Origin of the sequence: Gimesia maris (assembly GCF_008298035.1) — a bacterium.
GTDB lineage: Bacteria > Planctomycetota > Planctomycetia > Planctomycetales > Planctomycetaceae > Gimesia > Gimesia maris.
Genome location: NZ_CP042910.1, coordinates 7,238,085 through 7,353,427, shown reverse-complemented (window position 1 = coordinate 7,353,427; position 115,343 = coordinate 7,238,085). Strand labels below are relative to the sequence as shown.

Below are 115,343 nucleotides of genomic sequence, written 5' to 3'. Positions count from 1 at the left end.
GCAACGTCTTACAGATCCAGTGGGGGAGGAATTTACTCAACGAAGCCCAATGTGATTCATCTTGCCAATACGATTGTTGCAGGAAATACGGACATCAATAATGTTCAGATCGATAGCGGCTACACGGAAACAGCCAGCATGATCACGGACAGTCTCACCGGACTGATTGATCCAGTCCTGCGCGATAATGGCGGCCCCACTAAAACGCATGCACTGCTGACAGGTAGTGCCGCGCTGAATGCCGGCGATAATACCGCAGCGTCAAATGCGGGACTGACCACAGACCAACGTGGAACCGGATTTACCCGGATCCTGGACGACATCGTGGACATCGGGGCCTTTGAAGGTTATGTAAACAACTTTCTCGTGGATACGATTTCAGATCTCGATGATGGTGATTATTCGGTCGGAAATCTCTCATTGCGGGAAGCAATCAAACTGGCAAATGCTGCTTCCACCACCGATACGATTTTCTTTGATGCATCGCTGGCAGGTCAGACGATCACGCTGGGAAGTGAATTGACGATCACTGACGCCCTGATAATGACCGGTCTGGGGGCGGATCAGCTGACGATCAGTGGTAACAATAATACCCGGATTTTCAATATAAATAATGGTCAAGCTGGTACATTCATCGATGTGGAAATCAGTGGTCTCACACTGACGAAAGGATCTGCCAGGCAGGGCGGGGCAATTTATAATTACGAAAACATCTCACTGACAGACACACTCATTACGGAAAATAGCGCCAGCAATGAAGGGGCAGCCATTTATTCCGGTCAGGGTAGTGTGACGATGTCGGGGAGTAGACTGTCTGCAAACATCGCTGATCGCGGAGCAGGGATCTTTGCGATCAACAGCATTCTGACACTGGATACATCCACATTCTCCGGGAATACCGTGACGAGAGATGGCGCCGCCATTTATAACATTTTCTACATACCATATCCGGAACTGAATCCTTCGACGATTACAGAGTGCACCTTTGTAGAGAATACAGCTGCCGGCAATGGTGGAGGAGTTTATAATTCGGGAGGCATCATCAATGTGAGTGATAGTACGTTTTCCGAACATCAGGCTGTTCTGGGAGGGGGGATCTACTCCAAGAGCAATGGTCATTCTGGAAACATCTCAATCATCAACAGCACGTTTTCTGACAATACCGAGGTCGAATCCGGAGGAGGAATTTATGCTGATGGAATTGGTCTGTCAGTTGAAGGTTCTCACTTCACAGGAAACGCGGCAATCGGAGAAAGCACAACAGGTCGGGGAGGGGGCATTTACAGCATCAATGGTCCTCTCACCATCACAGCATCAGATTTTACGAGTAACACTGCTTTAATTGGTGGCGGAGTTTATTCAGGCACTGATAGTAACCTGTCTGTTTCCGATTCCACCTTTAATCAAAATCAGGCTCGGACAGGAGGAGGGATCTACAATAACCGCTCAGCGATGACGATACACGGTTCCAGTTTTACCGGGAACCAGGCTTTGATCGACCCTGAAAATCCAAGCGTGTCTTCAGAAGGGGGAGCCCTGTTTCATTCTTCTCAGCTGGCAACTCCCCAGGGAGAAAACGATGCATTCATCTCAAATAGTGTGTTTACAGATAACTATTCCGGAACCCGGGCTGCAGGCATCAAGTTGTCTTACAGCTTCATGACGGTCACACAGAGTGTATTTACCGGAAACTCGGTTCAACAGAGTGGAGGCGGGATTCACAACACACTGGGGTACCTGACAGTTCAACAGAGTACGTTTTCAGGAAATACATCTGACACAAACGGTGCAGCCATCAACAGCACAGGGACACTGATTATCTCTGAAAGTACGATTGCTGATAACAGTGCCGAGTACTTTGGAGCAGGGGTTTATGTTTCGACTGCTGGAACAACAACAATTTCTAACAGCACTCTTTCCGGCAATCAATCTCAATCCGGTGGCGGTGCCATCTATTCCAATAGCAGCCAACCTTTGACGCTCATCAATTCTACGGTGACTGGGAATTCGTCCTATAACGGAGGCGGTGTCAGAACCACCAATTCTATTTCGTATTTCGTGAATACGATTATAGCCGGAAATACAGCGACTTTTGATGCACAGGTCAGTGGTAGTTTTACCGGCAGTTACAATATCATTCAGGACAGCATTGCGGGTCTGCTGGACCCCGTTCTCCGCGATAACGGCGGACCAACAAAGACGCATGCCCTGCTGCCCGGCAGTGTCGCCATTGATGTCGGCGATAACGCGGCAGCTACCGCTGCCGATCTCATCACCGACCAGCGGGGGGAAGGTTTCTCCCGGATCATCGGCGGAACGGTCGACATCGGTGCATTTGAAGTTCAAGCCCCCTTTGCTCAGATAGATTTACGCATCGTCGATTCGAAAACGTCAACTGCTGCCAATGGCGAAGTCAGTGAGCTTCCACAAAACCGGGAATGGATCGATGAATGGGGCGGCTACTGGCTGGAAATCTGGATCAGTTCGCCGCTGGCGATCAGCCAGGGAATCGGTTCCGTCAATCTGAACCTGAACTATAACACCGCTGTCACCACAGCAACGGCAATTGAATATGGTGCGGCATTTACCATCGGTCAGGCAGGAACCATTAATGATCTTACCGGTGTCATCGAAAATTTGTCTGCTGGAACCAGTTTGACGGATGCAGGCGATGACCAGCCTGTGCTGTTTGCCCGCATTCGTTTTGAGTCAACCACTGCTGATGCCGTCGACCTGGATTTCGAAGGCCAGACACTCAATCCACAGAGCCCTGATATCTTGGTAGATCATTCTGAAATTCTGTTTTCAGGCACTGCCGTCAGTGAAGAAGTGCATGGATCTGCTCCTGAAACTGCCATCTACGCAAATCCCTTTGACCTGAATGATGATGATCTGGTTAACTACCGTGACTTGATCCAGTTTATCCGTGTCTTCGGTGCGATTCCTGGTCTGTCTCATGCCAGCCATGCCTGGGCAGCCGACTATAACCAGAATGGCCGGGTCGATTTTCCGGATCTCCTCGCGATGGTCTATAACTTCGGCAAAAGTAAAGACGGTGCCTTCCCCATCGATTATCCAGTCAATTTTCCTGATGCCTGGAACCAGCTGCTGACGGTGGAATCTCAACTGCCACCACAGGAAAATGCGAATTCAGTGACGCAGGCTACTGCCGAAAACGTACTGGAATCCGCCAAAGAAGAACTCAGTCCGCAACTGAATTCTGAACAGCAGCAGATCCTGTCGGACGTCGATGTCCAGGTCGTCGATCTGGCAGCAGGCACCCTGGGCCGCGCCGTTCCCGGTACGATTTACATCGACGTCAACGCCGCCGGTTATGGCTGGTTTGTCGATGCGACTCCCACGGACAACAGCGAGTTTTCCTCTTCCAGCGAACTCTCGTTGATCGCATTACCCGACAGCGATGCTGCCGGGCACGTCGACCTCTGGACCGTCATCCTGCACGAACTCGGGCATCTGCTGGGTTACGAACATGCAGACGAGGGTGTGATGCAGGAGAGTCTGTCTGTCGGCGAACGCCATCTGGCGGACTGGAATGATGACACCGACGATTTTTTCATAGAGCTGACTCAAGGGACAGAGCTGACAGACTTCTAACTGGACGGGGACAGACCTTGACCGACATCAAACGCAGGATCTGTTTCAATAGCCTCAAAATATTTCGATTACAGAATCTCACACTGATACGATGGATCTGATCACATCCAGATCCCTGACCGGATTTATTTATATGTTTCGCTCTCTTTGGCTGACTACACTGAACCGCCGGCTCCGCAATCAATGTTCCCGCTCCCGGTACTCGCGACGCCACCAGCACCACGGCGACCGCACTCCCTCCGCCCAGGCACTCGTTTCCCGCAAGGCAGTAGTAGAGTCGCTGGAAGACCGCACACTGCTGACCGCGTTCACGGTAGTGAATACGGACGACTCCGGCGCAGGCAGTCTCCGCGATGCCATCGAACAGGCCAACGCCAGTGCCGGCGCGGATTCGATTTCGTTCGACGCCGCGCTCGCAGGTGAAACGATTGTACTCACTACAGAGCTACAGATAACTGATGACCTGACGATTACCGGGCTGGGTTCAGATCAGCTCACGTTGGACGGGAATAGTGACAGTCGGATTTTTAACATCAATGATGGAAGTTTCGGAACTTTGCTCACCGTCGAAATCAGAGGACTGGCATTGACCAATGGTTTCTCAGATAACGGAGGGGCTATCTCCAATTATGAGGATCTCACCGTCAAAGACTGTTTGTTTTCTGAGAATGATGTGTCAAGTGTCCAGATTCAAAGTGCAGGATTTAATAATGGTGGTGCAATTAAAAATGTGGCTGGTACATTAGAAGTCTCAAACACCACATTTTCAAATAACTTGGCTGTAGATGGAGGTGCAATCTACAACTCCACTGGTACTGTGAATGTAATGAATAGCATGTTCTCAGAGAATATGGCCACGACCACTCAAGGGCAAGGTGGGGGAATCTATGGAATCTATGGCTCTGTCGCCATTACCGAGTGTTCGTTCCTTAGCAACTCAGCATCGGGTTATGGTGGCGGAATTGGCACTCTTTATGGGACACTCAGTGTCACCGACAGTTTTTTTTCAAATAATTCGGCAGGCCCTCACTCTTCAGGTAGTGCTATCTATAATGATGGCCAGATGACAGTGACTCGTAGTGTCTTCTCTGAAAATAGTGAGAAAAGCGCTATCACGAACAGTACAACTAACGGTACTAATGTAGTTATTTCCGACTGTGACATTTCAGAGAATGATGTATCCACCGGCGCTATTTATAATTTAAATGGTTCGATGCTAATTATCGATAGTCGTTTCACTGGTAATAATTCAGTAGGGGGTGGAATTGCTAACCTTGCGAAATTGACAATCGTAAACAGTACCATATCAGCAAATTTTGCTAGCGGTAATGGAAGTGGAATCGATAACTCTGGAGTATTATCTATTATCAATAGTACGATTTCAGGGAATGGTTCCAATACACTTCGTGGAGGCGGAATCTACAACAGTGGTGTACTCGATATTGTAAATAGCACTCTCACCGCGAACAGAGCAAGTTACGGAGGGGGTATATATAATGATTCGTATGGAACACTTACTGTTTCGAATACTATCATAGCCGGGAATACTGTAGTTCATGAAGGTGCTCAAGTTTCAGGTAGTTTCACAAGTAACGCAAGCATTATCCAAGACAGTATTGAAGGATTGATTGATCCGGTATTGAAAGATAACGGCGGCCTTACTCAAACTCATGCCTTACTGCCTGGTAGCGCTGCCATTAATGCTGGTACGAACAATATCGCCATCGATGCGGAACTCACTACTGATCAGCGCGGAGCCGGTTTTGCTAGAATCATTTATGGCATCGTTGACATCGGTGCCTTTGAAGCGACAGATACCGGTCCGTTACACTTTCTCGTCGACTCTGCCACGGATACCGACGACGGCGACTATTCCACCGGAAACTTATCGTTGCGGGAAGCCATCAAGCTGTCGAATGAGTCAGCGACCACGGATACCATCACCTTTGATGCCAGCCTCTTTGATCAGACGCTCATGCTTTTTAATGAGCTGGTGATTACAGATGACGTGACCATCATCGGCCACGGAGTAGAGCACCTGACTCTCAGTGGCGACGGAACCCGCCGCCTCTTTCGCATTGATGATGAGAATGCCGAAGCTTCCATCAGTGTTGAGTTAAGCGGATTCACACTGACCAACGGGTTTGCCAACTACTCAAGCGGAGGCGCCATTCACAGTCTGGAAACCTTGTCCATTTCCGATGTCGTGTTTGCAGACAATCAGGCCAGTGTTTTAAATGGTCCGCTTTACGGCGGCAACTACGGCGGGGCAATCTACAGTGGCGGTGAGCTGACAGTGACGAACAGCACGTTTGTCCGCAACAGCGCAGACCGGTATGGCGGCGCCATTTACAGTACCGATGGTTTGCTGACGATCACGGGATGCGATTTCTCTGAAAATCAAACGTCCTATGCGGGAGGAGCGATCGTCGCTCAAAACGGTGACCTGACTGTTTCTGCCAGCACCTTCACGCAAAACAGCAGTGATACCTTAGGCGGAGGGATTTACATCACTCAGGGAGTCTTAACCGTCAGCAAGTCGGTCTTTACTGAAAACAGTTCAGTCACAGGAGGTGCAATCTATCATCAGATATCGTCGACGTTCCCTCCGGTCTTTACGGAATTGAGCATCACGGACTGTACCTTCCAGGGCAATACGACCACCTCCAGCGCTGGGGCCGTGTATTATTCGTCGGCGCTCACTTTTTACAGCGCCTATCACACTGCTTACATTGAAAACAGTCACTTCTCAGAAAACAGCGGCAGCTCGGGTGGCGCACTGTATTTAAGCGGAAAAAATGTTCTCATCACAGATTCCACCTTTTTCAAGAATTCGGCAAGCTTAAACGGAGGGGGTATCAGTAGTTATTGTGATAACCTGACGGTCCAGAACAGCCTGTTCGAAAAAAATTCCTCACAAGCCTGGGGAGGGGGGATTTATTCTAAGAGATCCCTGGTGCTGCAAAACAGTACCCTCTCCGGGAATACTGCTCTCGTGGTCGGTGGCGGCATCGCCTTTGATCATATGAATTATCCCTGGGAGATCATCAATTCTACTTTAACCGGCAACGCTGCAGCCAGAAATGGGGGCGGTATCTATGTAATGAACAGCCTGGGCGGTACGATCACCAATTCGATTGTTGCCGGTAATACGGCTGCTTCGGCTCCGCAAGTTCTATACTATGTCACAAAAACAAACAGCATCGTCCAGGACAGCGTGGCAGGCTTGCTTGATCCCGTTTTGAGAGACAATGGTGGCGTTACGAAAACACACGCGCTGTTACCAGGCAGTGCGGCGATCAATGGCGGAGACAATAACGCTCTGAATGATACGAACCTGAACATCGTCAATCGCAGATCCATCACTCAGGACCCGCGCGGGGAAGGATATGAACGCATTGTAGATGAGACCATCGATATCGGTGCTTTCGAAGTTCAACACACGTTCGCCGAGGTTGAGCTGCGGATAGTCGACGAAAAGACAACCACTCAAAGCAATGGAGAGCAAACTACGCTTCCGGACAACCTCACCTGGATCGACGAATGGACCGGCTACTGGCTCGAAATCTGGATCAGCACACCCGCTGCGACTGACCTGGGAGTGTTGTCTGCAGCCATGAACCTGAGCTACAACACCGCGATTGCCACCGCTGTCAGTATTGAATTTGGTCCCGGTTTCACCATCAACCAGACAGGTATCATCAATGATCTGACGGGCATGATTGAAAACCTGTCAGCTGAAACAAGACTGACCGATGTGGGAGACGATCAACGAGTGCTGTTTGCCCGCATCCGGTTTGAATCAACGGACAGCGATGGTATCGATCTTGATCTGGCAGGTCAGCTCATGATTCCGCAAAGTCCTGGATTCACGGTTCACCAGACCGAGGTCCAGGTGGTGGGCAACATCGCCACCGAAGAGGTACAGGGACCCGCGCCCGAAACCCTGGTCTTCGCGAACCCCTATGATCTCAACGATGACGACAAGATCGACTATCGAGATCTGCTTCTGTTTATCAATGTCTTTAATTCTGATCCCAGAGAGACGAATTCCGGCTATGCCTGGTTCGCAGATCTGGATCAGAATCACAACGTCAACTACCGCGATCTGATCTCCTTCGTCAGTAATTACGGCAGGAATAAAACCAATCAATCAACGGTCAATTATCCTCAGGGTTTCCCCGAAAACCGGAACAAACATTTAACAGTCGCTCCCAAACTGTTACCACAGTTGAATGCCAGGCCCGTCGAACAGGCATCAGCGGAGACGATGTTAAGCAGTGTTGTTGAATCTCTCGATCCGCAACTGACAGCAGCACAAAATGCAAAACTGGCGCAGGTTGATATCGAGATTGTTGATCTTCCCGAGGGCGTGTTAAGCAATACCGTCCATGGTACGATTTATATCGACGTCAATGCCGCCGGCTATGGCTGGTTTGTGGATGACACCCCCGACGACCATAGTGAATTTTATGCGACAGGGCCTTACACTCTGGTATCAGTGCCCTATGCTACCAGTAATGTTCTCGGGAAAATTGATCTCTGGACCGTCATACTGCACGAACTGGGGCACCTGCTGGGATATGATCATGCAGACGACGGCGCCATGCAGGAAAGTCTGGCCCCCAGCGAACGTCGCCTGATGGACTGGGAAGCTGAGACGGATGCGTTCTTTAGCACTCTGACCGATGATGCGGAACAGAGTGTCTCCTGAAACGCATTGCCAGTTTGGGGGAATGCTTCGCTTACCCGTTGTGTTTGGGGTAGAATCGGAATTTGAATCAAATCCAAAGTTCGATCACTACCAGTGTTCAGGAGGTGGGACTTGAATTTTCTGCGCCGCGTCTGTTTCATTTTTGTTCCCCTGTTAATGCTTTCACTGAGCAGTGTTTCTGCTGCAGAACGCCCCAACATTCTGCTGATCCTCGTCGATGACTTGAAACCCGCGTTCGGCTGTTACGGCGATCCGGTCGCCCGCACACCCAACATTGATTCCCTTGCGGCACGCGGGATGCGTTTTGATCTGGCCTATTGCAACCAGGCGGTCTGCGCACCGTCGCGGTTCACGTTGATGCTCGGCTCACATTCAACATCAACCGGTTTATATGGGCTCGGCAGTCAGTTGCGACAAATCGTTCCCGACGCCGTCACGCTGCCTCAATACTTCGCGCAGCACGGCGGCTACCGGACCGAATCGCTGGGCAAAGTCTTTCATATCGGGCATGGCAACCACGGAGATCCCCGGTCGTTCAGCGTGCCTCATTTCCACGACAAGGTGATCGAATACCTTGAGCCCGCCAGTACCGAGGGCGGAAAGCTCACGCGGGAAGAAGCCTACTTCACCAATCAGCAGCTTGACCGTATCAAATCACTACCTCGCGGCGCTGCCTATGAATCGCCCGATGTGGCCGACATCAAATATGCTGACGGACGCGTGGCCGCGGAAACCATGCTGAGGCTCAAAGCCGCACAGCAACGCCGCAAGCAAGAGGGCACCCCGTTTTTCATCGTCGCTGGCTTCGCGCGACCGCATCTCCCTTTCAGCGCACCGCAGAAATACTGGGACCTCTACGATCCATCACAACTGCCGCTGCCGCAGTTTGAAGAACTCCCCGCAAACGCACCTCCGGTCGCCGGCAAGCGTGGCGGGGAGATCACCAATTACAGCCCTGTACCAGTCGAACGGAACGCGCAGTTCAGCGAGGAACTTAAACGCCAACTGATTCACGGCTATTACGCCAGTATGAGTTTCGTCGACGCTCAGATCGGTAAAGTGCTCACCGAACTGGATCAGCTTAAACTGACTGACGAGACCATCGTTGTGTTATGGGGCGATCATGGTTTCCATCTGGGTGACCTGGGCATCTGGACCAAGCACACCAATTACGAACAGGCCAACCGCATCCCGCTGCTCATCGCGGCTCCCGGAGTCACGCGGCCCGGTTCCTCCACGAAACAACTTGCTGAAAGCGTCGACCTGTTTCCCACCTTGGCCGAACTCGCCGGCCTGCCCGCACCCACAGTCCCACAACCCATCGACGGCGTCAGCCTGGTTCCCGTCCTGAAGAACCCCGAAGCCCGGGTGCGCGACCATGCGTATCACGCCTACCCCAAACAGAAACTGGGCCGCGCCATCCGCACCGAACGCTATCGCCTGGTCGAATGGCGTCCCTCTAACAACCCGACAGCACCTGCCGTCTACGAACTCTACGACTACCAGACCGACCCATTAGAAACCAGAAACCTGGCAGCCGACCACCCGGATGTCATCAAAACGCTAAAACAAAAACTGGCAAACTACCCCAGGCCCCGCCCGCGGAATCAGCGGCCTGTAAAGAAAAAAGCAGCACCCCGTAGTAAATAAACGGTATCGTATTCCCGCATCGCAGGCTTACTCGTCATCGGTACTGCCAGGTTGCTTGACGTGTTCCTGATATTCTTTCGCGGCCAGGTAGCGGGAGTAGTAACGCTCGACCGCCTCGATCACTTTCTGCTGGTCCGAATCCTTAAACTTCTTGAGGTTAATCTTACTCGGAGCGCCCCCCGTGGAAGTGAAATTCAACCTCCCTTTGTCGTCCATCTGACACGACTGGATGTCGCTGAATTGCACGGGAGATTCCCAGGGATGGTGCTTGATGCCTGTGTGATCAATCGTCAGCAGACCTTCCTCTCCTGTCAACTGTACTTCGGGAAACGCTTTCAGAACGATCGCCAGTTCGTAATCGGTCTCGGGCAGGAAACGATAGGGTAGCGTTTCCTCATGGTAGGCGCGGAATCGCTCTTCATATTCTTTCCACTGCTCATCTTCCAGTTGTTCTGCTCCATCGATTTTCTGAAACCACTGTCCATCGCCTGGTTCGGACAGCATGACTTGCGAATCAGGAGATTCCAGGGAACAGCCAACGGCCTTCATTCTGTCTTCCAGAGAGGGGTGTGTGTCAAAAGGATGCGAGGTTCGCAGATGCGAGATGTCCGGAGTTGACATAAAGCTGCCAGCGTAGTTGTCAAAACCTTGCGCAATCTCCTGCGACACATTCGCATTTTCCAGAACCTCTTCTTTCTGGAAAATGTCCTGTTCGACTTTCACGCGGTAGCTCGAGTAGGCAATAATTTTCAGTAGCGCACCAGCCATGTCGCGCGGAGACGTCACTTCCGTGGCAATGCGATCCGCACGGAATTCGCGTGCACGGCTCAAACGCTTCAGAGAGACTTCGTACAAAGCTCGGAAGCAGTTCATGAAGTAGAAGACCGGCAGCGACACTCCCCCCTCGTAGAGCCCTTGCAGGTAATTGTCATAGCGGACCAGTAAAGGGGAAATCTTCTGCGAATACAGCGTGTCATTGCCACTGAAGTGGGCCATTTCATGGGCCAGCACAGCGTCGGCTTCCCTGCCATTCAATTGTTTCAGTAGTGAGAGGCTGACAAACAGCGACCGGCCGTAGTAGTTCTTTTCTCCTACTGTCAAACTCTGCTCTGTGACGAAGAAGTTGTCGTCAATACCAGCGATGACCTGGTCTGGCGTCTCGGTGTCGACTTTCGCGCAGATAGCGCTGAGTTCCTGCCATAACGCCGGTGAAGCGTCCCGCTCGATCACGGTCCCTTCGACAACGGTTTCATTGTTGAGCTTCATGAACATCGACTTGATGACGGCCGCGATTGCCACCAGCGCAAGGATGCCGACGATGACCATCAACTTGGGGACGTATCTCTCTAAAAAGAACGCGGTGATCCAGAAGGACAAGGCAAATAACAACACTCCCTGGATCAGCACCTGCGCGGCACCAAAGATGCGCAGCACATGCCAACTGACCGACAGGCTCACGTACTGGATCCACTGCGATCGAAGCGATGCCACGACGCAGAACGCGCTCAGCAAGATCACCACAATGCCGCCAATGATGGAAAAGAGCGAGAAGCGAATTGCCCAGCGAAACGTGGTATAGTCGAAGGCCGCCTGGGGGCTCACCATGTCCTCATTTCCGGGAATTGTAATCAGCTGCGAAAAGGGAACATTGCTGAACAACTCTTCGGCATTGGCTCTCTGTTCTGCGGTAAGACTCTGATCGGCACGAATCTGCTGAAGAGCGGCATCACGGCCTTCTCTGTCGTAAGCCCCCTGAATGTAGATAAAGAGGATGAGAGAAATGGTAGGGATCAGAAAGATCAACAGAGCAGGCAGAAAAAATGTTTTGGCAAATCCGAGTCTGGAAAAGTCCTCATGCGGGTGACTCATCAGTGTGCTCCTATAGTGAATATGTCGTCAACAGGATGAGCCGAAATTTCCCAGATGAAAGCTGCTTCAGCCTTACCGGCAACAGGTTGACTGCAAGAGACTGCTAAGTGGCGTTTCGTTCAAAATCTAGAGCGCATCACATTTAACCGTAGCGCGTCCCGATCTATTATACTCGATCCAAATGGCTTTGGAGACGCTACAGGAAAACGGATACAGTCTAGTGAACGCATCCTAAACAACACGCGGAAAAGATTCCAGTAAATTTCTGGTTAAATAGTTTTCATTCCCCTCTCGCTACCAAATCTGGGGGCTCAATTTTCGGAGGGAATGATCATTAGTCTGATGTAAAAATACTGCCCTTAGACCAGCAGCACGCTCGTTGGTACAATCGGACATGAAGTCACGTGACTGGTGTCATACTTGGGGGTACGTCAGACAGTCATTAATCGTTCCATCAGGATTTACAAAGGAATACATTTTGGTCGACTCCGAAGCCACACCCGAACTGCCCTCGAATAAGGAACTTAAATTGGCCATGAAGGCGTTTCGCAAACGTCTCAAGCTGACTTGCCTGGATGATGAATCCGGAATGGGTTACGGTGCCACATCCTCGGGTCAACGATCAAGGGTCGTTGCCATTGAACCGCCAAACCAGTATTCCCAGGCCGTTTGGCAGGAACTGGTGAAACAAGGGAGACTGAAGCACGATGGCGGCGGGCTCTATTCACTCATTGATACTTAGTCGCGCCGAGGATGATTTACATCGAATATCTAGAACGCATGACATTTAACCAGAGCGTCTTTCGAACAATAATACTCGCTCCATATGGTCCTGGAGACGCTAAAGTAAAGCTGGACTCAGTCTAAGCATTCCAACGGGATCAAGGTAGGAGGCACGTCAGTCAACTGGAAAGGGAGAAATACAAAAACCCCGATGCGGTGACAAGTTCACTACATCGGGGTTTAAAAGTGGCGGGGACAGGATTCGAACCTGCGACCTCGAGGTTATGAGCCTCGCGAGCTACCGGGCTGCTCCACCCCGCGCTATGGGTCCATAAATGGACTGACTAAGAGCAGTTTCAGATACAAATAACGCCTGTGACAGGCACTATTTAGATGATTAAAAGCCCTAAATACAGTAAGCGAATATCGTTACCGTACGGAGGCATTATAGACAGGTCCCCCGCTGGCGTCGAGTAACTTTGTCTAAATTCCCATAATTCCCTGCGAAGATTGTCGTATCAGCCGTCAATCTTTCGCTAATGCGTATCACCAGTCACCTGAGTGGCTCTCGTGCTATTATACTCGCTCGAAACGGACATAGAGACGCTCTGGTCAGCCTGATTTTCGCCGCTTTACTCGTATTCCCACTTCAAAACCCAGGGATCTTTGGTTTTTTCCTGCCAGGCCTTCAGTTTCTCCTGCATTTTAGTCAGGGTCTCCTGATGTTCCGGCTCGAATGCCAGATTCTTCGCTTCCCAGGGGTCGGCTTTGATGTCGTACAACTCGTGCCGGGGTCGGTGCAGGTACGAATAAACGGTCCGCTGTCCATACATCTTGTCACCCCGTTTCAACACACCCTGCCAGGTGGGTGACCGATATAAATCGGAGGCGAACGGGTAGGGGAGTTCATGGGCAATGTTGAAGATGTACTTGTAGTTGCCGCTCAGGATCACACGCATCGGGTAATACATGGTGATCTCGTGAAATGTGTGTGAGGCGTAACTTTCATCGAATTCGGGAGCATGTTCTTTGCCGAGGATCTCCAGGAACGAACGCCCGTGGAATGTGTAAGGCACCGGCTTGCCTTTGCCTTCCACTCGCTTGCCGTTGTTTACGACCGTTTGCAGTTTGGGAACTTTCTTCGGGGTGACATCGCAGTAATCCAGAATTGTCGGTGTCAGGTCAGCCCAGGTGACAAGGGCATCGGTGACGATTCCCTGATTCTTGACGGTCGGATCGCGGACGATCAACGGCAAATTCATGCCTGGCTGATACAGGTTCGTTTTGGCTCCGGGGAACGGGGGGCCGTTATCGCTGAGGAACATCACCAGTGTGTCTTCCCAGTGGCCGGTTTCTTTGAGTGTGTTGATCAGCGAAACGACGCCCTGGTCGAGACGCGAAATCGCCTGGTAGTATTCCGCCAGCTCTTCCTTGACTTCCTGATGATCAGGCAGCCAGCGTGGAACCTGGATCTGTTCGGGCTTGTATTTGACAGGCGTGACACCAGGGTAGCGATCGGGGTTGTCATTAAAATTGGCATAACCGTCGGGGCCGCCACCACGATGCGGGTCGTTGCTGCAGTAGTACAGAAAGAAGGGGCGGTCGTCGTCTTCGGTGATGAACTCTTTCGCGTTGGCGGCCATCACTGCGGAGTTGCGGTTCCCCTGGACGCCTTTATTGCGGTACTCCTGAAACTGGTAAACGTATTCGGGAGCGACATGATACTTGCCGATTGAGCAGGTGCGGTAGCCGGCTTCTTCCAGAATAATAGGGAGTGACTTCACGGTCGCGTAGGTGCTGAAGTGGTTGTATGAATGAGCGTGGCCATAATGTCCGGTGGCATGGTTATACAAGCCGGTCAAAATAACCGAACGGCTGGCCGAGCAACTGGCGGTCGTGCAGTGAGCGCGGGAGAAACGGGTTCCCGATTCTGCGAGCATGTCGATGCCCGGCGTTTTGATGACCTTGTTTCCGTAGCAACCTGCCTGAAAGCCCTGGTCATCGACCACAATTACAATGACATTTTTCTGCTTCGCCGCAGCGGAGACCGATTCAACGGAGACGAACAACAACAGCAGACTGAGGATTCCAAACAGACATCGATTCATGGTGTGGCTTTCTCGCTGGAGTAACAGGCGGGAATCAATTGCAGGAGAGTCGTTAAAATCTTGATTTCATTCTAATCGGCGCGGCAGGCAATCGCAAATCGACATTCGGGAAAGCAGGGGACTTTGCGGGAAACGGACGAAATCAGGGGGGACTGGCTTGAAGTGGCTTCAATTCCTTTCGATAATTAAGAAATTCCTCCCGAGTACCGTCCTTCCCGGAGCTGTCATTGGTATAGCGCGCGGGAAGATTTCAGACCGATATCAGAATGAAAGCAATGATTATGACTACCATGAAACGCGTCGCGACGATGCTGGCTGTTTTGCTGGCTGTTTCTGCACTCAATTTTGCGGCTGCCGAAGAAGAAAAGCTCAATCAGCCCCCCGAAGGTTACAAAGCCTTGTTTAACGGCAAAGATCTGACTGGCTGGAAGGGTCTGGTTGGCAGCCCTAAAACCCGCGCGAAAATGAGCCCCGAAGAGTTGGCTGAAGCACAGAAAAAAGCTGACGACGAAATGAAAGAACACTGGAACGTCGTGGATGGCGTGATTGTGTTTGATGGCAAAGGCAAGAGCCTGTGTACTGCCAAAGACTACGGTGACTTCGACATGCTGGTCGACTGGAAAATCAAAAAAGATGGCGACAGCGGCATCTACCTGCGTGGTTCACCACAGGTTCAGATCTGGGATCCGGCCGTAAAAGCGGCTAACGGCGTGGGATCAGGTGGACTCTACAATAACAAGAAGAACCCCGATAAACCACTGGTCACTGCCGACAACCCCGTTGGTGAATGGAATACCTTCCGTATCAAGATGGTCGGTGAAAAGGTCAGCGTCTGGTTGAACGGTAAACTGGTGACTGACAACGTCACACTGGAAAATTACTGGGAACGCGATAAGCCGATCTACGAAACCGGGCAGATCGAATTGCAGAATCACGGCAACACACTTTATTTCCGGAATGTATTTATCAAAGAACTTGATTAGCGACATTCGTGTGAAAACCGGCTAAAATGAAAGCACGGGGAGTCCGCTCTCTGTGCTTTCTGTTCTTTACCAACCACCTGATTTCGAAATCTCACCGTATGCTTTCACACGATGCACCATTGGATGACCCGACGGCACTGGCCCGCTTTGGCAAGCTGGATGTGGTCACGCGACTGGTGGTCGAAGGGTTTATGATGGGGCAGCATAAGAGCCCTTTCAAAGGGGCGAGCGTCGAATTTGTGGAGCATCGTCAATATTATCCGGGCGACGAAATCCGTCACATCGACTGGCGGGCCTATGGGAAGACCGGTAAGTATTACGTCAAAGAGTTTGAAGAAGAGACCAACCTGCGTTGTTATCTGCTGCTCGACTGTTCGGGCAGTATGGCCTACGCCGGTAAGACGCTGAGTAAGCTCGATTACGCGCGTCAGCTTGCCGCGGCACTCGGTTATCTGTTGTTGAGTCAGCGGGACGCCGTTGGTCTGATCACTTTCGACAGCAAACGCCGCGACTTTATTCAGCCGTCAGCGAATCCGAAGAACTTCGGGCAGATGCTGGACATACTCGAAGAGGCACGGCCGCGAAACGAAACGGCAATTTCTACTGTTCTGCGTGAAGTGCAGCCGCTCATTAAACGTCGCAGCCTCGTCGTACTGATTTCGGATTGTTTCGACGAACCCGAGGCACTGACGACAACCCTCAAGCAGTTACGGCATGATCGACATGAGGTGCTGCTGTTCCAGGTGGTGACGCCGGAGGAAGAAGAGTTCCCGTTCAGCAAACCAACGCAGTTTCGCAGCCTGGAGCGTCGCGGCCATCATCAGCTGGTGGACCCGCATCAGTTACGGGCCCGTTACCTGGAGCAGTACCAGGAATTCTGCGCGACGCTATCCCGGCAGTGTGGATCAGTGAACGTGGATTACCTGAAATTTCGGACGACGGACGCGTATCATTTAGCCCTTGGTGCCTTCCTGAATCAACGCACACGCCCCGGACGAAAGTGATAGAGCAAACGTATGTCAGGTGAAAAAATTCCAATCAACCGGACTCTGACAGGCCTGATCTCTCTGGGCTGCCTGGGGATTGCCGCCTATCTGTTCTGGCTGGCGCCACCGGATCAGTTTGCCCAGCAGGATGTGGCCACCGGTGCGTTCATGCGCGTGGGGCTGTTGATGTTTGCGCTCTGGCTGGCACTGCCGACGAGAAACCGGGATGCCGCCTGGGCGAATGTCTCTCCCTGGGTTTTCGTGGTGATCATCATGGCGGTGGTGGGAGTTGCCGTTCGCCCCAAGATTGTGGTACCGCTGCTGATTGTGATGGCTGTCTTCGGCTTCGTGCTGCGACCGCGCAACAAAAGACGCTCGCGGCGCTGACCGGAGCGTACTTCTGAATCGTTTTGATTATTGCGGACTCTGCCCGCGGCTCACCGGCTGTACTTTAAGATTACGTGGCAGCGGTCGCGGTACCTGGTTTCCGGTCTGCGAGATGACATCGATGGGCTTGGGTGGCACGAACCGACTCGGCGCTTCGCCTTTTTGTGCAGCCGCTGCTGCTTCCCGCTGTTTGGCATCGATATAGACCCGGGCAGCGACTTTCAGCAGTTGCGGACGGCGGACCGGCAGCACCCCTTCCAGTTGACCGGCAATCCGTTCCACCCAGCCGGGCTGACGCTCCATCGCCAGGGACATCATATGCATGAAGATCGAGACTTCTTTGAAGTTGCGGTCCAGGATTGCATTGCTGACCGGCGCCAGGATCTTGGCAGCCATCTCGACGGTCTGTGAAGGAAAGGAGACGTACATCGATACCTGGTGTGAGATCGAATCAATCTTCTTGTCTTGGCCGGGAAAATATTCGGTCTGCAGATGCAGCAGGGCTTTGGCCGAGATCGGTTTGGCCAGCAGCGGACTTTTGTAGACGCCCGAGCAGAGCACAATCGTCTCTTTCGGGGTCTGATGAATCACGTCCAGGGTTCCCACCGTGCCATCGCCGGCATCGACTTCATAGGAATAAGGGCCGGTCTGCCACATCTGGAACTCGGACAGTTTCATTTCACGCCAGATACTGACAACCACATCCGGGTGTGCGATGAAAAAGGCATAGGCCGAATGATTGACGTCGAGGTGAATTTTCGGCAGCACGCGAAACATGCTGAGATCTTTCAACACGTGCTCGGCATTTGTGCGGTTAGCCTGCGTCATTTGATCCAGCGGAATCTGTGACAGGCACTCTTTTCTCGAGGAGCGGGACGAAGAACCTTTCGTGAGTAAGGTGATCAGTTCTTCTTCATCAGGAATGCGGATTTCCTGATCGACATGTTGATTTTTCTGTTGGAATTCAGTCAGCTGCCGATCATCGTCTCGTAAAAGATATTGATCGGCAGCCGACTTCGTCAGGGCCGGGCTCTGGCCATCGCGTTCGTTAGACTGTGGTTGTTGTGCAGAAACAGAGGTGACAGGGACCGCTACGCTACTTGTGACAGCGATCACCAGAATCGTCATTTTCTGAATGAATTTTGTCATGCTCATCTTCGTCATGTGAGAACCTGTTTTCTTTCCGCGTTCAACTTGTGTTGTCTGGTTTTATGCCCGTCTGTCTGTGTGGCAGTCAGTTTGGAGGTGCATTCACGGGAGGTGCCAGCGCCGGGCCGGGCTCCTTGAGTTCAGACTCCAAACCCGTTTCATCGGGAAACGGATCAGGGGGCACAAAAAGGGAAGGTTCGGGAAGAGGAACCAGGTCATCCACAGCTTCGCCGTCATAAGACTGCGAGCTGCTGTAATCGGTGATTGGAGTGTCGCTGATATAGTGTTGTGGCTGACAGTCATCGCAGCATTTACACCACCAGCGGTTGAAGCGAGACTGGCACCAGTCTGGCTTGCCAATACGCGTCAGGTCCCAGGTGGGACGATAGAAGCGGTCTGCATAAAGCTGTGTATCGCTGATGTCATCGATCAGGTTATAGTACGCATTGCTGGCCTTGAAACACTGGCAGCCCGAGCATACTATCAGCGGCTGAATCATGACTATGCAGACAAAAGCTGCGCGCATTCTCAGTTTCCTCCCCCATTTGAATGTGACCATCCTGTGTCACAATAGTACCAGTGATGGCTCGCATCGCCGGTCGTACAATCGCCTGTACCTAAGGATGATCGGCTATCTTTGAAGAGAAACTTTATCGATTATTCCGAATGATCTGGTTATCCCTGTGATGCAGGCAGGCAGTATACTTAACCCCTGAAAAACAGGGGGAAACGAGTAAATGTCTGCAGAGAATTTCGAGCCGGAGGGACTCAAATTCGCGGAATATCCCTTGCGATACGAAGGGTTCTTGCGATCCGGGAAAGAGACTGTGATACTGGTGGTGAAGAAAATGCCACATCCGGTTTCAGGAGATTTTCATGCGCACGTTTGCAAATACGATTCTGTCTATCGCGTTGATCCCGACGTTTCTCTCCAGCGAATATGCGGCTGGTGAAGCAGCGGAGCGGGGAGCTCCCTGGCAGTGTCATATAATAGACCAGTCTTCCCGTGGAGCAGATGGCGTGAAGCTGTTTGATGCGGACGGGGACGGATTGCCCGACATTACGACCGGCTGGGAAGAAGGAGGCATCACCCGCATCTATCGCAATCCGGGTCCTGCCCAGGTGAAAAAACTCTGGCCGGCAGTCACATTGGGAAAAACTCGACAGGTAGAAGATGCCGCCTGGATTGATCTGGATCGGCAACACGTGAGAAAGGCGGTCGTCAGCTGCTGCGAAGGGAAAACGCGTGCGATTTACGTGCACTGGCCTCCGGCTGAGAAGCCGTTCGAAAATTCGTGGAAGCAGGAAGTGCTGCCCGCATCAAAGGATCGGATGATGTGGATGTTTGCCGTTCCCGCGAAGATTGGTCTCGATTCGCGTGGGGGAGAAGAACTGGTAGCAGCTGGCAAAGGGCCGGGGGCAGAAATTGGCTGGTTTATGTCAAAATCCGACACGCGCGATCTGTCAACGTACGAGTGGATCACTCTTTCACAGGCAGGCTGGATCATGTCTCTGTTTGCAATCGACATGGATGGAGACGGAGATCAGGATCTGCTGACAACAGATCGTAAGGGAAAACTGCGTGGCTGTCGCTGGCTGGAAAATCCGGGAGGCCCCATTGCGATCATGGGTAAACCGTGGAAAAATCACTGGGTTGGCGGTCAGGATCGGGAAGTGATGTTCGCGCATCTGGTTGACCTGGATCAGGATGGTCTGCAGGACATTCTGGTTGTCACACGCGCACCGGATGAAGTGCTCTGGTTTCGTCGATTGGATACGGGCGGTCAGAAATGGGAAAAACAGGTCATTCCTTTTCCAGGCAATACAGGTAGCGGAAAAGGAGTGGCGGCAGGTGATCTGGACGGAGATGGTCTGCTGGATCTGGTGCTCAGCTGCGAACATGCAGAGCCACCCAAATCAGGAGTGGTCTGGATGCGAGGCGCCCGCGATGGGAATCAGTTCCGCTGGGAACCACAGGAAATCAGTGGCCCCCGAGGAATCAAGTACGATCGCATCGAGTTGCTCGATCTGGATGCGGACGGTGATCTGGATGTGCTCTCCTGTGAAGAACGGGATCAGAAGAAAGGTTTAGGAGTGTTCTGGTACGAGAATCCGCTCAAATAAAGTGCTTCCCGTTAAAAGAAAAAGAGTTCACGCTGGACCGCTTCCAACAGTCGCCTGAGCCAGACGTAACCCAGAGAGCGCGTGCCACAGTCGATCTGGGGGAGGACCGAAGCGCCGGGGCGGAGTCCTTTGATGGTTTCATGATCCAGCTGGACCGTGATCTGCACAACCGGTTTGCCATCCGCGTCAGGTTCTGCGATTGCAGCGATTTTTTCAATCGTTCCCTGGTAGGTCTGATCGGGATCGGTCAGCAGCAGGAATGAGACGGACAAAGGTTGTTTGTTCTCCCGTTGTGCTGCCAGCACATGTCCAATTTCGGAATCGGGGACTTCCATTTTCAAGACCCAGGGGCCTTTCAGGTCGGCGACGGTCAACAGTCGTTGTCCGCGTTGCACCGGGCGTGCGAGCAGTTTCTCCTGCAGGTCCCAGGTAAGGACTTCACCGGTGATCGGGCTCTTGAGCGTGAGTGCATCCTGCTGATTTTTCAGCAGCGTCGCCTGTTCGTTCAGACTTTTAAGGCGTTCGTTAAGTTCTTCCTCCTCGGCCGTCAGGCGATTGGCCTGTTGCAGTGCGTTCGCATCGGTCGGGTTCAGTCCCAGGCGTGCGGCCTGGATGACCGCCAGCCTTTTCAGCGAGGTCTGGATTTCGCCACGCACCCGGCTGGAATCCAGTTCCAGATCGGAGTCGCGCAGTGTAATCAGTGTCGTCTCTGCGGAAACCTGTTCTCCCTGCCGAACCAGGATCTGATCCACAACGCCGTCTGCTGTGGCAAAGACATTCTGCTGGTCGACGGGTTGCAGGCTTCCCGTCCCTTCAATTTTGAAGTCGGCCGGTGTCAGAATCAGAAGCGCGGAGAGGGCAGCCAGGATCAACGCCGCTGTCAGCAGTTTGCGGCCCGTCAGCTGTTTTTTTCGGAGCGGGGAATACGACCAGTGTTTCAGAAGAGGGAAAAACGGAAAACTCTCAAACTGCAGTGAATTAAACAAAGCGGTACCGCCATGGCGAGAGACCGCCAGCCCCCGTTCCAGAATGGTGTGGCTGGAGGGAGTTTCGTGGAATTGTTCGATCACAATTGCCCCGACGGTCAAGTGGCTTTCAGCGACATCGCTGTCAGTATCGCCCGTTGTTTCCTGGATAATATGTGAAAGCGGGAAAATCATCAGAGCCCGGGATCCGGCGAGATCCAGGTATGCATGCAGTGGTTCTGCGATCTGGGGCGGGTATTTTTCCTCGGCCTCCATGATCCAATAAGGACGGTTCAGGGACTGAATCGCAGTGACCAGGGATTCCAGTCGCTGGACGGTTTCCGAGCGGCGTTCGATGCCTTCCACTCCGCTGGCAGCAATCAGCTGAAATGTCTTGCCGGTTTTCTGTAAAACGGACAGGCGGTCGCAGTCGATCAGTATCCGCCCTTCATTGGCAATGATGAACGCGGTCTGCTCTGTATTCAGGTGCAAATGCACGTGTTCGGAGAATCGTTCAAACTGTTCCCAGAGCGCTTCCAGTTCGCGCAGCTTCTGCAACTGACTGTGCTGGCAGAAATCCTCAGAGATTTCACACAATGCGCTGATGAATCGGACATACCCTTCCTGCGCAGAAAAAGAGCGGGGAGGATGATGTATGATTTCCAGTAGCCCCACCTGCGGAGTCGGGTGGGCTTCGATGGCGACCGGGCACAGAATCAGATTTTCATCCAGGGGATTGACGCCCCGATGCTGCTCTGACCAGCGTCCGTGTGGCTCGATTGTGTGGGGGCGCCGTTCGTGTAATGCTTCCCGCAGCAACAGGCGATGCTGTTCGATATCCTGTTCATTCAGAGACGCCCCGACATTCGTTTCCGGATGCGCGCCCCGCTGTTGTTGTACTACCAGTTGGCCCGCAGCGTCAGTTACCCAGAGCACACCTCCCTGCGCAGACATTCCACGAACAGCGCGATCCAGGAGTTCTGAATAAAATTTCTGACTCGAAAGATCCGTGCGCGCGAGTTGAGCCAGTCCCAGTACCAGCTCTTCAATCTCCTGCCAGAGGTTCTCAATTGAAGAAGATTCTTCAGTCGTCATGCGTTCTGCTAAAGTGGGGAGTCAGGGGAAGTTGTTTTACGATCAGTGCCAAACCGCGTCGGTCTGATCCCGCTGTTGTTTTCATCCTATCACAGCAAACCGTGATCTACTCTGCTTCTCTCTATAAAAGCAGTCAGGCGCACCAAAGTATTTAGTGTACAACTTTAAATCGTTGCGCAGTTTCGCTGATTGGTTCAGGTTCCAGAACAAGCGTGATGAAAACACCTGTCAAATTGGGGTGCTAGGGGTGATTGCGTGGGTGTGGCCGGCCTTTCGGATAATCCGATTATGATGAATATTCCGAATATGCTGAAAATTCGCTTTGGGAGGAGGTGTTTCTGTGCCGATGAGTGGAGAGAGAGATTAGCCTTCATAATCAATGGTCCCCTATGACCAGGGAAAATCGATGAACTTTTTCAAAGCCCGGATAATACTTCTGTTTGCTGCAGTAGTGCTGTTGCTGGGCCCAGGGTGCAGTCGTTTTCTGAGCAACTCATTTCAGGAAGAGTTTGTGGAAAGCGATGAGACGTATCAGCGCGCCTTGACTCAGATTGAGTATCCGAATGTGGAAGACATTGATGAGGGTGATACGATAGGCACACAGATGCCCGCGACTGTTTCCAGTCCTGGTACTCCTGAGTATTGGGATCTGTCTCTGCAGGAAGCAGTCAAAATGGCGTTGCAGAGTTCAAAGGTTCTGGGTGATGTCGGCGGTGTGGCATTGAATACACCCGCTGGGGTTCATACCAAATACGATGCCGCGATTACGGAAGCAGATCCCCGTTATGGTGTTCCCGGTGCGTTGAGCGCCTACGATACCACGTTGTCTGCGAGTACATACTTCGAGAAAAATGATAAAGCATTAAACAACGTCTTCTTCGGCGGTGGAACGCGACTGTTGCGACAGGACGCGATGGTGGTCCAGGCACAGTTGACCAAACGTGCGATGACCGGAACCGAGTTTACTCTGCGTGATTACATTGACTACGATGCCAACAATTCACCTGGTAACCAGTTTCCCCATGCCTACCAGAACAATATCGAAATGGAATTTCGTCACCCGCTGATGCAGGGGGGCGGAATCAGTTTCAACCAGATAGCAGGTCCCAGTGGCACACCGGGTGTGATCAATGGTGTGATTATCGCCCGCATTAATACCGATATCAGCCTCGGAGAATTTGAAATCGCCGTGCGCGATATGGTGAGTGATGTAGAGAACGCATACTGGGATTTATACTTCGGATATCGTGATCTGGATGCCAAGATCATGGCCCGTGATTCTGCGCTGGAAACCTGGCGTCGGATACATGCGTTGTATGTGAATGGTCGTCGTGGCGGCGAAGCAGAAAAAGAAGCACAGGCCCGCGAACAGTATTTCCGCTACCAGGCTGAAGTCGAAAACGCCTTGAGTGGTCGACTGTTGAATGGAACCCATACGAATAATGGCAGCCAGGGGGGTACTTTTCAAAGTAACCATGGTGTCTATATTGCGGAACGTCGTCTGCGCATGCTGATGGGGCTTCCGATTAACGATGGACGTTTAATCCGACCGGCGGATGAACCTTCGCTGGCCAAGGTCGAATTCAACTGGGAAGAAACGCTGGTTGAATCCCTGGAGCGTCGTCCGGAAATTCGCCGTCAACGCTGGCAGATCAAAAAACGTGAACTCGAACTGGAAGCCAACAAGAACTTCCTGAAACCGGAACTGGACCTGATCGGTCGCTATCGTTGGCGCGGATTTGGTAAAAACTTCCTGGCTGAGGGTTCGAACGTAGGTGAGTTTGATGGTGCCTTGAATTCTCTGTTCGATGGTAATCTGCAGGAATGGCAGATGGGGATTGAACTGTCTGTCCCGCTGGGAAAACGACAGGCACATGCCGCCATGCGACAGGCTGAACTGATGCTGGCCCGCGATCGTGCGATTCTGCATGAACAGGAACGCGCCATCGTACAAAGTTTAAGCAACGCCATTTCCGATGTGGATCGTGCCTACGCGGTTTTGCAAACCACGTTTAACCGTCGTCATGCCGCGCGTCAGGAAGTTGCCGCCGTTGAGGCTGCCTATGAATCTGATAATGCGACACTGGATCTGCTGCTTGAAGCGCAACGCCGCCAGGCTGAAGCAGATGGCAGCTATTACCGCTCGCTGGTGGAATATTCACTGGCCATCAAGAACGTCCAGTTTGAAAAAGGTTCTCTACTGGCATACAACAATATTTATCTTGCCGAAGGGGGCTGGCCGGAAAAAGCCTACATGGATGCCGCCGAACGCGAACGTCTGCGAGGCCATGTCCGGAAAATTGCGGATGCCCCTGAATACACGGGTGCACTCTCCCAGGGTGTTTATCCACAATTGTTGACCCCCGGCGAAGTGCCGACAGAACCGATGCAGCCGACTCCGCAAACAGTAGAGCCGACTCCGGAACCAGTGACCGACAACTTCACACCTCCCCCTGTTCCCGGCGTAACGCAGGGGACGTCAGGAAATCCGGAATTCATTCAAGCCATCGATTTTGATGAGGGTCCCGGTGCAGAAAAAAGCATTCAGAATCTGGAAGGAACTGTTCGGGAGAATGAAAGCGAGGTCTATTTTACACCTCAATCCATGGTTCCCCCTGGTCCGGAATCGGGATTGCAGCCGAATGCGAGTGCAGCCGGATCCAGTGCTCTCACAGCGACAGAACCGCAGGAGGGAGCCGTACGACTACCGACTCAGAACCAGCCTGAGGCAGGTGTGCCTTTAAGCGTGGTGCCTGATACGACACCCACACTGCGATCTGCCCGGCAGAATCAGACTCTGAAGTTTCCCCTGAAAGAGCATTCTGGCAGTCAGGATCCTTTTAAAAATTACCGGAACGCAGGGCCACGCTGGGAACCAGTACCCATTCCTGAGGCAAAACAGCGAAATTTGAATGATTTTTCTGGTGAAGTGAAACGATTTCCATTGAAAGAGTCGAACTGATCACTGTCCAGCATTCCTTTTGTGTCTCGCGTGCCTGCAGGACCGGATTTCACAGAGCGAAATACGCTTTGATCAAATCGGGTCGGATCAAACTGTCGAGCAAAGTGCGGCATATTTTCGTGGTTTTATCCCAATCTGTTCACCCTGGTAAATCGGGAAGTTTGTGTGAATCCTGAGATTTTCACTAAAAATAGTGTATCAGTGTAACTTGCCCCTTTACCGGTATTGATATAACTTAAGATGGAACAGTATAGTTAAGGCAGTTTTTGATTTTGATACGAGCTGGTGATCAAAGCATCTCATTTGAGATGTTCTTTTTTTCATACGAGCTATAATAGACTGTGTCCAGTTTGACTGTCGCGTCTCCAGGTCCATTTGGGCCGAGTATAATAGATTGAGAGACGCTGTGGTTAAATGTGATGCGCTCTAGAAGGCGTGTGTCGCGAGTTCAGGTGAATTTACCCTCGAGACACGGAACCCGGTTTTTTTTCATTACAAGGAGAAACAAGCAATCGAAACAACGCAGAGACTTAATGACCAGATTCGGATCAGTCCGGTACGGGTCATTGATCAAGACGGGGAGCAGTTAGGGGTGATTCCTACCGCTGAAGCTTTAAGGTTAGCAATGGAGGCCAACCTGGATCTGGTTGAAGTTGCCTCAGATGCCAAACCCCCGGTCTGTCGGATTATGGATTATGGTAAGCTGAAGTACGAGCGTAAAAAGAAGACCAGCAAAAATACCAAACAGCATCAGGTGCAGCTGAAAGAAATTCGGATGCGTCCGAAAATCGGGAAGCACGATATTGAGTTCAAACTGAAAAGTGCCCGCAAATTTCTGGAACAGAAAGATAAGGTCAAATTCAATATCATGTTCCGGGGACGCGAAAACGCGCACCATGAACTTGGTCGAACCATCCTGGGTGATATCCAGGAACAGCTTTCCGAAATTGCCAAAGTAGAGCAGGCCGCAACGATGGCCAGTGGACGAAATATGATCATGGTGCTGGCGCCCCGTTCATAACAGACCCGCGATCCGCAGAGATCGGGAATAATCTGGTGTTTTAAGAATGAAGCAATGGCCTCGAAGGTACTCAGTGCGCGCGGCTTGTCATGTAGTGCGGCATTCTGGATATCGCTTATATTGAAATCCAGGAACCACTGCGATTGCTTTCCAGTACTGCCTCGATGACTTTCATATTCGCGATGGCATCCGGCAACAGAGTCGGCACCGGTGATGAATTGAGGATCGCCTGCGAAAACAGATCGCCCTGGATCGTATACTGGCTGCAGATTTCCAGTTCGATCTCTTTGATATCCGTCCCTGTCTGATGCCAGATTTTACAGGGACGGTCGATGGGGGCGTTGAACGGGATTTCAATCTCGATCCGCCCCGTCGTGCCATGAATGTGGACCCGTTGATAGGGGTTGAGCTGTGTCGAGCAGGTGAACGTGGCGGTCCCTCTGCCAAAATCCAGCGTGGCAGATGCCAGGCGGTCTGTGCCCAGTTGCTCGTCGAACTCCACAATGCCGGAAACCCGCTGTGGTTCCGCAGCAAAGATAAAGCGCGAGAGGGAAATCGGGTAACAGCCAATATCCATCAGTCCGCCGCCTCCGATGTCGCGCTGATTGCGGATGTTGCCCGGGTCGTCGTTGAAGTAGGAGAAGAAAGACTGGATCGTGCGCAGGTCGCCGATTGCTCCTTCCTGTATCAGTTTTTTCGTCAGCTGCCATTGCGGATGATGGCGGTACATGAAGGCTTCCATCACCTTGATTTCCGGATGAGCAGTCGCGCAGTCGAGCAGTTGCTGGCCTTCGGCAGAAGAGAGCCCGATCGGTTTCTCGCATAACACGTGTTTGCCGGCTTCGATGGCTTTTATCGACCAGGGGACATGCAGGTGATTGGGCAGTGGATTATAGATGGCGTCGATTTCCGGGTCAGCCAGCAGTTCTTCATAAGAGCCGTAGGCACGCGGGATGCCCAGTTCGCTGGCGACGGTTTCCGCCAGTTCCCGCTTGCGGGAAGCCAGCGCGACGATCTCGCAGAACGCGCCTTGCTGCATGGCGGGAATGACCTGGACAGTGCCGATTTTTGCGGTGCTCAAAATGCCCCAGCGAACGCGTTTGCTCATGATGTGCCTGTGGTGTGAAGTCGAGAAAATGAGGTCCGGAACGAATTTTGACTGGCGCTTATCATGTTACAAGACAGAACTTGTGTAAAGCGCGGGAGAAGAAAATCAGCCAGGGCAGCTCCTTTTCACTGCATTCGTGGCTGGTTTTAAAGCTATTCTTTCATCTTCAAGTCAAAGTTTCCTTCGTTCTCTCCCTCTTTCACTTCGAGGGTTAATCGCGAGCTCGTATTATAGATGGCTGGCAGAATCTGTTCTGTTACCTCTCTCATCGTGCCTTCCGGCTCATCCGGGATTTGCACTTTTTCTCCTGTTTTGCGTATCGAAATGATTTCTACTCGATGTTCGCCCACACCCGGTCCGTTCTCAGCATCGAATTCGTAATTGCCGTCGACGATATCGGCGACGGTGAGTTTGCTCACCGTATCCACGAGTGGTATGAAACGAATCTTACCGGAAGAAAGCGGCTCACCGTTGACAGTCACAGTTCCATGCACGGCAGCTTTATCATAAGACAGGTCTGAGCCGCTGCAGCCGGATGCCAATATCAAAAAAGATAGAATCAAAAATCGAGCGTTCATAACAGGAGCGTCTTTCGTTTTCAATTAATATTTTGCGAATCTTATGGTCAGGAGAAGATCGCAATAAAAAAAAGAACCAGCCGAGCCGCGCTGAAATAGTCAGGCCCGACTGGTTCAGGTTGTTTAGAATTCTCCGAGAACCTCACCATCTCCCATCGATCCCAGGTATCTCCAGGTGGAGAGATTGATGTTTTCACTGACGAAACGTACCGCGCCGTCAGCCATTCCCATATGTAATCCTCCCTGGTGCGGGCTGCCGAAAGAGTAGGTGCAGTCTCTCCAGGCGCCGGGGGCGAATGAAATGACACATTCTTCAATTGATTGATAGGGGGGCATGAATGTGGAGCGGACTGAGTGGTGCATGCCTTCGGTCCAGAAAGCATGTCGGCGGCTGACGACGTCACTGTTATCGATGGCCGTCGATCCGGAGTAATCTGTTTTCAGATCGTTGTGTTCTGCTTCCCCGACAATAAATGTCATTGATGCGCCATCTTCGACATCGCGAAATCGGGTCGCACTGTTGGGCGTCATAATCCCCGCTGCTGCGGAATTACTGGTGCCAAAATAGATTCCCCAGAACTGGCCATTACCGGTACCGTACTTATTTCCCGAACTGAAAGCGTAACTGCTGGCAAACGAGGAGCCACTGTCAGAACTGTCAAGGTGGCCATCGCGGGGATTGAGTTTGAGGTTCAGTAGTCGAGTATTGGCAGAGGGGCACTGGTAAATGGGAAGTTTGGTCTGGTTCAGGAAGGCCGTTTGTGTGTCAGTTTGCCCGCCTCCCGATTGATCCGGTCCACCGCCAGTCCCGATGTCAAAGTTGTACAGGTTGTAGAGGGAGGCCTGGTCCAGAAAGGGTAACAGCATCACAAAGCCGGTGGCTCGGTTTTCCAGCCCGGAAATAGTGGAGCCGGGATTGGCACGGGTGTAGTAACCCGCGGGGAACATGCTGTGGGTGTCGTGATAGTTGTGGATTGCCAGGACAATCTGCTTCAACTGGTTTTTGCAGGTCGAGCGTCGGGCAGATTCACGTGCCTGCTGTACTGCGGGTAATAAAAGGGCAATAAGAATCGCGATAATAGCAATTACGACCAGTAGTTCGATCAGTGTAAATCCCAGCTTCTTTTTCTGTCGTCTCATATCTACTCTCCTTGAATAAAAAAGATTAATCGTAACCAGAAAAGAAATAGAAAAAATGAAGAAGACTCTGCATGAGTGCCTGCTTTGTATGAAGAAATGATGAATGGATTTTTAGAAGGGGGGTAGGCCCTGCTTGTTTTGTCTGATTTAGAGATCAATGAAGCACCTCTGATCATAAATCAAAGAATTCTTATGTTCAAGACTTTTAGTGTAAATTAACGAACTGGACATAAATATGATCTTTCCTGTTTAGGTCTGATTTTGATGAGACGTGTGCACAGTTCAGGTGTGTAAAGGGGGATACCTCCTGTTGACGAAGTGATTCACTGCAAAGAATGGGAGCGAAGAGGTGGTTCCGGGCAAGGCATTCTGCTGTCCCCATAAATGAGAATTTCCAATCTGAGACCTCCCGACTCCAAGAAACTTGATGCTGCGACCTTCGGAATGGATTGCTTACTTTTCGGCTTACTTCTATTCTTGCTGATTAGATGGGGGTTCTTCTCTACGTAATCAAGTGAAAATTCCGCTCTGACCATCGGATGGCACATCAGGCATTCAAGACAGTTACTGTCTGTTGAGGTGTTTTTTCCTCGAAAGGTCTTATCAGGTAAAGCAAAAATGGATCGTTTTCTGTTTCCCAAATGGGCGAATACAATTGTACCGGTGCTGGGTGCGCTGGGGGCGATTGGCGCCTTGTATGTAGTTGGTATGGTTGCCTTTGGCGCCAGTCCTGAAACGACGGATGTCGGCTATCGGCCCGAGCAGCCACTCCCGTTCAGTCATAAATTGCACGCAGGTAAGCTGAAGCTGGATTGCCGCTACTGCCACAATACTGTCGAGGTAGCCGGGCATGCTGCGATTCCTCCCACCAAGACCTGTCTGAATTGTCACAGCGGTGCGGATGCAAACGGCGTTGTGAATACGGTTTCGATTCACTCGACCAGTTCCAAACTGGCCCCTATTCGTGAGAGTCAGGCGACAGGCAAGTCAATGCAGTGGCGACGCGTGCATGACCTGCCTGACTACGTTTACTTTAATCATAGTGCTCATGTCCGTCGGGGTGTGAGTTGTGTTTCCTGTCATGGTCGTGTCGACAAAATGGATGTAGTGACCCAGGTTAAGCCGCTGAGTATGAGCTGGTGCCTGGAATGTCACCGGCACCCGGAGCCTAATCTTCGTCCGCCCGAGTTTGTGACGAAGCTTGACTGGAAGGCTGAGGGGGATCCGCATGAAGTGGGCGAGCAGGTTCGTAAGGAACTGAATTTGAATCCTTCATCTAATTGTTCTACGTGTCACCGCTAAGGGGTTCGGTTGTGGATAAAAAGTATTGGCGAAGTCTGGGTGAGTTGCATTCCACGCCGGAGTTTGAAGAAGTTTTGCATCGTGAGTTTCCAGTAGCAGCTTCCGAATACCCGGAAGGGGTTTCGCGGCGTCGCTGGATGCAGATTATGGGGGCCTCTGTTGCCCTGGCTGGAGCAACAGGCTGTCATTGGGAAGATGAGAAGATCTCTCCCAGTGTCTCGCGTCCCGAGGGCTTGATTCCCGGCGTGCCTCAGAAGTTTGCCACCTTTATGGAGCTGGGTGGTCAGGCGGAAAGTCTGCTGGTGACCTGCTATGACGGGCGGCCGATCAAGGTGGAAGGCAATCCCGACTCTCCCCAGAGCCAGGGGGCTTCTTCTGTCTTCGCGCAATCCGAGACGCTTTCTCTGTATGATCCCGATCGTGCGGTTGGCGTAGTCGAGTACAAGGGGAAGTCCCGTTTTGGTCGCGACTGGGGTGCATTTTTTGAATATTCCGATACCGTGCTGGGTCAGGCGCGAAAGAATGACGGGGCAAAACTGCGGGTGCTGGCTGATGTCAGTTCTTCCGCTGCCCGCAAAGCGTTGCAGGAGAAGTTTGCCGAGCTGTATCCCAAGTCGAAATGGTATGACTACACCGCCTGCTCGCGCGACAATGTCTACGCGGGAGCCAGGCTGGCGTTCGGCGAAGTGGTTCGTCCGCAATTTGATCTGACCAAGGCGAATATCATCGTCTGTCTGGATGAGGATCTGCTGTCTGAACATCCTGCCTCGCTGAAACATACTCGTGACTGGGCGAGTCGCCGTGATCCTGCTGCCGGGCCGATGAATCGCCTGTATGTAGTGGAAAGCCGCTTCACCACAACCGGGATTTCAGCAGATCACCGTCTCCCCACCCGTTCGGTAGATATGGGGGCCTTTCTGTCCAAGCTGGAAGCACAGGTGCAGGCCAGCCTGTCTGGCAAGAAAGCAGAAGCTGCCAGCGACGATTACGCCGACAAGGTTCTGGCGGCAATGGCCGAAGACCTGGTGGCAAACCAGGGTTCCAGTCTGATCGCCATTGGTGCAAGTCAGCCCGCGGAACTGCAGGCACGCGTTCATAAACTGAACGAGCAGCTGGGTAACGTCGGCGAAGCCGTCAAGTATACCAAAGAGCCCCTGGCTCGTGAGCTGACGGCTGTGGAAGCACTGCGGACTCTGACCGACGAAATGCAGTCTGGTGCAGTCGATACGTTGATTATTCTCGGCGGCAATCCTGCTTATAATGCCCCCGGCGACATCGATTTTGTGACCGCACTGTCCAAGGTGCCGAATGCCGTTCATCTCGGTGAGTACGAAGATGAAACGTCACTGTTATGTAAGTGGCATCTGCCTAAAACGCATCCCTTCGAACAGTGGGGTGATTCGCGTTCTTATGACGGAACGCTCTGCATTGGTCAGCCGCTGATTGAGCCCTTGCACGATGGAAAGTCGGAAGTGGAGCTGCTGGCGATTCTGTGTGGCGACAAGCATCCTGTTGCCCTGGATCTGATCAAAGAAGCTGTGAAGGGTTCTCTGGATTCGATGGCCGTGAATGCTTCCTGGCGACGCGTCGTACACGATGGTCTGCTCAAGGGAAGTTCACTGGAAGCGGTTTCGCCTAAGGTCAAGGAGTTGCCTGCTGCCAAAGCCGTTGAAGCAGGTGAAGAAGACCTGGAACTGGTGTTTTACGCCAGTCCTCAGCTGTATGATGGTCGTTTCGCTAACAGTGGCTGGTTGCAGGAAACACCCGACAGTCTCACGAAGATTACTTGGGACAATGCTGCGATTCTGGCTCCAAAAACCGCCAATGATCTGGGTGTGGAATTCGGTTCCGTCGTCAAGCTGATCCTGGATGGGAAGTCGATTGAATTGCCCGTCTACGTGTTGCCCGGTCAGGCCCCCAATTCGGTGGCTGTGGCTCTGGGTTACGGACGTACTGCCGCTGGCCTGGTTGGTGGCGATGTTGCCCGCGATGTGAAACCGGTGGGTGAAAATATTGCTGCTCTGCAGACTAAAGGTGCGATCGACTTCAAGTCCGGTCTGAAAGTCGAAAAAACCGGTAAGACTTATGAACTGGCGGTTACCCAGGATCACCATGCGATCGATGCTGTCGGCCAGGGTGAAATTGAGGGTCGTGTCGGCCAGCTGGTGCGTGAAGGCGATCTCTCTGAATACGAAGCGAATCCTGATTTTGCCGAAGAACGGACTCATCATCCGCCGCTGATCTCCTTGTGGGATGAAAACAAGGATGGGAAGCCGGTCTACCTGGAGAAGTCCTATGAAGGTCAGGCCTGGGGAATGTCGATCGACCTCTCCAAGTGTATTGGCTGTAATGCCTGTTCGGTAGCCTGCCAGGCGGAAAACAATGTTCCTGTTGTCGGTCGCGAGCAGGTGATCAACAGCCGGGAAATGCACTGGCTGCGAATCGACCGTTACTTTACCGGCGATGATGTGGATAACCCCGGGGTTTCCATTCAGCCGATGTTGTGTCAGCAGTGTGAACTGGCTCCCTGTGAACAGGTTTGCCCGGTCGCTGCGACAGTGCACACTGACGAGGGACTGAACGACATGGTTTACAACCGCTGTGTCGGAACCCGTTACTGTGCCAACAACTGTCCTTACAAAGTGCGTCGCTTCAACTACTTCAACTTCAATAAGATTTACGAAGAGCCCCGCGGCAAATTACAGGCCCTGGTACTGAATCCTGAAGTGACCGTCCGTCATCGCGGGGTTATGGAAAAATGTACTTACTGTGTACAGCGTATCAAGTCGGTTCAGATCGAAGCTAAAAACGAACAACGCCCGATTGAAGATGGTGAAATTGTCACCGCCTGTCAGCAGGCCTGTTCTGCTAAAGCGATCGAGTTTGGCGACCTGGCTAACGAGAACACGCGTGTGGCCAAAGCACGTGCCAACGCGCGTAGTTATACTGCACTGTCTGAGTTGAATATTAAACCAAGAACGTCTTATATGGCCCGGATTCTGAATCCGCATCCTTCCCTGGCAAAGCCAAAATCAGCAGGGCATGGACATGGTCATGCAGAAGAGCACGCTGAAGCGGATCATGCTGAAAAAGCGGAAAAGCATTAGCAGCGAGTTCGGAAGGCAGGTAGTTCCTGCCGATGTGTGCGTGAGATTAACTAATCCGTTTGAATTTATTGAGCAAAGATATCAAAAGCCATGGCTTCAGTAACGACAGAGCCAATTGACACAATCACCGAAGTGCCCGGTAAGCGAACTCCGCTTGTGACGGGAGCGCACGATTATGGGACCGTCACCGAAGCTGTCTGTCGACTGGCTGAGTGTAAGGCTCCTAAAGCGTGGTATATTGCACTTGGGTTTTCCGCATCCTTAGTGGGGATGTTGTTTGGTCTGGTTGGTTATCTCATTATCACCGGTGTTGGGGTCTGGGGTAACCGGAGCCCGGTATTCTGGGGTTGGCCCATTGTGAACTTCGTGTTCTGGGTTGGTATTGGTCACGCGGGTACATTGATTTCCGCAATTCTGTTTCTGTTCCGCCAGGACTGGCGCACGGGGATTAACCGTGCTGCGGAAGCGATGACGATTTTTGCCGTGGTCTGTGCGGGCCTGTTCCCGGGGATTCATATTGGTCGTGTCTGGCTGGCATACTGGCTGTTTCCGATTCCCAACCAGATGGCAATGTGGCCCAACTTCCGCAGTCCGCTGTTGTGGGACGTGTTTGCTGTATCCACTTACGCGACTGTTTCTCTGTTGTTCTGGTACATGGGTATGATTCCCGACCTGGCGACTCTGCGTGACCGGGCGACCGGAAAAATTCAACAGTTTGCCTACGGCCTGCTTTCACTGGGCTGGAACGGATCCTCCCGTCACTGGCACCGTTATGAACGGGCTTACCTGCTGCTGGCGGCACTGGCGGCACCACTGGTGTTGAGTGTACATACCATCGTGAGTTTCGACTTTGCGGTTTCTCAGCTGCCTGGCTGGCATACAACGATTTTCCCGCCTTACTTCGTCGCGGGTGCGGTTTTCAGTGGTTTTGCCATGGTGTTGACATTGATGATTCCCGCCCGTTCCATCTGTGGCATCAAAGATCTGCTGACCGACCGTCACCTGGAAAACATGACCAAGGTGATTATTGCAACCGGCTCAATGGTGGGTTATGCCTACGCCATGGAATTCTTTATTGCCTGGTATGGCGGTAACCGTTACGAAACCTTTGCTTTCATTAACCGTGCCTTCGGGCCTTATGCCTGGGCTTACTGGATCATGGTTACCTGTAACGTGATCAGTCCGCAGTTGTTCTGGATCAAGAAAATCCGGACCACTCCCTGGATGATTTTCGTAGTCTGTATTTTTGTGAATATTGGTATGTGGTTTGAACGATTCGTGATTACCGTCACTTCGCTGAGCCGTGACTTCCTGCCTTCCAGCTGGGGTTACTTCAAACCAACCATAGTTGACGTGTTAATGTTGATCGGTAGTTTCGGTCTGTTTATGACATTGTTCCTGCTCTTCTGCAAATATATGCCGATGGTGGCGATGGCAGAAGTCAAGAGTGTGATGCCTCAGCCTCATGGTCACGAAGACCACTGAGTAACTGCAGCAGAACAGCCAGTGTCAGGTACGACTTAACTCATTTGTTTGAATAAAAAAGATTATGGCGACCACAATCGAACAACCAGAAAAAACAAAAGCAGAGCCCCAGCTACTCGGGTTACTTGCCGAGTTCGATGATCCTCATGCGTTGATCGAAGCATCAAAGAAAGTTCGCGATGCCGGTTACAGCAAGTGGGATACTCACACTCCCTTTCCCGTGCATGGCATCGATGAGGCAATGGGCATCAAGATGACCATTCTGCCCTGGATCGTGGCCTGCTGTGGCCTGATGGGGGGGACGATTGCCATCGGTATGCAGTATTGGATGAACGCCGTCGATTATCCATTCCTGATCAGTGGCAAGCCGTTTTTCAGTATTCCTGCCTGTATTCCCATTACCTTCGAACTTTCCGTTCTGCTGTCCGCCTTCGGTGCGTTCCTGGGAATGTTGGGCTTGAACCAGCTGCCGAAATTGTACAATCCGATGTTTAAATCACAGGCGTTTCGCCGTGTGACGAACGACCGTTTCTTTATCAGTATGGATGCGAAAGATGCGAAGTTCTCCGAAATTGATACGGGAGAATTTCTGAAATCATTGAATCCGACCCATGTCGAAGAGTTCTGGTCTGATGTGGAATCACCCAAGCTGCCTCGACCTCTGGTTCTGGGGCTCAGCCTGGTGGGTGTGCTGTTAATCATGCCTCCTGCACTGGTAGCCTATAAACGATCTACGACAACGAATACACCCCGTATTCACATCGTTCCCGATATGGACTTCCAGCCTAAACTGAAAACACAAAACACAACGAACATCTTCAGCGATGGTCGTGAAGTACGTCCGCATATCGAGGGAACCATTCCCCGCGGTCAATATAAAGACGATAATATTCCGTTCTACTATGGTCTGAAAGTGCTGCCGGAAGACCAGGATGTCATCACAATTGCCGTGCAGGATGAACAGAAGCCTGCTGACGAAAAAGCCGCTGATGCGAAACCTGCTGCTGGCGCTGCTCCGACTGAAGATCAGAAACTGGCCAAGCTGCCTTGGGTCACCGAGTTCCCCATGCCGGTCACAGATAAGATGATGGCCCGTGGAAAAGAACGTTACCAGATTTACTGTTCCGTCTGTCATGGTCTGGGCGGCGAAGGTGACGGTCTGGTCTCACTGCGAGCGATGGAATTACAGCAGGGAACCTGGATTCGTCCCGCTTCTTACTATACCGACAATGTCCGCAATCAACCGGTGGGTCGACTGTTCCATACGATCAGTAACGGTGTCCGCAAGATGCCCGGTTATGCAGCCCAGATTCCTCCAGAAGATCGCTGGGCGATCGTTCTTTACTTGAGAGCCCTGCAGAAGAGTCACCACACGGATGCAAAAGATCTTAGTAAGGAAGAGCTTCAGAAACTTCGAAGTACGAAATAATTAAGTCGTTACCACACAACTTGTTGAATTTAATCTCGTTGTAAAAACAAGAAACGTTATGCAAACTTCATCCGATACTGACAAAAAGATTCCCGTTCAAACCCTGGCTGAGCTGGGCCCCCTCCCCATGAAAGTGGCGCTGGGCTGTTCCGCTCTGTTGCCAGTCTCATTTGCACTGAGTTGGGGATTCACCAACGGGTGGGATCTGTTTGCCTTTTCCTATCTGCAGAGCACGTTTTTCTTTCTGAGCATCTCACTGGGCGCTTTGTTCTTTGTGATGATTCAACAGCTCACGCGGGCCGGCTGGAGTGTGGTATTACGTCGCCTGTCTGAGTTTATCTCTATGGGTGTGATCCCCCTGGCAGTGCTGGTACTGCCCATTGTCCTTCTGACCCTGATGGGAAACCACACGCTCTTTGAATGGGCGGATGCCAAGGAAGTTGCTGGAGACCAACTGCTGCAAGCCAAGGCCCCCTATCTGAATACTGGTTTCTTTGCTTTGCGTTATCTGATTTACTTCGGATCCTGGATCTTTCTGGCCCGGTATTTCCTGGGAAAATCAGTTGCCCAGGATGAAAGCGGCGATCCCGAACTGACATTGCTGATGGAACGCCGCAGTGGACCGGCACTGTTGTTGTATGCATTTACACTGACATTTGCTGCGATCGACTTTATCATGTCGTTGAATCCTCACTGGTTCAGCACGATTTTTGGCGTGTATTACTTTGCCGCCGGCCTGGTAGGTTTCTTCAGTTTCCTGGCAATCAGCCTGGTTTATCTGCGCAGCAAAAACCTGTTAAATGGTCCTGTGAATGTTGAGCATCTTCACGATGTCGGTAAACTGTTGTTTGCATTCAACTGTTTCTGGGCTTACATCGCCATCTCACAGTACCTGCTGATCTGGTATGCCAATATTCCTGAAGAAACAGTATTCTTCCTTGTTCGCCAGACGAAGGGCTGGGGAGTCGTCTCGCTGATGCTGGTCATCGGACACTTTGCGATTCCTTTTGTGTTCTTCATGTCACGCTGGATGAAACGTAATCCCAAGACACTCTTTTTCTGGGGCGTTTATCTGCTGATCATGAACTGGGTTGATATTTTCTGGCTGGTGATGCCGAACATTGCCTTCGATCATGAGACCTCAGCCATCAGCTTTGGGATGATCCTGATCAATGTCTGTTGTACAATTGGAGTTGGGGGCATCTTTGTTGCCGGAATCCTGAAATTCGCCGGTGAGAAGTCATTGATGCCGGTTCGGGATCCACGCCTCGAAGAATCACTGAAGTTTCACAATATTTAATTTACGTCTGATCAAACCGATCAGTGTCTTCTAGAATAATAGAATAAGAGAATAAAATATGTCGGGTCATAAAGCAGCCTATGATGATCTCGATACAACGATGATCGCGTATGTTGGTGTCGTTGGAACCATCATCACGTTTTTCACTGTATTCGCGGTTGCCGCTTTGAGTAACAAGTTTGAGAGCAATCAGACCGAAATCAAAGTCGTCGAGGCACCAGAGGTGAATTCCGACAGTCTTCTGGCAAACCAGGCGGCTGCCTTATCGGAATACCGCTGGATTGACCAGGATAAAAAAATCGTAGCAGTGCCCATTGACCGGGCGATGGAAATTGTCGTTCAGGAAGAACAGGAAAAGCAGAAACAGGCAAAAACTGAAAAACCATGAAACCGTTTCCATTATTCATGCTGATTCTTCTCTGCTGGACATGCAGTAGCATGCCAGTGTGGGCAGACCGTATGGAGCCGGCTCCCAAAGATATTGAGAAACTGGATGTGCTTGAGCATCTGGATTCGAAATTACCTCTGGATCTGGTGTTTCTGGACAGTAAAGGAAAACAGGTGACGCTGGGTGATTATTTTAAAAAGGATCGCCCCGTGATTTTGTCACTGAATTATTCGAACTGCCCGATGCTGTGTTCTTTACAACTCACAGCACTGGTCAGGGGTTTAAAAGAATTAGAGTGGTCGGCTGATCAACAATATGATTTTGTCTCTGTCAGTATTGATCCCAAAGAGACCTATCAGCGGGCAAATTTAACAAAACAGAAGTACTTCAAGGAATACGATCGTGCAGGCACAGCCGGGGGCTGGCATTTTCTGTGCGGTCAGCAGGCGTCCATTACAAAATTAGCGGAGGCCATGGGGGTTCAATACAATTATATCGAAGAGCGAAAAGAATACGCTCATCCGGCTGTATTATTGATCTGCACTCCCGATGGTCGGATTTCCCGATATCTCTATGGTATCGGTTTTCCAAAACAGACTTTGAAATTAGCATTGGTGGAAGCGTCGGAAGGAAAGATCGGTTCGACCATTGATCGGTTTTTACTGTTCTGCTTTCACTACGATGCAGACAAAGGTCGGTATGCTCCGACCGCGCGGAATATTATGAAAATTGGTGGGTTTGCGACCGTCTTTATCCTGACTGTGGTTTTGATTCCCTACTGGCGGGGACGCAAAGGTAGAGTGCAGCTGGAAACGATAACCGGGCAGACTCATGAAGTGACAGGGGGCTCCTGAACCGTATCAGGCCTCTTTGCCAGAGAATTTGTGTTTTAATCAGATTTGGTTAATACCTTAAATATTTTAACACTCAACAGTTGAATGTGTGAATGCAGATGAAACTATTCATCCCTGAATTATTAGCGAATGCCGAAGCCGGTTTCTGGTTTCCGGCACAAGGTTCCACAGTGGCAGAGAATGTCGATTCTGTCTACTTCTTCATTCTGTGGGTCTGCACGTTTTTCTTCGTGCTGATCGTCGGACTGATGCTGCTGTTTATGGTCAAATACCGTTATCGGCCCGGCGTCGAAGCGGAAAATACCGCTACGCATAACCTGACCCTCGAACTGTCCTGGTCGGTCATACCAACCCTGCTGACCATTGTCATGTTCTGGGTGGGATTTACTTCTTACCTGGATATGCGAACGCCTCCGGCTGCGTCCTATCAGATTGATGTGGTCGCAAAAAAATGGGTCTGGGCGTTCAAGTACCCCAATGGCTGGATCGAAAGCGAACTCCATATCCCACTGGATGAGAATGTGACACTCACCATGGCATCGGATGACGTGATTCACAGCCTGTGGATTCCGGCCTTCCGTACCAAAATGGATGTAGTGCCCGGTCGTTACACGCAGGAATGGTTTAAAGCCATCGCGCCTCCTGTACCGGAGGGTGAAGAATCCGTAGAGTACCCCCTGGAATACCCTTTAATGTGCTCCGAATACTGCGGGACCAAACACTCAGAAATGGTTACCAAAGTTGTTGTGCATGAAACCAGAGGCGATTTTGATAAGTGGCTGCAGGCCGCTGCCGATATTCACAAAAACAAAAATCCGATCGAAGCCGGCGAATACTTTTACAAAAGTCGTGGCTGCATCCAGTGTCACTCGCTGGATGGTTCCATCATCAAAGGCCCTTCCTTCAAAGGTTTATTTGGAAGCGAGCGGACATTTGCTGACGGAACGACCCGGATTGCCGATGCGAATTACATTACGCAGTCGATTCTGGAGCCACAATCACAAGTGGTTGCCAATTTTCCTCCGGTCATGCCTACCTTTAAAGGTCAGCTGAAAGACGAGGACATTAGAGCGATCATCGCATTCATCAGAGCCCAGAAGTAGTGGGCTGGTGATACGATTTAATAAATAAAAAAGTGAGAATCCGTTTCTCAATTGTGTTTCAGGATTTTTAATCCGACCTTATTTGAAATTAATCAGGAGGCTGGAAGATGGCAACAGTAGTTGACTCCTCCAATCCAAAATCAGATTTCCCGATTCAATACCGCGAATTGAATTATTTAAATTGTTCGAAGGGCTGGAAGAGCTGGTTTTTCACCCTCGACCACAAACGCATCGGTATCATGTACCTGATCGGTGTGACTGTTGCATTCTTTCTGGGGGGGATCTTCGCCGTTCTGTTGCGTACAGAGTTGCTGAGTCCCGAAAAAATGTTTCTGAGCGCGGATGGCTACAATCAGATGTTTACCCTGCACGGTGCCATCATGACCTTCCTGGTGATCATTCCAGGGGTGCCGGCGGCGATTGGAAATATAATTCTGCCGGTGATGCTGGGAGCCAAGGATGTGGCCTTCCCCCGCATGAATCTGGGTAGCTTTTACCTCTGGATGTTTGGTGCCGCCTTCTTCCTGGCTGCCCTGGCATTGGGGGGTCTGGATACCGGCTGGACTTTCTATACTCCTTACAGTATTACCACCAGTACCGCGGTAAGGACCGCGCTGTTGGGGGTCTTTATTCTCGGCTTCAGTTCGATTTTTACCGGGCTGAATTTCATTGTGACCATTCACACCATGCGACCACCGGGGATGACCTGGTTTAAGATGCCTCTGTTTTTATGGGCCCTGTATGCGACAGCACTGATCCAGGTTCTGGCGACTCCCGTACTGGGGATTACCGGGCTGTTATTGATTGTGGAAAAAACATTCGAAATCGGGATTTTTGATCCCCGGCTGGGTGGTGACCCGGTCCTGTTCCAGCACTTCTTCTGGTTCTATTCGCACCCTGCCGTTTACGTGATGATTCTGCCTGCGATGGGTGTGGTCAGTGAAGTGATTGCCGTTCACAGTCGCAAACATATTTTCGGATACCGCTTTATTGCTTACAGTAGTATCGCGATTGCCGTGTTCGGCTTCCTGGTCTGGGGACACCATATGTTTGTTTCCGGCCAGTCGAAAGTGGTTGCCGTCGTGTTCTCGGCGATTACCTTCAGTGTGTCGATCCCTTCTGCCATTAAAGTCTTTAACTGGCTGACGACCATGTATAAAGGTTCGATCCGCTTTACAACGGCCATGTGTTACGCTTTGGCGTTCCTGTTTATCTTTTCGATTGGTGGTCTGACGGGTCTGTTCCTGGCGACACTGGCAACCGACATCCACCTGCATGATACTTACTTCGTGGTCGCCCACTTCCACTATGTGATGATGGGGTCCTCTCTGGTCGGGCTGTTTGCCGCCGTGCATCACTGGTGGCCTAAAATTACCGGGAAGATGTTCAACGAGTTCTGGGGACGTATTGCCTGCCTGGGTGTGTTTCTCGGATTCAACCTGACCTTCTTCCCACAGTTCCTGCTGGGAACACGGGGAATGCCTCGCCGGTATTACACGTATCTGCCGGAATTTCAGAACCTGCATATTCTGTCAACATGTGGCGCCTATCTGCTGGGGCTGAGCTCAGCGTTAATGGCAGCTACTCTGATTTACTCGGTGTATCGTGGTAAACATGCTCCTGCCAATCCCTGGGGAGGTGCTTCCCTGGAATGGCAGTGCTCTTCGCCACCACCACACAATAACTTCGATCATCCTCCACTGGCCGGCGATCCCTACATCATGAAATCTGTCGTCTACAATGAGGAAATCGGAGGTTACGTTCCCGTTGAATGTCAAGGGGCTGACAAGGACTCTGTGACCGCATCAGGAGATAAAGAAGTTTAATGAATACCGCGGCCACCACTACCACAGACGAGCACGCTGACAGCCACGATCATGAACACCATGATCCCCGGCTGGCGCATCACTTTGATTCTCACCAGCAGCAGTTTGATACCGGGAAACTGGGAATCTGGTTGTTTCTGGTTACGGAAGTGCTGTTCTTCAGCGGCCTGTTCGGCTTTTATGCCGTTTATCGTTCATTACATCCCGAGGTGTTCCTCTACGCCAGCCAGTTTCTGGATACGACGTTGGGGGCAGCCAATACCGTGGTTCTGCTGTTCAGCAGTCTGACGATGGCCTGGGGTGTGCGTTGTGCCCAGTTGGGGCAGACGCGAGGCCTGCTGATCTGTCTGGTGACAACACTGGCCTGTGCCGCGATCTTCCTGGGTGTGAAATCTTTTGAGTACACAGAGAAAGCACATCACCATCTTTTACCAGGACGCGCCTACCAGAGCCCGGAACATCACGATGCGGCGGCCGCAGCTCCAGCAACAGATGCTGAAAGTGCCGTGGCTGCTGAAAATGCAGAAGCAGCCGAAGCTTCTGTCCACGGTGATCACGGCGACGAATCACTGTTTGAAAAAACCAAGCACACACTCTCCTATATGACCCTGGTCCTGTGGGTGGTGATTGTAATTTCCGGGATTGCACTCGGGGCGCTCTTTAAGAACCCTGGTAAAAAGACTCTGGCAACGATAGCCGGTTGTTTTCTGGTCTCTGCGATTGGGATGCAGCTGGGGACGTATTCCAGTATTGGCTATCATCAACTGGGACATACAGAAAAACCAACAGATGAAGAAATTCTGATGGCCGAGACGGTTCCAGCTGAATATGCTGCACAGAAAGAAAAAATCCCCGAACCGATGCTGGCACGAACCTTCTTCGGCGTTTATTTCTGTATGACCGGGGTGCACGCCATCCATATTATCGGCGGAATGATTGCCATCAGCTGGCTGATCGTCAGAACGGTACATGGTGCATTTACAACATATTACTTTGGCGCAGTCGATTTTGTCGGACTCTACTGGCATTTGGTCGACCTGATCTGGATCTACCTCTTCCCGCTGTTATACCTGATCAATTAGCGTTTCGAGTATTCAAGAGTTTAACCAACATTTCTGAGAGGCAACCTTGCTTCTCTGCAGTTTTCAGATAACGAGACGAAAGTATTCATCATGTCAGATCATGTTGAAAGTGATGCCCACGGGGAAAATCCACAAAGCTGCCATGTGCATGTCGTACCGGTCAAGGTTCTGATAGGCGTATTTCTTGCTTTGGTTGTATTGACGGTCATTACGGTTGAGGCAGCCAAGTTTGATACCGGTAGACTGGATGTGATTGTCTCGATGGCGATCGCGACCGTTAAGGCTTCCCTGGTGGTTTTTATCTTCATGCACCTCTGGTATGACAAACCATTAAACAAGCTGGCATTCTTTTTCTCGATCATTTTTGCTGCTTTTTTTCTGTGTATGATCCTGCTGGATTCTCATGCCTACGATGACTATGTCAAAGGCTTTACTGAAGATAAAACCCCTGAATATTTAGTAGAAGCACCGGAAACACCTGCTCCCGCAGCAGCCCCTGCCGCAACCGATGCGAAGCCGGCTGCCGACGCGCAGGCTGTCCCGACTGAAAAACCAGCGACTGAGCAGAAGCCCGCTTCCACAGATAAACCGGAAACAGACAAAAAGACCACGCCAGAAACGTCAGACAAAACTGATTCGAAGTAAGCTACCGAATTTCATGGTCGCTTCTCGAAAACAGGATGATCCAGCAGCGGGTCGTTTCAACGTTTGTCATTAACGACATTTCTGTTTGTTGATCAAAAGCAGGTGAGCATGCCAGCCGACCGGAGTCAGAGATGGAAAGATCGTCTCGTGCTGTTGTTCACATCACGAGACAGACTCAGCCAGCGGGATTTTGGTCTGGCGATTTTTCTGTTTAGTATCTCCGTCCTGTTTATCGGCGGTCTGCTGGCTTATGTGATCGTCCGTTCGAATCTGGCACAAAAGCATGAACCGGTAAACCTGGTCATCCCTCCCGCGCTCTGGATTAGTACGGTCCTGTTGATTCTGGGAAGTATTTCCATTCAGCGTGCAGTCTATTATGTGAGTCACGAAAAACAGCAGCCGTTTCGTAATTGCCTGAATCTGACCTTTCTGCTGGGGGGCGCTTTTTTTGTCATCCAGACGATCGGACTGGCTCACCTCCTGCAACAGCATTCAGATATCTTACTGAGTCTCGAAGGCACCAAAAATGCCGCGAATTACCCCAGCAGTTATGGCGTACTGTTTACGTTTGTGTTAGTGCATGCCTTCCACTTTTTCGTTGCCTTTGGATTTCTGGGCTTCGTGATTTATAAAGCTTACCTCTACCTGTACGATCATGAATATCACTGGGGTGTCCATGCCTGTGCCGTCGTCTGGCACTTCCTGGGAATTATCTGGATCTGCATGCTGCTGCTGTTTTATCTGATTGGGTAAAGCGTCTCCCGGTGAAGCAGCGCATCGCGTGTTCGATGCCACGCTGCTCAATTCAGTCTGAAGACATTTCAGTAAAACGGGACACAGTCTAAGTAACATCAATACAATGTGTTAAGCTCTCTTTACCGATTATTACCGCCGATCACTGGGAGAGAGTGTGAACCGCTATTTCCTCAGCCCTGCTGGTTTTACTAAAATAGATGACCAGTCGTAATTCCTCCTGGAAATCTGATTCCGGTTCTACCGTTTCTCTAATTGTCTGTCGCGATGCACCACACTGCCCGTCAACTCGAAACTCAAGCTGAAGAGTTGCCGCAGCGATCCAGCCTGTTTCGGCTGGTGCTGGAGTCCGTGGCTTCGCTGGCGATTGCTGTCATTCTTTTCCGGACCTTCGCTGCGGAAGGCTACATGATTTCGACAGGCTCAATGGCACCCTCTCTGTTGGGATACCATAAACAGGTCACCTGTCCCCGTTGTCATTATTCGTTTACTTACGGTGTGGCCTATGATGATTCCGTCTCTACCAGCCACGTGAATGACCCGGCTGTCGAGGGGCAGGATTTTCAACAGGCCGGGCAGTATGCCACCTGTCCGAACTGTGATACGAATTCCATCGATCTGGCTCAGGTGCCCCGCAATGAAGGTGACCAGTTACTGGTGTTTAAACACGCATACTACCTCAAGCCTCCTGCGCGCTGGGATGTGGCGGTGTTTCAAAATCCGATGAAGCCAACCCAGGCATATGTTAAACGGGTGGCAGGCTTACCGGGTGAAGCCGTACAGGTCAAAGAAGGGGACTTGTATATCAATGGGAAAATCCAGCGTAAAGATTTGAAAACACAACGTGCAGTTCGTCTGCTGGTCCACGATCATCAGTTCCAGCCAGCGGAGGATGACTTTTTTCAGCCCCGGTTTTTACCCGTGGAAGCAGATTCAACGCAGGGACAGAATCAACCGGCTCCACCTGCCTGGAAGGAGCAGCCGGATGGGTTTCTATTTGCATCAGATGGCACTGATGCAGACACGTGGTCCTGGGTCAGGTACCAGCACTGGGTGAGGCAGGGGGGACATTATCAGACAGAAGTGCCGCTGGAGAAATGGCCGGAAGAAATCGAGAAACCCGAACCGGTGCTGGCTGCCATTCAATATGACGAATTGAAACAACAGCTGTCGTGCAAAGGAGCAATGCCGGCGGAAAACTGTCACCGGCTGCTGAACCAGACAGAAGATGATGCGTTTCGGTACGCCGTCGCTCTGTTGTATGAAAAATCGCATGTGGCCCCTGTGCTGGATCGGTATGCCTATAACTCCGGACTCGAAAATCAGACTGCGATTCCGGTACATGATTTTCTGTTTGAGTGCGATCTGCAGGCCAGGTCACCAGAGGGAGAACTGGCGATTGAACTGTTCGACGGTCAGCATCATTTTCGAAATTTCATTGACTTCAAACGGCGACAGGTCAATCTGTTTATCGATGATCAGAAACAGCCGATCCGTACCGGACCATTGCACAGCGATTTTCGATCGCAGCCCGTGAAACTGGAAATGTCGGTGATGGATCGACAGGTTTTATTTGCCATCAATGGAGAGCTGGCTTACCAGCCTCTGCTTTTCAGCAAAAATTCAGAGCCGCGTGAGGAGATACGGATTCCCCTGCAGTTTGGTGCGCGCGGCGGAACATTCAAACTGACCGGTATGAAACTGTTTCGTGATATCCACTATACGCGTGGCAAAGCCCTGCATGGGGTTGATGAACCATATCAACTGGATCAGAACAGCTATTTCATGCTGGGCGATAACAGTCCCGTTTCGCTCGACAGCCGCAGCTGGGCTGACGGAAAAGTAGATCAGAAATACCTGCTGGGTAAACCGTTTCTCGTGCATTTACCTTCGCGGCAGGGCGAGGTCAAAATAGGTGATCATATAGGTCACATCCGCATTCCAGATTTCACCCGAATTCGCTATATTCACTGATAGAAACGCATTTTTTATAGAATAATCAGAAAAACAGTTCATAAATCAGAGCCCGCAGCGAATGATCAGATCTGGTTCGCAGATTCGATCCATCAGGTGCCCGGGCATTTTAGATTTGACAGGTTGTCGGTAATGGCCAAAAAAATAGAAAAAGCAAAACTGAAAAAAGCTCCGAATGAGCAGGTTGAGAAAAGTAATGCAGAACAGGAGCAGGGTAAAAGTCGCCACAATGAGATGCGCGATACGATTGAATCGATCATTATTGCCCTGGTATTCGCGTTTGTTTTCCGCGCCTATTCAGCCGAAGCATTTGTGATTCCCACAGGTTCGATGGCGCCTACTCTCTATGGGCGTCATAAAGAACTGCACTGCGCCGAATGTGGTGTGAAGTATGCGGTGGGAGCCAGCGATGAACTGGTCGAAAAGACAGAGTACTATGTACCGGACTACAAAGTCACCGGTGCCTTCTGTCCGAACTGCCGTTACTACACGAACCTGCAGGACGCCATGCCTTTCACCGGGGATCGTATCATCGTCAATAAGTTTCCCTTTGATTACGGTGACCCTGGTCGCTGGGATGTGATTGTTTTCAAATATCCCGAAGCTTCACAGACAAACTACATCAAACGACTCGTTGGTCTGCCTGGCGAAGAAATTCAGATTTCCCGCGGGGACGTCTATGCGCGTAAGAATGAAAAAGAGCCGTTTCAGATTCTCCGCAAGGACAACCTGGATAAACAGCTGACCGTTCAGCAGCTCGTGTACGACGATGATTATCCTCCGCGCGAGATCCTGGAGTATGGCTGGCCTGAGCGCTGGTCCCCCATGCAGCAGGTCAAGCCGGTTGAGACACGCTTTGAAGATCTCAAGCAGTCAGCCTGGGAACTGGATCGTGAATCGCGGGCGTATCAGTTCAAAGGGGCGGCGGGCAAAGCCGGTAAGCTGGAATGGCTCCGTTATCAGCATATTGTACCCCGTCAGTCGGAGTGGGCATTGCTGCAGGAAAACCCTGAACTGTTCACGCAGACGATGCTCTCTTCTCCTCCCCAGTCCCGACTCATCAGTGATTACACCGCCTACAATAACTATTCAGGCGGGTCCTCTTCCGGGCTGTTTACTTACGACGCCGCATTCTGGGTGGGAGATCTCACACTCAGTTTCGATGTCGAGATCCAGTCGGAGACAGGAGAGTTTCTGGTCGAGCTGATGCGGGGTGACCGTCATTACCGTGTCCGTTTTGATGTGAAAACAGGTCAGGCCCGACTCTATTTTGTGGAAGATTTTCCCAATCCCGAACCAGTCGAAACGGAACTGACTACGGTGGAGACCGATCTCAAAGGGAAGGGGGGCTATTCCATCATGTTTGCGAATGTGGACCAGCGACTCTGCCTGTGGGTTAATGGGTCTGCCGTCGATCTGGGAACCGCGACGGAATACCAGCCTCCGGTATCACCGGCACCCCGCGATGGCGATCTGGCCCCGGCGGGGGTAACGGGTGTCGGAATTGATTTTACAGTTTCACATCTCATGCTGCAGCGCGATATTTATTATCGTGCGGATGAGTATTATCAGAATCAGGAGTACTCCGGCGATCGCAGGCACTTATGGGAATTGCTCTGGGATCCGGCTGCCTGGAGTCGTCAGTATGAAGATCACCGTCAGCAGGTCCGGTTTGATAAAATGTCCGATGATGAGTTTTTTGTGCTCGGTGATAATTCTGCCCGCAGTGCCGACAGTCGACTCTGGGGGAATTCGCGACAGGCAGAACATCGTCACGCCGTTCCCCGTTCTGCCCTGGTCGGGAAAGCCTTCATGATCTACTGGCCGCATGGAATTCCGTTTATGAATGATGGGCGCGGTTACTCACCCAGTGCTGGCCCTCTCAAGCGGTTTTTCTACCATCAGACGCGTCCGGGAGAGTATCCGGATGATCCTTATGCCAAGCTATCCGTGCCCTTTTATCCGAATGTTTCCAGGATGAAACGCATCCGGTAAACTCATATCGCACTTCTCCCATATATATAAAATCGATATTCAGCCGAATGGCATAATTTAGTAGAATCATCTCTCGCGTGAGTTTCGATTGCAGTTTCGTCAAGGAGGACGAGTACGATGGCATTACTGGAATGTGTGGGCCTGGTGAAAGATTATCCCGGTAAACGGGCCGTCGACGGCGTCGACTTCTATGTGGAGCGCGGTGAGATCGTCGGTCTGCTGGGACCCAACGGTGCAGGTAAAACGACCACCTTCCGTATGGCCTGCGGCATGGTGGCTCCCACCAAAGGCCGCGTGTTTCTCGAAGACACTGACGTCACGAGCTGGCCCATGTATAAACGGGCCCGGCAGGGCATGGGTTACCTGCCTCAGGATGAAAGCGTCTTTGTGAAACTTTCGATCGAGCAGAACATCTATGCCATCCTCGAATTTCTGGATGTCACTCGCAAACAGAGGCACGAAACCGTCGATCGCCTGCTGGACCAGTTTGGTCTGACAGCGAAACGCAAACAGATTGCTTCCACCCTGTCCGGGGGAGAGCGACGACGATTGGAAATTGCCCGTTGCCTGGCCAGTTCCCCCGAACTGATTCTGCTCGATGAACCGTTTACCGGAATTGACCCGGTCACAATTCACGATATTCAGGATATCATTGCCGATCTGCGGGATGATGGCATTTCGATTCTGCTGACCGACCACCGGGAACGGGAAACATTAACCATTACAGACCGCAGTTATATCATCTCGGCTGGTCAGGTGCTGGTCAGCGGAGATGCGGAAACCGTGCTCAGTGACGCCTCCGCACAGGCCCTCTATTTTGGGAAACGGTTCGACAAAGGCTCGATCATCGAAGGACGCGAAGCTTTCGGTACACGAGGCAGCGATCGCGAAGCGGCGTAGTTAATCTTACGATTCGTCCCGGTAACGACCAGGCTGCCATCTCAAAGCCGCACGGCCAATACACATGGAATCGGTCAGACGGTCCATGCAGATGCCTGCTGCAGGCAGCAGAATCAGGTCTCCCGGATTCACAGGGGCATGACCGTTATTCTCCACCACTTCATCCAGTCGCGCCAGAATCGTGGGAATGGTTGAGGAGATGGAATTCCCATAGTTCGGCAGATTATTGAGGAAGTCGGCGGAAATGGGAATCTGCTTCGCTGCGGCGATCATGGCTTTTAACAGTTTACCGCTTGGCTGATGCGGGGCAATCAGAATCCGATCTGTCGTCTCAGAGACTTCCTGATAAGACTTCAGGCAGGCTTCGAGCATCAGGTCAACGCCGTTCAGAAACACGGATTCGCCATCCATGTGCATCACGAGCTTGTGCTCGGGCTGTCCCCGGAAATCGTACATGTCTCCCTGTTCGGTCCAGAACAGAGGCACATCCGCTTTACGGCGTTCTTCGGGAATATATTCGGTTGAGGTTTCCACATGAAGCAGGCTATGTCCGGGACCACTCCACAACGTCGTGCCGGTGGCACCAGCAGAGACGATGCCGCAGAATGCCTTGTCTGAGGAATCGTGCCAGTGTTCGGGAGTTTCAACGGTCAGCAGGGGAATATGCACGCCGGCGGGATGGTTTTCCAGCAGTTTGGAAGCCCGGTTCAGCAGCTCGATAAATCCGACGCAGCCATAGTTTAAGGCGATAAATCGCTCGGAGGGGACCCCCAGTTTTTCAGAGAGCTGATCGCACAGCTGACGGGCAGACTGGTTACGGGTGTGCGAATGGCACAGCAGGATTGCCGGGCAGTCAGCCCAGTCAAAGCCGACGGTCAGTTGCAGTTTTTCTGCAATCGCAGTCGCGATATCCAGTGGTGAAAGATCTGGCTGCAACAGGCGGCGTGTTTCGATGCCCGTAGAGCGACTGATCGCTTTCACACTGGAAAAACCGGCGCTGAAACCCTGGTGAGAGAGTGTATAAACACTTTCATTATCTAATAGTTCAAACAGATCTGTATGATCTGCCAGATCTACGATTTCTGTCAGTGCAAATCCATTAGTCTGCATAAAATAGTCCCAACCTCGCAATTGCAGAAAGGGAATCCGTAACCCCGCAATCGTCTGAGTATGTGCAACATTTGCCTAAAGTGCAATTGAATATAAATAAATGAGAATGTTTTTTTAGCAAGTCAAAAAGTTTCTGCTGCAAACTTTAGCATGGCGGGATCCGGAAGATCTCCTGTGCAGAAAACTGGTGCCTGCCTGTTCACAAATTCCACGAAAGCAAAGCCAGTAAAGTCATCAGTGCTCCCATGATTATGACCGATGTGAAAAAAAAACGGATCGAACGTTGAATGATGATTTGAGGTAACTCATACCGCGTGGCGTTATAGACCAGACTGATCACTGCCAGCAGCGGAATCAGATACACTACCGCATTAACCTGACTGGCAAAAAGTAGTGAAACGGTCATTTCTCATAACACCTTTTATTATACATATTTATTAAAACAGGATACGTGGAATTCAGACTGGGGAATGAAACTGTTCATTCAGGATTTGACAGGCTCCGGCTGCTTATCATCCGGTTTTGATTCTTCTTCATCACCTCTGCCATAAGCAGGGCCCTCAAAGGCATCCCAGATAACCAGCAGGTTTAACAGACCTGCAATCCAGGTGAAGACCACGGCAAATTCGTAACGTTTCCCTAATTTTTTGTTGATATCGTCCAACTCATGATCGGTTAAAGGCATTTCAAACCAGTTCAGGAAAGAGCGTGGAATTGCACCTTCGATATGGCCTGTATCAGTCCGCCTGCCGTTGACTTCACGTACGACCGCGCATTCGAGAGGCCGGTTGTGATCACCTCCCAGTGGTAATCCAATCCCCACAGGGTCCGCGAGTTGCAATGGTTCAATTGGTTTATTGTCCAGGGTTCCTTCAAAGGTCCCTGAAACTTCAGGTCCAAATTCACCGGGAACGGTTTTCAGTTTGATATATCCATCCAGCTTGCCGTTAATGTTATTGCCATCATCACCGCGATCGAGCAGGGTTCCCTTGAAGGGTGCTTCCAGTGGAAGTTCCATCCGATAGGGGTGTGTCTCAAAAAAACTGCTGTCAGCACCCTGACGTGCCACATTATTGGGGGCTGCCATTTTGTTGTACCGCTGTTTTTGAATCAAAGCGGGTAGTGCCGGCAAACCAACGCCGATTTGGGCAAAATAGCCCAGGTTTCGTTTTCCCTGCCAGGACTGGTAATACACGGTTTTCCAGTCACCCAGCGCCATGCCACAGAAAAAAGTACTTAAGATGCAGAAGCAGTAGATGGCTGCTTTAAAGGTCCGTCCCTGGTAGAAGTGTCCTGCTCCTGGAATGAGAAATGCCAGAATCGCGGCGATCACCGGATTTTTTAATTCGATTTTACTCTGACTCTCGGTCATTTCAGGTTCCTCAGGGAATACCTTGGCTGGTCAACGTATCTGGGGTGTTCGCTTTTCAGAGGCTGATCTTAGTGATAACCCGGTAAAATCAGAAGCGTAGACCATTATTAAAAGCAGGCACAGGCTCCAGAGCCGGTGTCTTGATAGTGTATCTGATGGCGAATAAAAGGACTAGACCAACCTGAAGTCTTTACAGATTCAGGAGTTGAGAGATTCTTCTCAAAATGGAAATCAGGTTGGTTCGTGTGTCCGTTACTGATTGGTTTACTGGCCTCCCTCGGAACGCTTTGACCACCAGGGCAGGCTGATCCCACCATCGATCGTCGATGTGCCACCCGTCATATAATCTGCATCGGAGCTGGAGAGAAAGGTGACCAGCTTACCAACCTCATTGGGCATTCCCAGACGTTTCCAGGGAATATTTTCCGCACCGGCCTGTAGTTGCTCATCGGTAAAGAATTTGCGTTCACCGGGGGTATCAATCCAGCCGGGATGCACGGTGTTGACGCGAATTTTATGCGGTGCAAATTCGATGGCCGCAGTTCGGGCCATATGATCGATGGCCGCTTTGGCCATGTTGTATGCTGCGGAAGTCGGAATGGCGATGACCGCGTGCGGCGAACTGATGACAACGATCGAACCCCCGTTCCCCTGTTTCACCATCTGGCCGGCGGCAGCCCGCACACCAAAGAAGGCACCCCACATGGTGACATCGATGGTTCGTCGAAAGCCTTCCATGTCAGCATCCAGAATCAGTTCACGATCACTGTAAGCAGAATTGGAAACGAACAGATCCAGGCTGCCGAATTCTTCAGTAACCTGAGCGACTGCGGCTTCGACTGATTTCTGGTCGGAAACGTCAGCCTGAATGGTGATGGCTTTGACGCCGTACGAGCGTGCTTCTTCTGCTGCTTCTTCTGCTTCCTCAGGGTGAGAACGATAGTTGATGCCGACGTTGGCCCCTGCTTTGGCCATCTCCATTGCACAACCCCGGCCGATTCCCCGGGAGGCCCCTGTTATGAGCGCATTTCGCCCTTCCAGCTTCATGGTTTTACTTCCTTAGTCTGTTGATACGTTAATAATAAGTTGACTTGCACTTCAGAGAGTTTCCCGCGACAGCTGCAAACCGATGCGGTCGGGATGCTCTACCGGAAGTAGACACGATGATAGGGAGCTGTCTGCTGTTGATCACTCTATGTTAAACCCGGGTGATTCTGCAGAGTTATCTTTACGCCGGTCAGGCGGATTGATTCCCGCTGGACTCGTTCCCCGGAAACCGATCTCAGGGAACCAGACTCATATCAGTTATTACTGTAAACAAGCGCGGCCTTAAAACAAAGAAAACCGAGGAGCATTCTCTGCTCCTCGGCAAAATCTTTCCATGTCTCAATCAATCGCAAATCTGTGTTGCTGAGGGGGATGAACCGTCTCAGGCAGAAAAACTGCTGCCGCAACCGCAGGATTTGACAGCGTTGGGGTTATCGAATGTGAAACCCCGTTTTTCGAGACTTTCATAGTAGTCCAAAGTCGTTCCGTCCAGGTAGAGATCGCTTTTCTTATCGACGACCACTTTGATCCCATGTTGTTCGGACGTGTTGTCTTTTTCAGTATCAACATCGTCAACGAAGCGGAAATCATACTGGAAGCCACTGCAACCACCAGAAACGATTCCGATTCTCAAGTGTGAACCCTCGGCGACGTTCTGGTCTTCCATATACCGCTTCAGTTCTTTGGAAGCATTTTCAGTAATTGTGACAGCCATGGAAATGAGTCTCCAGTTTTAAAAAGTACTTAGGTAATCAAACCTTTGAATATTTGATATCGGCGAAAACAGGTCCCGAATCTCAAAATGCTCCAGAAATCCGCGAGCCTGTGCACCCTGGTTTTGCTCCTGACATTATAGCAGGAACATGATCTTTTCCGAGATGCATTTTCGGCTGGAGCGATTGAATCTTACGCTTTTTTGTAAGTAACGGCATTATATCACTTTATTCTACTGTAAATCCAGCCGTTCCGAGAGGAATTTCACTCAAACCAGGGGATAACTGGTAGACATTGCCCGAAATTATAAACGGACTCCTTTGTCCTGATATTCTGCCAGCGGGTGAACAGACTGTTTTGCACTCTTGCAGGTTCGACTCTAAAATAAAAATCGACAGGAATTTCGGACTTGCAGGACAGAGGATGACGACATGAATCAATCACGCCAAGTTTTGATGTTGAGCGAAATGGAACCCGGACAGTTCGCGGACAGTTTTGTGTTACTGGTGTCCCGAGAACGTGCGACGACCCGCGATGGAAAACCTTATTTTCGCGTTCAATTTCGCGATCATGCACTCACTGCCACAGCCATGGTCTGGAGCGACACACCCTGGTTTAGCGATTGTGATGCCAACTGGACAGAGGGAGAATTTTACAAAGTCCGAGCCCGTTATGATGAAAGCAAATATGGCCCCCAACTGGATATAGATCGAATTCGTCCGGTGAATGAGGAAGATGCTGAGGATGGTTTTGATCCAGGCCTGTACTATTCCCGGTCCCGTTTTTCGAGCGAAGAGATGTTCTCTGAGCTGATGGAAATCACACGAGAGCAGATTACGGAAATCCCGCTGCAGAAACTGGTATTGGACATACTGACGCAGTACGCGGATCAGATTAAAACGATTGCCGCTGCCAGCAAAAACCATCATGCGTTCACAGGTGGCTATCTCGAACACGTGTTGTCAGTGACGAAAACGGCCTGTTTTCTGGCGGACAAGTATCAGGCCTATTATCAGCAGATGCAGCCGCCTCTGAATAAATCACTGGTCATAGCCGGTGCAATTCTGCACGATATCGGTAAACTGACTGAACTGGAATATCGACCTCACGGGTCCCGTTATACTCCTGCGGGACGTCTGATTGGACATATTCTACTGGGCCGGGATCTGGTCCGCGAACATGCCTCCCGGATGGAGGGGCTTAACCCGGACACATTGCTGCGACTGGAACATATGATTGTGTCCCATCAGAATTTACCGGAGTGGGGTTCGCCTATTGCCCCGCATACCCCGGAAGCATTACTGGTACACTATGCAGATGACATCGACGCCAAGTTTCATATGATGGCGACCACACTGGAAAATATTCTGCCCGGAAACGAAGATGAGTTCTCGGGGCGCGACAATGCGCTCCGACGCAGTATTTTTCTGGGGTTGAAGTCTCCAGAAGAAACGGGTGAATGAAATCAGAAACCGACTGAATCCACTTTTGAGAATAGAAAACCGACGATGAAATTTACGAAAATGCACGGGGCCGGCAACGACTATGTTTACGTCAACTGTTTTGAAGAGACGTTGCCAGAAGATATCGCCAGCCTGGCAATCGCGGTCAGTGATCGCCACACAGGCATCGGCTCCGATGGACTGATTCTGATCTGCCCTTCCGAAAAAGCAGACGCACAGATGCGGATGTTCAACGCGGACGGAAGCGAGTCGGAAATGTGTGGAAACGGCGTGCGCTGTGTTGCCAAGTATGTCTACGATCATGGCATCTCAAACCAGCAGACGTTGAAGATTGAAACCGGCGCGGGGGTCTTGAGTCTCGACCTGGAACTGGCGGGATCGAAGGTCAGTCAGGTCCGCGTGAATATGGGGAAACCGATTTTGACCAGCGCCGAGATCCCGACACTGCTGCCGGGAGATCCCCCGGTCAACGCTCCGCTGGAAGTGGGAGCGCAGACTCTGGAAGTGACCTGTGTCTCCATGGGCAATCCCCACTGCATCACCTTCGTCGACGAAGTGAACGACCACTGGGTACACGGAATCGGACCCCAGGTGGAAGTCCATCCCATGTTCCCCAGGCGGGTAAATGCAGAGTTCATTGAAGTCATTTCACCAGCCGAGCTGAAGATGCGTGTCTGGGAGCGGGGCTCAGGCGAAACCCAGGCCTGTGGTACGGGGGCCTGTGCCTCTGCCGTCGCGGGAGTGCTCACTGGCCGATCGGAAAGAAATGTGCTTATCCACTTGCCAGGTGGCGATTTACGTCTGGAGTGGGCCGATAACGATGAAGTGTTTATGACGGGCCCTGCCGTCGAAGTTTACCAGGGAATCTGGCGCGGAACGCAGTAATACAGCCGGGCTTCGAGTGCGAAAGACATAATTCTTGAAATGGTCTTGCAGTAAAATAATAGAACTGATAAACAACGGCTTCTCTCATTTCTCAATATGAATTCCAATTCCAAACCAACGGCCAAATCGACAGACAGTTCATTCCTGTCAGCGTTTCGTATGCTGCATCCGGGGACTTCCATCGGATGGAAAATGCGATTACTGCTGATCGGCTGGAGTCTGTTTCTGATCGCAGGTTTTGGAGTGGCCATTCAAACGACACCGGATTCACGTGGATTTGGTACTCATCAAAAACTTGGTTTTGCACCTTGTGTAATAAAAACGCGATTCTCCATTCCCTGTCCCAGTTGTGGGATGACAACTTCCTTTTCACATTTTGTTCGAGGTCAGTTCCGTCAGTCTGCCCAGGCCAATACCTCCGGTCTGGTGCTGGCAGTCATTTGCCTGGTGATGATTCCCTGGTCCTGGATCAGTGTCTATCGCCGGCGATTCTGGCTGGTCTCTCAACCTGAAACCTGTCTGCTCTGGTTAATCTGTAGTCTGGTATCGATTACAGTCATCGAGTGGGCGTTTCGATTGAACTTTTAAAATCAGATCTCACTGGATTCCCGGCGAGATGAACTGTCCCTTCAAAAAAACAATCTCGAAAACTCTTTGCGGTTCATGCCAAGGATGGCTGAAAAATGCGAAATATTATGACGAACGACCACAAAAACTGGTTCCACCAGCGGTGCTGCGCCGTCGTATTACTGTTGCTGGTTTCATTGAGTGTCAGCGGCTGTTCGCTGTACGTGATGGCGGGCAAAATGTTTTTTGGTGATCCACTGATAACCTGTGAATTCACCAAACAGACGAAAATTGATCTGATCGAAGATCAGAAAAAAGTCCTGGTTGTCTGTTCGACACCGGAATCGATCCGCTCGGATTATCCGTCGTTGAATTATGATCTGCTGGAGCAGGTAACGTATCGACTGCGACGTGAAAATATTAAAGTCATGGATACCGGGGAAGTTGCCACCTGGCTGGATGATAATGGCGGTGTCTGGAATGACGTTGATGAGCTGGCCGAAAACTTCGAGGTCGACTACATCATCCACGTCGACATTGATTCGTTTGATTACCGCGAACCAAACAGTCCCAATCTGTTAAGAGGCAAGGCCTTCGGTCATATCTCGGCATACGAAGTTCATGCCGTTGATGGAATCAAACGGGCACTGGAAATCTTTGATGTGGAATACACGTCGGAATATCCCAGCCATATGCCGGTATCGATTGAACAGGAATCGGCAACGGTTTTCAGGAAAAAATATCTGGATCGGATTGCCGACCAGATTGGTCGTTTCTTCTATAACTATCATTCAGGCGATCCGATCTGATCGCAGGCTGCTCAGGCAGAGATGACCAGATACTAGAGTGCATCACAATTAACCGTAGCGTCTCTCAATCTAATATACTCGGTCCAAATAGACCTGGAGACGTTACAGCAAAACTGGACACAGTCTAATTTCGGAGTTGTGAAGGATCACACGATGACAATATTTTCGTATAAACTATCTGTAGCGAAGCAGCTTTTTCAGACCATCACGAAGCTGGCGCTGGTTTGTGTACTCTGCACGACACTGACAGGTTGTAATTATTTTATTCTCATCGGCTACCTGATTGGTGGTCCCCCTTCCATCGAGCCGGACTTCGATGCGCAGACACAGAAGTCGTTGACGGGAAAAGATGTGACGGTTGCCATTGTCTGTTATGCGCCGCTTGAGCTGCAGTATAACTTTGACGGGATCCACAACGATCTTGCGAAGTACACCACGTTTCGTTTGCACAGTCATGGCGTCAAGGTGGTGAATCCGGATCGGATTCGTGCCTGGCTGGATGAGAATCCCGACTGGGACAAACCGGAAGAAATCGGTGAAGCCTTCGACGTGACGTATGTCATTCACATTGAGCTGCATAAATACAGCCTGTATGAGGAGAACAGTTCCGACCTCTACCGCGGCCGTGCGGAAGGGATGGTTACCGTCTACGAAATGGATGACTCTGGCGAAGGCGAAAAACTTTACAGCAAGGAACTCACATCGTTCTATCCCTTGCGGGCACCACGGGCGACTTCGGAGATTACGTTTTCCAAGTTCAAGAAAGAATATCTCTCGCGCTTAAGTGATGAAATTGGCCGCCTGTTTTATGAGTATTACAACGGCGACGATTTCACACAGGCGATTTGAACGGATTCCACTTCAGGCCCGGACTTTCGATTCCGACTCTTGCAACTGTTTCGGCGAACCGTTAATTTTCTAAGAGTCGCGCACGAACGCACGTTAGCGTATGTCGTTCTTTGTGCCATTAAAAATCGCGGTTGAGTATCAGGGTAGTGATGCGAGATGTCTTTAAGTAAAGCGCAGGCCGTCGAACGCAGCCAGATTATTCTGTCGCATGCCTGGATGGTACGGACGTTTGTCAAGCACAGTGAAGAAGTCGAAGACTTCCCGGAGTTGAGTCACATTGTCCGGGCTGTATTCGATGCATGCCGGGCTTTGGAAACGCGTGTTGATGATCCCGATGCGTATCTGAAGATGCTGCGGAAGAAAATCAGTAAACTCCGCAAAGCCACTGATCAGTTCGCGATAGATGCACCGGAAGCGTCTCTACATACAAACTTCGAGCAGGCCGTCATCTCGATGAAAGCCTGCACGAAAGCGCTGGAAGAACTGCTTGAGCAGGTGGAATAAACTGCCCGGTTATTCGTCCTTGGTAGCATCGAGTACGGCCAGAAACGCTTTCTGTGGAATTTCGACCTGCCCGAACTGTTTGAGACGTTTTTTGCCCTCTTTCTGCTTTTCCCAAAGCTTGCGCTTCCGCGTGATATCACCACCATAACATTTGGCGGTCACATTCTTTTTCAGGGCTTTGATCGTTTCGCGGGCAATGATCTTTCCGCCGATAGCAGCCTGGACCGGGATTTCAAACTGATGTTTGGAGATCTCTTCCTTGAGGCGTTTCACCAGGGCACGTCCACGGCGTTCGGACTGCGAGCGGTGCACGATGGTCGACAGTGCGTCGACTTTTTCACTTTTGACGAGAATATCCATCTTCACCAGGTCAGCGGGGCGGAACCCGAGGATTTCATAATCCATTGTTCCATAGCCGCGGGTGGCACTCTTCAGGCGGTCGTACATGTCGTACACGATTTCGGCGAGAGGCAACTCGTAAATCAATTGCGCACGATTTGTTCCCAGGTACTCTGTATTTTTATAAATGCCGCGTCGATCCGCACACAGCTGCATCATCGTGCCAATGTTTTCAGCCGGCAGAATAAATGTGACCAGCGCGATTGGTTCACGGAATTCGTCGATGCGGCTGGCATCGGGGACATCCTGAGGATTATCGATCAGCACAATATCGCCGTTCCGCTCCAGAATTTCATAGGTCACGTTTGGTGCGGTCTGCAGCAGGTCGATATTGAATTCCTGCTCGAGTCGCTGCTGAATGATTTCCATATGCAGCATGCCCAGGAAGCCACAACGGAAACCGAAGCCGAGCGCATCACTGGTTTCCGGGACGAAGCTGAAGCTGGCGTCGTTCAGGCTCAGTTTTGATAATTCGTCCCGCAGTTTTTCGAAGTCAGTCGCTTCAATCGGGTACATGCCGCAGAACACCATTTGTTGCGGTTTCTGATAACCGGGCAGCGGTGCTTCGGGAAGATTCCGTGGGTTGGCGATGGTATCCCCCACATGCACGTTATCAAGTTCTTTCGCGCCGCTGACGAGGTAGCCTACCTGGCCTGGTCCCAGTGATTTGACGGCTTTCATATGCGGTGTGAACTGGCCAATATCGATAATGTCCAGCTTTGTGCCACCCCGCATCAGAACAACGGTCTGGCCTTTTTCGATTGTTCCCTGTACCACACGCACGTAGGTAACCACACCCCGGTAGTGGTCGTACTTGCTGTCAAACACCAGCGCTTTGAGTGGTGCATCTGCCAGACCACTGGGGGGAGGAATGCGTTCGACGATGGCATCCAGAACATCTTTGACACCAATACCGGTTTTGGCGCTTACCATCAGGGCGTCGGAAGGATCCAGACCAATGACGGTTTCGACTTCTTCCAGCACTTCATCAATCCGCGTGATCGGCAGGTCGATCTTATTCACCACCGGAATGATCGTCAGGTTCGCATTGATACTGGCGTAAGCATTCGCCACGCTTTGTGCCTGCACACCCTGAAACGCATCGACCAGCAGCAGCGCGCCTTCACAGGCCGCCAGGCTGCGGGAAACTTCATAATGGAAGTCCACGTGGCCGGGTGTGTCGATGAGGTTAAGTTCGTACTTCTCCCCTTTGTACTCATAGTAGATTACAACCGTGCGTGCTTTTACGGTAATCCCGCGATCCTGCTCAATCTGCAGGTCGTCCAGGATCTGCGCTTTGAATTCGCGTTGCGTGATGGCACCGGTCTGCAGCAACAGCTGATCTGCCAGCGTACTCTTTCCATGATCGATGTGAGCGACGATCGAAAAGTTTCGAATCAGACGGGGCTCTGTAGCCATAAATGAAATCTCGTTTTCTTATGAAAGACAATCCGCGACAGTTCTGTCCGGATCAGTTTTTATCATTCGTTTCTTCTTTGCGGCAGGCCAGGCGGGCACAGCCGGCGACACCGATGTAACCAGCATCGGAACCAAGTTCTGCAAAGTCGATGATCGTGTTTTCGTAGGGGACTTTGAAGGCACGCTGTCTGGCTTCATCTCGAATCCGCTGCATGAAGCGTTGCCCGAGTTCAGAGTCCCGGCCTCCGAACGTGACGGCTCCGCCAAACAGGATCATGTCCGGGTCAATGGTATGCATGAGTGTCGTGGTTCCCACGCCCAGGCACATTGCCGATTCCATGATCAATTCAATCGCCAGTTCGTCCTCCTGTTCAGCCGCTTTTGAGATCAGCAGGGGAGTCAGTTCTTCCCCGCCTTCTGTCATCGAATGAAGCAGTGAGCTGCGGCCTGCATCCAATAGTTCCTGACAGTGACGTACCAGCGATTTGCCGCCAGAGTACGCTTCCAGTGTTCCATATTGTCCCGAATCACACAATCGGCCGTTGGCCATCTGAATAATCATATGCCCGCATTCACCCCCGTGGGAGTGACGGCCTTCTATTATCATCTCATCTATAATAATACCACAACCTACGCCTGTGCCCAGAGTCCAGAGTACCAGGCTGCGTGCCTCGCGGGCTCCGCCAATCCAGTATTCGCCGTAAGCAGCTGCATTCGCATCATTTTGATAGATCGTCTTTTTTCCCGAATAATGATCACTGACAGTCTGGCGGATCGGAAAATCTTTCCAGGTGGGCAGGTTGGGAGGATCAACCAGCTTACCGCCCGGAATATCCATGGTTCCGGGAGTGGCAATTCCGATCGCTTTGATGTCATCCATCGTAAACTGGCAGTCTGAAAGCACATCCGCAATGGCCTGGTAGATGTTTTTCAGTCCGGCTTCAACGCCTTTATCAACCTCGGTTTTCGTCTTACAGAATGCCAGCGACTTTCCCGTATCATCGACGATGCCGACTTTGACATTCGTTCCACCAATATCAATGCCGACAAAATAAGGACTATTGTGTTTTGTCGGGTTCATACCGGGTCATGTTCCTCTGTTCTGGATTGATTTCTGGTGGCAGTCGATTCAGATGATCAGGAGTTACGTGGAAGTCATTCCTCAATGATTGCCTCCAGACGCAACACGATCCTGCTTTGACAGGGAGCACTCGAAGTCAGGTCAGAGGAAGGTCAGCTGCACACCGGGAAGTATAGCCGAGCAGGCCGGAGTGATGCAATCAAGAAGCGGCCAAATCAGAACGCTCCCAAGGCCATTTTGAAGCAGAAGTCGCTGTGTTTCCGGAGAATGGCGCCTGCATTCTGGACGGGAAAAGCAGGTAGTCGCGGAGCCTGGGGCCTGAGTCTGTTGCAGGAACTTTCAGGAAATATTCGTTGCAGCGACCAAAATTCCTTGGCGCACCAACGGATTTGGGACAGGATGAAATGATTACGCCCTACGTATTTTCTGCGAAATTACTTCATCTCCGAGGCCTGAAATGAAATTTCAACTTCGATTTTTTATCCCTCTCCTGCTGGCATGCTGTTTGACGGGATCGGGTTCCCTGCTGCATGCGGCAGAGCAGCAATCCACGCGACCAAATATCATCTTATGTATGACCGATGACCAGGGCTGGGGGGAAACCGGCTTTATGGGACATCCCATTCTGAAGACACCCCACCTGGATGAAATGGCTGCCAGCAGCTTGAGGCTGGACCGCTTTTATGCGGCTGCACCAGTCTGCTCCCCCACCCGAGGCAGCTTCCTGACAGGCAGACATCCCAACCGTTTTGCCTGCTTCAGTTGGGGCCATACTCTCAGACCTCAGGAAGTCACCGTCGCCGAAGCAGTGAAGTCTGTCGGTTATACCACCGGACATTTTGGGAAATGGCACCTGGGTTCTGTCCAGTCGAACAGCCCGGTTTCTCCCGGCAACAGTGGGTTCGACGAATGGGTCTCCAGCCCCAACTTTTACGAAAATGATCCCTATATGAGCCACAATGGCGTTGTCAAACAGCTTAAAGGGGAAAGCTCACGCGTAACCGTCGACGCGGCGCTGGATTTCATTAAGCAGGCTGACAAGGATAAAAAACCGTTTCTCGCGGTGATCTGGTTCGGAAATCCACATACGCCTCACGAAGCGGTCTCTGAATTGAAAGACCTGTATCCAGACCAGAAACCCAACTTTCAAAATTATTTTGGTGAGATCAGCGGCGTGGATCGGGCCATGGGACATTTGCGGAGTCAACTGCGAGATCTGGGGCTGGCGGAAAATACTCTACTCTGGTTTACCAGTGATAACGGGCCGCGGCCTCCGCAGTTCAAGACTGAAGAGGCACGCTCTCAGGCGACCGGCGGTCTGGCAGGTTTCAAGGGGAATCTCTGGGAGGGCGGCGTCCGTGTGCCTTCTCTCATTGAGTGGCCTGCCGTCATCAAAAAACCGGAGGTTTCAAATGTGCCCTGTGGTACGATCGATATTTATCCCACCGTCCTGGCAATGACCGGCGCGAAAGTTTCGCATCAGCCTCAGCTGGATGGTGTCAGTCTGCTTCCATTAATTGAAGGGCAGATGACAGCGCGAGGCAGGCCAATGGGCTTCTGGACCTATCCGGAGAAAGGACACCCTAAACGCAGTACCGATATCTTATTGGCGCTGCAGAAGCAGCAGTCACCGGGGCACCCCAACCCCAAAGGTCCCGCGCCGGATGCTGACGCCGGCAGCCTGAAGACACAGTATCCCAAAGACAAATTGCCGGGCGCAGCGGCTCTGGTCGACGGCAATTTCAAACTGTTGAAAATGGAAACCAAACGGGGGAAACCCAGATATACACTTTATGATCTGGTGAAAGATCCTGCAGAAAAACAGGATCTGTCCCAGGTCGATCCCCAGAGGTTGAAGAAGATGAAAGCCGCTTTAGCAGACTGGCAGCATTCCGTGGTCGATAGTCTGAACGGCAAAGATTATGCTGACTGATCCTGACTTCAGGAATCAGAAACAGGGTTTTTTCCCTCACGATCGGTTTGTTTGATTGCATTTGCGGTATTGAGTCTGCAATAATCGAATTTATAAACATTCATAAGGAAATCAAAAGCAGGCATTTCACATTATATATAGTGCGAGTCTGTTTTACCTGCCATTTTCCCTGACCGCTTACCTGTCACACTTGATTGAGGAACATTATGAACTCAGGATCTATCATGCGGCTAATGAGCCGATCGCTATTTTCAATACTCTTGCTGGCAGTCGTCTGTTCAGGTCCATTAACCGCGGCTGAAGCGAAAAAAGAGTTGAAGGCCGGAATCATAGGTCTGGATACCTCGCATGTGATCGCCTTTACGAAGTTGCTGAATACCGGAACTCCCGAAGGTGACCTGGCGGGGATTCGTGTGGTCGCCGCCTACCCCAAAGGGAGTCCTGACATCGCATCCAGCGTGGACCGGGTTCCCGGATACATCGAACAGGTTAAAGAGATGGGCGTGGAAATCGTGCCTTCCATCGATGAACTGTTGAAGAAAGTCGATGTGGTTTTTCTGGAAACCAACGATGGTCGTCCACACCTCGAACAGGCGATTCCCGTGCTTCAGGCCGGCAAGCCGCTCTTCATTGATAAACCGGTAGCAGGTTCACTCGTCGATGCCATCGCCTTGTATGAACTGTCTGAAAAATATAATACGCCGATGTTTTCTTCCTCTTCACTGCGGTTTGCCAAAGGCGCACAGCGTCTGAGAAACGGAGAAGAAGGCAAGATCACCAAATGCAGTACACACAGCCCCTGCTCACTGGAAGCGACGCACCCCGATCTGTTCTGGTACGGAATTCACGGCGTCGAAACCCTGTTTACCGTAATGGGGCCCGGCTGTCAGTCTGTCAAACGCACCGTCAGCAATGCCGACCGTGATGAAGTGGCCGGCAAATGGTCTGGCGGACGGGAAGGTCATTTCGCCGGCGTCCGCAAAGGGACTCCCAAAGGTTACGGCGGAACCGCTGTCGGGGAAAATGGGGAAGTCGCCGTGGGCGGATATGATGGATATAAGCCTTTACTGGTAGAGATTGCCAAGTTTTTCCGGTCCGGCAAAGCCCCCGTCAGCCCTGAAGAAACACTTGAGATTTACAGCTTCATGGAAGCCGCTGATGAAAGTAAACGCCAGGGCGGAGCCGAAGTCACTCTGGCCAGCGTCTATGAAAAAGCAGAAAAAGAAGCACATGCCAAGCTGGCGAAACTGGATCTGGCAGACACGGGCAGTAGTGCTCCCGACAACACTCTGACTTCAGCGGAAAAAGAAGCGGGCTGGAAACTGCTGTTCAACGGCAAAGATTACTCCGGCTGGAAATGCAATAACGGCAAACCGATTGCGGCTCCCATTGAAGATGGTGCCCTGGTACCTTACAAGTCAGGTGGCTACCTGATCGTGTATGATAAGCCCTTTGCCGATTTTAAATTCAAATGTGACGTGAAGATGCCTGAAGAATGTAACTCGGGAATTTTCTTCCGGGTGGGTGATCTCAAGAATCCGGTGCAGACTGGATTTGAAGCACAGGTGCTCACGGGAGATGGAACGGGCATGCACGACTTTGGTGCGATCTACGATCTGGTCGCTCCTTCCGTGAATCGTGCCAGCAAACCGGGTGAGTGGACGAATCTCGAGATCACCTGTCAAGGACCGCATGTCTCAGTCGCCGTCAATGGTAAAGTTGTGGCGAAGCTGAATGCAGACGAATGGACCGAACCGGGAAAACGACTCGATGGTTCAAGTCACAAATTCAAAGACGCCGTCAAGGACTTCCCCCGTAAAGGTTATCTGGGATTTCAAGATCACGGGCACAAAGTCTGGTATAAGAATGTAAAGTTGCTTGAGCTGTAAGCCGAAATATAAGATTAGTAAAAATTAAAACAGTTACCTGCCACCTGGAAGCACTCATGCTTTCAGGTGGTTTTTTTATGCCGACCACGTAGCTCCTGAGGGTGGTCTGGTTACCCGGTGAGTACCGGCGAGATGGAAATGAGCGCTCCTCTTGCCGGTTCTCACTAATGGGAATCAAGGAAAACGCGTGAGTTTAAACTACGAATCGAAATTTTCTGATGCAGAATCGAAAATGATCTATTTTGTACCTTGCTTTCACTACAAAAAGGGGGGGATCTGTGTAAAATAGCCGCGAATTCTTGGGCAAAGAGTCGTGTTGCGCCTATAAAGATATCGAGATACAGAGAACTTCAGAATGTCTGTCGTGTTTTGAACAGCGTTCCGTTGGTTTTTTAAACCACATCAGGCGAGTCAAACGAGAAAACTCGTGATATTCAGGTTCATAATTCAATGATTACTATTAAAAAAGGGCTGGATCTGCCAATCGCAGGCGTGCCTTCTGCTTTGATCGAAAACGGGCCGGCAGTTCGATCAGTTGCTTTGATTGGCCCTGATTATATTGGTATGAAACCCACGCTGCTTGTTGAAGTGGGCGACACCGTAAAAAAAGGCCAGCTGCTTTTCAGCGATAAAAAGACCGAAGGGGTCCTCTTTACCGCACCGGTCGCCGGGAAGGTCACCGAAATCAATCGTGGTGCCAAACGCGCTTTTCAGTCGATGGTGATCGAGGTGGAAGGCGACGAAGAAGAAACTTTCACTTCGTACGGAGAAGGTGATCTCACCAGCCTGACACGCGAGCAGGTACAGGACAATCTGCTGAAGTCTGGTCTGTGGACCAGTCTGCGAACCCGGCCTTACAGTCGCGTCCCTTCGCCGGAAACCACTCCGCATTCCATTTTTGTTACTGCCATCGATACCAACCCGCTGGCACCGCCTCCCGAAGTGGTGTTAAGTGAAGAACCCCGGTCATTCACACAGGGTCTGCAGGTTTTGAAGTCTCTGACCGCAGGCAAGCTGTTCCTCTGTAAAGCTCCCGGAACGAATCTGCCTGGTGTGGAACAGGATTTTGTCACCGTTGAAGAATTTGGCGGCCCCCATCCCGCCGGTCTGGTTGGCACACACATTCACTTTCTGGATCCCGTCAGCGAAAAGAAAACCGTCTGGTATATCAACTATCAGGATGTGATTGCGATTGGAAAACTGTTTGCCACCGGTCAACTGTCCTCTGAACGTGTGATCTCAATTGCAGGTCCCGTCGTGAAAGAACCGAAACTGGTCAGAACCGTCCTCGGTGCTAATATCAACGACCTGGTCGAAGGCAACCTGGAGGGGGATATGGATCGCCTGATTTCCGGTTCCGCACTTTCCGGGCGAACAGCACAAGGGCCGTTTGCCTACCTGGGGCGCTATGCTCTGCAGGTCACCGCGCTGAAAGAAGGGACTCATCGGGACTTTCTGGGCTGGATGGGACCTGGGTTTAACAAGTATTCTGTCGTTCCCGTGTTCGCGTCGTCCTGGATCGGGCAGGGCAAAAAGGTTGCGTTCACCACATCAACCGAAGGCAGTAAGCGAGCCATGATTCCCATCGGGACTTATGAAAAAGTGATGCCTCTGGATATCCTGCCAACATTCCTGCTGCGTGCTTTGATTACAGAAGATACCGAACAGGCAAAACAACTGGGCTGCCTGGAGCTTGATGAAGAAGATCTGTCGTTATGCACGTTTGTCTGCCCGGGCAAATACAACTACGGGTCTCTATTGCGTAAGAGTTTGACAACGATTGAAATTGAGGGCTAAGTCCAGGTCTCCCCGGCAACGTGCTGACGGAATTGGATGAGCTGGCCTTCAGGTGAATGACTGTTTGCCTGGTCGATAAAAAAATATTGAAAGACGTAAACCCCAGTTGTCAGGTGCGAAGCCGGTCGGCTTCTTTTGACAATCGATAAATGGTCAATGCCGGTGGTGTCCTGGCAGACTGTGTTTCGGGGGCATCAAACAAGAAAGATATACCACGAAATGAAGCCGTTACGAAATCTTCTTGATAAAGTACACCCCCTCTTCGATAAAGGGGGTAAGTTCGAGAAGCTTTACCCACTCTATGAAGCGCAAGATACGTTTCTGTATACTCCGGGTGAAGTGACCCACGAAGCATCCCACGTGCGCGATTCCATCGATTTGAAACGCATGATGAGTATGGTGATCGTGGCTTTGCTGCCGTGTGTTTTCATGGCGCTGTACAACACAGGCTATCAGGCTAATTCGGCGATGAGCGCCATGGGTATCGATACTGTGCCCGGCTGGCGCGGTTCCGTTATGGCCGCGATCGGCGTTGCTCCCGAAGCCAGCAGCCTGGTTTCCAATCTGGTCCATGGTGCACTTTACTTCCTGCCCGTCTACATTGTATGTATGGCCGTCGGTGGTGCCTGGGAAGGCCTGTTCTGTATCATTCGTCGCCATGAAATTAATGAAGGCTTCCTGGTGACCGGGATGTTGTTTCCGCTGACTCTGCCTCCCACCATACCACTCTGGCAGGTGGCGCTGGGCATCAGCTTTGGTGTGGTCGTTGGTAAAGAAATATTCGGCGGAACCGGGAAGAACTTCCTCAACCCTGCTTTAACCGCACGTGCGTTTTTATACTTCGCTTATCCGGCTCAGATCGTGGGTGACACTGTCTGGACCGCCGTCGATGGCTTCAGCGGTGCAACTTCACTGGGACAGATGGCAGTTGCCACTCCCGAAGTGGGCATGAAAGCCGTTACCAATCCGGTAGCTGATGGCGGTCTGGGAATCTCCTGGATGCAGGCCTTTATGGGGCAGATTCAAGGTTCCATGGGTGAGACTTCTACCTTTGCCTGTCTGTTGGGGGCAGCCTTCCTGATTCTGGCCGGCATCGGATCCTGGCGGGTGATGGCAGGTGTACTTGCTGGTTCGATGGGGCTTTCACTGCTGCTGTACATGATTGGCAGTAATACGAATGCCATGTTCGCGATGCCTCCCCAATGGCATCTGGTAGTCGGAGGGCTGGCCTTTGGGCTGGTCTTCATGGCGACCGATCCGGTATCTGCAGCGATGACCGATACCGGTCGCTGGTATTATGGGATTTTGATTGGTGGTATGACGATCCTGGTTCGGGTTGTCAATCCGGCGTATCCAGAGGGAATTATGTTGGCCATTCTGTTTGGGAATGTCTTTGCACCTCTGATTGACTACTACGTTGTTCAAGCAAATATTAAAAGAAGGTTGGCGCGAAATGTCGCGTGATTCAATAGGATTCACATTTATGGTGTCGGCCGCGTTGTGTGTGGCCTGCTCAATTCTCGTTTCCGGGGCTGCGGTCGGACTGCGCAGCAAGCAGGAACTGAATAAAGAAAACGAGCGTAAAAAAAACATTCTCTCCGCAGCCGGACTGGTTAAGCCCGGGGATGGAGCTGATGTGAGAAAAATTTACGACGAGCGGGTCAAAGGCATCATTGTCGATTTGAACACCGGCGAAGTTGTCACCGACGATAAAGCCCTGTTTCCAAATCCACAGGAATATGACCAGAAGGCCGCCGCCGATAATCCCAAGATGAGTATGAAGTTGGATTCTGCACAGGATCTGGCCGGTATCAAACGCCGCGAAAACTACTCCTGGGTGTATCTCATCAATGATGAAAATGGAAAGCTGTCTCAGTACGTATTGCCGATTCGGGGTAAAGGACTCTGGTCGACACTCTGGGGCTTTCTGGCACTGGAAACCGACTTGTCTACTGTTGCCGGTCTGACCTTCTATGAGCATGGCGAAACACCGGGGCTCGGTGGTGAAGTTGATAATCCCAAGTGGAAAGCACAATGGATTGGCAAAGAAGCCTACGCAAACGACTTTCAACCTGATCTTGAAGTGATCAAGGGGACGGTCAATCCGGAGTCTCCGAATGCCATTCATGAAGTAGATGGCCTGTCCGGAGCAACGATTACCTCGCGCGGCGTCTCACACCTGCTGGAGTTCTGGCTGGGTGATTTAGGGTTTAAGCCTTATCTCGAACGCGTTCGAGAAAAGGAGGAAAAGTAATAATGAATTCAAAACAAAAAGATGTCCTGACCGGGCCCATTTTGAATAATAATCCCATTGCTTTACAGATTCTGGGAATCTGTTCTGCGTTGGCGGTGACTACAAAGATGGAAACGGCGGTCGTGATGAGTATCGCGGTGACACTGGTGACTGCCTGCTCCAATGCAGCCGTTGCTTCGATTCGGCTACAGATTCCCAGCAGCATCCGCATCATCGTGCAGATGACAATCATCGCATCACTGGTGATTCTGGTTGACCAGTTCCTGAAAGCATTCGCATTCGGAATCAGCAAGCAGCTATCTGTGTTCGTCGGGCTGATCATCACCAACTGTATCGTGATGGGACGTGCTGAAGGCTTCGCGATGAAAAATGAGCCCGGCATCAGCTTCCTGGATGGAATCGGTAACGGCCTGGGATACTCGGCAGTCCTGATCCTGGTTGCTTTCTTCCGCGAACTGTTTGGTTCCGGCAGCCTGTTTGGATATCAACTATTGACATTAAGTCGAGATGGTGGCTGGTATGAAGCGAACGGCCTCATGCTATTACCCCCCAGCGCATTTTTTATTATCGGGTTTGCGATCTGGGTTCTCAGAACTCTGAAGACCGATCAGATGGAGGAGGCATAACATGTTGGAACATTATCTGAGCCTGTTTATTAAATGTCTCTTCGTTGAGAACCTGGCTTTGGCCTTCTTCCTCGGGATGTGTACCTTCCTGGCGGTTTCCAAAAACGTGAAAACGGCCTTCGGGTTGGGGATCGCTGTTGTTGTGATTCAAACCATCACCGTACCTGTCAACAATATCATCTTTCAGCATCTGCTGAAAAAAGGGGCGCTGGCCTGGGCCGGTTATCCGAATGTGGATCTGACCTTCGTCGGTCTGATCTGCTATATCGGCGTGATTGCAGCGATGGTACAGATTCTGGAAATGACCCTGGATCGTTACTTTCCGGCACTATATAACTCGCTGGGGATTTTTCTCCCGCTGATTACCGTGAACTGTGCCATCCTGGGGGGAACCCTGTTTATGGTCGAACGGGATTACAACTTCCCCGAAAGCTGCGTATTTGGTTTTGGTTCCGGTGTCGGCTGGGCACTGGCGATTGTGGCTCTCGCAGGCGTTCGCGAAAAAATGAAATACAGTGATGTACCACCGGGGTTACGCGGACTGGGTATTACATTCATTACCGTGGGCCTGATGGCGATGGCCTTTATGGCTTTCTCCGGTATCCAACTGTAAGACTTCACTAGATTACTGACTTTTTAGAGCGGTCGACGTTAAATCATGGTTATAGAAATTCTCTTTGGCGTTATTATGTTCACGGGCATCGTGCTTGCCCTGGTCGCCATTATTCTGATTGCAAAATCGAAGCTGGTTGCCTCCGGGAATATCACGATCACGGTCAATGAGCAGAAAAAGATCGAAGTCCCCGCGGGCGGAAAGCTCTTAAACGCGCTGGCTGAAAATCAGATCTTTGTTTCCTCTGCCTGTGGCGGTGGTGGAACCTGTGCCCAGTGTGAAGTGAAAGTCCTGCAGGGTGGTGGTGATATCCTGCCGACCGAGCGTTCCCACTTCAATAATCGCGAAGTCCGCGAAGGCTGTCGTCTTTCCTGCCAGGTGCCGGTCAAGACAGACATGGATATCGAAGTGCCGCCTGAAGTCTTCGAAACCAAAAAGTGGGTCTGCAAAGTGCGGTCTAACGATAACGTTGCGACCTTCATTAAAGAACTGGTCCTGGAACTGCCCGAAGGCGAAGATGTTGCTTTCAAAGCCGGTGGTTTCATCCAGATCGAAGCACCGCCACACCATCTGAAATACAGTGAATTTGATATTCCTGAAGAATATAAAGAGGACTGGGATAAGTTCAATCTGTGGCGTTTCGAATCCAAGGTAGATGAAGAAACAATTCGTGCCTATTCCATGGCCAACTATCCCGGCGAAAAAGGGATTATCATGTTGAACGTGCGTGTCGCTTCCCCGCCACCACGCTCACCCGAAGGTACACCTCCGGGTAAAATGTCTTCTTACATCTTCAACCTGAAGCCCGGTGATGAAGTCACGATTTCCGGTCCTTACGGAGAATTCTTCATCGCAGATACCGATGCCGAGATGATCTACATCGGTGGTGGTGCCGGTATGGCTCCGCTGCGATCCCATATTTACGAACTGTTCAAAGAACGCAAAACCAACCGGAAAGTTTCTTACTGGTACGGTGCCCGCAGTATGCGGGAAATGTTCTATGAAGATGAGTTCCGTGCGATTGAAAAAGAATTTCCGAACTTCAAAATGCACATTGCTCTCTCCGATCCGATGCCGGAAGACAACTGGACAGGACTGGAAGGTTTTATCCATCAGGTGCTCCTCAACGAATATCTGAGCAAACATCCTGCACCGGAAGATTGCGAGTACTACATCTGTGGTCCGCCAATGATGCTTTCCGCCGTGCGAAACATGCTGGATGATCTGGGTGTCGAACCTGAGAACATCAGATACGATGACTTCGGTTAAGATAAGATTCGTTCCGGTCTGGCATTTCACGCCGTTGCTGCTGTTGTGTGCAACGGGGTTAGCGTGTCAATCTGAGCAGAACGCGTCTGGTACAAATACACTGCAGAAACTACAGATCGAGGGGCCCACCATGGGAACCTCGTATCATATTACGGTCTGCTCAGATGCTGTTGATTCACCAGATAAATCCAAGATCCAGCAGGACGTTGATTTACTGCTGAAAACGATCAATCAGCAGATGTCGACGTATATCAAAACGTCGGAACTGTCGAAGTTTAATCAGTCGACAGCGGAGGAGTGGTTTCCGGTATCTGCCCCGCTCGTGAAAGTTGTAGACTCCGGACTGAAGCTCAGCGAGGACAGTGACGGTGCCTTTGACATGACCGTGGGACCACTGGTCAATTTATGGCACTTCGGCCCGGATCCTGGGAAGAGGACGATACCGGAAGAGAGTCAGATCGAAGCCGCGCGCAAGAGTGTGGGCTATCACCATATTCAGGTACAACACGATACGCCCGCATTGAAGAAGACGATTCCGGAGGTGTACCTCGATCTGTCAGCAATCGCGAAAGGATATGCCGTCGATGCAGTGGGCGAGTATCTGGAATCGCAGTCGGTTCAGAACTACCTGGTCGAAATCGGCGGCGAAATGCGGGCTCGGGGCAGCAATCAGCAGGGCGAACCCTGGAACGTCGGGATTGAAAAACCTGTCAGCGAGAAACGGGTTGTGCAGCATGTCTTTCCGCTGGACAATCTGTCGATGGCTACCTCTGGCAACTATCGTAATTTTTTTGAAGTGGATGGCGTCAGTTATTCTCATACGATCGATCCCCGCACCGGGCGTCCGGTCAAACATGCCCTGGCTTCAGTGACCGTGGTGGGAGAAAAATGCATGAACTGTGATGCCATCGCAACTTGCCTGATGGTATTAGGGGCCGAAGAGGGGTATAATTGGTGTGCGGAGCGGGATATCGCCGCTTATTTCATTGTGAAAGCTGAGACCGGTTTCAGGGAGCGGTACTCCCCCCAGTGGCAACATCTATTTGGAGAGGTAAACGAAAAATGATGTCTACAATCCTGTTTGCTCTCGGAGTATTTGCCCTGGCGTTTCTGGGAATGGCGGTCGGCGTAATTTTCAGCAACCGCTGTATCAAAGGCTCCTGTGGCGGTATTGCCAATCTCGACGGTATGGAAGGCTGCTCCGAATGCGGAGGCTGTTCCATCGCCGACAAAAAACAGAAGCAGGCCGACCAGATGTCAGCCGCCGGCTCCTGTCCCGTCGAAGATGAAAAGTAACCATTCCTCCGTGGAATTCGCGCTTGCTTAAAGCTGTCCGACAGAATCAGTTCCATCTTTCGGTTACGACACTTTGACGTGTTTTCTGCACTGCTTGAGCCATTCGCCGGGAAAATTTCAAGATTTCCACTGGCAGAGCGAATCAGATATGAGACAATGCAGGCAGCGGTGCGTCATGCTTTATGTCTGAATCAGCATCCACTGCGAAAATACAGTACTATCATTAATAAAACGAGACAGTAAGTTCTCGAGAGGAGAAAGTGATATCGATGGACGATCAACAGCCCGAACCCGTGCATGTTTCTACAGAAGAAGCGGCCTGCTCTACAGAAGAAACCTGCGAACAGACGCAGCACCAGACAGAATCAGGCGCTGAACAGAGCCGGAAACCGGATTCTTCAGGGATCCCCAATTCCATTGATCGACTTCGTTCCGAATTCGATAAACTGCTGGGTGTCGCTGTCGAGCAGGGGGAACGGGCGCTGGATAAGCTGGGACTGTTTGGCAACGAAGCCGTCTGGATGCCGCGCGTAGATGTCCTGGAACTGGAAGAGAAGGTACAGGTTTCCTTTGATCTGCCGGGCGTGACCGCTGAAGAAATCAAGATCACACTGGCAGGCAACATGCTGACAATTGCCGGCAGTCGCAGCACGGGAACGACCACCACCGCCGGACAGACAGCCCGTGTCAGCGAACGTCCTTCGGGCCAGTTTCGTCGATCGGTTCCGATGCCGGTTGCCGTCGATCCGGATAAAGTGACGGCCTCGGTGCAGAACGGAATTCTGAGTGTCGTGCTGGAAAAGTCTTCGACTGAAAAACCGCGACAGATTCCGATCAGCAGTGCTGCCGGCACCGGTTTTTAAGCGGATTCCAGTCAGGTTTTTCTATTATAGTTCCCTGATGACCTGCGGCTCGACGGACTGTCCCGGCTGCAGGTTCATGCTGGGGGCGATAATCAGGCGATCTCCCGCCTGAATGCCCTTTATAATTTCGGCGTCAAAATCGTTCATCACGCCGGTTTCCACATCCGTCAGAATCGCTTTGTTGTTGCGCACCACGTAGGCCTGCCATTGTCCGGATGCATTGCGAAACAACGCTGACCGCGAAACTTTGACGACGTCCTGTTTGATTTCCGTATAGATTTTCACCCGGACCCGGTAATCAGTACCCAGGCTCCGCTGCTGTGCTTTCAACTGCTTCCACAGACTCTGGTCAAAGCTGATGATGACTTTCACCCGTTGCTGTTCGACTCCCAGGGAAGAGACTTTGGTGAAGCCTTTGGGGTAGATCCGTTTGACTTTGCCTCGCACGGACTGCGTGCCAATCGCGGGGCCTTCAATATCGACGAGCGAGCCAGTCTGTATATTCCCGACATATTGCGAGAGGACGTCCGCCTCGACTTCCAGATCCTGCAGGCGTCCGATTTCCAGTAGAACGTCGCCGGCGGCCAGTGTCCGCTCGTTGGAATAGTTTCTGGTCAGAATCGTTCCGTCGATGGGGCTGCGCATTGTCGCGCGTTTCTGGTCGCGCAGCAGTTGATCCAGCTGGGACTGCGCTTCTTTCTGTTCTTCCTGCAGGACTGCAGTAGAGAGCTCTTTTTTCTCTTTGTATTTCAGAATCGAGATCTTGCCGATCTGCATTGCACTCTGAATGGCCTGCAGGGAGCGCCAGGTTAAGATGTCTTTCTGATAATCGATTTCGCTCTGTTTATTAAACAGGTCAGCTTCATTGAGTTCGCTCTCTGACAGGGCGCTTTTTTTGAACAACTGATATTTGCGGTCGAATTCATCGCGGGCATACTGCCATTTGGCTTTGCTGGCATCCTGCTGTTTGCTGGCGGCTTCAACGGTCAGGTCCATCGATTTCAGGAATTCATCAAACTGCACCAGCGAGTTGTCTTCCAGCCGCGTATCGGACTGCTCAACAATTTTCCGCGCGAACTGCTCTACGCGATATCGGGCTTTGGCCACTTCTGCATCCAGGTCAGAGGTATCCATGGAGGCCACGATCTGGCCTTCAGAAACTGTTTCATTCTCTTCGACGGTGATGGGTAAGACGCGGCCGTTTAAAGGCATGGCGATGCGGTAGACGCGGGGCAGGCTGGTCTTGGCCCGTTCTTCGATGAAGGACTTGACTTCCCCTTTTTCAGCAACTGTCACATCTACCGGGAGCGGCGCATCGGAGAGGAGGTACAACGCCCCCAGTCCGGCGAGCAGGACCACTGTGATGATAATAGATTTGCGGGACATGTTTATTCCTTTACATTGAGCGCGGTGAGCCAGTCCATATTACGGATGGCTTTCTGCACCGGCCAGTGTGAGATCAGCGTAAAAATAATTCCCAGCAGAACCGTATAAACCCAGCTCATGGCGTCGATGGTAAAAGGCATCCGAAACAGTTCGGTATCATAGGCAATGTTGATGCCTTTGGAGGCCCAGTAACCGGCGGGTAGCCCCAGCAGGATGCCAGGTAGATTCACACAAAAACTTTCTCTCAAGAAAATGGAACCGACTTCAGAGGGAGTATAGCCCAATACACGCAGCGTGGCGATTTCCTGCTGTCGTTCGGAAAGGGAGATGAGAGAGGCATTCAGGATACTGCCGAAAAAAATCAGGCAGGAAAACACGATGACGACCACAATCATCACAATCATCTGATCCACGAGGACTTCTTTGAGTTTCTCTTTCTGATCGCGAATGGAAGTAACCGACTGAATGGCGGGAATCTGTTTGACCTGCCGATAAATCTGCCGGGTGATCGCCGGGCGAGGATTGGTTTTCAGTTGCACGCTGGTCAGGGTCTGTGATTCCCCCATCAGTCGATTCAGATAATCGAAGTCGGCATAAACGGTGAGCCCCAGGTAGCTGTCGATGATTTTCATGACGGGAACCTGCCTGGCGACGCGATCACCGGTGACGGGAATCATTTCGAGGGAGTCCCCTGCCTGGATCTTGAGGATGTCTGCCAGTTTACGCGTGACCAGAATACCTGTCTCAGGAACATTGACACGGTTACCTGCCGTATCGCGGGGGATTGTCAGCTGTGCGGTCCGCGTGATGCCGGTGATGCCGGCTTTCTTTTCGTGGATCCCGTTTTTGAGCGTGCAGCCGATGTGAAACAGGGGCTCGGCATAATCGACTCCGGTCAACTGCTGTGATTCGAACAGGGCCGCGAAATCGTGATCGTCTTTAAAGCTGATATCGATGTCGCTGAGCAGCAGTTTGTCATATTGAAAATTGAGCAGCGCAAAGGCAGAGTCGTACATGGAAAAGGTTACCAGCAGCAGCATCGCGCCGACAGTCGCAGAGAGCAGGCCTCCCAGGGTTCGCGTGCGATTACGAAAGATGTCGCGGAGCACGAGTTGCCAGCGAAAGTCAAGCGCGTTCCAGAAAGCGTGGATCTTTTCCAGTAAAATTCGTCGGGCCCGCAGAGGAGGTTTGGGCCGCATCGCTTCTGCCGGTGAAAGACGCACGACCGAACGGACACCGCGAAATGTCCCCAGCACTGCAAAGAAGATGCTGATCAGCATGCCCAGCAGAATGACTCGCGGGTACATCTGGTTGATCAGGGAAGGGAACTCAAAGAAGTTACGATACTGTGCCGTCATGGCGCCGGCCAGAGAATAGCCGATCAGAATTCCCAGCAGGCCGCCCGCGATTCCGATCAGCAGTCCGAACTGAATGAAGTGCAGAAAAATTTCCTGGTTGGAGTAGCCGAGCGCTTTCAGGGTGCCCACGATGGTCCGCTGCTGTTCTGCCATGCGGGACATGAGCAGGTTCAGTGCGAGTGCAGCGACGATCAGAAAGATGGTCGGCAGGATCGTTGCACTGACTTTTAATCCATCAATTTCACTTTTGAGAAACCAGTGGGAAGACTGCTGCGCCAGCGGCGTGGTGGAGAAGACGCCGTAGTCGTCGAGGTTGAGTTCCAGTTGGTCCAGAATCTGGCGGACCCGATCCGGGCTTTGAAACTCGGGCGCCAGATGTCCCAGGATCTGATTGGCGGCCCCTTCGAAGCCGAATACATCCTCTGCGTAATCATGTTTCAGGTAAAACACGCCGTATGTTTCGGGTTCCGGAACCAGGCCTCCCGGACCGATCAGGTAGACGAATTCGGAACTGATGGCGGTGCCGACAATCAACAGTTCCTGCAGTCGATTGTTCAGAATCAACTGAATGTGGTCACCTGGCCGCAGATTGTGGGCGCGGGCAAATGCATCGTTGATGATGACTTCTTCCTGACGCTGATCGGTGAAGTAGCTGCCTTGCTTGATCACAATACGATTGATGGGGGCATTTTCATGCGCCGGAAGTGAGACCACCTGACCGGACAATGGTTTTTCAACCCCTTCCAGGGAAGCGGTGACTTCGAACACAATGCGAGGCAGAATACTGGTCACGCCCGCGACATCGGTCAGTGTCGCCAGGTCACCCACGGGAACTTTTTTTAGCTCAACCGAGAAGTCGGCCATCTGACAGACTCGATAATAGCTCTGGCGGGAATATTCGAGATTGTCATAGGTCGAAGACATGGCAATAAAACAGCCAATACCGACGGCAATGATACTGATGATTGCGACCAGTACCCCTTTGGCAGCGAACAACTCCCGCATTAATTTTCGATGCAGAACTTTCATCACCAGGTGACCTGATTTGCCGGGATGGGCTGCGGATTGATGCTGGTTTCAGCAATCGTACCGGAGCCGATGCGGATGACACGTTGTGCCATTTTTCCGATAGCGGAGTTGTGGGTAATAATCACGACAGTTTTACCCAGCTCGTGATTCAGATTGCTGAGCACTTCAAGAATCATGCGACCCGTAGAAAGATCGAGTGCTCCCGTGGGTTCGTCGCACAGCAGCAGTTCCGGTTTTTTCACCAGCGCACGGGCAATTGCCACCCGCTGCTGTTCACCACCTGAGAGCTGTGCAGGGAAATGGTCTGCCCGGTCAGACAGGCCCACCAGTTTCAGTGCGTCGTCAGGCGACATGGGATCGGCGCTGATGTCGGCTGCGACAATGACATTTTCCCGCGCCGTCAGAGTGGGGACGAGATTATAAAACTGAAAGACAAAGCCGATATTTTCGCGGCGGTAACGGGTCAGCTGCTGCTCACTGAATTCGGAAATATTCTGCTGATGAAAAAAGACGTCACCCGTAGTAGAGACATCAATGCCTCCCACGATATTCAATAGAGTGCTTTTGCCGGAACCGGAAGGTCCGACAATCACCAGAAATTCGCCGGAGAGAACTTCGAGATCGACATTGTGTAACACGGGGACAGAGACGTCTCCCGTGACATAGGTTTTGGAGATGGCTTTCAGAGAGAGCAGGCTGGAACGCTCTTGGTTTTGCAGGGACGGGAGTGCATCGGTATCAGAGGCCGCCATGTTGTGATCTCGAAGCAGTAGAGGTTAAATACGTTTATCTGGCAGGGGGAGTCCCTTTTCCGCTTTCAATATACTGATCTCGTTGCCGTGCGTACTCTTCTGCTGTGATGACATCCGTTTCCGTGGATGGCGTTTCACCTGTTTCGGAGCGACCTGATTTCTCATACTCGGCGAAGTAGCGTTTCAGATAAGGAACACACCAGCCACAACCGGTACCGGCACCGCCACAATCACTTAACTGACTGGCACGCCGCGGGCGATGAATCCGCAGATGATTGATGATTTTTCGTTTACTGATATGAAAACAGTAACAGACTTTGTCGTCGAGTTTCACAATAGATACTAATTTCGTATGAGCCGGCAACCGGGTTCAGAGAAAGCGGAGACGGGAGTCGTCAAAAGAGAAAATCCAGTTTGCGTCAGGAGATTGATTCAGGGGGCTGCAACCCTCTCTATGTAAATCTTATTTGATTTGACAGTAAATGTCAGGGCTACTTCACTCAATATTTGCTCCAATAAATGTGAGAGTGTTGTATTATTGCTCGAAAGTGCGATTGGGGTTTCCAGCAGACGCGGGTCGTTTTTGACGTTGTCTGCCAGATCGAACTCGGTATCAAGCATTTCCTCAAACTGAATCATCATCGTCTTCAGAGGAATTTCCTCTGCCTGGCGAAATTCCAGAATTGGTATCTGTAACGCCAGCGTCACATCGGTCTGGGGAGCCGCGGGCGGAGCTGCTGGTTTTGGTTTTGACGCGATCAGCGGAGGCAGATTCTCCGGTTTGTCAGCCACTAACACCTGATGTTCGGCGGGAACCTCGGCTGGCTGTACTGGCGCTGCCAGTTCTGTCAGATTCTGATTTTCCTTTACCGGTAAATCAGGAACAGCATCGGCAACGGGAGCCTGCTCTGCATGTGATACCGGACGGTTCGTGTTCTCTGACTCAATATCAGCGGGAACGGTTTCTGTTTCACGTTCCTGATCGACTGCGATTTCAACGGAGTGTCGTTCATCGAAGATGATCAGCAGTAACAGGATGAATGCGCCAGTGCCCGCGACCAGCCAGGCCATCAGTACGGGGCTCGCCAACAGATACAAGCCACCTTTCTGCAGCTGCTTCCAGGCAGTGAGCGTTTTGATTTTCAGTGGTGAAGGGCCCGCAGGTTCGGGCTCCGGCGCGATAATGGAAACGGTGAGTTCGCCTTGCGGGGATAACGTGATGCGGAGCTGCTGTTGGCAGTCGGGACAGGGAAAAGTAGTGCCTTCAACCTGTCTGTAACGCATGCGAAGCACGGCCTGACAGTGAGGGCATTGAAATGTGGTGATATCCATCAGCAATCACCTGCGACGGGATTTCAGATAGCGCCTGTTTATTTAGCAGGCGGAAACTCATACATTTTCAGATTGTTCTGCTGCGCGAAAGGTTTACTGGTTACGGTTGCCGTTTTCGCAGTTTCATCAATGATCAGGCACATCTGCTCCTGATCTTTCGTATTGAAGATGGCCTGCAGGGTCTCCAGAGCGGAAACCGTACCCAGATTCATGGTCTGTCTCATATTCTGAGTGTAACCGACCAGTTTTAATCCCGCTCCATCCAGAATGATTTTGGTTTTGGTTTCGTCTGCAATATAAGCCAGCACTTCTTCCAGCGGCATGCGTTTGAAGTCCACTTCGAGCTTCATTTTCAGGCGGTCCACGACTTTATCCGGCAGTTGCGGACCCGTCGGTCTGGGTTTGGCTTTCACAGAGAAGTCGGTGCGCGTGGATTCATCCCAGGCCAACAGACTGGCCAGCGCCAGGTTTGGTGCAGCGCGTTCCGGGAGGTTACTGACCAACTGGGCATAACGTTCCCCCGACTGCTCCTGATTGGCCATGCTGAAAGCTTTGAGCATCGCGGGGAACCGGCCGATGACTTTGCGGCTGCCTACGGTTCCCGGATTCATTTTTTGAACACTTTCCAGCATTTCCTCTGGAAGGGCATCAAGTTGTTCTTTCAGGTTGATTGCGAGTTTCCCGGGACGAATCATGGTTGAATTACGGAACGTCCATTCCGAATAAAAATCATCCGATCCCAGATGCATGCTCCAGGCAACGGTTTCGACATCTTCACCGATCCAGTCCAGAAATTCGTTGATGAAAGGATGCGCTTTTTCCGGTAGCAGTACGTCCTGCTGTCGACGCACTTCATCGGGGTCGAAGACAATCGTGAGGTGCCGATCCCGGTCGGTCTGTTTCAGAACGGACTCGATGCCGGGTGAGGTACTGCTTTGATATTCGCGTGCTTCTGCCATCTCTGCGGCACGGAGATCTCCTGGTGGACCGATCACATAGGTGTGGTCATCGACGATCATCGACGAATATTTTTCACCCGAATAGACGGGGAAACTGTAGTCGTCCAGTCGCTGTCCATCTAATTGTGCTATCAGTTCAGAACGTTTGAAAGGCTCGGTCGTCCTGATGACCGCAGCATATTCGGGAGGTGCTCCCGGAGAGCCGAGAATCAGGCAGAATGTAAGTTCTTGTATCTGTGCTGGTCCGGTCAGGCAGATTTCTTTAATGATCTGTTCGGCCCAGATGCCGACCGGCCCGAGACAGGCACGGAATTCTTCGCCTTGTGAACCTGGTGCCCAGAGTTCTGCAGGACGCAGATGGATCAGGATTCGTGTGCCGGCGGGAACGTATAACAGTTGAATCGGTTCTCCCTTTGTCGGGCTGGGAGCCACCTTGGCTGGTGGTGTGTATGGTTGAGTTGAGGCGACAGTCGGGCTGGCTGCCGCAACAGGGACTGGTTTCACTGGTTTGGATGCGATTGTTTCTTCGACTTGATCCCAGGCAAAGTAGGCACCGACTCCAATCAGGAGCAGGACGACCACGATGCTGGCAATTGTCACGTTTCTGCGCTTTGCATTTTTGCGGCGTAACTCTCGCATTCGCGCGACGCCGGCATTTTCCGTGGCTTCAACTGCGATATTCGGGAATGCGGAATCGGCAGCTCCAGTATCGATATTGGGTGCAGGGCTGGTATTCACAACCGGCGGCGCTGAGGTATCAATCTGCGGAAAACCAGAGGGCGCAGGCTCCGATACAACCGGAGGCGGTGTTGCAGGTTCGTCGGGAACCCACTTGGCTGAGGTGCCGACGACAGGCGTTGCAGGTTGTGCCAGTTCAATCTGAATCTTTTCTTCCTGCGGAGGCGTTGCCGACGCAGCGGGAGGTGCCTGTTGAATTTGCGGGTCGGAAGCGGGGGGGGTCTGTGGTGGTTCAACTGGAGCAGAATGTTCACCTGCGGCGGGTGTCATCGCCGGAAGTTTCAAAACAAAAGCCTGTTTGCAGTTGGGGCATTTTGCTTTTTTTCCGAGCAGACTCTTATCCCGGAGCTTGAGTTTTTTTTTGCAGTGAGGACAAGGAACAGCAATGCTCGACATGAATCAGCCTGTCAGGAGTGGTTTCTTTAAAGTCAGTTACAGTCAGGATTAATGCGGAAGGCAATCTCCCGCTCAGGCGCAGCTCTCCTGTTTATCATACGTTGAGAGAAGCAGTGCTGCCAAGTCTTTTTGAGGCTAGTTTCAGATTAACACAAGTTTCGAATCAGACCACACTCCTCTGGTTCTTTGGTCCTGATTAATCAAAATGAGCCATTCGGGTTACTGGTCTTTAATTCAGTAAACAATTATCTGTTTGAAAGTCCTCCAGTTATCGTCTCAACATTCCAGAGTGTCGCAGATAGAGATTCCGTTCTTCTCAGCGTCACCGTTTGGAAAATCTCCATGTCCTTTCGGATCTGGCCGGGCAATCAATTTTTAATAACTGGCGGCAAATCCTGACCAGTTTTACGCAAATCCTGAAATGGGACGTATGTCGAGCAGGATATAGTTATTTGTATGTATTTAAATTTCTAATTCATATTTTACGGGAGAAATATCGTGCTCATATTTCACACTAAATCTGAACGGTCTCGCGGCTTCACTCTGATTGAGCTACTTGTGGTGATTGCCATCATTGCGATTTTGATTGCCCTGTTACTGCCGGCTGTGCAACAGGCCCGGGAAGCAGCCCGTCGCAGTACCTGCAAAAACAGTATGAAACAGATTGGTCTGGCGATGCATAACTATCATGATACGCATTCCATTTTCCCACCAGCGACAGTCAATCCCGGGTGTCAGCATGGAAACCTGCTGGTGAGCCCGGATACCATGTCAGGCAATGTCAAAAATATCACCGCACACCTGCTGATTCTGCCTTACCTTGACCAGGCAAACCTGTATAACCAGTTGAATTTTTCTCAGCCGATGGGATTGTCAGCGCATGCCGATGTAACACCTCCGAGTGCGACTGCGGCCGCTTCGAATATGGCAGCGCTTAAAAGGCAGCGTCTCAGTATTTATGTCTGTCCTTCAGATCCTGCGGATTCACCGGGAACCAATTCCAGTACAACAACTCATTATTACACTGTGGATTATCATCGAACCAGTTATGGTGTCATTGCTCGTGCCTGGGAAGATAACAGTAAGAATCGGGAGTTATTCTGGGGGCATGCGAATAATGCCCGCAACCTGCGATCTGCTTTTGGAACAAACGGTTCTGCCCGGATGAGAGATATCACCGATGGGACGACCAATACAATCTTCATGTCCGAAACTTCGATGGAGAAATACAGTTCGAACTATGGTCCTTATTGGGGGGCCTGGACGAATACGTTCTGGTTGAATATGAGCTACGGTATTAACAAGCCATATAACTCAACAACTTCACTGCCATTTGCCTGGACACCCGGAAGTAAACATGAAGGTGGCTGTCATGTACTGCTGGCCGACGGGGGCGTGCGTTTTGTCAGTGAAAACACCAATGAACCAACGTTGCTCAATCTCGTCAGCATCGCCGATGGAAATGTTATTGGGGAATGGTAAGCCAAAGGAAGAATATGAAGACAAAACGCGCTCTGTTAAACAACGTTTCAAAAACAGTCTGTTCTCTTTTATGTATGGTTTTGATTGCCGGCTGTTCGGGGGGTGGGGAGCCGCTACCCGAATTGACGGAAGTCACCGGAACAGTCACTCTGGATGGTAAACCGCTTGAGAATATTTCGGTGATATTTCAACCGGAAGCAGCAGACCAGGCCTCTTCCCGGGGGACTACCAATGCGGAAGGAAAATTCAAGCTGATGTACAATCAGGATGCCTCTGGTGCCGTCTCTGGAAAGCATAAAGTACGCTTTGCTGTGATGGACGCCGATTCCACGGGATTACTGCCCGAGAAATACACCCGCACCAATTCGGGTGAAACCGCCGATGTTACCAAGGTTGGTCCCAACAATTTTCAGTTTGAATTGAAGTCCAGGTAATCACTCGGGGCAGTGCTGCTTTATGGGCCCTTTTGCAGGGCCCTCGTTTCGCTTTGCGCAAGCCGAGCGCGATATCGGTTTGCAGAATTGTGGATTATGCTAATTAAATCGCTCAAATCAGGCTTCTTTCTCCCCTTTGGTTCCCCTGCTGTAAAACCGGATGAAAAATACGGGTTTACGTAATTCGTCTTCATGGGCGGCAAGTAGAATATGAAGATAGTTACTTTCTTTATATTAATTTTTGGGGAGATAAGCATGCTCGAGACTCAAAAGAAACCGAACGCTGTTCAGAGAGGGTTCACTCTGATTGAACTGCTTGTGGTGATCGCGATCATTGCGATTCTGATCGCCTTGCTGCTGCCGGCTGTTCAACAGGCGCGGGAAGCAGCCCGCAGAAGTACCTGTAAAAACAACATGAAACAACTGGGGCTGGCATTTCATAATTACCATGAGACGCACTCAATTTTTCCTCCTGCCAGTGTGGGTCCTGGCGCGATTGGTGTATTTGCATTTATTCTTCCTTACATGGAACAGGCCAACCTGTACAACAAGTGGAATTTCAGCCTGCCTCAAAGTGATACTGCTAACAAAGCAGCGAACAGTGCACCGGTTATTGCTTACTTTTGTCCATCCAAACCACGTTCCAGTTTAAACAGCAGTACTCAGGCCTATGGCGACTATGCAGTGAGTTCCGGGACAGGGCACTGTAACTCAGGTACACACAGTAACTGGAAAGGGATGTTTAACCAGAACTCCAATACCCGTCTGCGTGATGTAACCGATGGTGCTTCCAACGTCTTTTCCGCTGGTGAAAAGCGAACTGTTGAGTCGTCACTGACGAGCCCTCAATATCGCTGGGGCTGGCATGCGACCCGGAATACCCAGAAAGCACATATCAATCAGAATGTGGCCGATCTCACACCTGCGACTGGCTGGGATGATAACTCAGCCAACTTCGGCAGTGATCACGTGGGGGGCGCCCATTTTGTGTTTACTGATGGTTCGGTTCACTTTCTGTCAGAGAACATGAATTTCACGGTGTATCAGCAGCTGAGTGATAAGGCTGATGGAAATGTCGTGAGTTTCCCCTGATTTCTCTTCGTTGCACATAAGAAATACCTGACGACTCATTCGATGAAGGCTTGACGTTTTTGGGCTGTCACCGGTTCAGGAGCAGTTACGCCTTCTCGAATAGCCGTTGGTTTCCGCCATTTCTCTCACGCTGAAGGTTCTGATGTTATGCGACAGATTCAAATACTGAAACCAGGGTCTTTGCGCTCTTTTTTCAATTCAAAGTTGTCAATGATGCTGGTTGCAGTGCTGCTGCTGACCGGTTGTGAAGCCAGTCTGGAAACACCGGAAAAACCAGATGATAACGCGACCGTATCCGGAACGGTGACGTTCAACGGAAAGCCTGTGACATCAGGCCAGGTCGGATTTTTCTCGTTGAAGTTCGGGATGGTCGGACAGGCGGAACTGAATGGTGAGGGGAAGTTTACACTGCCTGACCCGATTGCACCGGGCGAGTATCGGGTTTACTTTATTACAGATAATGGTCAGCCCCCCGGAGGGATGCCTGCCAAATACATGAGCGAAACTTCCAGCGATTATACTGTGCCGGTCCAGCCGAGCGCCAATCAGCTGTCAATTGATATCAAGTCCTGACAGAGGGGAACCGGTTGAGTTGTCAGCCGCCTAACCGAAGAGTCCTTTGATGACGGCACCTCCGTCAACCAGCCTGACAGGGCGGCCGACGGGGGTGTGCAGTTCCATATCAGCATCCATGTGCATGGCTTTGCACATGGATTGAAACAGGTCGTCGACCTGAACCGGGTCTTCGATGATTTCCTGCCCATTTTCATCAGTTTTGCCGATGACCTGTCCGCCTTTGATGCCGGCACCCGCCATCAGCAGGTTGAAGTTTCTGACCCAGTGATCACGACCCGGAGCAGGACCGCGGGCGTTGATCTTGGGGGTCCGACCGAATTCCCCCATGCAGAGCACCAGCGTTTTTTCCAGCAGCCCCCGTTGTTTGAGGTCCAGCAGGAGTTGAGACAGTCCCTGGTCCACTTCAGGTGCGCGGCGTGCCATACTGCTGAATACACTGCTGTGCATGTCCCAGCCAGTGCTGCGCACTTCCACAAACGGGACTTCTGCTTCGACCAGCCGACGTGCGACCAGCAGGCCCTGTCCGGTTTGAGATTTTCCATAGGCTTCCTGCATCACAGCGGGCTCATCATCGAATTGAAACGCTTTCAGCCGCGGCGAAGTCATCATCAGGTTAGCCTTCTGATAGAGTTCGCTCTGTTCTTTCACGAGTTCAGTTGCGCCCGCCTTTGCGAATTCACTCTCCTGCTGGCTGAGCAGAGCGAGCCTTCGGCGCTGTCGCAAATTGGAAGTACTGTTCACCACATTGTCCGGTAGCAGGCCGGGGCGATCGATAATAAACGGGGCCACCTGAACTCCCAGAAAACCGGAACTCAGGGTCTGACCGATGCTGACAAAGTTCGGGATATCGGATTGCGGGTCTCCCAGTTCGCGGGCGACGACTGAACCAAAGTGCGGGAATTTTTCGATGCCCAGCATGCGATGCCCTGTATGCAGATGGTAGGTGCCCCGCTCGTGGGCGGCTTCTTTGCCGGTCATGGCGCGGATGACAGCAATCTCGTTCATGGCCGCAGCGATTTTAGGCCAGTAATGTGCGATTTCGACACCGGGTGACTGCGTCTGAATTTTTTTCGTTTCTCCCCCGTTGGGTGTGCCCGGTTTGGGGTCCCAGGTTTCCATCTGGCTGGGAGCACCTGCCAGCCAGAGTAAAATGCAGGAGCGGCCCTCTTTTTTCAGGTCCTCAGCATGCAGGCGAAACTGTGAGAGCAGCGATGAACCGCCGATTCCCAATGCGGCTGACTGCAGAAAATTTCTGCGTGACAATCCACCACGACGATTAAGATTCAGATGTAAGATCGCATCAGTCTGCATAGGAATGTTCCTGTGGTTGGTTACCGTTAGCGTTTTGTGCGAAACTCTGTCGAATTGAGCAGAACCCAGAGCAGGTCATCAACGGCTTCTTCGCGTTTTTCTGAGTCACGCAGATAGCTGAGATTTCGCTCCCGTTCTGACGGTGTAGCATGTCGGGCCAGTACATTCAGATACAGTGAATCCACCAGTTCCGTGTCGGAAGAGATCTTGATCAGCTGCTGTTTCAGTTCGCTTTGTGAGAGTCTGGTCTGCAGTTCCTGGTTATTCATCAGCAGCAGTGCCTGTTGGATACTGCCTTCTAAGGCATCCTGCGGGAGAGAAGGGTTCATATCAAAGGCCTGCATGATTTCCTTGCGGATTGACTGGTCTTCTCCAATCAGGTTTTCGACTGAATTGGCGATTACATCGGGACGCAGGCGTGAGGGTCTGACTGCGGTAAACAGTTCCGCGGCGGAGTTACTGGTGCGCATCTCACGTTGATAGACTTTGGAATTCATGATCAGTCTGAAAACCCATTTCGGGTCGAAGTCTTTATAGCGGAAGTTGGCGGCAATGCGATTCACGACCGGCTTGTGAATGACCTCACTGTCGGGGCCCAGGCTGTCGACATCGTAGAACCCATCGCCGATGAGTTCGCTCCAGATGCGATTCACATATGCGCGGGCGAACCAGTAATTCTTCGGGTTGTAAGCCAGGTAAGCCGCGATGGAGACCCGGCGTGCGTCGGCTTTCATTTTTTCATGTGGTTTTTCACCCAGTAAAAAGCGGGGCTGAACCACAGTCTGTATTTTGGGGTCAGTCTGGTCAGGCATTTTATAGGTGTAGGGATGAAAGAAAGCAGCCAGTTCGTGAAACTGTTCCCGTTTCCAGTTGTCGAAAGGATGGTCGTGGCATTCGGCACATTTGATGCTGATCCCCATGAAAATACGGGCTGTCTGAGAAGCCAGTTCGGTCGACTTGTTTTCGCAGGCGAGGACAAAATTATTCGGGCCGAAGTCCTGGCCGTAGTCGTTGCGAACCGCTTTATTCCGTTCGGGAGTTGCCGAGATCAGCATGACCGTGATGTAATCCCAGGGGGCACCTTTGTTGAACTGTTCTGCCAGCCAGTCTTCCAGTGCCTGTGGGTCAACGCGTCTTCGATTTGCTTCGCTTTCATAAAAAATTACCGAGGTCCAGTAGCGTGCCCACTTGCGACCGTAGGCCGGCGATTCCAGGAGTTCATCAATGAGATCGCTCCGCTTGCCACGACTCTGGTCTTTGATGAAGTCTTCAATTTTTTCCGGTGCAGGCAGTTGCCCGGTCAGATCCAGCGAAACCCGTCTGATGAAGGTCTCATCATCAATCGTCTGTGCCAGCGTCTGAGCAGCTGGTCCCAGTTCCTGTTCCAATGCCTGGTCCAGATCGGCTGAACTGAAGTTGATCCGTTGCGCAATGCGACGCGTGGGCATCGTCTGCCTGATGTAGCCCAGCAGCTGCATTTTCTGCTCCTGGGTTTTTAACGGCGGTAAATTTAACGGCGGTGTTTTGGGGGCAGCTCTTTTTTTCGGTGCTGCTGAAGAAGGGACTGAAATAATCAGGCAAATCAAGGCAGCCAGAATGATCCATTGAGAAGAGGAGCGACGCTTCAACATGGAATAACCTGTTTGAGATAGGTGATACGATGATCGGAATACAACTGTTTCATCAAATACAACTGAGAATTTCAGCGTAGTTCAGAACAGGGGGCTCAATTGATGGGTTCAGAGGGTAAATCAACTGCCCGCAGCCCTCATCCTTTATGGTACAGGGTTGTGATTGAAGGTAAATAGATTTTGATGCATTCGGATCACACAGGATAAAGATATTTCTACAGCAAGATCCACGTGTCTATCATTTTATCGGGGAGAGATCTCTGAATATGCGAATAGGTGTACTTTAGTGTTGATTGGTTTGTTGAGTGTATGTATACTTATTGCGAGGTGGGGTGTCGAATGGCAAATGTGAGATATCTCACACATTTTGTTGTGTTCCATAGCCGGAGCTTCAGGATTTTAACACAGAAATATAGGAAAAACGTTTCAGATCGATCTGCCGTCAAATTGCCGTATTGATTTGTAAGACATTGTTAATAAAGGGGATAAGGCGATTTTTATGTGAGTGTTTCAGGGGCGTCCTCAATCTTTTGCTGCATTCTTTGTTTGTTTGACTAAAATTATTTTACGTGTGAACTTTTCCTTCTCAAATTCGTCTTCTATTACGTAGTAAGTGGCAGAGCCTGGAGATGAATGACGTGAAGGACACGATGGTCACCGGGAACAGTCATATAAAGAGGGTGGGGAATCATGATCAGTTCAAAATACAACAATCCGGCAATCAAGCAGCTGGCTGAGCAGCAGGTCAAGTACGCTCCTCATGAAGTCAAGCTGGCTCAGATCACGCGGGCAGAAGAACTCCTTTCAGAAGTCGAGCAGGATCAGGAGTATTCCTATCCGGAGCTTTGTCGACGGATTACGACATACCGTTCAGAGCTGTATCCCGATCTGGTGATATCTGGGACGGATGTATTGCATGATGTGCGGTGCTTTATTGAAGATCTTTCCGACAGCGCAGAGATAGAGGTTGAGGATGTTTCTGAAGAAGTTCTCACCGTGCAGGACTTAAGTAAGAAATTCAATATTTCAACCAAAACCGTTGACCGCTGGCGAGACAAGGGCTTGGTGAGTCGCCGGTTCCGGTTTAACGGGCGCAAACGTGTCGGCTTTCTGAAATCCTCCGTCGAACGCTTTCTTCAGAAGAACCGTGGGCATATTGCCCGCAGTATGAATTTCAGTCAGTTGAGTGATGAAGACCGTGAAGAGATCCTGCGTCGTGCACGACGTCTGGCCCGGTATGGCGGGTGCCCTGCCGAGATCAGCCGCCGCATCGCCAGGCATATGAATCGATCTCCTGAGACGATTCGTTACACGTTAAAAAACTTTGATCGGGAGAATCCAGAGTTGGCTATCTTTCCAAACGCTCCAGAAAAAATTACTGACCAGCAGAAGCGTGATATCTACAACACGTTTCGGCGGGGGATCCCTGTAGAGAAGCTGGCGCGACGTTATTGTCGTACCAAGGCCAGTATCTATCGGATCATTTCCGAGGCACGGGCTGCCCGTCTGCATGCTCAAACCATTGATTACATGCACAGCGATGAATTCGAGCAGGCTGATGCAGACAAAGTCATTCTGGGGCCACCTCCGGAAGTTGATAAAGCCGGTGAAAAGGTTCGTACTCCACCTGGACTGCCTCCTTATCTGGCGAGTCTGTATTCCATTCCGCTGTTAACGCGGGAAGAAGAAGCCTATTACTTCCGGAAGCTGAATTTCCTGAAATACAAGGCGTTTCAGATCCAGGAACAACTGGACCCGAACCGTCCCAAGGCCCGGGATATGGATCAGATTGAGAAGCTGCTTGACGAGAGTACTGACGTGAAAAACTTCCTGATCCGCAGTAACCTGCGCCTGGTGGTTTCGATCGCGAAGCGTCACATTCGTCCGGGAGGCAACTTCTTCGAAATGGTGAGCGACGGCAACATGTCGTTGATTCGTGCGATTGAAAAATTTGATTATACCAAAGGGAATAAGTTCTCCACATACGCCAGTTGGGCTATTATGAAGAACTATGCCCGTTCCATTCCAGCCGAATACAAAGTGCTGGATCGATTTCGGACGGGGAACGAAGAGTTGTTCTTCCAGTCGACCGACGAACGGGAAAGTCAGTATCGTGAAGAGCTGATTAACCAGAAGCAGCATGCTGTGATCATGAGTATTCTGGATCAGCTTGATGGTCGGGAAAAGGACATTCTGATTTATCGTTATGGCCTGAATGCCCGTAATGAACCTCAGACACTGGAGCAGGTCGGGGACCGTTTTGGCGTGACCAAAGAGCGGATCAGGCAGCTGGAGTCCCGTGCTCTGAAAAAACTGAGACGGATTACCCAGGTGGAACGGGTAGAGATTCCGGGTATCTAGAACGCGTCACATTTAACCCTGGCGTCTCTCGATCTATGATGCTCGACCCAAGTGGCCGGGGAGACGCTGCAGTAAAACTGGTAGCAGTTTAGTGTAGATACGGAGTTTTGGGTTGAATATGAACCTGTGAATGAGTTTTTTTGAAATGAGATATAAAGGCAGGCTCTGCTGTTCCGGTCTGACCGGATCAGTTTAGTGAGTTCTCCCCTTGAGCAGGCATGGCTGTTGTGAGCTGTGCCTGCTTTTTTTATGGTCTGTCCGAACCTCTGCCCGGTTTTTCTTCTCTGAAAAACAGTCCTTTAGCGGTTGGCTCATTGAACTTAGCATGCGAAGTATTTAAGGTGTGTTTTTGCCCGAAAAAAAGACCGGTAGCAAGGACGGAAAAGCAGATTGTTTCGAGATGGAAAATCTTAGGCCGTATAGGCATACAGCATTAAGAAAAGATAACATTTTTTCTAATCAGCCAGGCGTTCACACTTGCAAGCAAGTGCCTGATTGCTATATTGAGCTGCTTACTGAGTTTCGGCGGGGAAAGTACCTCTTTAGCCAGGCGAGTTGTTCAGGTTGCATGAGGCTTGAGGCCTGTTAACTTGGTTTCAGGTCAACAGGCTAGCGTAGCTCAATCGGCAGAGCATCGGTTTTGTAAACCGAAGGTTGTGGGTTCGATTCCCACCGCTAGCTCTTTTTGCCTGGATTGCCACATGAAAATAATTAGTTAACTTATTTGTGGCGTTAGGTTTGTAAAATCCAGCTTCGGCTGGTTGGGGGGAATTCCCGAGCGGCCAAAGGGGTCAGACTGTAAATCTGATGGCTACGCCTTCGCAGGTTCGAATCCTGCTTCCCCCAATTATAGATGTTGTAGTTTGACTGAGTCACAGTACAGTGCGGGTGTAGCTCAACGGTAGAGCCCCAGCCTTCCAAGCTGGTTGTGAGGGTTCGATTCCCTTCACCCGCTTTTTATAAGAGTTGCGATTCGATTGAACATCAAAAAGTGCTGCTGTGGCTCAGTTGGTAGAGCGCGTCCTTGGTAAGGACGAGGTCATGGGTTCAAGTCCCATCAGCAGCTTTTTGAGTGGATTTATAAATGTGGATATCAGGAGGTGTGTGCCTCTTGCGTGCGAGGGGTGACTCCTGTTTTTACCTCGCTATTTGTTTTGTTGGTTTTATTGTTTAAGTCTGGCGTTGTGTCAGGTTTAAAAAAGGGGTTTTAAAGAGAGATGGCTAAGGAAGTCTTTGAGCGAACAAAGCCGCACGTAAACGTAGGTACGATTGGACACATCGACCATGGTAAGACAACTCTGACAACAGCTTTGCTGGCGGTACAGAGCGAAAAGGGTCTTGCCCAGATGAAGAGTTATGCTGATGTTGCGAAGGGCGGAACCGTTCGCGACGATACCAAGACTGTGACAATTGCTGTGAGTCACGTGGAGTACGAAAGCGAAACTCGTCACTACGCTCATATCGACTGTCCCGGTCACGCCGACTATATCAAAAATATGATCACCGGTGCTGCCCAGATGGATGGTGCCATTCTGGTGGTCTCCGCTGCTGACGGCCCGATGCCTCAGACGCGTGAGCACATTCTGCTCGCTCGTCAGGTGGATGTGCCTTCGCTGGTTGTCTTTCTGAATAAGTGTGACCTGGTCGACGACGAAGAGTTGCTCGAGCTGGTTGAAATGGAAGTGCGCGAACTGCTGACCAAGTACGGTTTTGATGGTGATTCCATTACAATCGTCCGTGGTAACGCCAAGGGTGCTCTCGATCATCCTGGGGACGAGAAGTTCAATGCCTGTATCGGTGAGTTGATGGATGCTCTGGATAGCGATATCGAAGCTCCTGAACGTGAAGCCGACAAGCCATTCCTGATGGCGATTGAAGACGTGTTCTCGATCGCTGGTCGTGGTACTGTGGTAACCGGTCGTATTGAGCAGGGTAAAATCACTGTTGGCGACAAAGTAGAAATCGTTGGTCTGCGTGACACACAGGAAACAACCTGTACCGGCGTGGAAATGTTCCAGAAGACTCTGAACGAGGGTATGGCTGGTGACAACGTGGGTATTTTGTTGCGTGGTACCAAGAAGGAAGATGTCGAACGTGGTCAGGTTCTGGCTGCCAAGGGCTCCATTCCTCCGCACACCAAGTTCGAAGGTCAGGTATACGTGCTGAGCAAGGACGAAGGTGGTCGTCATACTCCGTTCTTCAATGGATACCGTCCTCAGTTCTACTTCCGTACTACGGACGTGACTGGTTCTACGACATTGATGGGTGGCGCAGAAATGTGTATGCCTGGTGATAACGTAGAAGTTCAGGTTGAACTCGGTAAGCCAATCGCCATGTCTGAAGGTAGCCGTTTCGCGATTCGCGAAGGTGGTCGTACCGTTGGTTCTGGTGTGGTTACCAAAATCGTTGAGTAATCGAAAGCGTTGCTTTCTCTGTTAAATCAATGGTGTCCACCCTGTTTTTCATGGGGTGGACACCTTCAGGTTATATTTGATTTGTGAAATTGATGTCCGTGAGGGCTGAGGGCTGTTATGGCACGTGAATATGTATGGTTAGAATGTACTGAGACCGGAATGCGAAATTATCGGGTCAGTAAGGAAACTCGTGGCTCTGAGCGGCTTTCACTGATGAAGTACTGCCCTAAGTTGCGGCGTCACACTCTGCACAAAGAGTCTCGCAAGAAGTAAACGTCTTGCTGGTCGGGGTTTTGTGACTGGTGTCAGTTTCTAGAGTTGCTTCCGGTTGTCAAAATGTCTGGCTGGTTCAGGCTGGTAGACGGGTGTAGCTCAATTGGCAGAGCACTGGATTCCAAATCCAGCGGTTGGGGGTTCAAGTCCCTCCGCCCGTGTTTTTAGTGTTGCATTTGCTGTCGGGGCTGGCATGAGAGTCTGGTGTCCCTGGCGTTGTAAAAAGCAGGTTTGCGATTTTTTTGATTCGCCTCTGTTCTTAAATATTTTAGTAAACTGGTCTCATGGCTAAATCCAAAGCGGAACAAGCATTTTCAGCCACACTGGTAAGTGGCGGTTTGTATAAACGAAATCAAGGGCGACTGGTCCGTCAGTTGACTGCGATTGGCCTGGTGGCAATTTCCATTTTCGGCGCTTATTCACTCTATAATGTGTTACCGCTGGGGATGTCTGCTGGAATGCAGAAGGGGATTGCTGTGGCGATCGTCGTGGTTTCTACATGGCTGGCGTATCGGGTGGTGAATTTTCCCCGTTTTGCTGACTTTCTGATCTCTGTAGAAGCGGAAATCGGCAAAGTGACCTGGGCGACCTGGGATCAGTTATGGCGGTCTACCACTGTCGTAATTGTGTTGATGTTTTTTTTAGCGTTTTTACTGTTGGCTTTTGACGTGTTCTGGCAGTGGTTGTTCAGATTGATTCGCTTTTTGCAGATCTGATATCACCAGGCGAGTCGGCCTTTCAGTGAATTGCGGAGATTTTTGATCTCTGCTTCTTGAATAAATCGTTCTTCCTGCTCATTATGGGCGATTCCTGTTTTTTGCGGTCTTCTGGATCGCAGTATTAGAGTCAAACAGGGCTTTTGTCAGTTTCAAAAGCCTTATTGAAGGTGTCTCATGAGTAATGATTCTGGTTCTGAACCGACCTCTGAAAGTCCGGAAGGCTCAGAAAAGCGCCTCTGGTACGTGTTGAAGGTGCAGAGCAACCGGGAGAAATCCATTCGAGACGCACTCTTACGTGGTATCAAACGGGATGGGCTGGAAGAGTATTTCGGGGAAATTATTATCCCCACAGAAAAAGTAGTTGAAACAAAAGGCGGAAAAAAGCGGGTCTTTGAGCGAAAGCTGTATCCAGGTTATCTGATGATCCAGGTGGAGCTGAATGATGACAGCTGGTATCTGGTGCGTTCCACAAATGGAGTCGGGGACTTTACCGGAGCAGCAGGCAAGCCGATTCCCATGCAGGAGCATGAGATTGCCCGTATGCTGGGCCGGGAAGAGTCAAAAGAAGAAACTCCGGTTAAAATCAAACTGGATTTTCAAGTGGGTGATGTTGTTAAGGTGAAGGATGCCACCTTCGAAGGGTTCGAGGGAACCATCGATGCGGTTGATGAAGCCAGTGGCAAAGTAACCGTCCTGATTGAAATATTCAGTCGTCCTACTCCGACGGAGTTGGAATACTGGCAAATTGAAAAAGTTTAGCGGGCCGTCCGGCTCTGTTCTAAACGGTAAAGATTCATCTATTTATAAAGTGTTTTGAAAGTCGGTCGAATGGCTAAGCAGCTTGTTGCAGAAGTGAAAGTTCAGATTCCCGGTGGTGCCGCGACCCCGGCTCCTCCTGTTGGTACCGCATTGGGTCCCCACGGTGTCAATATTGGCCAGTTTGTTCAACAGTTCAACGAACGTACCAAAGATATGGCTGGAACCACAATTCCTGTCGTAATCAGCGTGTACAACGATCGTTCGTTTGACTTTGTCATGAAGAGTCCGCCGGCTGCTGTACTGCTGAAGCAGGCTGCTCAGATTGCAAAAGGTTCAGGTAATCCCAAAAAGAACAAAGTTGGCAAAGTGACTATGGCCCAGTTGAAGGAAATTGCCAAGACCAAGTTTGCGGATCTGAATGCCCCTGACCTGGATCAGGCTGCCAAGGTTATCGCTGGTACTGCTCGCAGCATGGGCCTTGAAGTTGAAAAATAAGCTGGTCTGCTGAATGCCTTCTTTCGAGAAGTGTTCATGATTTAATGCAGGCGAAAATTCATAAATCCATCTCACGTTTAGTCGGATAGAGAGTCATGGGAAAACAATCCAAGCGAATTAAATTTTATAACGAAAAGCTGGCTGGCGTCGGTACGGTCGGTCTGGAAGAGGCGGTCGGCGTGCTGAAGTCTCTCGAAGGCGATCTGCCCGCGAAAATCAAGCCTGTAAAAATGGATCAGACTGTTGAACTGGCTGTGCGGCTGGGCGTTGATCCTCGTCAGGCTGATCAGCTGGTACGCGGTTCGATCAATCTGCCTCACGGTATTGGTAAGACTCAGCGAGTGGTAGTATTCGCCCAGGGTGCCAACGCAGATGCCGCTGAAGCTGCCGGTGCTGATGCGGTCGGTGGTAAGGATCTGGCAGAAAAAATTAAAGGTGGCTGGCTCGATTTTGATGTAGCCATCGCGACTCCTGACATGATGGGTGTGGTTGGCCCACTGGGACGTGTGCTGGGGCCTCGGGGTCTGATGCCATCTCCTCGTGCCGGTACCGTAACCCAGGATGTGGGTACCGCGGTTCAGGATTACAAAGCAGGTAAGGTTGAGTTTCGTGTGGATGCCGGCGGAAACGTCCATTGCCGCGTGGGTAAACTCTCGTTTGATGAAAATCAGCTGGTAGAGAATATTCAGGCAATGCTGAAGTTTCTGGATTCACTGCGACCTTCATCTGTGAAGGGGGCTTATGTGCGAAATGTTGCTATTTCAGCGACAATGAGCCCTGGGATTTCAGTTGCTCTGTAAGCATAGCTGGCATCTGAAAATCATCACTTAAAACAAAGAAACAGTTTTCGGCGTTTCATAAGCTGGAAGAGATCTCATGAGTAAAATTGTAAAAGAAATGATCATCTCCGAGATAGAAGCTCGGATCAGCGAAGTCCGCGACTTCGTCGTAGTTGATTCTGCAAAAGTGGATGCGATTACCGATAACGGTTTCCGTCTTAAGCTGCAGGAAAAAGGGATTGCATCCCTGACGGTGAAAAATTCTCTGGCACGCCGGGCTCTGGCCAATATTGGCGTTGAAGGCCTGGATGATGTTCTGAAAGGACCATCCACTCTAGTCTGGGGCGGAGAAGACATTGTCGCCCTGTCCAAAGAGATGACCAAGTGGGCTTCCGATATCAGCACGCTGGAGATTAAAGGTGGTGTGACGGAAGGAACACCGCTTTCATCGGAAGATGTTACAAAGTTGAGTAAGAGCCCTGGTCGAATGGAATTGATCGGCGAAATTGTCTCTCGGGTCCTTGGACCGGGTGCACAGTTGGCAGGGGCGATCAAAGGTCCTGGTGGGACCCTTGCAGGGCAAATTAAGACGATCTCTGAAGGAGAGGCGGCATAGTTCACCGATTTGTTCGGGGATCATGAACCGTTAGTCAAAAATTTGTAGCAACGGCTGCTGAGGCAAAGCAGCGTTGATTCCATTTACATTGTTGAGAGATTTTATTTTACGCATTCGTGCGAAAGGAAAGAGAAGATGGCGACAGCCGAAGCAACAACTGAATTTGGTGAAGAAACCAAAGAACTGGGTGACAAAATTGCTGGATTGACATTGCTCCAGGCTAAAGATCTGGCTGAATACCTCGACGAAGTTCACGGTATTAAAGCTGCCGCCGGTGGCGCTGTCATGATGGCTGGTCCTGCCGCTGAAGCTGGTCCTGCCGCTGAAGAAAAGACAGAATTTGATGTCATCCTGACCGGATTTGGTGACAACAAGATTCCGGTGATTAAGATCGTCCGTGCGGCCACAGGCCTGGGACTGAAAGAAGCAAAAGACCTGGTTGAAGGTGCTCCTAAACCATTGAAGGAAGGCATTTCCAAAGAAGATGCCGAAGCTCTGGTTAAGGAAGTCAAAGAAGCCGGCGGTACTGCTGAAGTTAAGTAGTCAATCACTGAAAAAAGCCATCTGAATCTGACCTGTGCCGAAATAGTTTGGCACAGGTTAGATTTCTGTGTGTGTACATATGGTTTTTTTCTGCGTATGATTGAAGTGTTCTGTTACACAGTTTACAATGCTGGCGAGTAGGGGCGCGCGATTCTGTCGGGTTGTGTTCGAAAGTAATGTTGAGTGACTGTACTACAGAAGCTTCATTTCGTTACGTGTTGATGCTGCTTCCTATTTTTGTTTCCGTAAGTTTATCTGCTTCGATCAGTCATCGTTTCAGTCCCATTTGGTCTAAGCAATCGACTCATTGCACTCTCTTTTGAATAGCAAAGTAGTATTGAGCGATTTATCAGGCTTTAACTTAATCAAGCGATTCGCTTTTAATGCAGCATTCGGGGCTGTATTCTCTCGAGGTGCGCGCCGCGGCTCCTCGCAATTCTTGGTTTGTGCTCTGTCAGTCCTCCCGCGTCAACTGCGCAGAGCATTTCCACATCTGGCACCAGGTAAGTAGAAAAGAACATCTTAATGCCGATTCCAGCACAGCGAACTATTCCCACTCATTCTGTCAAAAACTTTGGTAAGATTGAACATGGTTTTGAGTTGTCTGATTTAACACAAATTCAGACTTCGTCCTATGCGAGTTTTCTTCAAGCCGACAAGTCGCCTCGCGAGCGAAAAAATCAGGGTCTGGAAGAAATTCTCCGCGAAGTGTTCCCGATTGAAAGCTATCAGGGGCAGTACCAGTTGGAGTACGTCAAGTATGAACTGGGCAAACCCCGTTACACGCCCACAGAATGTCGCCAGTTGCGGATGACCTATGGTCGTCCTTTCCGTGTCTGGCTGCGGCTGGTGAAAGAACAGCCGATTGAAGAGGAAGTCTACCTGGGCGATCTGCCCGTGATGATCGGCGGTGGTGAGTTCATCATCAACGGGGCTGAGCGCTGTATCGTCAGCCAGTTGCACCGTTCACCAGGCGTCGACTTTGTACTGAGCTCTGAACCAGGTGAAAAGAAAGAATATTCCTGCCGCGTGATTCCAGAACGAGGCAGCTGGATCGAGCTGGTTGTCGGCAAAAAAGATACGCTGGGTGTGCGGATTGACCAGAGTGGTAAATTCTCGGCAATGACTCTGCTGCGAGCCATGTCCAAAGATTATTCTTCCGACACCGATCTGGTGAAGCTGTTCTACGATACGAAATCGGAAAAAATTTCGTCCAGCAATGCCATGGAAAAACTGCTTGGCAAAATTGTCGCAGAAGACGTCATCTATCCGGCCGGCCATGATCGGTGTGGTGAGGTTATTCTGGACTGTTGCGGAACCATCACTGAAGAGCTGATCGACGAAATCGTTGACACCGGTTTGAAAACCGTTGAGATTGTGGACGAAGTTACCGACGTGCTTGTGCTTCAGAGTATTGCTGAAGACCCGACTGCCACTCACGAAGAAGCGCTGCTGCGAATTTATTCCCGCCTGCGTCCCGGTAATCCTCCGCAGCTGGAGCGTGCGATTGATCTGTTCAAAGAGAAGTTCTTTGACGTGAACCGCTACCGCCTGGGGCGTGTTGGTCGCTTCCGTATCAACCGTAAGTTCAAACAGGATGTTCCCGATACGGAAATGACTCTGCGTCCGGAAGACTTTATCAACTCCATTCGGTATCTCGTGCGATTGCGTGTAGGTGAATCCTCTGCCTATGTGGATGACATCGATAACCTTGGTAACCGTCGTTTGCGTACGATTGATGAACTGGCCTCCGATGAAATTCGGAAAGGGTTTCTGAAACTGCGTCGTACCGTGCAGGAACGCATGACTCAAAAAGACGTTGAGGAAATGTCTCCCCGTACGCTGATCAATCCCAAGAGTGTTTCTGCAGCCATCGATTTCTTCTTTGGTCGCAGTGAACTTTCGCAGGTGGTTGACCAGACGAACCCGTTGTCCATGCTGACTCACGAACGTCGTCTGTCTGCGTTGGGGCCCGGTGGTTTGAACCGGAAGCGTGCAGGCTTCGAAGTTCGCGACGTACACATTTCTCACTACGGACGAATCTGCCCGATTGAGACACCGGAAGGTACCAACATCGGTCTGATTTCCAGTTTGAGTATCTTTTCCAAAGTCGATGATTACGGCTTCCTGGTAACTCCTTATCGCTACGTCAAAAATGGTAAGTTAACCGACGAAGTGCACTGGATGCGTGCCGATGAAGAAGCGGAGGTCCATGTGGCTCCTGCCGACACGCCTGTGGAAAATGGTAAATTTATCGAAGACCGTGTGATGGCTCGCCACCGTGATGACGTGGTCTGGATTGCCGCCGGTGATGTTGATTATATCGACGTGGACCCTGCCCAGATGGTGGGGATCTCGGCCGGTCTGATTCCGTTCCTGGAACACGACGATGCGAACCGTGCTTTGATGGGTTCTAACATGCAACGTCAGGCAGTGCCTCTGCTGATTGCCGAACCACCACTGGTGGGAACCGGGATGGAAGTGGCAGTGGCTCAGAACTCCGGAATGGTCGTGCGGGCTGAAAAGGCCGGTAAGGTGACCTATGTGGATGGGAACGTTGTTGAAGTTAACGGCAAGAAATACCGTCTGCGTAAATACGAAGGTCTGAACGAGCGAACCTGTCTGAACCAGACACCTGCCGTGAGTGTCGGCGATCAGGTGAAGAAAGGGCAGATTCTCTGTCACAGTGCCGCTGCCGCTGACGGATTGCTGGCATTGGGTCGCAATGTGCTGGTGGGCTTCATGTCATGGGATGGTTACAACTTTGAAGACGCGATCATTCTGTCAGAACGCCTGGTGAAAGAAGACGTTTACACTTCGATTCATATTGATGAATTTGATGTGGAAATTCGCGAAACCAAACTGGGTCGTGAAGAATTCACGCGTGATATTCCCAACGTCAGTGAAAAGGCGCTGAGGCATATCGGTGAAGACGGCATCATTAAAGTTGGAACCCGTGTCCGCCAGGGTGATATCCTGGTTGGTAAGGTTTCACCGAAAGCGAAAGCCGAACTGACACCCGAAGAAAAACTGCTGCACGCCATTTTCGGTCGTGCTGGTGAAGACGTCAAGAACGAATCTCTGGAAGCATCCAGTGGTGTGGAAGGGATCGTAATTCATACCGAAAAATTCGCCCGTCGCATGAGCCTGACCGATTACGAACGCAAGCAGTATGACGAAGAGCTGAAGAAGGTTGAAGAAGAGGGTAATCATCAGATTGCTGAAGAGTTTCGCGATTTCCTCAAGACATTTGAGAACGCACTGGGTCAGCCTATGGTGGATGACGATGGTCGCAAGGTTCGTGAAATTCCTGAAGATAAATTCGTATCGCAATATGCTCATGATTTCCTGTCTCACCTGGATGACATGGATATCCGCAGCCCGCAGAAAAAAGCAGACTGTCGTGCTGTGATTGAAGATCTGTGGCCGAATGTGGAAGACGTGATTGAAACCTGTGACCAGAAGGTCAACAGTATGAAGCGCGGCGAAGAACTGCCGAACGGCGTACTGCAGATGGTTAAGGTTTACGTGGCATCCAAACGCCAGATCTCTGTCGGTGATAAAATGGCTGGTCGGCACGGTAACAAAGGGGTGATCTCCAAGGTTCTGCCGATCGAAGACATGCCGTTTACCGAAGATGGTACTCCGATCGACATCATGTTGAATCCGCTGGGGGTTCCCAGTCGTATGAACGTGGGACAGATTCTGGAAACCCACCTGGGCTGGGCTGCCGAGAAGCATGGCTTCCGGGCTGTCTGTCCGGTCTTTGACGGGGCAATGGAATCACAGATTCAGGAGTTCCTGGAAACGGCCGGTTTGCCTAAGGATGGAAAAGCACAGTTGTTTGATGGTCGTACGGGTGAAGCCTACGAACAGAAAACAACCGTGGGTCAGATTTACATGCTGAAGCTTCACCACCTGGTGGATGACAAGGTACATGCCCGTTCGACAGGTCCTTACTCATTGATTACACAACAGCCTCTGGGTGGTAAAGCCCGGTTCGGTGGTCAGCGATTCGGGGAAATGGAAGTCTGGGCACTGGAAGCTTACGGTGCCGCTTACATTCTGCAGGAACTGCTCACTGTGAAGAGTGATGATGTCGAAGGCCGTACCAAGATTTATGAATCAATGGTGAATGGCGAGAATACACTGGAAGCCGGTACGCCAGCCAGCTTTGACGTGCTAAATAACGAAATCCGTGGACTTGGTTTGAATCTACAACTGGAAAAGAATCCCGGTTAACGCGTTCTCCGAACCGGGGAGTTGCGTCAAGCGTGAAGTTTTTTTCAGGATCAATGTCTGATCATAATTAGTTCAGAAAATAAGGAGCGTGCACAGTGAGTGTTGCACAGACAGCTTACGAGCGAATTAACGATTACGGTTCAGTGAAAATTGGGCTGGCCAGTCCTCATGATATTCGGAGTTGGTCATTCGGCGAAGTCAAGAAGCCGGAAACCATTAACTATCGAACCTATCGTCCCGAGCGGGATGGTCTGTTCTGCGAGCGAATTTTTGGTCCTGAAAAAGACTGGGAATGTGCCTGCGGAAAATACCGGGGCATGAAGTATAAAGGGATGATCTGCGACCGTTGTGGTGTGAAAGTGACTCACAGCCGCGTCCGTAGAAAGCGTATGGGGCACATCGAACTGGCTGCACCAATTGTGCATATCTGGTTCTTCAAATCCATGCCCAGCCGCCTGGGTGCGTTGTTGAATATGAAAACAACGGCCCTCGAGAAGGTGGTATACTTCCAGGATTATGTTGTCACCGATCCCGGGGAGACACCCCTGGAAATGTGCCAGACCATGACCGAAGAAGAAGCACGCCAGAATCAGGCCAAGTATGGTCCTGGCGCCTTTGAAATCGAAATGGGTGCCGAGGCCATCAAGAAACTGCTGATGAGCCTGAACCTGGTTGAATTGTCCGTCAAGCTCCGCAAGGATCTGTTTGAGACAGCCAGTCAGCAGAAGCGCAAAGATTACATCAAGCGTTTGAAGATTGTGGAATCGTTGCGTGACAGTGACAACCGCCCTGAGTGGATGGTGCTGGAAGTCATTCCTGTGATTCCCCCCGATCTGCGTCCTCTGGTGCTGCTGGATTCAGGCAACTTTGCCACCAGCGACCTGAACGACCTGTATCGTCGAATTATTAACCGCAACAACCGATTGAAAAAGCTGGTCGACCTGAATGCACCTGAAGTCATTGTGCGGAACGAAAAACGCATGCTGCAACAGTCGGTCGATGCGTTGTTTGACAACAACCGCTGCAAGCGTCCGGTTCTGGGTTCTTCCAACCGGCCTCTGAAGTCGCTGACAGACATGATCAAGGGTAAGCAGGGACGTTTCCGTGAAAACCTGCTGGGTAAACGTGTTGACTATTCAGCACGTAGTGTGATCGTGGTGGGGCCTGAACTGAAACTGCATCAGTGTGGTCTGCCCAAGAAGATTGCGTTGGAACTGTTCCAGCCCTTCATCATTCGCCGTTTGAAAGACAGCGGCCATGCCGACACAATCAAGTCTGCCAAGCGCATGCTGGAGCGTAAGGATGAGGACGTGTGGGATATCCTGGATGAAGTCATTCAGAATCACCCCGTGCTGCTGAACCGTGCTCCGACGTTGCACCGGATGGGGATTCAGGCATTTGAACCGATTCTGGTGGAAGGAAACGCGATCCGCGTCCATCCGCTGGTTTGTGGTGGTTTCAATGCCGACTTCGACGGAGACCAGATGGCGGTTCACTTGCCGCTCTCGATCGAAGCCCAGGTGGAAGCGACCACGCTGATGCTGGCGACTAACAACATCTTCAGTCCTTCTGATGGTGCTCCCATTATTCGTCCTTCACAGGATATCGTGATGGGTTGCTACTACCTCACGCTCAAAAAAACAGAGCGTAAGGGGGAAGGTATGATCTTCTCTGGTGTGAACGAAGTGCATGCCGCCTTCCAGCAGCGTCAACTCGACCGCCATGCGATTGTCAAGGTGCGAATGCCTTCCGATAAGCGGATTAAGGGAGATGGGGCAGACGATTTCAAGATGGGTGGTCTGATTGAGACGACTGTCGGGCGTGTGATCTTTAATGATATTCTGCCCCGGAAGATGGCCTTCTACAATCTGACCATGAAGGGACGCGATCTGTCCAACGTGATTTCTGACTGTTATCTGGAACTGGGACGGCGGGAAACGATTAACCTGCTCGACAAGATGAAAGAAACCGGTTTCCGGGAGTCAACTTTGAGTGGTCTGTCCTTCGCAACCAGCGACCTGAAGACCGCGCCGAACAAGGCCAAGGTGATTGGTGATTCTGAAAAGACGGTTCTACAGAAAAATAAACTGTATGACCGTGGTCTGATTACTGCGGAAGAGCGTTATAACCAGGTGCTCGATACCTGGACCCATGCCCGCGAGCTGATTACGACCTCCATGATGCATGAGCTGGAAAACGACTACCGTGAAAACGGCAAGTACGTAAACCCGATCTATCTGATGTCAAACTCAGGTGCTCGTGGTGGTATCGAACAGATGCGTCAGCTTGGTGGTATGCGTGGTCTGATGGCCAAACCGAGTGGGGAAATTATTGAAACTCCCATCAAGGCGAACTTCCGTGAAGGTCTGACCGTACTGGAGTACTTCAGTTCGACTCACGGTGCACGAAAAGGTCTGGCGGATACGGCGTTGAAAACGGCGGACTCCGGTTACCTGACACGTAAGCTGGCAGATATCTGTCAGAACGTGGTGGTCACCGAACACGACTGTGGTACAACCCAGGGCATGACCCGCGGGGTAGTCTACCGTGGTGAAAAAGTCGAAATGAGCCTGACCGATGCGATTCGTGGTCGTGTCAGTCGTACGAACATTGTCGACCCGATTACCGACGAAGTGATTGTGCGTGAAAACGAACTGATCACCGTTGAGATTGCCCGTCGCATTGAAGAAATGGGGCTGGAGAAAATTCAGGTCCGCAGTCCAATGACTTGTGAATCCTCACTGGGTCTCTGTCGACTGTGTTACGGGATGGACCTGTCGACCGGTTCGCTGGTTGAGGAAGGTCTGGCTGTCGGGATTATCGCCGCACAGAGTGTGGGTGAACCTGGTACTCAGCTGACAATGCGTACGTTCCACATCGGCGGAACTGCTTCCCGCGAAGTGGAAGAAAACGAGATTCGTACCCGCCGTGCCGGTAAAGCAACCTTTGCCCGTATCCGATCTGTTGTCAACAGTGAAGGTCTGAGTGTTGTGCTGACGCGAAACGGGGAAGTCGTGATCAACGATCCCAAGGGACGTGAACTCGAGCGGTATACCATTCCGAACGGTGCCACCCTGATGGTCAATGAAGGTGATGAGCTGTCCGAAGGTCAGGTCATCTGTCAGTGGGACCCGCACTCCATCTCGATCCTGGCCGAAGTGGGTGGCCGTGTCCGGTATGAAGAGTGTGTGGAAGGTAAGACCATTCGTACGGACAAGGACCCCAGTGGTCACGTCCGACGTTCGATCATTGAACATAAAGGTGAGCTGCATCCGCAGATTATCATCGAAGACGGTACCGGGAAAATTCTCGACTTCTACTACCTGCCTGAAAAAGCAAGCATCGAAGTGGAAGAGGGGGCGCAGATCACTGCTGGTACGGTGGTCGCCAAGAATCCCCGCGAATCTTCCGGTACCCAGGATATCACCGGTGGTCTGCCTCGTGTGACGGAGCTGTTTGAAGCACGTCGTCCGAAGGACCCCTCGGTTCTGGCCGAGATCGACGGCGAAGTCGAATTCGTTCCAGAAAAGAAACGTGGTAAGCGAATCGTGATTGTGCGTGGTGAAGACGGAACCGAAGTGGAACACGTCATTCCTCACGGTAAGCATCTGCTGGTTCACGCGGGTGACCTGGTGAAAGCCGGCGATGCTCTGGTGCGTGGTCCTCTGGTGCCTCACGATATTTTGCGTGTGAGTGGTACCGAAGCGGTGCAGCAGTACCTGCTGCATGAAATTCAGAACGTCTATCGTGCACAGCGTGTGACGATCGACGATAAGCATCTGGAAATCATTATTTCCCGCATGTTGAGCAAGGTGATGGTGGAAGATGTGGGTGATACCAATCTGCTGCCGGGCATCGTGCTCGACAAGCTGACCTTCCAGCAGATCAACGAAGAGACCAGTGCCTGTGTCAAGGTTGTGGATTCGGGTGATACCGACTTCCAGCCGGGCGACCTGGTACCCCTGGCGACCATTGAAGAAGTGAATGCCCAGGTAGAACTGGCAGGGCAGGGTCCCGCCAGCTTCACCAAGCCGCGACCGGCGTCTGCCAGTTCGCAGCTGCTGGGGATTACCAAGGCTTCCGTGCAGAGCGAAAGCTTTATCTCGGCTGCCAGTTTCCAGGAAACCACTAAGGTACTGACCGAAGCTGCTCTGGCAGGTCGTGTTGACTACCTGGTTGGTCTGAAAGAAAACGTGATTCTGGGGCACCTCGTGCCGGCAGGAACCGGCTTCTACCAGCATCAGACTGCTGAAGTACGAATCCGACCGGAGGCTCTGGAAGAACTGAAAGCAGAAAAAGAACGGATTCTGGCAGCACGCATGAGCCTGCTGAACGAAGTGACGCCTGATAAACCGGTTCCCCTGGGAGGCGGTCAGGAAGTGGAAGATTATGGGCAGGGAGGGGCTGATACCTCAGTAGAAAATACTCCCCCCAGTCCGAATCCTTATGAAGAATAAGGTGTAGCAGTCCGAACGATATTGTGGTTCAGTCGATTGCCTTTGATCAGAAATTGGATCAGGTGTGAGACTTGACGGATGCGTTTGGGCTGGATACATTGTCCCGTTCCTGTCTCCGGTGAGAGGTACGGAAAAGATGCGAATTAAGTGGTCATTTGTTTCGATGACTGCATGTCAATAAAAGTGTTTATTGTAGTTCAAGTTTTGAACGAAGATGGATTGTTTCAGATGCCAACGATTAATCAGTTGATTCGTAAGCCAAGAAAAAAACAGATCTCCAAGAGTAAAACTCCTCTGCTGGAAGGTTGTCCGCAGAAGCGTGGGGTCTGTCTGCAGGTGAAAACCGTCACCCCGAAAAAGCCGAACTCCGCCTTGCGTAAAGTGGCTCGTGTCCGTCTTTCCAACGGGAAAGAACTGACAGCTTATATTCCGGGTGAAGGTCACAACCTGCAGGAGCACTCGATTGTGCTGGTGCGTGGTGGTCGTGTCCGCGACTTGCCGGGTGTTCGCTACAAGGTCATCCGTGGTGTTCTGGATACACTGGGCGTGAATGATCGTCGTCAGGCACGCAGCCGTTACGGTACCAAGCGTCCTAAGTAAGCCTTGGTTTCAATACTTACATTTAATATTTGATCACATTTGTCGGTGTTCTGTCGGGGCACTGAAATTACTGTCAGAGGAAAAGTTGGAATGGGCAAGAAGTTTACAGCCAGTGCGACTCAGCTGAAGCCAGATCCGCGGTTCAATTCGCTGCTGGCTTCCAAGTTTGTTAACTGCCTGATGCACGATGGCAAGAAGAGCGTTGCTCAAAACGTCTTTTATGATGCCTTGGAGCGTATCAAGGAAAAGGTTCCCGATGTTGAGCCGATCGAGGTCTTTACGCAGGCTGTAGAGAACGTAAAGCCCAGCGTGGAAGTTCGATCCAAACGCGTCGGTGGTGCGACTTACCAGGTTCCCACTCCCGTGAATCCCAAGCGTCAGCAGACCCTGGCGATTCGCTGGATTCTGGCAGCAATTCGTGGCAAGAAGGGACGTCCGATGGAAGTTCGTCTGGCCGATGAAATCATGTCCGCTCATAAGAAAGAGGGGACAGCCATGACAACACGTGAGAATATTCATCGAATGGCTGAAGCGAACAAGGCATTTGCTCACTTCGCCTTCTCACGCTAAGGCAAGTTAATCGATCATTAAGACGCACTGGTATGGCTCTCGCGCCATTACTTTGTGCGTCTTTTTTTTTGATACCGGGCGTACGTGGAAAAAGTAAGATCTGGTTTGTGTGAGTTGGATTTCAGGCAGAAGCGGTGTGTTGCTGTCTGAATGGTGTGTTGGCAATTTTGTGAATGGGATGAACAGGGTAAGATGTCAGCTTCAATAGATCATATCAGAAACATCGGGATCATTGCTCATATTGACGCCGGTAAGACGACGACCACGGAGCGCATTCTGTATTACGCAGGTGTTGTGCACAGGCCCGGTGGTGTCGATGAAGGTACCACGGCGACCGACTTTGATGAAGAAGAGGCGAAGCGAGGGATTACGATCTACTCGGCGGCGATTACCTGTCATTGGAAAGGGTATTCGATCAATATCATCGACACGCCGGGGCACGTCGATTTTACGGCCGAGGTGGAGCGGAGTCTGCGTGTGCTGGACGGTGCTGTGGTGGTATTCAGTGCGATGGAAGGTGTCGAGGCGCAGAGCGAAACGGTCTGGCGGCAGGCGGATAAGTACAACGTGCCCCGCATCTGTTTCATCAATAAGATGGATCGCATCGGTGCCAGTTTCAATCGCACGTTTGAAGAGATTAAGCGTCGTCTGCGCGCCAACCCGGTGGCATTGCAGATACCGATCGGGGAAGGCAGTACCTCCACGGGGGTTTCGTTTGAAGGCGTGATTGATCTGATCAAAATGAAATCGCTTTACTATGACAAGGATTCGATGGGCTCCAGTTTTGAGGTCCGGGAGATTGCTGACGAGTATCTGGAGCAGGCCCAGGAGTGGCGCTGCAAGATGCTGGAGGCTGTCGCTGAGCTGGACGAGAAGGTGCTGGAGCAGTATTACGAGACAGAAGATATTCCGGAGGCAGAACTGCTGCGTCTGTTGAGGGAGGCGACATTGCGGGGGGATCTGCAGCCAACGTTTTGTGGTTCTTCTCTGAATTTTATCGGCGTGCAGCCGGTACTGGATGCAGTGGGCGAATTTCTGCCCAGTCCGCTGGATCGGCCTCCTGTCGAAGGGATTAATCCTCAGCCCAAAAAGCGGGGTGGTGAAGCTGGAGAACCGGAAACGCGGGCGACTTCAGTGGATGAGCCTATGTGTGGGCTGGTGTTTAAGATTCAGACAGACAAGCATGGCGATTTATGTTTTATCCGTGTTTACTCGGGACAATTGAAGAGTGGGACGCGGTTGCTCAATGCACGAACTGGCAAGAAGGAGTTGATCAGTCAGCTCTGGCGGGTGCATGCCGACTCGCGGGAAAAAGTAGAAACGGACAGTATTGATGCAGGTGATATTGCCGGTGTGATCGGGCCGAAAGATGCCGTTACCGGTGATACGTTGTGTGATATTAAGCATCCGATATTGCTGGAAAGTATTTCGTTTCCTGAGACAGTAATTTCGATGGCAGTGGAGCCTGAGTCGAGTGCGGATCGAAAAAAACTGGAAGAGACCCTGGTGAAGCTGTCTCGTCAGGATCCGACATTTAAGGCGATTCCCAACGAAGAGACTGGCCAGACGATTGTGTCCGGTATGGGTGAATTGCATCTGGAAGTATTGCGAAACCGGATGCAGAAAGAATTCAATTTGAGCGTGCGTGTGCACAAGCCTCGCGTCAGTTATCGCGAAACCGTTTCGGCTGCTGTTGAAAAAAGGGTTGAGTTCAATCGTCCGTCAGCGAACGGGAATCTGTATTTCTGCGTGAAGTTGCGGCTGGAGCCGTTTAAGGGGGAGGTGCCGGTTTCGATTGCCAGTAAATTGAAGCCGGAAGATCTGGATCCCGGCCTGGTCAAGGTGATGATGGACACATTGCGGATGGGTGTTGACGGCGGCGGGCAGGTTGGATTTCCACTGATGAATGTGCAGTTTACCGTGCTGGAGGCGCATTCCCGTGAGGGGGAAACAAATGATGCGGCGGTTGAAGCTGCAGTTTCAGAGGCGTTGCATGGTTGCATTATGGATGCGAAAATGCAGTTGCTTGAGCCAATCATGAAGATGGAAGTCGTGACTCCCGATGAGTTTCGTGGAAATATCCAGGCAGACCTCAGTTCGCGAAATGCCAGTGTGCTGAATAGTGAGTGGCGGGGAGATTTGTGTGTGATGGAGGTTGAGTCACCGTTATCTCAGTTGTTCGGATATTCTACCCAGATTCGCAGCTTGTCGCAGGGGCGTGCTTCATTCTCCATGGAGCCTTTGAAGTATGCGCCAGCGCCTCCAAGTGTCTTAAAAGAGATGATTGGATAATTTTTGAAAAATCATGGGGTGGGTCGCTTGGTATCCAGCGGGAGAGAGTGTAACTTGTCTCCTCTGCGAAGCTGAAAACTGTAAGCAGTATTCAGATTAACAGTTGTTGATGTGCTTTCCTGGTGAAGAAGTCAGAATTTCAGAAAAAGCGTTTTAAGCTTTGGTGGGGTTGTTGACAAGCGGTGAAGGTCTCATTAGTATTGCTCGCTTCCCCGTGCGAGAATCGTATCTAAACGGGGTAAGAGACTAATTTTAAAGAAGGAAATTATTGGTGGCCGTTGCGAGTCAAGAGCGAATTAGAATTCGCATGGAAGCTTATGATCACTCCGTTTTGGATCAGTCGGCAGCAGATATTGTTGATACCGCGAAGCGAACCGGTGCGATCGTGCATGGCCCTATTCCGTTGCCAACGAGAATTGAGCGATATACGGTTCTGAAGGGGCCGCATATTGACAAGAAATCTCGCGAGCAGTTTGAAATTCGGACTCATAAGCGTTTGGTTGATATTTTGTCTCCAACCGGTAAGACGATTGATGCTTTGAATAAATTGTCGTTGCCTGCTGGGGTTGATATTAAAATTAAGGCGTCCGCTGGCGGAAACTAGTCTTTTATCGGTTTTCGTTATGATGCTCGCGGTGTCGGTTTAGTGCCGGTGTCGCTTGATTGTTTAGGGGTCCAGCTTTTAGCTGGTGGTGCTATGCTTTCTGCTGCCTTTAGTGGCGGTGTTCATGGAAGCTTTGTTCCCGTTGTTTAAGGGTGATGAGTATGCCTGTCGGTCTGCTGGGTAAAAAGGTCGGAATGACGCAAATTTATGATGACGGGGTTATGGTCCCGGTCACTGTGATTCAGGCTGGTCCTTGCCATGTCCTCCAGGTGCGTACTTTGGACACGGATGGGTACGAGGCGGTTCAGGTTGGTTTTGAAGATAAACCACGCCGATTGGCCGCTCGTAGTGAGCGTGGTCATGTGGCGGCACTGGACAGCAAGCGTCAGAAGAAGCGAGCAGAGTCCGGTGTGGCTGTTGTTGATAAAGCAGGTTGCGAACCCAAACGGTTTGTAAAAGAATTTCGCACCGATGGTGAAGACCATGGCTGCGAAGTCGGTGGTGAGCTGACGGTGTCCGTCTTCGCTGATGTGCCTTTCATTGATGTGATTGGTACCAGCAAGGGGCGTGGCTTCGCCGGTGTAATGAAAAGACATAATTTCTCAGGCCAGCGGGCCACTCACGGTGTGAAGCGTGTGCATCGGCATGGTGGTTCTATTGGTATGAGTGCCGATCCTTCGCGTGTTCTTAAGGGGACGCGAATGGGTGGTCGATATGGTGGCAAGCAGATCACTGTCAGGCATTTGAAAGTGGTTCGGGTTGATGAGGAGAACGGCGTTCTCCTGGTCCGGGGTGCTGTGCCAGGCCCGAATGGGGGCGATCTGGTGATTCGTCATACTAACAAGTATTAGTTTTTTGAGTGTTTGAAGTACTTAGTGTAGTTCTGCCTTATATAAATGGTGTCGAAATGATTTCTGTTGCAATTCAAGATAAAGCTGGCAAAGAAGTGGGCAAGTATGAATTTGAGTCCACGGAATTAGCCAATGGAATCAATCGCCAGTTGCTGCATGACGTGGTCGTGATGTATGAGGCGAACAAGCGAATTGGTTCTTCAAAGACTAAGAGTCGCGGTATGGTTGTTGGTAGTACCAAGAAGCTGTATCGTCAGAAAGGAACCGGGCGGGCCCGAGCTGGTGCTTCCCGGACTCCTGTCAGACGTGGTGGTGGTCATACTTTTGCGAAGACTCCAAAAGACTGGAGTTATCGTCTGCCTAAGAAGGCTGTTAAGCTGGCAACCCGGATGGCAATTTTGAGCAAATTTGAGGATGAGCAGGTAACGCTGATTGATGAGCTGGCGTTGCAGGCTCCAAAGACAAAAGAAGTCGCAGGCGTGCTGAAGGCACTGGGGTTGTCCAGTACCAGTTGTCTGTTGACGGTTGAAGGGCATGATCCTGTGGTATGGAAATCTGCTCGCAATATTGCAGGGGTACAGGTTTCACCTGCAAGCGACCTGAATGCTTATGATGTTCTGCATCAGCGGCAGATGGTTCTGACAAAGTCAGCCCTGGATCGGTTGCTTGGTCGGGTTGAAGAATAGTTTACAGGGTTTTCAGTTTAGTCATCCAGTCTGAGTATTGAGGTTAGTTGTTATGTCGGATGGTTCAAAAAAAGGCGTTCAGCTGGAGCCGTATCAGGTCGTCATCCGGCCATTGGTGACAGAAAAAGGGACTCACCTGTCTGAGTCTTTTAATGCATACACGTTTGTGGTTGATAAGTCTGCCACAAAAACAGATATCAAAAAAGCCGTGTCTGAGCTGTGGAATGTGCGGGTGATTGGAGTTCGCACACAGAATCGAGGCGGTAAGCCACGGCGGCATAAGTATAAAGTTGGTTATACAAAATCGTGGAAGAAGGCGATTGTTGAACTGCATGAGGATGATCGTATTTCATTCTTTTAAGCCTTATTTTGTGTAGGGGTCAGTCAAAGCAATTCGTGATCTGGTTTTGAAGCCAATAAAGTAATTGAGGAACTAAATTATGGGAATCCGATTCTACAAGCCAGTAACGCCAGGTCGGCGTGGTGCGTCGGTGAGCGATTTTGCGGCGATTACAGATCGTAAAAAAGCTCCTGAGAAATCCCTGCTGGTGCGATACAAGAAAAAAGGTGGACGGAATAACCAGGGCGTAATCACTGCTCGTCACCGTGGTGGTGGACACAAGCGGATGTATCGTCTGATTGACTTTCGTCGTAACAAAGATGGTGTACCAGCCAAGGTAAATGGGATTGAATACGATCCGAACCGTTCAGCGCGGATTGCCCTGCTGCACTATGTCGATGGAGAAAAGAGATACATTCTGGCTCCGGAAGGCTTGAAAGCCGGTGACACTGTTGTCAGTGGAGAAAAGGTAGAACCAAACGTCGGGAACTGCATGCCTATGTCAAGCATTCCCCTGGGTTCAACAATACATAATGTGGAGATGCAACCTGGTCGTGGTGGTCAGCTCTGTCGCAGTGCTGGTACCTCTGCCGTGTTGAATGCTCGTGAAGAAAACTGGGCACAGGTGACTCTGCCATCCGGCGAAGTACGTCGTATTCCCAGTTCCTGCCGGGCAACAATTGGCGAAATTGGAAACTCGGAACATACAAAAGTGGTCCTGGGTAAAGCGGGTCGTAAACGCTGGTTGGGGCGTCGTCCTCATGTGCGTGGTACCTGTATGAACCCGGTTGCTCACCCGATGGGTGGTGGTGAAGGTCGTAATTCAGGCGGTCGTCATCCCTGTAGTCCGACTGGTAAGCTTGCCAAAGGTGGAAAGACCAGAAAGAGGAAAAAGGCTTCTTCAAAGGCGATCATCCGACGTCGTAAGTCACGTCGTTATGGTCAGCTGAAGCTCTGATTTCGTTTTTTAATTTTAATTTACAGTATAACTATCTGTTTTCGATAATTGAGGACAAGTTTTATGGGTCGCTCTCTGAAAAAAGGGCCATATGTTGACGTTAAACTTCTTAAGAAGATTGAGAAGTTGAACGAGTCGGGTAAAAAGACACCGATCAAAACATGGGCTCGTGCTTCAACGATTGCTCCGGAGTTTGTAGGTCATACATTCCTGGTGCATAACGGGCGCGCTCACTTAAACGTGTATGTAACGGAAGAAATGGTCGGGCATAAGCTGGGTGAATTCTCGCTGACTCGAAACTTCCGCGGCCATACGATGAAGAAAAAATAAGCGTTTGTGTTTGTTGTTGTTGCGGCTGTAAAAGCCGATAACCGATAGAATTATGCAATAGTTGAAGTGGAGTAATTGTCATGGGGCAAGTTCGAGCAATGCATCGATTTGCACGAATATCAGCAACAAAGGTTCGTCCTTTTGCAGACCTGGTTCGAGGTATGACTGCTTCAGAAGGTTTGGATTCGTTGAAATACATTCCAAACCGGGGAGCACGTTTTCTTGAGAAGGTTATCAAGAGTGCAATGGCGAATGCTGAAGACAAGGGTGCTCGCAATGTAGAAGGTTTGAAAATCACTGAAGCCCGCGTTGATGGCGGTCCGATGTTCAAACGCATTCAGCCCCGTGCCCGAGGAATGGCCTACACGATCCGTCGTCGTATGGCTCATATTCATGTTGCTATTGAAGCTCCTGAGCTGCCTTAGTACTGACCTGATTTTTCACACAACTGTTGTCACAAATAACTGAAACTCAACCAGAAATACTTAAAGGATAACCTGTATCATGGGGCAAAAAGTTCGACCAACCGGATTTCGAGTCGGCGTGGTAGAAGACTGGAGAAGTCGGTGGTATGCCTCCAAGAAAGACTTCGGGGCACTGCTGGTTGAAGATCAGAAGGTCCGGAAGTTTATTCAGACCAAATACAAATTTGCCGGTATTCCCAAGGTCGAGATCGAACGAACTCGTGACCAGGTTGTCGTGCATTTGTTTACAGCCCGCCCGGGGATCATCATCGGTCGTAAAGGGCAGGAAGTAGATCGGTTGAAAGCAGAATTGGAAGATCTGACCGGTCGTCGGATGGAACTGAAGATTATTGAAGTTGATAATGCACTGCAAAGTGCAGCTCTGGTTGCGGAAGATATTGCTCAGCAGTTGTCTAAGCGTGGTAGCTTCCGTCGAACCATTAAACGTGCCCTGGACCAGGTAATGGAAACGGGCGTTCATGGAATTAAAATCGAGCTTTCCGGTCGATTGGGTGGAGCAGAGATGTCACGGCGTGAAAAAGCAAGCCGTGGCTCAATTCCACTCTCGACTCTGCAACGTCATGTTGACTACGGATTCCGCGAGGCACACACCACCTTCGGAGTTATCGGAGTGAAAGTCTGGATCGACCTTGGTGATTATTCAGATGAGGAGAATCGCGATGGCTCTGATGCCAAAGCGGGTCAAGCACCGCAAAAGCCAAAGAGGACGCATAAAAGGTAATGCGACACGTGGTAACACTGTTGCCTTTGGTGAATGGGGCTTACAATCTCTGGACCCTGGGCACATAACAGCACAAACCATTGAAGCCTGCCGAATTGCAGCGACACAATATGTTCGAGGTGAAGGTAAACTTTACATCCGGATCTTCCCCCAGAAGTCGGTTACATCCCGACCTCTGGAAACCCGTATGGGTAAGGGAAAAGGGGAACCGGATCACTGGGTTGCCGTCATTAAGCCGGGCACTGTGTTGTTCGAACTGGCTGGCGTTTCGCATGAAGCAGCTAAACGCTGTTTCGCGCGAGTTGCACACAAGTTGCCAGTAAATGTAAAGCTGATTCAACGTCGGCCTTCCATTTAAACTGGTTGATTACTGGTTATTATCATTTACATCACTTCGGTCCTGTCAGCCTGATGCTGACAGATCGAAAAACATCATTGGGTTTTACTGATGACCAAAGCGAGTGAATTACGCGAGATGAATGACGAGCAATTGTCTTTCGCTCTGCAGGAAACACAAAAAGAGTTGTTTCAGTTGCGGTTCCAGGCAGCAACGGAGCGGCTTGATGCACCTAGTAACATTAAGCGGCTCCGACGCGAGATTGCCCGTATTCAGACAATCCGTCGTGAACGTGAATTAAGTCAGCAGAATAATGCTTAAGCAGGCTCGTTAAGGTAAGAAAATGCGAAAAATAC

93 protein-coding genes, 6 tRNA genes and 1 pseudogene (2 of these 100 cut by a window edge) are annotated in these 115,343 nt (G+C 51.0%); 76 read left to right on the top strand and 24 right to left on the bottom strand.

Annotated features, from left to right (window positions below):
• From GmarT_RS27475 to GmarT_RS27465, 3 genes are all read left to right on the top strand, one after another.
• On the top strand, nt 1–3,615 hold the 3' end of the coding sequence (locus tag GmarT_RS27475; protein ID WP_187782321.1) for a right-handed parallel beta-helix repeat-containing protein. Its footprint begins 4,620 nt before the window's first position; the window shows 3,615 of its 8,235 coding nt (coding positions 4,621–8,235); its start codon lies off the left edge, out of view; its stop codon occupies nt 3,613–3,615.
• 133 nt (nt 3,616–3,748) lie between these two features.
• Complete coding sequence (locus tag GmarT_RS27470; protein WP_157158966.1) at nt 3,749–8,329, top strand: choice-of-anchor Q domain-containing protein; 4,581 nt, start codon at nt 3,749–3,751, stop codon at nt 8,327–8,329.
• Between the two features lie 156 nt (nt 8,330–8,485).
• A complete protein-coding gene (locus tag GmarT_RS27465; protein WP_044238713.1) occupies nt 8,486–9,979 on the top strand; it encodes a sulfatase in 1,494 nt (497 codons plus the stop codon).
• A gap of 27 nt (nt 9,980–10,006) precedes the next feature.
• On the opposite strand, the gene GmarT_RS27460 is transcribed toward GmarT_RS27465, so the two are convergent.
• The gene (locus tag GmarT_RS27460; protein ID WP_002647360.1) at nt 10,007–11,848 is read right to left on the bottom strand and encodes a M48 family metallopeptidase; all 1,842 of its coding nucleotides are present in this window, start codon (nt 11,846–11,848) and stop codon (nt 10,007–10,009) included.
• 478 nt (nt 11,849–12,326) lie between these two features.
• Between GmarT_RS27460 and GmarT_RS27455 the strand changes: the two genes are divergently transcribed.
• Nucleotides 12,327–12,590, top strand: coding sequence for a hypothetical protein (locus tag GmarT_RS27455; protein ID WP_002647361.1), 264 nt, complete (start codon nt 12,327–12,329; stop codon nt 12,588–12,590).
• Nucleotides 12,591–12,818: 228 nt separating this feature from the next.
• On the opposite strand, the gene GmarT_RS27450 is transcribed toward GmarT_RS27455, so the two are convergent.
• Both GmarT_RS27450 and GmarT_RS27445 read right to left on the bottom strand, forming a co-directional pair.
• Nucleotides 12,819–12,892 (bottom strand) — tRNA-Met (locus tag GmarT_RS27450).
• A gap of 311 nt (nt 12,893–13,203) precedes the next feature.
• The gene (locus GmarT_RS27445; RefSeq protein ID WP_002647362.1) at nt 13,204–14,679 is read right to left on the bottom strand and encodes a sulfatase family protein; all 1,476 of its coding nucleotides are present in this window, start codon (nt 14,677–14,679) and stop codon (nt 13,204–13,206) included.
• Nucleotides 14,680–14,960: 281 nt separating this feature from the next.
• On the opposite strand from GmarT_RS27445, the gene GmarT_RS27440 reads away from it, so the two are divergent.
• Genes GmarT_RS27440 through GmarT_RS27430 form a run of 3 tightly spaced genes read left to right on the top strand, consistent with a single transcriptional unit; the run spans nt 14,961 to nt 17,035 of the window.
• Nucleotides 14,961–15,662 carry a 3-keto-disaccharide hydrolase gene (locus GmarT_RS27440; protein ID WP_197994256.1) on the top strand — a complete coding sequence of 234 codons (702 nt, stop codon included), beginning with the start codon at nt 14,961–14,963 and terminating at the stop codon, nt 15,660–15,662.
• Nucleotides 15,663–15,688: 26 nt separating this feature from the next.
• Complete coding sequence (locus GmarT_RS27435; protein WP_002647364.1) at nt 15,689–16,666, top strand: DUF58 domain-containing protein; 978 nt, start codon at nt 15,689–15,691, stop codon at nt 16,664–16,666.
• A 12-nt stretch (nt 16,667–16,678) separates the two neighbouring features.
• Nucleotides 16,679–17,035: a hypothetical protein gene (locus GmarT_RS27430; protein ID WP_002647365.1), complete on the top strand. Its 357-nt coding sequence runs from the start codon at nt 16,679–16,681 to the stop codon at nt 17,033–17,035.
• Between the two features lie 27 nt (nt 17,036–17,062).
• Here the strand turns inward: GmarT_RS27430 and GmarT_RS27425 are convergent, their stop codons facing one another.
• Together GmarT_RS27425 and GmarT_RS27420 are read right to left on the bottom strand one after the other, a co-directional pair.
• The gene (locus GmarT_RS27425; RefSeq protein ID WP_149303490.1) at nt 17,063–18,184 is read right to left on the bottom strand and encodes a hypothetical protein; all 1,122 of its coding nucleotides are present in this window, start codon (nt 18,182–18,184) and stop codon (nt 17,063–17,065) included.
• Between the two features lie 85 nt (nt 18,185–18,269).
• Nucleotides 18,270–18,710 carry a hypothetical protein gene (locus tag GmarT_RS27420; protein ID WP_002647367.1) on the bottom strand — a complete coding sequence of 147 codons (441 nt, stop codon included), beginning with the start codon at nt 18,708–18,710 and terminating at the stop codon, nt 18,270–18,272.
• Between the two features lie 350 nt (nt 18,711–19,060).
• On the opposite strand from GmarT_RS27420, the gene GmarT_RS27415 reads away from it, so the two are divergent.
• Nucleotides 19,061–20,308: an FG-GAP repeat domain-containing protein gene (locus tag GmarT_RS27415; protein ID WP_002647368.1), complete on the top strand. Its 1,248-nt coding sequence runs from the start codon at nt 19,061–19,063 to the stop codon at nt 20,306–20,308.
• Between the two features lie 11 nt (nt 20,309–20,319).
• Here the strand turns inward: GmarT_RS27415 and GmarT_RS27410 are convergent, their stop codons facing one another.
• On the bottom strand, nt 20,320–22,368 hold the full coding sequence (locus GmarT_RS27410; protein ID WP_002647369.1) for an efflux RND transporter periplasmic adaptor subunit: 2,049 nt from the start codon (nt 22,366–22,368) through the stop codon (nt 20,320–20,322).
• A 406-nt stretch (nt 22,369–22,774) separates the two neighbouring features.
• Between GmarT_RS27410 and GmarT_RS27405 the strand changes: the two genes are divergently transcribed.
• The gene (locus GmarT_RS27405; protein WP_149303488.1) at nt 22,775–25,330 is read left to right on the top strand and encodes a TolC family protein; all 2,556 of its coding nucleotides are present in this window, start codon (nt 22,775–22,777) and stop codon (nt 25,328–25,330) included.
• A gap of 511 nt (nt 25,331–25,841) precedes the next feature.
• On the top strand, nt 25,842–26,351 hold the full coding sequence (gene infC / locus GmarT_RS27400) for a translation initiation factor IF-3 (RefSeq protein WP_081459535.1): 510 nt from the start codon (nt 25,842–25,844) through the stop codon (nt 26,349–26,351).
• 115 nt (nt 26,352–26,466) lie between these two features.
• Here the strand turns inward: infC and GmarT_RS27395 are convergent, their stop codons facing one another.
• From GmarT_RS27395 to GmarT_RS27385, 3 genes are all read right to left on the bottom strand, one after another.
• Complete coding sequence (locus GmarT_RS27395; protein ID WP_002647372.1) at nt 26,467–27,459, bottom strand: Gfo/Idh/MocA family protein; 993 nt, start codon at nt 27,457–27,459, stop codon at nt 26,467–26,469.
• Between the two features lie 152 nt (nt 27,460–27,611).
• Complete coding sequence (locus tag GmarT_RS27390) at nt 27,612–28,037, bottom strand: hypothetical protein (RefSeq protein WP_002647373.1); 426 nt, start codon at nt 28,035–28,037, stop codon at nt 27,612–27,614.
• 123 nt (nt 28,038–28,160) lie between these two features.
• Nucleotides 28,161–29,177 (bottom strand): DUF1559 domain-containing protein, encoded by a 1,017-nt coding sequence (locus GmarT_RS27385; protein WP_002647374.1) that lies wholly within the window; start codon nt 29,175–29,177, stop codon nt 28,161–28,163.
• A 618-nt stretch (nt 29,178–29,795) separates the two neighbouring features.
• On the opposite strand from GmarT_RS27385, the gene GmarT_RS27380 reads away from it, so the two are divergent.
• From GmarT_RS27380 to lptB, 15 genes are all read left to right on the top strand, one after another.
• Nucleotides 29,796–30,479: a cytochrome c3 family protein gene (locus tag GmarT_RS27380; protein WP_002647375.1), complete on the top strand. Its 684-nt coding sequence runs from the start codon at nt 29,796–29,798 to the stop codon at nt 30,477–30,479.
• 11 nt (nt 30,480–30,490) lie between these two features.
• A complete protein-coding gene (locus tag GmarT_RS27375) occupies nt 30,491–33,586 on the top strand; it encodes a TAT-variant-translocated molybdopterin oxidoreductase (RefSeq protein WP_002647376.1) in 3,096 nt (1,031 codons plus the stop codon).
• Nucleotides 33,587–33,676: 90 nt separating this feature from the next.
• Nucleotides 33,677–35,071: an NrfD/PsrC family molybdoenzyme membrane anchor subunit gene (gene nrfD, locus GmarT_RS27370; protein ID WP_002647377.1), complete on the top strand. Its 1,395-nt coding sequence runs from the start codon at nt 33,677–33,679 to the stop codon at nt 35,069–35,071.
• Nucleotides 35,072–35,135: 64 nt separating this feature from the next.
• On the top strand, nt 35,136–36,500 hold the full coding sequence (locus tag GmarT_RS27365) for a quinol:electron acceptor oxidoreductase subunit ActD (RefSeq protein ID WP_002647378.1): 1,365 nt from the start codon (nt 35,136–35,138) through the stop codon (nt 36,498–36,500).
• 58 nt (nt 36,501–36,558) lie between these two features.
• On the top strand, nt 36,559–37,800 hold the full coding sequence (locus GmarT_RS27360; protein ID WP_002647379.1) for a hypothetical protein: 1,242 nt from the start codon (nt 36,559–36,561) through the stop codon (nt 37,798–37,800).
• A gap of 58 nt (nt 37,801–37,858) precedes the next feature.
• Nucleotides 37,859–38,188 (top strand): hypothetical protein, encoded by a 330-nt coding sequence (locus GmarT_RS27355; RefSeq protein WP_002647380.1) that lies wholly within the window; start codon nt 37,859–37,861, stop codon nt 38,186–38,188.
• A 50-nt stretch (nt 38,189–38,238) separates the two neighbouring features.
• On the top strand, nt 38,239–39,042 hold the full coding sequence (locus GmarT_RS27350) for an SCO family protein (RefSeq protein ID WP_149303486.1): 804 nt from the start codon (nt 38,239–38,241) through the stop codon (nt 39,040–39,042).
• Between the two features lie 98 nt (nt 39,043–39,140).
• Nucleotides 39,141–40,145 carry a cytochrome c oxidase subunit II gene (coxB, locus tag GmarT_RS27345; RefSeq protein WP_149303484.1) on the top strand — a complete coding sequence of 335 codons (1,005 nt, stop codon included), beginning with the start codon at nt 39,141–39,143 and terminating at the stop codon, nt 40,143–40,145.
• A gap of 107 nt (nt 40,146–40,252) precedes the next feature.
• On the top strand, nt 40,253–41,971 hold the full coding sequence (locus GmarT_RS27340) for a cytochrome c oxidase subunit I (protein WP_002647383.1): 1,719 nt from the start codon (nt 40,253–40,255) through the stop codon (nt 41,969–41,971).
• A complete protein-coding gene (locus tag GmarT_RS30170; protein ID WP_002647384.1) occupies nt 41,971–43,053 on the top strand; it encodes a cytochrome c oxidase subunit 3 in 1,083 nt (360 codons plus the stop codon). The genes GmarT_RS27340 and GmarT_RS30170 overlap by 1 nt, the downstream gene beginning before the upstream one ends.
• A gap of 90 nt (nt 43,054–43,143) precedes the next feature.
• The gene (locus GmarT_RS27325; protein WP_002647385.1) at nt 43,144–43,698 is read left to right on the top strand and encodes a cytochrome C oxidase subunit IV family protein; all 555 of its coding nucleotides are present in this window, start codon (nt 43,144–43,146) and stop codon (nt 43,696–43,698) included.
• Nucleotides 43,699–43,806: 108 nt separating this feature from the next.
• Nucleotides 43,807–44,451 (top strand): cytochrome c oxidase subunit 3, encoded by a 645-nt coding sequence (locus GmarT_RS27320; RefSeq protein WP_149303482.1) that lies wholly within the window; start codon nt 43,807–43,809, stop codon nt 44,449–44,451.
• A 267-nt stretch (nt 44,452–44,718) separates the two neighbouring features.
• Complete coding sequence (lepB, locus tag GmarT_RS27315; protein ID WP_002647387.1) at nt 44,719–46,425, top strand: signal peptidase I; 1,707 nt, start codon at nt 44,719–44,721, stop codon at nt 46,423–46,425.
• 132 nt (nt 46,426–46,557) lie between these two features.
• Nucleotides 46,558–48,420 carry a signal peptidase I gene (lepB, locus tag GmarT_RS27310; RefSeq protein WP_002647388.1) on the top strand — a complete coding sequence of 621 codons (1,863 nt, stop codon included), beginning with the start codon at nt 46,558–46,560 and terminating at the stop codon, nt 48,418–48,420.
• A gap of 117 nt (nt 48,421–48,537) precedes the next feature.
• Nucleotides 48,538–49,320, top strand: coding sequence for an LPS export ABC transporter ATP-binding protein (lptB, locus tag GmarT_RS27305; protein ID WP_002647389.1), 783 nt, complete (start codon nt 48,538–48,540; stop codon nt 49,318–49,320).
• A gap of 6 nt (nt 49,321–49,326) precedes the next feature.
• Here the strand turns inward: lptB and GmarT_RS27300 are convergent, their stop codons facing one another.
• The 5 genes from GmarT_RS27300 to GmarT_RS27280 form a co-directional block, all read right to left on the bottom strand.
• Nucleotides 49,327–50,430, bottom strand: coding sequence for a beta-ketoacyl-[acyl-carrier-protein] synthase family protein (locus tag GmarT_RS27300; RefSeq protein ID WP_002647390.1), 1,104 nt, complete (start codon nt 50,428–50,430; stop codon nt 49,327–49,329).
• Between the two features lie 199 nt (nt 50,431–50,629).
• Entirely contained in the window at nt 50,630–50,836 is a 207-nt protein-coding gene (locus tag GmarT_RS27295; protein WP_002647391.1) for a hypothetical protein, read from the bottom strand.
• A 78-nt stretch (nt 50,837–50,914) separates the two neighbouring features.
• The gene (locus tag GmarT_RS27290; RefSeq protein WP_002647392.1) at nt 50,915–51,802 is read right to left on the bottom strand and encodes a DUF6677 family protein; all 888 of its coding nucleotides are present in this window, start codon (nt 51,800–51,802) and stop codon (nt 50,915–50,917) included.
• A 264-nt stretch (nt 51,803–52,066) separates the two neighbouring features.
• Nucleotides 52,067–52,849 carry an SDR family NAD(P)-dependent oxidoreductase gene (locus GmarT_RS27285; protein WP_002647393.1) on the bottom strand — a complete coding sequence of 261 codons (783 nt, stop codon included), beginning with the start codon at nt 52,847–52,849 and terminating at the stop codon, nt 52,067–52,069.
• Between the two features lie 382 nt (nt 52,850–53,231).
• Nucleotides 53,232–53,564 (bottom strand): HesB/IscA family protein, encoded by a 333-nt coding sequence (locus tag GmarT_RS27280; protein WP_002647394.1) that lies wholly within the window; start codon nt 53,562–53,564, stop codon nt 53,232–53,234.
• Between the two features lie 430 nt (nt 53,565–53,994).
• On the opposite strand from GmarT_RS27280, the gene GmarT_RS27275 reads away from it, so the two are divergent.
• The 6 genes from GmarT_RS27275 to GmarT_RS27250 all read left to right on the top strand — a co-directional run bounded on the left by GmarT_RS27275 (nt 53,995) and on the right by GmarT_RS27250 (nt 58,640).
• The gene (locus GmarT_RS27275) at nt 53,995–55,026 is read left to right on the top strand and encodes a 3'-5' exoribonuclease YhaM family protein (protein ID WP_002647395.1); all 1,032 of its coding nucleotides are present in this window, start codon (nt 53,995–53,997) and stop codon (nt 55,024–55,026) included.
• Between the two features lie 45 nt (nt 55,027–55,071).
• Nucleotides 55,072–55,911 (top strand): diaminopimelate epimerase, encoded by an 840-nt coding sequence (gene dapF, locus GmarT_RS27270; RefSeq protein WP_002647396.1) that lies wholly within the window; start codon nt 55,072–55,074, stop codon nt 55,909–55,911.
• A gap of 96 nt (nt 55,912–56,007) precedes the next feature.
• Nucleotides 56,008–56,499 (top strand): DUF2752 domain-containing protein, encoded by a 492-nt coding sequence (locus tag GmarT_RS27265; protein ID WP_002647397.1) that lies wholly within the window; start codon nt 56,008–56,010, stop codon nt 56,497–56,499.
• A gap of 95 nt (nt 56,500–56,594) precedes the next feature.
• Nucleotides 56,595–57,287, top strand: coding sequence for a hypothetical protein (locus GmarT_RS27260; RefSeq protein WP_149303480.1), 693 nt, complete (start codon nt 56,595–56,597; stop codon nt 57,285–57,287).
• 153 nt (nt 57,288–57,440) lie between these two features.
• Nucleotides 57,441–58,136, top strand: a complete 696-nt coding sequence (locus GmarT_RS27255; RefSeq protein ID WP_002647399.1) for a hypothetical protein — start codon at nt 57,441–57,443, stop codon at nt 58,134–58,136.
• A gap of 156 nt (nt 58,137–58,292) precedes the next feature.
• Nucleotides 58,293–58,640, top strand: a complete 348-nt coding sequence (locus GmarT_RS27250) for a hypothetical protein (RefSeq protein ID WP_002647400.1) — start codon at nt 58,293–58,295, stop codon at nt 58,638–58,640.
• A 9-nt stretch (nt 58,641–58,649) separates the two neighbouring features.
• Here the strand turns inward: GmarT_RS27250 and lepA are convergent, their stop codons facing one another.
• Nucleotides 58,650–60,458 carry a translation elongation factor 4 gene (gene lepA, locus GmarT_RS27245; RefSeq protein WP_002647401.1) on the bottom strand — a complete coding sequence of 603 codons (1,809 nt, stop codon included), beginning with the start codon at nt 60,456–60,458 and terminating at the stop codon, nt 58,650–58,652.
• Between the two features lie 52 nt (nt 60,459–60,510).
• On the bottom strand, nt 60,511–61,539 hold the full coding sequence (locus GmarT_RS27240; RefSeq protein ID WP_002647402.1) for an ROK family protein: 1,029 nt from the start codon (nt 61,537–61,539) through the stop codon (nt 60,511–60,513).
• 457 nt (nt 61,540–61,996) lie between these two features.
• Between GmarT_RS27240 and GmarT_RS27235 the strand changes: the two genes are divergently transcribed.
• From GmarT_RS27235 to GmarT_RS27185, 11 genes are all read left to right on the top strand, one after another.
• On the top strand, nt 61,997–63,472 hold the full coding sequence (locus GmarT_RS27235; protein ID WP_002647403.1) for a sulfatase-like hydrolase/transferase: 1,476 nt from the start codon (nt 61,997–61,999) through the stop codon (nt 63,470–63,472).
• A gap of 224 nt (nt 63,473–63,696) precedes the next feature.
• Nucleotides 63,697–65,361 (top strand): 3-keto-alpha-glucoside-1,2-lyase-like domain-containing protein, encoded by a 1,665-nt coding sequence (locus GmarT_RS27230; RefSeq protein ID WP_149303477.1) that lies wholly within the window; start codon nt 63,697–63,699, stop codon nt 65,359–65,361.
• A gap of 450 nt (nt 65,362–65,811) precedes the next feature.
• Entirely contained in the window at nt 65,812–67,158 is a 1,347-nt protein-coding gene (locus GmarT_RS27225) for a Na(+)-translocating NADH-quinone reductase subunit A (RefSeq protein ID WP_002647406.1), read from the top strand.
• A gap of 219 nt (nt 67,159–67,377) precedes the next feature.
• On the top strand, nt 67,378–68,622 hold the full coding sequence (locus tag GmarT_RS27220; protein ID WP_002647407.1) for an NADH:ubiquinone reductase (Na(+)-transporting) subunit B: 1,245 nt from the start codon (nt 67,378–67,380) through the stop codon (nt 68,620–68,622).
• On the top strand, nt 68,612–69,412 hold the full coding sequence (locus GmarT_RS27215; protein WP_081459536.1) for a Na(+)-translocating NADH-quinone reductase subunit C: 801 nt from the start codon (nt 68,612–68,614) through the stop codon (nt 69,410–69,412). The genes GmarT_RS27220 and GmarT_RS27215 overlap by 11 nt, the downstream gene beginning before the upstream one ends.
• Before the next feature lie 2 nt (nt 69,413–69,414).
• Nucleotides 69,415–70,038, top strand: a complete 624-nt coding sequence (locus tag GmarT_RS27210; protein ID WP_002647409.1) for an NADH:ubiquinone reductase (Na(+)-transporting) subunit D — start codon at nt 69,415–69,417, stop codon at nt 70,036–70,038.
• Nucleotides 70,039–70,042: 4 nt separating this feature from the next.
• On the top strand, nt 70,043–70,651 hold the full coding sequence (gene nqrE / locus GmarT_RS27205; protein WP_044238765.1) for an NADH:ubiquinone reductase (Na(+)-transporting) subunit E: 609 nt from the start codon (nt 70,043–70,045) through the stop codon (nt 70,649–70,651).
• 45 nt (nt 70,652–70,696) lie between these two features.
• On the top strand, nt 70,697–71,920 hold the full coding sequence (gene nqrF / locus GmarT_RS27200) for an NADH:ubiquinone reductase (Na(+)-transporting) subunit F (protein ID WP_044238709.1): 1,224 nt from the start codon (nt 70,697–70,699) through the stop codon (nt 71,918–71,920).
• A gap of 130 nt (nt 71,921–72,050) precedes the next feature.
• The gene (locus tag GmarT_RS27195) at nt 72,051–72,986 is read left to right on the top strand and encodes an FAD:protein FMN transferase (protein ID WP_002647412.1); all 936 of its coding nucleotides are present in this window, start codon (nt 72,051–72,053) and stop codon (nt 72,984–72,986) included.
• The gene (gene nqrM / locus GmarT_RS27190; RefSeq protein ID WP_002647413.1) at nt 72,983–73,216 is read left to right on the top strand and encodes a (Na+)-NQR maturation NqrM; all 234 of its coding nucleotides are present in this window, start codon (nt 72,983–72,985) and stop codon (nt 73,214–73,216) included. Before GmarT_RS27195 ends, nqrM begins: the two co-directional genes overlap by 4 nt.
• A 269-nt stretch (nt 73,217–73,485) precedes the next feature.
• A complete protein-coding gene (locus GmarT_RS27185; protein WP_002647414.1) occupies nt 73,486–74,079 on the top strand; it encodes an Hsp20/alpha crystallin family protein in 594 nt (197 codons plus the stop codon).
• A 24-nt stretch (nt 74,080–74,103) separates the two neighbouring features.
• Here GmarT_RS27185 and GmarT_RS27180 read toward each other — a convergent pair whose 3' ends face one another.
• From GmarT_RS27180 to GmarT_RS27155, 6 genes are all read right to left on the bottom strand, one after another.
• Nucleotides 74,104–75,465, bottom strand: a complete 1,362-nt coding sequence (locus GmarT_RS27180; protein ID WP_002647415.1) for an efflux RND transporter periplasmic adaptor subunit — start codon at nt 75,463–75,465, stop codon at nt 74,104–74,106.
• Nucleotides 75,466–75,467: 2 nt separating this feature from the next.
• Nucleotides 75,468–77,852: an ABC transporter permease gene (locus GmarT_RS27175; protein WP_052301263.1), complete on the bottom strand. Its 2,385-nt coding sequence runs from the start codon at nt 77,850–77,852 to the stop codon at nt 75,468–75,470.
• Nucleotides 77,852–78,604: an ABC transporter ATP-binding protein gene (locus GmarT_RS27170; RefSeq protein WP_002647417.1), complete on the bottom strand. Its 753-nt coding sequence runs from the start codon at nt 78,602–78,604 to the stop codon at nt 77,852–77,854. Before GmarT_RS27170 ends, GmarT_RS27175 begins: the two co-directional genes overlap by 1 nt.
• Before the next feature lie 34 nt (nt 78,605–78,638).
• On the bottom strand, nt 78,639–78,938 hold the full coding sequence (locus GmarT_RS27165; protein ID WP_002647418.1) for a (2Fe-2S)-binding protein: 300 nt from the start codon (nt 78,936–78,938) through the stop codon (nt 78,639–78,641).
• A 98-nt stretch (nt 78,939–79,036) separates the two neighbouring features.
• Nucleotides 79,037–79,936 (bottom strand): hypothetical protein, encoded by a 900-nt coding sequence (locus GmarT_RS27160; RefSeq protein WP_002647419.1) that lies wholly within the window; start codon nt 79,934–79,936, stop codon nt 79,037–79,039.
• Between the two features lie 38 nt (nt 79,937–79,974).
• Nucleotides 79,975–82,029, bottom strand: a complete 2,055-nt coding sequence (locus tag GmarT_RS27155) for a hypothetical protein (RefSeq protein WP_002647420.1) — start codon at nt 82,027–82,029, stop codon at nt 79,975–79,977.
• A gap of 498 nt (nt 82,030–82,527) precedes the next feature.
• Between GmarT_RS27155 and GmarT_RS27150 the strand changes: the two genes are divergently transcribed.
• From GmarT_RS27150 to GmarT_RS27135, 4 genes are all read left to right on the top strand, one after another.
• Nucleotides 82,528–83,511 carry a DUF1559 domain-containing protein gene (locus tag GmarT_RS27150; protein WP_002647421.1) on the top strand — a complete coding sequence of 328 codons (984 nt, stop codon included), beginning with the start codon at nt 82,528–82,530 and terminating at the stop codon, nt 83,509–83,511.
• A gap of 14 nt (nt 83,512–83,525) precedes the next feature.
• Nucleotides 83,526–83,945: a DUF6795 domain-containing protein gene (locus tag GmarT_RS27145; protein ID WP_002647422.1), complete on the top strand. Its 420-nt coding sequence runs from the start codon at nt 83,526–83,528 to the stop codon at nt 83,943–83,945.
• 255 nt (nt 83,946–84,200) lie between these two features.
• A complete protein-coding gene (locus GmarT_RS27140; protein WP_002647424.1) occupies nt 84,201–85,037 on the top strand; it encodes a DUF1559 domain-containing protein in 837 nt (278 codons plus the stop codon).
• A 210-nt stretch (nt 85,038–85,247) separates the two neighbouring features.
• The gene (locus GmarT_RS27135; RefSeq protein ID WP_149303473.1) at nt 85,248–85,610 is read left to right on the top strand and encodes a hypothetical protein; all 363 of its coding nucleotides are present in this window, start codon (nt 85,248–85,250) and stop codon (nt 85,608–85,610) included.
• 30 nt (nt 85,611–85,640) lie between these two features.
• Here the strand turns inward: GmarT_RS27135 and GmarT_RS27130 are convergent, their stop codons facing one another.
• Both GmarT_RS27130 and GmarT_RS27125 read right to left on the bottom strand, forming a co-directional pair.
• Nucleotides 85,641–86,924 (bottom strand): DUF1501 domain-containing protein, encoded by a 1,284-nt coding sequence (locus tag GmarT_RS27130; RefSeq protein ID WP_002647426.1) that lies wholly within the window; start codon nt 86,922–86,924, stop codon nt 85,641–85,643.
• 26 nt (nt 86,925–86,950) lie between these two features.
• On the bottom strand, nt 86,951–88,555 hold the full coding sequence (locus tag GmarT_RS27125; RefSeq protein ID WP_002647427.1) for a DUF1549 domain-containing protein: 1,605 nt from the start codon (nt 88,553–88,555) through the stop codon (nt 86,951–86,953).
• A gap of 690 nt (nt 88,556–89,245) precedes the next feature.
• On the opposite strand from GmarT_RS27125, the gene GmarT_RS27120 reads away from it, so the two are divergent.
• The 30 genes and pseudogenes from GmarT_RS27120 to rpsQ form a co-directional block, all read left to right on the top strand.
• Nucleotides 89,246–90,916 (top strand): sigma-70 family RNA polymerase sigma factor, encoded by a 1,671-nt coding sequence (locus tag GmarT_RS27120; protein WP_002647428.1) that lies wholly within the window; start codon nt 89,246–89,248, stop codon nt 90,914–90,916.
• Between the two features lie 608 nt (nt 90,917–91,524).
• Nucleotides 91,525–91,597: transfer RNA gene (locus tag GmarT_RS27115), tRNA-Thr, on the top strand.
• An 83-nt stretch (nt 91,598–91,680) separates the two neighbouring features.
• Nucleotides 91,681–91,762 (top strand) — tRNA-Tyr (locus GmarT_RS27110).
• A gap of 38 nt (nt 91,763–91,800) precedes the next feature.
• Nucleotides 91,801–91,871: transfer RNA gene (locus GmarT_RS27105), tRNA-Gly, on the top strand.
• Between the two features lie 38 nt (nt 91,872–91,909).
• Nucleotides 91,910–91,982: transfer RNA gene (locus tag GmarT_RS27100), tRNA-Thr, on the top strand.
• 151 nt (nt 91,983–92,133) lie between these two features.
• Nucleotides 92,134–93,330 (top strand): elongation factor Tu, encoded by a 1,197-nt coding sequence (gene tuf / locus GmarT_RS27095; protein ID WP_002647429.1) that lies wholly within the window; start codon nt 92,134–92,136, stop codon nt 93,328–93,330.
• A gap of 117 nt (nt 93,331–93,447) precedes the next feature.
• Nucleotides 93,448–93,603 (top strand): 50S ribosomal protein L33, encoded by a 156-nt coding sequence (rpmG, locus tag GmarT_RS27090; protein WP_081459537.1) that lies wholly within the window; start codon nt 93,448–93,450, stop codon nt 93,601–93,603.
• Nucleotides 93,604–93,691: 88 nt separating this feature from the next.
• Nucleotides 93,692–93,764 (top strand) — tRNA-Trp (locus GmarT_RS27085).
• Nucleotides 93,765–93,887: 123 nt separating this feature from the next.
• Entirely contained in the window at nt 93,888–94,319 is a 432-nt protein-coding gene (gene secE, locus GmarT_RS27080) for a preprotein translocase subunit SecE (RefSeq protein ID WP_002647430.1), read from the top strand.
• A gap of 177 nt (nt 94,320–94,496) precedes the next feature.
• Nucleotides 94,497–95,081 carry a transcription termination/antitermination protein NusG gene (gene nusG / locus GmarT_RS27075; RefSeq protein ID WP_002647431.1) on the top strand — a complete coding sequence of 195 codons (585 nt, stop codon included), beginning with the start codon at nt 94,497–94,499 and terminating at the stop codon, nt 95,079–95,081.
• A 69-nt stretch (nt 95,082–95,150) separates the two neighbouring features.
• Complete coding sequence (gene rplK, locus GmarT_RS27070) at nt 95,151–95,576, top strand: 50S ribosomal protein L11 (RefSeq protein ID WP_002647432.1); 426 nt, start codon at nt 95,151–95,153, stop codon at nt 95,574–95,576.
• A 95-nt stretch (nt 95,577–95,671) separates the two neighbouring features.
• A complete protein-coding gene (gene rplA / locus GmarT_RS27065) occupies nt 95,672–96,376 on the top strand; it encodes a 50S ribosomal protein L1 (RefSeq protein WP_002647433.1) in 705 nt (234 codons plus the stop codon).
• A gap of 76 nt (nt 96,377–96,452) precedes the next feature.
• A complete protein-coding gene (gene rplJ, locus GmarT_RS27060) occupies nt 96,453–96,971 on the top strand; it encodes a 50S ribosomal protein L10 (RefSeq protein WP_002647434.1) in 519 nt (172 codons plus the stop codon).
• Nucleotides 96,972–97,106: 135 nt separating this feature from the next.
• Complete coding sequence (gene rplL, locus GmarT_RS27055) at nt 97,107–97,514, top strand: 50S ribosomal protein L7/L12 (protein WP_002647435.1); 408 nt, start codon at nt 97,107–97,109, stop codon at nt 97,512–97,514.
• Between the two features lie 525 nt (nt 97,515–98,039).
• Nucleotides 98,040–101,756, top strand: a complete 3,717-nt coding sequence (gene rpoB / locus GmarT_RS27050) for a DNA-directed RNA polymerase subunit beta (RefSeq protein ID WP_002647436.1) — start codon at nt 98,040–98,042, stop codon at nt 101,754–101,756.
• 95 nt (nt 101,757–101,851) lie between these two features.
• Nucleotides 101,852–106,213, top strand: a complete 4,362-nt coding sequence (rpoC, locus tag GmarT_RS27045; protein ID WP_149303471.1) for a DNA-directed RNA polymerase subunit beta' — start codon at nt 101,852–101,854, stop codon at nt 106,211–106,213.
• Nucleotides 106,214–106,441: 228 nt separating this feature from the next.
• A complete protein-coding gene (rpsL, locus tag GmarT_RS27040; RefSeq protein ID WP_002649821.1) occupies nt 106,442–106,813 on the top strand; it encodes a 30S ribosomal protein S12 in 372 nt (123 codons plus the stop codon).
• Nucleotides 106,814–106,903: 90 nt separating this feature from the next.
• The gene (gene rpsG, locus GmarT_RS27035) at nt 106,904–107,383 is read left to right on the top strand and encodes a 30S ribosomal protein S7 (RefSeq protein WP_002649822.1); all 480 of its coding nucleotides are present in this window, start codon (nt 106,904–106,906) and stop codon (nt 107,381–107,383) included.
• A gap of 192 nt (nt 107,384–107,575) precedes the next feature.
• The gene (gene fusA / locus GmarT_RS27030) at nt 107,576–109,675 is read left to right on the top strand and encodes an elongation factor G (protein WP_149303469.1); all 2,100 of its coding nucleotides are present in this window, start codon (nt 107,576–107,578) and stop codon (nt 109,673–109,675) included.
• 271 nt (nt 109,676–109,946) lie between these two features.
• Nucleotides 109,947–110,279 (top strand): 30S ribosomal protein S10, encoded by a 333-nt coding sequence (gene rpsJ, locus GmarT_RS27025; RefSeq protein ID WP_002649712.1) that lies wholly within the window; start codon nt 109,947–109,949, stop codon nt 110,277–110,279.
• 161 nt (nt 110,280–110,440) lie between these two features.
• Nucleotides 110,441–111,130: a 50S ribosomal protein L3 gene (gene rplC / locus GmarT_RS27020; protein WP_002649713.1), complete on the top strand. Its 690-nt coding sequence runs from the start codon at nt 110,441–110,443 to the stop codon at nt 111,128–111,130.
• 56 nt (nt 111,131–111,186) lie between these two features.
• Nucleotides 111,187–111,816, top strand: a complete 630-nt coding sequence (rplD, locus tag GmarT_RS27015; protein ID WP_002649714.1) for a 50S ribosomal protein L4 — start codon at nt 111,187–111,189, stop codon at nt 111,814–111,816.
• A gap of 52 nt (nt 111,817–111,868) precedes the next feature.
• Nucleotides 111,869–112,177 carry a 50S ribosomal protein L23 gene (rplW, locus tag GmarT_RS27010; RefSeq protein WP_002649715.1) on the top strand — a complete coding sequence of 103 codons (309 nt, stop codon included), beginning with the start codon at nt 111,869–111,871 and terminating at the stop codon, nt 112,175–112,177.
• A 79-nt stretch (nt 112,178–112,256) separates the two neighbouring features.
• Nucleotides 112,257–113,114 (top strand): 50S ribosomal protein L2, encoded by an 858-nt coding sequence (gene rplB, locus GmarT_RS27005; RefSeq protein ID WP_002649716.1) that lies wholly within the window; start codon nt 112,257–112,259, stop codon nt 113,112–113,114.
• Between the two features lie 63 nt (nt 113,115–113,177).
• The gene (rpsS, locus tag GmarT_RS27000; protein ID WP_002649717.1) at nt 113,178–113,444 is read left to right on the top strand and encodes a 30S ribosomal protein S19; all 267 of its coding nucleotides are present in this window, start codon (nt 113,178–113,180) and stop codon (nt 113,442–113,444) included.
• 80 nt (nt 113,445–113,524) lie between these two features.
• Entirely contained in the window at nt 113,525–113,869 is a 345-nt protein-coding gene (gene rplV, locus GmarT_RS26995; protein WP_044240631.1) for a 50S ribosomal protein L22, read from the top strand.
• Between the two features lie 79 nt (nt 113,870–113,948).
• On the top strand, nt 113,949–114,650 hold the full coding sequence (gene rpsC / locus GmarT_RS26990; protein ID WP_002649719.1) for a 30S ribosomal protein S3: 702 nt from the start codon (nt 113,949–113,951) through the stop codon (nt 114,648–114,650).
• Complete coding sequence (gene rplP, locus GmarT_RS26985; protein WP_081459651.1) at nt 114,589–115,008, top strand: 50S ribosomal protein L16; 420 nt, start codon at nt 114,589–114,591, stop codon at nt 115,006–115,008. The genes rpsC and rplP overlap by 62 nt, the downstream gene beginning before the upstream one ends.
• A 90-nt stretch (nt 115,009–115,098) precedes the next feature.
• Nucleotides 115,099–115,308, top strand: coding sequence for a 50S ribosomal protein L29 (rpmC, locus tag GmarT_RS26980; RefSeq protein ID WP_002649721.1), 210 nt, complete (start codon nt 115,099–115,101; stop codon nt 115,306–115,308).
• 22 nt (nt 115,309–115,330) lie between these two features.
• Nucleotides 115,331–115,343: pseudogene (gene rpsQ, locus GmarT_RS26975) on the top strand (30S ribosomal protein S17); its annotated part runs 221 nt beyond the window's last position; the annotation flags it as partial.

Coding starts and splice junctions, on each gene's coding strand:
- GmarT_RS27225 (WP_002647406.1), top strand. CDS start 65,812: ATGATTACTATTAAAAAAGGGCTGGATCTGCCAATCGCAGGCGTGCCT.
- GmarT_RS27420 (WP_002647367.1), bottom strand. CDS start 18,710: ATGCGCGCAGCTTTTGTCTGCATAGTCATGATTCAGCCGCTGATAGTA.
- GmarT_RS30170 (WP_002647384.1), top strand. CDS start 41,971: ATGAATACCGCGGCCACCACTACCACAGACGAGCACGCTGACAGCCAC.
- GmarT_RS27260 (WP_149303480.1), top strand. CDS start 56,595: ATGCGAAATATTATGACGAACGACCACAAAAACTGGTTCCACCAGCGG.
- GmarT_RS27195 (WP_002647412.1), top strand. CDS start 72,051: ATGGGAACCTCGTATCATATTACGGTCTGCTCAGATGCTGTTGATTCA.
- GmarT_RS27275 (WP_002647395.1), top strand. CDS start 53,995: ATGAATCAATCACGCCAAGTTTTGATGTTGAGCGAAATGGAACCCGGA.
- GmarT_RS27140 (WP_002647424.1), top strand. CDS start 84,201: ATGCTCGAGACTCAAAAGAAACCGAACGCTGTTCAGAGAGGGTTCACT.
- GmarT_RS27130 (WP_002647426.1), bottom strand. CDS start 86,924: ATGCAGACTGATGCGATCTTACATCTGAATCTTAATCGTCGTGGTGGA.
- nusG (WP_002647431.1), top strand. CDS start 94,497: ATGAGTAATGATTCTGGTTCTGAACCGACCTCTGAAAGTCCGGAAGGC.
- GmarT_RS27290 (WP_002647392.1), bottom strand. CDS start 51,802: ATGACCGAGAGTCAGAGTAAAATCGAATTAAAAAATCCGGTGATCGCC.
- rpmC (WP_002649721.1), top strand. CDS start 115,099: ATGACCAAAGCGAGTGAATTACGCGAGATGAATGACGAGCAATTGTCT.
- rpsS (WP_002649717.1), top strand. CDS start 113,178: ATGGGTCGCTCTCTGAAAAAAGGGCCATATGTTGACGTTAAACTTCTT.
- rplD (WP_002649714.1), top strand. CDS start 111,187: ATGATTTCTGTTGCAATTCAAGATAAAGCTGGCAAAGAAGTGGGCAAG.
- GmarT_RS27415 (WP_002647368.1), top strand. CDS start 19,061: ATGCGCACGTTTGCAAATACGATTCTGTCTATCGCGTTGATCCCGACG.
- GmarT_RS27365 (WP_002647378.1), top strand. CDS start 35,136: ATGGCGACCACAATCGAACAACCAGAAAAAACAAAAGCAGAGCCCCAG.
- lptB (WP_002647389.1), top strand. CDS start 48,538: ATGGCATTACTGGAATGTGTGGGCCTGGTGAAAGATTATCCCGGTAAA.
- GmarT_RS27135 (WP_149303473.1), top strand. CDS start 85,248: ATGATGCTGGTTGCAGTGCTGCTGCTGACCGGTTGTGAAGCCAGTCTG.
- GmarT_RS27470 (WP_157158966.1), top strand. CDS start 3,749: ATGTTTCGCTCTCTTTGGCTGACTACACTGAACCGCCGGCTCCGCAAT.
- GmarT_RS27350 (WP_149303486.1), top strand. CDS start 38,239: ATGCCAGTGTGGGCAGACCGTATGGAGCCGGCTCCCAAAGATATTGAG.
- GmarT_RS27355 (WP_002647380.1), top strand. CDS start 37,859: ATGTCGGGTCATAAAGCAGCCTATGATGATCTCGATACAACGATGATC.
- GmarT_RS27180 (WP_002647415.1), bottom strand. CDS start 75,465: ATGTCCCGCAAATCTATTATCATCACAGTGGTCCTGCTCGCCGGACTG.
- rplV (WP_044240631.1), top strand. CDS start 113,525: ATGGGGCAAGTTCGAGCAATGCATCGATTTGCACGAATATCAGCAACA.
- GmarT_RS27235 (WP_002647403.1), top strand. CDS start 61,997: ATGAAATTTCAACTTCGATTTTTTATCCCTCTCCTGCTGGCATGCTGT.
- GmarT_RS27445 (WP_002647362.1), bottom strand. CDS start 14,679: ATGAATCGATGTCTGTTTGGAATCCTCAGTCTGCTGTTGTTGTTCGTC.
- GmarT_RS27215 (WP_081459536.1), top strand. CDS start 68,612: ATGTCGCGTGATTCAATAGGATTCACATTTATGGTGTCGGCCGCGTTG.
- nqrM (WP_002647413.1), top strand. CDS start 72,983: ATGATGTCTACAATCCTGTTTGCTCTCGGAGTATTTGCCCTGGCGTTT.
- rplP (WP_081459651.1), top strand. CDS start 114,589: ATGGCTCTGATGCCAAAGCGGGTCAAGCACCGCAAAAGCCAAAGAGGA.
- GmarT_RS27125 (WP_002647427.1), bottom strand. CDS start 88,555: ATGTTGAAGCGTCGCTCCTCTTCTCAATGGATCATTCTGGCTGCCTTG.
- GmarT_RS27120 (WP_002647428.1), top strand. CDS start 89,246: ATGATCAGTTCAAAATACAACAATCCGGCAATCAAGCAGCTGGCTGAG.
- GmarT_RS27210 (WP_002647409.1), top strand. CDS start 69,415: ATGAATTCAAAACAAAAAGATGTCCTGACCGGGCCCATTTTGAATAAT.
- GmarT_RS27385 (WP_002647374.1), bottom strand. CDS start 29,177: ATGAGACGACAGAAAAAGAAGCTGGGATTTACACTGATCGAACTACTG.
- rpsL (WP_002649821.1), top strand. CDS start 106,442: ATGCCAACGATTAATCAGTTGATTCGTAAGCCAAGAAAAAAACAGATC.
- rplK (WP_002647432.1), top strand. CDS start 95,151: ATGGCTAAGCAGCTTGTTGCAGAAGTGAAAGTTCAGATTCCCGGTGGT.
- GmarT_RS27220 (WP_002647407.1), top strand. CDS start 67,378: ATGAAGCCGTTACGAAATCTTCTTGATAAAGTACACCCCCTCTTCGAT.
- rplB (WP_002649716.1), top strand. CDS start 112,257: ATGGGAATCCGATTCTACAAGCCAGTAACGCCAGGTCGGCGTGGTGCG.
- GmarT_RS27280 (WP_002647394.1), bottom strand. CDS start 53,564: ATGGCTGTCACAATTACTGAAAATGCTTCCAAAGAACTGAAGCGGTAT.
- nrfD (WP_002647377.1), top strand. CDS start 33,677: ATGGCTTCAGTAACGACAGAGCCAATTGACACAATCACCGAAGTGCCC.
- rpsG (WP_002649822.1), top strand. CDS start 106,904: ATGGGCAAGAAGTTTACAGCCAGTGCGACTCAGCTGAAGCCAGATCCG.
- GmarT_RS27320 (WP_149303482.1), top strand. CDS start 43,807: ATGCCAGCCGACCGGAGTCAGAGATGGAAAGATCGTCTCGTGCTGTTG.
- GmarT_RS27255 (WP_002647399.1), top strand. CDS start 57,441: ATGACAATATTTTCGTATAAACTATCTGTAGCGAAGCAGCTTTTTCAG.
- rplA (WP_002647433.1), top strand. CDS start 95,672: ATGGGAAAACAATCCAAGCGAATTAAATTTTATAACGAAAAGCTGGCT.
- lepA (WP_002647401.1), bottom strand. CDS start 60,458: ATGGCTACAGAGCCCCGTCTGATTCGAAACTTTTCGATCGTCGCTCAC.
- rplC (WP_002649713.1), top strand. CDS start 110,441: ATGCCTGTCGGTCTGCTGGGTAAAAAGGTCGGAATGACGCAAATTTAT.
- coxB (WP_149303484.1), top strand. CDS start 39,141: ATGAAACTATTCATCCCTGAATTATTAGCGAATGCCGAAGCCGGTTTC.
- GmarT_RS27465 (WP_044238713.1), top strand. CDS start 8,486: ATGCTTTCACTGAGCAGTGTTTCTGCTGCAGAACGCCCCAACATTCTG.
- GmarT_RS27185 (WP_002647414.1), top strand. CDS start 73,486: ATGGACGATCAACAGCCCGAACCCGTGCATGTTTCTACAGAAGAAGCG.
- GmarT_RS27300 (WP_002647390.1), bottom strand. CDS start 50,430: ATGCAGACTAATGGATTTGCACTGACAGAAATCGTAGATCTGGCAGAT.
- GmarT_RS27340 (WP_002647383.1), top strand. CDS start 40,253: ATGGCAACAGTAGTTGACTCCTCCAATCCAAAATCAGATTTCCCGATT.
- GmarT_RS27360 (WP_002647379.1), top strand. CDS start 36,559: ATGCAAACTTCATCCGATACTGACAAAAAGATTCCCGTTCAAACCCTG.
- rpmG (WP_081459537.1), top strand. CDS start 93,448: ATGGCACGTGAATATGTATGGTTAGAATGTACTGAGACCGGAATGCGA.
- GmarT_RS27240 (WP_002647402.1), bottom strand. CDS start 61,539: ATGAACCCGACAAAACACAATAGTCCTTATTTTGTCGGCATTGATATT.
- GmarT_RS27285 (WP_002647393.1), bottom strand. CDS start 52,849: ATGAAGCTGGAAGGGCGAAATGCGCTCATAACAGGGGCCTCCCGGGGA.
- fusA (WP_149303469.1), top strand. CDS start 107,576: ATGTCAGCTTCAATAGATCATATCAGAAACATCGGGATCATTGCTCAT.
- nqrF (WP_044238709.1), top strand. CDS start 70,697: ATGGTTATAGAAATTCTCTTTGGCGTTATTATGTTCACGGGCATCGTG.
- GmarT_RS27265 (WP_002647397.1), top strand. CDS start 56,008: ATGAATTCCAATTCCAAACCAACGGCCAAATCGACAGACAGTTCATTC.
- GmarT_RS27390 (WP_002647373.1), bottom strand. CDS start 28,037: ATGAACGCTCGATTTTTGATTCTATCTTTTTTGATATTGGCATCCGGC.
- GmarT_RS27440 (WP_197994256.1), top strand. CDS start 14,961: ATGACTACCATGAAACGCGTCGCGACGATGCTGGCTGTTTTGCTGGCT.
- tuf (WP_002647429.1), top strand. CDS start 92,134: ATGGCTAAGGAAGTCTTTGAGCGAACAAAGCCGCACGTAAACGTAGGT.
- GmarT_RS27155 (WP_002647420.1), bottom strand. CDS start 82,029: ATGTCGAGCATTGCTGTTCCTTGTCCTCACTGCAAAAAAAAACTCAAG.
- GmarT_RS27295 (WP_002647391.1), bottom strand. CDS start 50,836: ATGACCGTTTCACTACTTTTTGCCAGTCAGGTTAATGCGGTAGTGTAT.
- GmarT_RS27435 (WP_002647364.1), top strand. CDS start 15,689: ATGAAAGCACGGGGAGTCCGCTCTCTGTGCTTTCTGTTCTTTACCAAC.
- GmarT_RS27425 (WP_149303490.1), bottom strand. CDS start 18,184: ATGACAAAATTCATTCAGAAAATGACGATTCTGGTGATCGCTGTCACA.
- rplL (WP_002647435.1), top strand. CDS start 97,107: ATGGCGACAGCCGAAGCAACAACTGAATTTGGTGAAGAAACCAAAGAA.
- GmarT_RS27405 (WP_149303488.1), top strand. CDS start 22,775: ATGAACTTTTTCAAAGCCCGGATAATACTTCTGTTTGCTGCAGTAGTG.
- GmarT_RS27145 (WP_002647422.1), top strand. CDS start 83,526: ATGAAGACAAAACGCGCTCTGTTAAACAACGTTTCAAAAACAGTCTGT.
- secE (WP_002647430.1), top strand. CDS start 93,888: ATGGCTAAATCCAAAGCGGAACAAGCATTTTCAGCCACACTGGTAAGT.
- lepB (WP_002647387.1), top strand. CDS start 44,719: ATGCACCACACTGCCCGTCAACTCGAAACTCAAGCTGAAGAGTTGCCG.
- GmarT_RS27460 (WP_002647360.1), bottom strand. CDS start 11,848: ATGAGTCACCCGCATGAGGACTTTTCCAGACTCGGATTTGCCAAAACA.
- GmarT_RS27170 (WP_002647417.1), bottom strand. CDS start 78,604: ATGGCGGCCTCTGATACCGATGCACTCCCGTCCCTGCAAAACCAAGAG.
- rpsC (WP_002649719.1), top strand. CDS start 113,949: ATGGGGCAAAAAGTTCGACCAACCGGATTTCGAGTCGGCGTGGTAGAA.
- GmarT_RS27410 (WP_002647369.1), bottom strand. CDS start 22,368: ATGACGACTGAAGAATCTTCTTCAATTGAGAACCTCTGGCAGGAGATT.
- lepB (WP_002647388.1), top strand. CDS start 46,558: ATGGCCAAAAAAATAGAAAAAGCAAAACTGAAAAAAGCTCCGAATGAG.
- GmarT_RS27230 (WP_149303477.1), top strand. CDS start 63,697: ATGCGGCTAATGAGCCGATCGCTATTTTCAATACTCTTGCTGGCAGTC.
- GmarT_RS27250 (WP_002647400.1), top strand. CDS start 58,293: ATGTCTTTAAGTAAAGCGCAGGCCGTCGAACGCAGCCAGATTATTCTG.
- GmarT_RS27430 (WP_002647365.1), top strand. CDS start 16,679: ATGTCAGGTGAAAAAATTCCAATCAACCGGACTCTGACAGGCCTGATC.
- rpoB (WP_002647436.1), top strand. CDS start 98,040: ATGCCGATTCCAGCACAGCGAACTATTCCCACTCATTCTGTCAAAAAC.
- GmarT_RS27175 (WP_052301263.1), bottom strand. CDS start 77,852: ATGAAAGTTCTGCATCGAAAATTAATGCGGGAGTTGTTCGCTGCCAAA.
- rplW (WP_002649715.1), top strand. CDS start 111,869: ATGTCGGATGGTTCAAAAAAAGGCGTTCAGCTGGAGCCGTATCAGGTC.
- GmarT_RS27380 (WP_002647375.1), top strand. CDS start 29,796: ATGGATCGTTTTCTGTTTCCCAAATGGGCGAATACAATTGTACCGGTG.
- dapF (WP_002647396.1), top strand. CDS start 55,072: ATGAAATTTACGAAAATGCACGGGGCCGGCAACGACTATGTTTACGTC.
- GmarT_RS27160 (WP_002647419.1), bottom strand. CDS start 79,936: ATGGATATCACCACATTTCAATGCCCTCACTGTCAGGCCGTGCTTCGC.
- GmarT_RS27325 (WP_002647385.1), top strand. CDS start 43,144: ATGTCAGATCATGTTGAAAGTGATGCCCACGGGGAAAATCCACAAAGC.
- GmarT_RS27395 (WP_002647372.1), bottom strand. CDS start 27,459: ATGAGCAAACGCGTTCGCTGGGGCATTTTGAGCACCGCAAAAATCGGC.
- rplJ (WP_002647434.1), top strand. CDS start 96,453: ATGAGTAAAATTGTAAAAGAAATGATCATCTCCGAGATAGAAGCTCGG.